This is a genomic window from Streptomyces sp. NPDC025721 (assembly GCF_055558595.1).
This window is the reverse complement of the sequence record NZ_JBVHMF010000030.1, coordinates 1-113,739: the sequence shown is the minus strand read 5'-3', so window position 1 is coordinate 113,739 and position 113,739 is coordinate 1. Positions and strand designations below refer to the sequence as shown.

Here is a 113,739-nt window from a genome sequence, read left to right as displayed (position 1 = left end):
CCGCGGCAGCGGCACCCCGGCAAGGGCCCGCCGCAGCCGCGCGACATCGAGCCCGCCGCGGTTGAGGCCGGCATACAGGGAGCCGTGTCCGCGGCCGACTCACCGGGCGCACACAGCCCGCCGCGTGAGACTCCGCCCCGGCCACGACGACGGCCCATGACATGCGGTCTGACGAGCCGTCGTACGCCGCTCGACAGCATGCGGAGTCGGAGTATCCGCGTGGCCGGGGCGGCACCACTCCCCCTTGTACCTCAGATGAGCAGAGCACCGGCAACACCCCGGGGCGGCAAGCCCCGGGCGGGCAGAGGTCCCCGGTTCACGTCCGGGCAAGGAGTCCCGTCAGCCGCTGCCACACCCTTCACAACCCCTCGACTACTTCCACACCCCGGCACAGGCCGACGCCCCCTGGGGCGCCCTGTTCCGGAAAACGTCCTGCGCGGTCGCCTACGCCCACGGGGAGGCCGACTACAACGGCCACTTCGGCATCCAGGAACTGTGCGACATCTGCCCGAAGAAGCAGTTCGGCCGGTGCGAGGAAGCCTGGGTCCGGCCCGACCTCGACGCCGTCACCCGGCAGGCCCGCGACCTCGGGGCAACCGGCGACGTTGAGATCACCGACCGCGCCATCATCGTGGAGGGCCTGGACGAACCGCCGCGCTACTTCCTCCAGCACGGCAACGGATTCCAGTGCCACGACCGGGGCAAGCCCCACCACCACCGCCAGCACGGCCGGGCGCCCATCGGCTGGCCGGATCAGAACGGATAGCCCGTCATGAACTTCAGCACCTGGCCTCCCTTGTTCGTCGTGGACGTCGAAGGCAACGGCGCCACGCCGCCGGACCTGGTGGAGGTCGCCGCACTACCGGTGCGCGACGGACAGTCCGACACCCGTACCGCCGGGGCCTGGCTGATCCGCCCGCCACGACCTGTCACCCCGTTCGCGGCCAAGGTGCACGGACTGACCAACCAGGTACTCGCAAACGCCCCGACCTGGAACCAGACCTCAGCCGGTGTCCACCAACTCCTCGGCACCGCGTGGATCTGCGCGCACAACGCCCACACCGACTACCGCGTGCTGTCCGCCCACCTGCCCACCTGGCAGCCGGCCGGCGTCCTGGACACACTCCGCCTGGCCAGAGCCACCTACCCGGGCCTGCGCTCCTACACCCTCGACGCGCTGATCGAGCACCTCCAGCCCGACCTCACCGCAGCCCCCGCACAGCGCCATCGCGCCACCTTCGACGCCTATGCCACCGCCCGGCTCCTGACCACCATGGCCGCCCGCTATGCCACCTGGGATCAGCTCGTGGCCGTCGCCGTGCCGCCCACCCTGCCCGGCGCCCCCCAACCAGAACAGGACCCGACCCTATGGTGAACACCCCCGTCCTCATCGGAGTGACCGGCACCCATTCCACCGGCAAGACCGTCCTGCTGCGGCGGATCGAAATGGAACTCCGCGCCCAGGGCGTCACCGTGGGCCGCACCGGCGGCCTCGCCAAACGCGCCGCCGCGCTCGGCCTGCCCAAGATGCAGCACCACACCGCCGCCTCCGCTGAATGGATCATGGCGCAGACCATCGCCGACGAGATCGCCCAAGCGGCGCAGGGTGTCCAGGCCGTCCTCGCCGACCGGGCCGTCATCGACGCCCTCGCCTACTTCACCGCCGCCCTGGAATACCGGGGCGAACCGGGCAACGGGCCGGACGTCAAGCGGCTGACGCTCCTGGCCTCCACTCAGGCCGCGAAGTACGACCTGCTCCTGGCCACGGTCCCCGACCCCGCCCTCCTCCCGGCCGCTGAACACGGCTACGACGCCCGCTACCGCGCCCTGGTCGACCGCCACGTCCACCGCCACCTCGCCGACACCGCGGCCAACCACCTTCGCGTCCCCAGCAGCCCCGACCGCCAGAAGTCCGCCATCCGCGCCGCCGTCTCTCTCGCCCTCACAGCGGCCCCCGCATGACCCCCGCGGCACCCGGCGGCACGATCACCATCGCCGGAAAAACCGTCTCCCGCCTGGGACTTGGCACCATGCGCCTGACCGGCCCCGGCACCTGGGGCCCTCCGCGCGAGCCGCACAAGGCCGTCGGCCTGATCCGCGAAGCCGTCCACACCCACGGCATCACCCACATCGACACCGCCGACGCCTACGGCCCCCACACCGCCGAACAGCTCGTCAACTGGGCCCTGTACCCCGACCACGTGCTCGTCGCCACCAAAGTCGGCATGGTCCGCCCCGCTCCCGACGTCTGGACATCCTTCGGCCACCCCGCCTACCTCCGCGCGAGCGTCGAATCGAGCCTGCGCCGCCTCGCGCTGGACCGGCTCGACCTGTGCTACCTCCACCGCATCGACCCCGCCGTCCCGCTCGCCGACCAGCTCGGCCTCCTCCGTGACCTCCAGGACGAAGGAAAGATCGGGCACACCGGCCTGTCGAAAGTCACCCCCGACACCATCCGCGAATCACGCGAACACATCACCGTCGCCGCGGTGCAGAACGTCCTCAACACCGCCCACCCCCACGACCCCGCCGTGGACCTCTGCCGCGAGCTGGCCATCCCCTACGTCCCCTACCGGCCGCTGGACGCCGGAACCCTGACCACGACATCCGGTCCTGGACCCGCCCTACGCTGGCTGCTCCAGCACGGCGGCCACGTCGCCCCCATCCCCGGCACCAGCTCCGCCACACACCTCGCGCAGCTCATCACCGCCGTCACAGCCCAGGCCGCCTCATGACCGCTCCCGACGGCGCCAGACCACCCGAACCCGCCGCCTCACCGGCATCCGCCCGATACGAGAACTGGCGACCGCCGGTCCGCTGGACAGCCGTCCTGATCTTCGTGGGACACGACCGTCTGATCCTCAACCAGGCCGCCGGAAACGGCCCATTCACCCTACCCGGAGGCCCCGTCGCCGAGAACGGGTCACCAGCGGAGGCCGCCGCCCACGCCATGCTCGGCGCAAGAACCGGCCTGCCGATCCTCCGTGAACTCGTCACCGACACCACTCAGATGCGGCGGCGCCAGATCCACGTGCACCTGCTGGCCACCACTCCCCTGGCCCCGGTCCAAGCGGCCGGCCTACGCCCGACCGACACCCGCGCCAACCTCCACGTCCTCCCGCTCCCCGACGCTCTCGCCCGGCTCCGCCCCCGAGGGCGTCACCGCCTCGAAGCAGCTCTGGCCGCGCTTGCCACCGGACAGACCCTCCGGCTCCAAGCAGGGCACATCCAGGTTTACTAGGAACGCCCGAGACGCCAGCAGGACTTGGGGCGGGCAGCTTAGCTACGGCCTACCGGCAGCCGCTGTCCACGGCTGCCGCCCCGCTCAGGCTCCCCAAGACGACTGGTCCTGGGCAGCCACTCGGTGCCCCGCAATCACCCGGAGGAGATATCGCCCCCCAAAGCAGTGATCCAATCACGACCGTCCGCGACGCATGCCGCCACTTCTGCTCGCCCGGTCCGCCCGCTACCAGAGCAGCCGCGCGTTACAGACCCGCGTCGCCGTCAGTGCTCACGAAGCGGCCATGTCCCGCGAACGCGGTGACCCCCAGTGCGGGCTCCCTCCGGCGTGTCGCCGGCGGCAACCTGGACCGCAAGCGTGGCGGTCTTGACGGCGGCGCATCGGAACTGATGCCAAGGAGGAAGCGGTGAACTCCTGCCCGGCCTTCGAGTCGGCTGTCTTGCGTATGTAATCCGGTGGCGTTCATTCCGCTTGGGGACCGATTTTTCCGCCGCCGGTTTGACGGAAAAAAGCTTGCCCGCTCCGATGCCAGTTGCATAAGTTTACGGCGTCCAGGAACAGCTGAGAGTGGGGGCATTTTGAGGTCGCTGATTCGATTAACCCTGGCGCTCTGCATGGCGCTCTGCATGGCGCTCTGCATGGCAAACGCCGGTCAGGCGGAAGCGGAGGAACCAGCACCGACCGGCTCTTCCGTGAAATATGAAATCGTCCGCGCCGGTGCGGCGCGTAGTCCAGTGAAAATGCGGTCCGTCTCCGGTCCGCGCGGCCTGAGCCCGCGCGACAGGAAGCGCTACCCTGTCGAAAACCCTTCGCAGGCCAAGGCAAGGATCGCGCTTTCCGAGAAGTTCACGCAGATGAGGAAGCAGGTGAAGTCCCCGGCTGCCGCGCTCAATGTCGGCCTGGATTTCTGCCGCACGGACCCGGCCGCGGCCGACCTCGGCGGTCACCCCATCGATCACCAGGATTTCTGCCAGGCGGACCGCCTGAGTCTACTGAAGAAACTGTGCCCCCTCGACCCTGCCGAGGGCCCGTGCAAGATCATCGGTGAGATCGACTTCAGCATGACCACGGTGGGAGCACCGAAGCTCGGCAAGCGGCAGGTGGAGTTCATCACCTATCTGGACAACTTCGTCCCCGTGGTCGGCGACATGTCCGAGGACATACTCCGGGTCGACATGACATGCATTCCGTCCAAGGGTGAATCCTGCGGCCCGATTCCCGGCAACGTCAATGGCGCCGGATCAACGGTAGCGGCGTGGGAGATCAACGGCCAGACGTACTTCGGATTCGATTCCCCGACCACCGGAGTCACCACCGGACCGGATCTGATCAGTTGGTACAACTTCGACACCGTCTTCACGCTAAACGGGGTGGAGACCCTCGTGGAGCAGGGCAACGACTTCCGCTGCGACTCGGCCTCCTACTTCGCCTCCACCAATGGTTGCGTGTTCGACGCCAGCGTCGACACATGGACTCTTATTGCGACCGCCGATGTGAAGCAGACTGCCGCTCACATCGAGTTGGCCCAGACGAACCCCAATGCGACAGTCCCCTCGATACCGAACAAGAAGATCCCCGGTAATCCGTTCGCCAGCATGAGCTCTCCGCTGACCAGAGTGAAGGGCACGGATCCGCTCTATTCGGCGAACCGCGGGCGTGCGCGGACCGAGTGCCGGCGTGCGTGGGGAGGAAACTACTCGCAGAACCTCAAGTTCGACTGCGACGAGTACCCCTTCGCGAGCACGTACCAAGGCGGCGCGAGCGGAGGGGAACAGCAGCCGAAGGACTTCTCGGTGCGGGTCATCAGCTCTGCTGACAACCAGGCGGCGGGCCGCAGACTGGGCACCTTCTACGACGAACATCGCCTCCTCGACAGTGACCCGTTCTGGGTGACGGTGGCCCTGGACTCCACAGGCACGCCACTGCCGGCGCTTCCGGCACCACCGGTGCGCCCGTCGAACGGCGGGGACATGAATGGCGACGGGAAGCCGGACGTGGTCGCGGCCGGGAAGGACGGCCAGCTCTGGTTCTACGCCGGCGTGGGTGACGGGAAACTTGCCGCGAAGAAGAACATCGGGACGGCAGGCTGGTCGAATCTCATGATCAGCCACCGCGGTGACTGGACCGGCGACGGCATCGAGGACCTCTTGGTCCGCGACCCCAACAGCGGCCAAGCGTACGTCTATCCGGGCAGGGGTGACGGAACGATCGGTGCCCGGGTCGCCCTTAAGGGCCTGCCGGCCGTCCCCGATCCCGCCCTGCCGTACCGCGCCTTCGTCAGCGTCGGCGACCTCACGAACAAGGGCTACCCCGACGTTATCGAGACCTACGTCTACAAGGACATCCAGTCGCTCGACCTCAACGTCGGAGACCCCTCCAACAAGCCGGGGGTATCGGGTGTGAAGAACCTCGGTCAGGGTGGGTGGGGAAGCTACACCCTCACTGCTCCCGGTGACGCGGACTATTCCGGCCGCGTCGACCTCCTTGCCCGCAACACCAGCACAGGAGTCCTGTACTTCTATCCGGGAACCACCGCAGGCGCGATCGGGACCCGAACGGTCTACGGCGCCGCCGGATGGACGGCCTCGAACCGGCCGCTCATCGCGTCGGGAAACGATGCCAACGGTGACGGCCTTCCCGACCTGTGGGCCACCACCCCCGATGGCCAACTCCTCTTCTACTCCGGCGGATACGATGCCTCTGGCCGTCCCGTTGACGGGCCGTCAACCGTCGTGGGGACGGCCGGCTGGAACGCCATGGCCTCGATAAGCTGACCGTCCGCGACAAGACCGAAGGCGCGGGGGCCGTCGCTGGCCCGGCCCCCGCGCGTACGCCCCAAGACCGCCGAGGACAACCGCCACTCATGACGAACACACCCCGGGCCAGTGTCGACACACGGCCTCTCGTCCAGTACCGGTCAGTCGTCGTATCGGACGCGGAGTGCCCGCAACCGGGCAGCGACGCACCCTCCGCGAACGGGACTGACCGGGCCCAGGCCGGACGCCACGGCATCATCCTCATGTCCGACGGAAACGACTTCTACCCCCTCGTCCGGCTCCGCCACTGGGACTCTCCGCCACAGCCACCGGAAGGCACCTGGGACGAATCCCCCACCTTCGCCGTCGAATTCCCGACCGGATCCATCTCCGTCAGGCACCTCCTCGGAGGGACCGCCGGTGACAGCATCCCGGTGCCCACCGGACTGTACGAGATCAAGGCATACCGACGCGGAAACCCCAGCAATTCCTACACCGGCGACATGCCCACCCGCCCTCCCTCCGAGGTCACCGAAGAGTGGGTCGTCGACTTCTGGCCCGCTGGTCGGTGACGTAGCCGAAGCCGGGAGGCAGCCTGGAGGACGCGACGGTGACGTCGTGCCAGCGGACGACGATCCTCCTGAAGCCGCCGAGCCGACGGATCCGGATCCGGAGGAAGCGCAGGAGCAAGAACTCAAGCGGGCCGGGCCCGCCAGAGCGGACTGCGATACCGGACAACAGCGTCGGCAGCCGAGTGATCACGACTCAGCAGACCGGAGAGGGGCCTCCTGATCCAACTCAACCTTGCGGTAGGGACCGAGCCTGTTGGAGACGTTGTACCGCTATCGGTCCACCCCGCACACCTTGCCGGCTGGTCGCCTGCGGCACCGACGTTGTTCCGACGGCAAGGACGCGAGCACTGCTCCGACGTGGCGAAGACGCCAATGAATCCCCCGTACCGGAGTGGCTCCAGCTGCCCCTCGGTGCTCCTGGGCATCGCAGTGTCGGTGGTGCCTCGTACTCTGCGCGGGTGAGCATGAATGGTGAGTACTTGCGTGTAACACCGGCCGAGCTGGCCAGGGCAGTCAAGGACCCGGACTGGGCGTTCGAGTACGTCATGGAGATCATGGAGACAGACGGCATCAATGACGTCGCTCCCTCAGACGCACGGCAGCTATCGACTCACAAGGCGTTCGACGCCATCGCATTCCTCCTCGAACGCGCGAGTTTCCCCGTGGACATCGTTCATGGCGGGCAGACGTTCACCAGCGAGGACTGGGGCTATGGGCCGGCCAAGTACCTGGACGCGGACCAGGTCAAGCTCGCCGCCGGAGTCCTGGCCGGATTGTCCTTCCAGGACTTGATCCGGGACGTGGATCCCGAGCAGATGACGGCCGCGCAGATCTACCCGCTCCTGTGGGATGAGGCCGACGCCCTGGAATGGGTGCGTGGGTGGTTCGACCCGCTGGTTCCGTTCTTCGGCGCCGCCGCCCAAGCAGGCGAGGCCATGCTGGTCTGGCTCGACTGAGTCGTGCAGCTCCGCCTCGGCAGAGGATTCCTGGCAGCCACTGGCCGGCCGCTCGGCCCTGCGCCTCACCCGCTTTCGAGTGAATCCAGGTACTCCGTTCGGCAGCCGCGCCAGGGTGTGATCCAGTGATCACGGCCTGTCGGGGGCGCGCTGACGGCGACAGCCGCTGCCTCAAAGCTACCGTCACCCACCCACCCCACCACCAGCGCAACCACCCGATCGTGGTGGGGCCAAATCACCTTGCTACAGGGGCGCGAACCACCTCACCGCACGCCCCCAGACGGGCGCCACTGGAGCCAGATCAACTTCCTCAAACTGGCGCCAAAACACGTGCTTGGAAACAGCCAGCCACTGCGTAGGCGGTTCGTCTGTAATGGACTGTCCGCGCGAAGTATCCCCGCAACACGTGTACGGAGCCCGGCGCCTGGCGACGGATGGGGAGATGCACCTCCCCATCGTTGCTCCGATGCTCGCGACGCCCGGTCGGCTTCCGCTCCCGGGCGGCGACGGCCGATGGGCGGTCGAGACGAAGCAGGATGGGCAGCGTGCCGTCGTCCATGTGCCCGGGGACGGGATGGCGACGGTCAGGTCGAGGAGCGGTACGGAGATCACAGCGGCGTACCCGGAACTGCGCGGCCTGGCCGCCGCGACTGGCGGCACTCCTGCGGTGTTCGACGGCGAGATCGTCGCCCTCGATGCCAAGGGGCGCCAGGATTTCCAGCGGCTCCAGTCCCGCATGGGCCTGGAGCGGTCCCCGGCGCGCGCCGGGCACGCCGCAGCCCTCACACCCGCACACTTGGTGATCTTCGATGTCATGTTCCTCGGCACACGGAACCTCACGTCCCGCCCCTGGGCCGAGCGCCGGGAGGCATTGCTGTCGCTGGGCCTGTCCGGGCCGACGTGGTCGGTGCCGGCCGCCGTCGTCGGGCACGTCGCAGAGGCGCTGGAAGCAACCCGGGCTGCGGGGCTGGAGGGGATTGTCGCGAAGCGGATCGCGGGCACGTATCAACCCGGCCAGCGCTCACGCGACTGGGTCAAGATCAGAAATGTGCGGGTTGCCGATGTGATCGTCGGCGGGTGGGTTCCCGGTGCCGGACGGCTCGCGGACCTGCCCGGGGCGGTCCTTGTGGGCGAGGTCCGCGACGGCGGCCTCCACTACGTCGGGCGCGTCGGCACGGGATGGACTGACCAGGAGCGGCGGGAACTCGCGGGGCTGCTGATGGTCGCCTCATGGCCGACCTGCCCGTTCGCGGCGGTGCCGCCCGTGCCGGGGGCCCGGTGGGTGCTGCCGCAGCTGGTGGCGGAGGTCCGCTACACCGCCCGCACCCCTGCGGGACTCCTGCGGCACCCCTCGTGGCACCGGCTGAGGCCCGACCTTGCTGCGGGTGACCTCGGCTGACCGCGGTTCTCCGTGCGCCTGTCTGCCCTATGCCGGTGCGTCGAGCCGTGTCGCCGCCGGGCAGGCGGTACACGCCCGCGCGTCGCTGGCGTCCACCAAAGGCGCGGGCTTCGGCATGGCCTGCCAGCGCATGGCTCTGGTCGTCGAGTCGGCTCAGGCATTCCCCGTAGTGCACCGTCGTCCGGTGCCAGCCCCGCTCGATCGTCCAGCCCGCGAGCGCGCGCTTCCGCTGCTCGGCGGCGGCAGCCGCGCGTGCGGTCTGGTCCCGCTCCCGCTCCCGGGCGGAGATCGCCTCGCGAGTGCGCTCCAGCCGGTACGCGAGCCACTCCTCGACGGCCTTGAGCTTGTCCAGGCGGCTGAGCGTCGGCCCCTCCCTCTCTTTTTCGATCACCAGTTCTAATATAGTGCGGTGGTGGGAATCTCACCGTCCAGGGGCATCGTCGATGCGCACCCTCACCCCGCCCGACCCCGAGGTGCACCGGGCGAGCCCGGTATGGCTGACGGCCGTCCTCAGGGCTGCGGTGACCGCGGCGCCGGGACTGGGCACCCCTTACCTCCACACCCTCGTCAACGGTGGCGTCGTAGTAGGCGTGTGCTTCGCCGACAGCCTGCCCCCGGCCCGAACACGCCCCCGTCTACGCCGTGATGATCCGCGCCGAACACGTCCGCCGGACCCTGCGCGAGCACGCCGTACGACTAGGACAGCTCGCCCACGACAGCACCCTTCCCGAACCGGTCGCCGCCGTGCTGGAGCAGGCCGACACCCTCGGGCGGTTCCTCGACAACGCCGAACCCCACTGGCCGCGCCAACCCGGCCCGGTTCCACGAGCGGTTCCGGCGGCAGCAACCCGGGCGCCGGGCGCGGAAGACCTCGGCCACCTCAACTGGCTGCACCCCGAGGACTTCCGCCTCCCCCTGCACCAGGGCCTGTACCGGTGCCTGACCGCCATGGCCTGGCACGGCGACCCCGTCGACCCGATCACCGTGCTCTGGCGGGCCCAGCAGCACGCCGCCCTGCACGGAACCGACCCCGCCCACATTCTGGAATTCCTGGGGCAGGCCGCCGGCTCCACCGAACACTGGGCCGAACACCTCTACACCCGCGCCCTGCTCACCACCGCCCACACCGCCGGACACGAGATCACTGCCCTCACCCACGACCCCGCGCACACTCCCCACCACCTCATCCCCGCCGCCCGCCGCGCCCTGGCCCCCCTCACCCGCATACGCACCCGACGCCGCGCACCCCCAACCACTGTCGCGTCGCCAGTGGCCGCCCCGCGGCCTCCGGCGCTGACGATCATCACGCCCCTGCGCGCTACCCGCTGACCAGTGCACGCCGGATACGGGCCAGCACTACGCGCCAGAGAATCTGCTGATCACGCTCGACGCCGCTGGGCACGCATCCGTACCGCCCAGGACAACGACAGCGGACGCCGCGGGCGCTGGGGTTCACGGGACACGGCGAGGCTCCGCGTCCGATGCATTACCTCCTATCCGCCCGCACCCACACCGCAGCGGTCACCGGACCCCTCTCGGCCTTGCCGCCCTGCCAGACGACTACCGGGAGGTCACCGAAACCGGGTACGCGTCGGGACAGTGTGACGATCACTCCCGCCATCTCCCCTGAGCCCGGCCGGGCAGGCGCGGACATCCGGCCGGGCTCAGAGGAGAACCCCCTGAAGCGGCCGAGCCGCGACGCGTCGGCCCTCTGGCCAGGATTTACCTGGTTCCCCAAAAGAGCTACGCCAGAGCACTTCAGGATTCAATCAAAATTGCAACGAAATAAGGTTTCTACAACCACCACTCGCGGGTCGCAATTTTCTGCACAGAACGCTCGAAATGGGCGCTTTTCAAAATAAATGCATTTGCATTCGGAAGAATGGATTCCATATAAGAATCTACTTGCGTGGCACAGGCGTGATCGGTTAGTTTCAATGCGTAACCGGCTCGGGCGTGGAGAAATTGCGACCGCAGGGAATATCCAGCCACGGCACACGCAGTGGTCGGCACTCTCGCTATCAGGGTGAATTCTCTTCCCTGTACACCTTCCATGCTTGGCCGATACGCATCAAAAAGCACCCCGCAGCGGTAGGACGCCACGGGGTGCGAGCACTCACTTCCCTTGGAGAGGGGCACGCGTGAGCACAAGAAGCATCATAGCAAGGGGGGCCGTTCTGGCGGCAGGCGCCGTCGGGGCACTGGGCCTCGTAACGGCACCGGCGTCAGCGTCCGGCGGCTCAGTCTTGGCGATCATCAACGGCGGCGCCGCATCCATGTCGACACACTGCAACGCCGTCGGCTACGGATCGACCACCGGCACGCTTCGCTGCGTCCTGCGGGCAAACGGCGTTCTGGTGCACGACGACAGGGCGACGTTCACGGGCTCCGGCAGCACCGTGACCAACGTCTTCTGTCCCATGCCCGGCAAGTGGTCACTGGATGCGACCGGCCCCGGAGGCGCTGAGGACTTCGAGGAGAGGGTCATCTGATCCAGGCGTGCCAATGCTCCGGGGCGGGGTACCACCCCCGCCCCGGAGTGGCCGTCCAGGTTTTCGACACTGCCACGCTCTCCGTAGAGGCGCCTCCGCGCAGGCCACGACAACCTATACTGACCGGTGCCTTCATCCGGTAATTTCCTCTTTTCTAGGAGATTTCGTGGCACTGCGAGAAGACATACTGGCGAGCTTTCCCGTGTACGACTGCGAAAGCTCGCTCGCTCCCGTCACCTCCCCGATGACCCTCTGCGGAGACGGTGACCGTAAGGTCACGGGAATCGGGCTCACGCGAGGAACTCGGACCCGCACCGAGCCCTGGATTTCCATTTTCTCGTTCTCTCCCCAATTCAAGCGGGGCGTCGAGTTCGCAGACTACGCAAACTGGGCATTGCTGCACCTGGTAGAAGACCTCTCCCTCGATCTTCCTGAGGGACCGGTACGCAAGTGGGTAATCCGCGATGTCTCGTACCTCACATCCATCGACCCCGACGGCCAACCTCACTCCATCACCATCGACGGAATCGCAACCCCCGCGCGGCGCTGGAACGTTCCGGGAGAAGGCTGGGTGGTGGCAGCTCCCCACCCAGGCGGCGGAGTAGCTGTCAGCGCACACTGCGTCGACGAAGTACCCGAATTGATCCGTGCCGAAGAAGCCGTATGGAAGTCAGCCATCCAAGCTGAAGTGCGGGAATTCACGAACGGCGCGATCTAGGTTTACCGGCGACGGCGTCACTCGACGCCGTCGAGGAAGGCTCAGAATCCACCATGCGTCCACGCGACACCAATCCCAAGCCGACCGCACGCGAACGGCTGCGGCTTGAGCGGGAACAGCAGGCAAAGCATGACCGGATACGCCGACAACTAATTGCCGGTGGAGGTGTCGTCACGGCACTGATCATTGCGGCAGGCGTCACCGTGTTCGCCACGACTCGGGACGACGCAGAGGCAACCGCAGAGAAACCGCTGGTCCAACCCGCCAACACCAGCGGGCAGGAAGGCACCACCTTGGTACTGGGCCACGCCAAGGACAGGTTGGACCTATACGAGGACCCACGCTGTCCCGTCTGCGCCGAGTTCGAGCAAAACGTAGGGCCGGAAGTTCTCAAGGGGTACCGGAACGGCCGCTACCGCCTTTCGTTCAACTTCGGCAACTTCCTTGACGCCAGGTTCGGGGGACACGGGTCACACAGGGCACTCGAAGCACTCGGAGCCGCCCTCAATGTCAGCCGGGAAGCATTCTTAGACTATCATGCCGAGCTTTATTCCAAAGAGAATCACCCTTCGGAGGAAAATGACAGGTTCAACAGCACCAGCTATCTCCTCAAGATCGCGGAGAAAGTGCCGGCGCTGAAGGGCAGCGCGAAGTTCGAGACGGCAGTGAAGGAGGGCACCTTCGCCACCTGGGCCAACCGAATGGTCGAAAAGTTCAACACGAGCAAAATCGCCGGCACGCCCACCCTGAAGTACAACGGACGAACCGTCGCCGGATCGAGCGGCACAGCACCTTTGACGCCCCAGGACTTCACCCAGGCGCTGAACGCCGTCAGCGAACCGTAAGCCACGCCACCGAAGACAGGCACACGGTTGGCTCCTACCGGGAAAGGATGTTCGGCGACGGCCAGACGGCCCTCCGCCGAGCCCTCACCTCCCTGGTCCACGCCGCCACATACAGCAATGACGTCGCCCCTGACTTCCGCGAACTGGTCGAGAACGCCGCAACCTTGCAGGCCGCCAGCACCCCCACCGCGAACGAGCGCGGCAGCGGAACCACCACCGCCGAGTTCGTCATGGCGATCCAGGACATCCTGGACTTCGGCAAGAACGCCCGCCCCAACAACCCGCGAGTGGACCTGGCACTGCAGCGCTTAGCGATGATCCTCGCCGACTACAAGGCGTGGGCCAACGCAACCCGCTGACCCGATCTCCTCCTGCTGGCCGGCGACCTGCGGTTGTCGGCCAGCCGCATGCCGTCGGCGCTGACACCTAAGGACTGTCCCGCAACGTTGAGGCGGGTGGTTGAGTGACCGATAGGTCGCCGCATATCCTGCTGTGGTGCAGCTGCCCCGGGACTCGTCGAACGTCGCCCCTGCGCTGACGGCAGCGTTTCCGACCCGTCTTGCCGACGACGTGCGCACCGTCCTGGCGGTCATGCCGGAGGCCAGGCATGCGCCGATGATGCCCTTCGAGGTCGAGGTCGAGGTGCAGGGCGAGACCGTCGCCATCCCGTCGCGCATCTACAACGATGAACCGGGCGTCGGCTCGGATGGGCAACTGTCCGGGACACAGCAGGTGATTCTGCACTGCCTGTACTCCCGGCACCATGATGGCCTGGTCCGCCAGCGGCACCTTGAGCGGATCGTGGCGTCGGACGAGCCGTGGGTAGTCCCGTTCGTGGTGCAGTTGGCCGGCGAGTACGTGCTGGAGATCATCGAGGCGATCGGCCGGGGCCTTCCCGACGGGCTCGCGGACCCCGGCTCGGTCCAGCGCCGTGCCTACGGTGAGTTCATCGCTCGGAATGCGGCCTTCTTCGCGCGCACGGAGCGGCGCGTGGTGAGCTACTGGTCGTGCTACTACCGTTGGAAGTACCAAGCGTTTGGGACGTACCCTGGAAGCGTCCTTTTGGAAGCCTTCCGAGCCGCTGTGGTGGAACAGGTGGGAGCGCAGTGGCCGCGACACACTCCGCGCCCGCCGACGGACGCGGGTGAGAACCTGCGGGAGTTCGGCTGTGGTCCTATCCGGCAAGGTTGAGGTTGTGCAGGCGGGCGATGCCGCGCATGGCATGGTGGACGCCGTCGCCTTTGGGCCGGCAGTCGCGGAGGATCTTCCAGGTCTTCATTCGGGCAAAGGCATGCTCCACTCGTGCACGGACCTGCTTGTGTGAGCGGTTGTGCTCCCGCTTCCAGTCGGGCATTTCCTCGTGCTTGGTGCGGCGGTGCGGCATGATCAATCCAGTCCCTGGGTAGCCGCCGTCAGCTATCACGGTCGTCCGTCCGACCGCTGACTTGGCCCCTGATTCCTCCCACGCCTTGCAGCCGTTCCGGTTGCCGGGCAGCGGCCGTCCGACCACGACGACCAGACGGGTGTCGGCATCGATGACTACCTGGTGGTTGGTGGAGTACCGATAGTTCTTCGACTGCTCGGCCACCGCGTGATCGCGGGTGGGCACCAACGTCCCGTCCACGATCAGAACAGTGCCCCTCGCGAACCGGCGTCGGGGCGGCAAGGCCAGCAGGGGCCCGATGTGGTCGATGATCCGGTCGGCCGCCGACTTCGAGGTCCCGAACAGCGGAGCCAGTTGGCGCATGGTCAAGTTGGTGCGCCAGTAGGCGGCGACCAGGAGAATACGGTCCTCAAGCGACAGGCCCCACGGACGACCCGTCCGTGGTTCGGCTGCGCTCTCGCGCTGCACCGCGGTCACCAACCTGCCGAAGGAGCGCGGGCTCAGCCCGGTGAACGGACGTATCCAAGACGGCTCCGACGCCGTGATCACACCAGCCACATCAAGATCATCTCAGCATGACCGGCAGTTACGGGACACCTCTTAGTTGGCCGTGCGCCACAGACTATCCCTGTGGCGCACAGCCAGTATCCCTAGCTATCCGACTATGAAGCAGGAAAGCCAATCGATTTCAGGAGAAGTCTCCTTTCTCATCCGTATGAGATAACGTCGGCGTTGTACTCGGTAGTTGCGACACCAACGCCGCAACTACCCACCAATGCTGCACCAGTCCCTACCGGGCCGTAGAGGCGGGCGTATTCAACGATGCCACTCTCTGATGCGGCGCCGATTCCTGCGACGCAACCCTCTGCATATCCAGCGATCTCGCCCACCTTATCTACGGCATCACTGAAGGAGCTCAGTGAAAGGGCTCAATCTTTATGCCCCCGCCCGCCCATGAACAAATAGAGAGCCAGGAACACCAGGATTGCGGTCCCGGCTCCGAGTGCGCCGGGCCAGCCGCCTACAGCGCTCACTGCCCTCCTCGCCTGCGTCGCATGTAGTCACGCATGCCGGTCCCTTGTGCCCACATTCCGAAGCCCGCCACTGCCGCGACCGCGATGATGACGATGACCAGTACCACACCGTGCATCGCATACTCCTTGCTGTGAGTGGCGCCCGGGGCGATCTCGCCCCGGCGCCGACCATTATTTACAGGAAGCTCTTAGTACTCCAGCGGCAGATCGTGATCTTGTCGCTGGGAGTGACCTGCTGCCGCCTGGCCTGCGTGTACTGGGTTGGCTGATCTCCCAGGATCAGCCGCTCGGCTCGGTGATCGTGACATCGATGGCCGTGGCGTTCAGCCCGGGCGAGTCGACTGCGACGCGCACGTTGAACTCTCCGCGGTCGCCGATCCGGTGGACCAAGCGAGTCAGTTGCTCGATGTCGCCGACGGCTACGCGGCCGTCGGGCAGCAGGAGCGAGCCGTCGAAGACCGTGGTGAATGCCTCGTCGGGCCCTTCGCTCCCCGGCTCCTGCGGCTGCGTGAAGAGACGTACTTTGATGAGTCCCCTCTGGGCGCGGACCCGCACCGCCACGTGCGTCTCGCAGCTGGCTGCAGGGGCGGCCCCCAGGGCTAGCGAGACCGGAACCCACTCGGTCGCCCCCAGGTGCAGCACGGGATGGTTCACGTAGATGTCGATCCCGGCGACCTGCACCATGCTCCTCGTCTTCCACGATGGAAGCGGCTGCCGTTGATCATCGGTGTGTGGAGACAAACGATCATGCGGTGGCCGCCGGTCACAGCGTAGACCCTGCCCGCTGACAGGCATCATTCGACGCCTTGATGGGGCGGATCGCGGGCCGGTTCACGCGGGTCGAACCCCGCCGCCGCATACGGTCGCTCGTGCTCGGCCTGCTCGCGGACCTGCCGCGCAAAGAACTGCTGGACTATCGCCGAGTGGGCCGGGGACCCGACCCCCGACGCCATGCAGCACCTGCTGAACCGCGCGAAATGGGACGCCGACGCGGTCCGCGACGACCTGCGCGACTACGTGGTCGAGCATCTCCACGACGACCAGGCGGTCCTGGTGGTCGATGAGACCGGTGACGTGAAGAAGGGCAGCCACACCGTCGGCGTCCAGCGCCAGTACACCGGCACCGCCGGCCGGATCGAGAACTCCCAAGTCGCCGTCTACCTGATCTACTCGGGAAAGCACGGACATGCCGCGGTGGACCGGGAGCTCTACGTCCCGCGTTAGTGGACCGACCAGCCCGACCGCTGCCATGCCGCCGGGCTCGACCCGGACACCGCGTTCGCGACCAAGCCCGAACTGGCAGCCCGCATGATCGCCCGGTTTTTGGACTCCGGCCACCACGCCCCCTGGGTCGCCGGCGACGAGGTCTATGGCGGCAACCCGAAACTGCGAACCGCCCTGGAGCAACACGGCGGCATCGGATACGTACTGGCGGTGGCCCGCACTCACGAGGTAACCACCAGGGCCGGGAAGCTCCGCGCGGACACCCTGGCCAAGAAGCTCCCCAAGCGAGCCTGGCAGAAGCTGTCCGCCGGAATCGGCGCCAAAGGGCAACGCTTCTACGACTGGGCCCACATCGACCTGCTAGCGGCGCTCCCGGGCGCCGCCACCTGCTGATCCGCCGCAACCGCACCACTGGCGAACTCGCCTACTGCCGCTGCTACTCGCCCAAGCCGGTGCCCCTGGCGAAACTCGTTCGGGTCGCGGGATCACGGTGGCGGGTCGAGGAGACATTCCAGTCCGGAAAGGGGCTGGCCGGACTGGACGAGCACCAGGTCCGCCGCTACGCGTCCTGGTCCCGTTGGGTCACCCTCGCAATGCTCGCCCACGCCTTCCTCGCCGTTGTCCGTGCCGAGGAACACGCACGCGGTCCCGCCCCGGACACACTGATCCCGCTCACCTGCAACGAGATCGCGCACCTGTTCATCGCCCTCGTGGCCCGACACGTCCACGACTCCGCCCACAGGCTCCGCTGGCCCCACTGGCGACGCCGCCACCAGGCACGATCCCAAGCAAGCCACTACCAACGACAAGCCGCAGCCCCAGCATGATGCCGAGGGCGGCGGAGTATGTGGCGCGTTTACTCTGCCGCCTTGGAATGTGATTCTGACCCGTGATCAGAAGATTCGAACCGTCGTGACCTGCGCGAGTCCGCTGTCGAAGCTGGCCGTCGAGTTCGGCGCCAGTTTCGGTGTGCTCTTGGGGCCGTTATGGCTGACCTCTTCGAAGTAGGTCACCTGAGTTGTCCAGTTTCCCGAGGTGACGCCGGTCCGGGAGTGCCAGCCCTCAGCGTCGTAATTCTGCCCCGCCCCGTAGAAGCCGTACAAGGCGTAGGGCACAGGGGCCTGGAGAATCACGTCTCCGACTGCGGGAGGGTTCCGCACGTTGGTGGTGAAGGGCACGACGCCCGTGCGTCCGGCAGTCTTACCGGTCGCTCCGCCGATGGCCCGATCGCGATAGCCTGTGAACGTGATCGTGCCCCGAGCAGTGTCGACACTGTACGTCGCCGCCCTCCCCGCAGGCACCGGCTGTGCCGGATCGCGGCCTATCCAGCGCATTTCACTCGCCGACTGGTTCGAGGGCGTCTCCGCAAGGGAAGCGGGCGCGGCGCCGCCCAGCGCGGCGGCTACGGCCACGGTCAGTATTCCGACCCTCATCTTCATTCTCTTCACGTGTGCGTCCCTTCTGGAACTCTCTTGAGAGTTTCTTGGTCGCGCATTAATGAAATTCACTCACACAAATAGACGCATCGGCAGGCCACATGTTTAACGCGAGCGCATTTCGGACAGTGGAATTAAGGCGCGAGGACGAGACTAAAAAAATCTTCGGCCGACGTGAAGCGGAAGCTGATTCTCCGCGATTAACCCGCTTCGGGGTGATCTTGAGCGCCGCTCTATTTGCACTGGCGGGATGCACGAGCGCCCACCCGCATGCCTCCACGGAGAGCCGGAAACCGGAACGGGCGGCAGGCGCGGAAGCCGAAGCAGGAAGAGAACATTCCGGCCATCCGAAGCTGAGTGTTCCCACGCTCACCCCGAGAAGGAATGGCTCATTCCGCTATCAGCCATCTGATTCCCCATCCTCTGGTGCCGCGGTGCCGCACCGGTATGAAATCGACGTTGTCACAGGAAAAGCCTGGGAGGTCAGCGGCCCGTGGCATGTCCCCGTGGCAGTGGACAGCGTCCCGGCCGACACGACGTCACAACCCCGCCCGAGCTGCCCTCCCCCGTCGCCCCCCACAGCCCCTCCGCCGTGCGCCCAACGGTGAGGGGCGGTTCGGGGATTCTTGCGACACCGGGCGCGCGGCTCCGGTGTGCCGTCTTGTGATGCCGGCCGTGGGGGCGTCGGGTGATGGCGGGCCCGTTCGCGCTGGGACGACCCGCATGAGGTGCCGGACCACCGTCGGTGCTGGCCTTCCGCCCGCGGGCGGAAGACTTAACTCATACGACACATCCGGACATCTGATCAAGGCGGCCGACGCCACCGCCAACGGGTGCACCAGCCGGACCTACACCTTCGACGTGAACAGCAATCGCACCGGACTGACCACGACCGCCGACAATTGCGTCGCCAACACGGACGACGCAACCACCAGCACAGTGGCATATAACTACGACGGCGGTGACCGCCTGCTGAACCAGGGACGTAAGTACGACACGTTCGGCCGCACTCTCTCGGCTGGCTCAGCCGCCTGGACCTACTACACGAACGATCTGGTCAGCACCGAGACGGTAGGCGCCCGGCGCACCGAGTGGACCTTGGACGCCGCCAGCCGACTTGCTGTCAGCACTGCGAAGACTCAGCAGACCGACGGCACCTGGGCCGCGGGTACGTCCACAATCTCCCATTACGGATGCAGCTGCGACAGCCCTTCCTGGACGAAGTCGTCGACCGGAGAGGTCACCCGCGCGAGCGGGGACGCGGCAGGCGGACTGGGCGCAACCGCAACATCCGGCGGAGGTGTCGTACTGCAGTTTTCCAATCTTCATACCGACATCGCAGTCCAACTGCCTCTCAGTGCAACTTCAGCACCCACAGTTCAGCGGTACGACGAATACGGCAACCCGATGAGCGATACCGTCGCCACCGCATACGGCTGGCTAGGCAGCCATCAGCGCAACAGCGACACCCTCAGTGGCGTCACTTTGATGGGCATCCGTCTGTACGACCCGTCCACCGGACGCTTCCTGCAGACCGACCCAGTCTACGGCGGCAACGACAACGCCTACGAATACTGTCGCGGAAATCCTGTGTCTTGCACGGACCTAAGCGGAGCCTATTCCTACTCGTTCACCTACTCCCTGGGCTTCTACTGGAGTTCCGCAAAAACGGTCTTCAATTGGATCTCGGGCCTGGCTTTAGCGGCCGACGCCGCCTCAACCAGCGCGTACGAAGCCGCCGCGCGGGCGTTGTCCTCTGGAAGCATCTGACGCCTCCTTACACGATCAGCCATACCGACGAGAGCGGCCGTCGGCTTGTCGTCGCCAGCCAGCCCCGCCAGTACACGACGGACCTCGCGATGTTCCGGCAACAGTCCCTGGAAAACACCGTGCGCCACCTCCTGATCGATACGCACGGAACATCTCCCGCCGGAAGCCTGACCACAGGCGGGGAGGATTTCGAGAGTGCCGTGGCGGCAGCGCTCACACAGACGCGTCCCGACGTCTGGACCGCGCATGAGGTGACCGCCAGCTGGGGTCGCTACGAGCTGGACGTCCATCACGTGACGCCTGAGATATGGGTGGGCATCGCCCGGCTCGAGGACACCTGGTGCATGCTCCGTAGCCACGGTCTCCCCGTGGAAGAGGCGACCTTGACTCCGGTACGGCTGACCACCAGACAGCGGTAGACCGGCACCGGTTGCGCCGAGCGACAGCAGGCCTGGCCCCGCAGCCCGGCCCAGAGATTTGTTCCGCCGCACCTTCCTCTCACGGGCGCACCGCCGTTTACAGACTGCCCCTGGCCGGGCAGCGGGCACGCGACAGCTCCGGCCGGAGCGTCAGTCGCCGATGTGTACGGTGACGTCCTCCCCAGGTGCGCCGCCCTGTTTGCCAGGGCCCGTCGAGCTCGCGGCTGGCTTCAACGACGTGTAGCCCCCGGTGAGTGCCCGTTGTTGAAGTCGTGTTGTGGGCGGCGGATTCCAGCGGGGCTCTGTCGGCCAAGTACGGGGTCGGCCGTGGCCCGGATCGATGGCGTGGAATCGGTGTGGTTGGCACCTGAAGCGTCCCGGCGGCTCATCCTCTAACGAGTTCGAAGAGCGTTGCCTACCCCGAAGGTTCAGCCGCGATGTCCTGGTGGCAGAGGTGCCGCTTGAAGGACTCCGTGATGGCTTGAAGCGGCGGGATGCCTTGCAGGGCAGTGAAGGGGCTGATATCCATCGTTAGCACTCTCACTATGGGAGTGCTAGCGATGAGTGCCTGTGGCGCAGGGCGCGGGTGGGGGGCGATGGTGTTCGGTGTCCTGCGGGTTCGCGACTACCGGCTGGTGGCGGCCGGTGACCTGCTGTCCAGCCTCGGGGACTGGCTGCTGCTGGTCGCCGCCCCGTACTTTGTGCTCCGCCTGACTGGATCGACGCTGGCCACCGGCGTGGCCCTTGCTGCCGAGACGGTCCCCGCGCTTCTGATCGGCCCGGTCGCCGGGGTCTTCGCCGACCGCTGGGACCGGCGCCGCACCATGATCACCACCGATCTGCTGCGGGCCTGCGCGGTTGTCCTGATGCTTTTGGTCCACCATCCCGGTCAGGTCTGGCTCATCTACGTGGCGCTCGTCGCCGAGGCCGGCTGCAGTCAGTTCTTCTTTCCCGCCCGCAAGGCCCTGATCCCGGCTGTCGTCGGACGCGGCCCGCACCTGGGCGCAGCGAACTCCTTTGCCGCGCTCGTCTCCGGCACGGTCCGCCTGGTCGGCGGCCCGCTCGGTGGCGCCCTCTACGTTCTGGTCGGCTTCGCGCCGGTGGTGGCCATCGACGCTGCCAGCTACCTCGCCTCCGCGGTCCTGATCAGCGCGGTCAGCCACCGTCCCGCGTCCAGGGAATCCCTCCGCGTGGGCGCCCGGCCCCTGCGACGGTTCGCGGGCGAGCTGCGGGCCGGCGCCGGCCACATCGCTCAACTCCCGGACTGTCCGCCCTGTTCACCGTGGCTGCGGTGTTCTTCCTCGGCAACGCGGCACTGACAGCCCTACTCGTGCCCTATATCGGTACCGTCCTCCACGCGGCCGCCGGAACCCTGGGCCTGCTGTTCGCCGCGCTGGGCGTCGACTATCTGGCGGGAGCACCGCTCAGCCGGGCCGTCGCGGCCCGCTTCAGTGCCCGCACGATCACGATCGGCGCCCTGGCCGCCCTCGCCGCGGTGTTCGCCGCCACGTTCAACACCCACGACGTCTCATGGGACCTGGCCCTGTTCACCCTCATCGGACCGCCGGCGGTCTGCTTCCTCGTCACCATCGACACCTTCCTCGCCCGCCGCACCCCCGATCGCCTCCTCGGCCGCGCCAGTTCGGTCTACGGCATGGTGCAGGCCGCAGCCACCCTGGTCGGCATGCTCGCAGGAGCCGCCCTCGGCCAGCAGATCGGCATCGTCACCACCATGAACCTGGCTGCCATCGCCGTCGCCGCCTCGGCGGCCACCGCGTTCTTGATCCCGCACGGCAACGACCAGGGCAGCATCCATGCGGCCATCTCCAACTCGGTCACCTCCCACACCGCCTCCGACGGCGGATGACGGTTTTATCGAGTGCGGGATGAGCGACGGGACCGTGCGCAGTCGCGTCTGCAGGTCACGCGGCGGCTGTGAGCTGGTCGGTGGCGAGCGAGGGTCGTGCGGTGCGGCGGGGTGTTGTGCGGGTGAGGCGTCGGGTCATGAGGGTGATGGATGCCCAGGTGATGAGGGTTTCGCTGACCTGGGGCAGGCGTTCGTGGTCGCGGCAGTGCCGGCGGGCCCGCATGATCCAGGAGAGTGACACAGCCACTCATGCTGCGGCTGACCGATGACCTGGTGCTGCCGGTGACCACCGTGCCCGCCGACGAAGACCCGACCGCAGACTCCTTCGTCCTGGAGCAGACCGGGGACGTCCTGCTGTCCGCGCTGCGGGACTGGCAGCGCGACTCCCCCACCACCGTGTGCATCGGCCTCGCCCGCAACCTCATCCGCTTCGTCACCTACCTGCTGGTCGACCAGGACGACCACGGCGACGTCGCCGCCACCCTGGAGCGGCTGCGAGACGAGCACCCCGGCGCCGACCCGGGCTGCCCGTTCAGATCCGCAGCCGCGGATCGGAACGGGCAGCCGACCGTGCGGGCTTTCGTCGACGCAACGGCAGAGGTCGGAGGCGCAGGTCGTGCTGCTCTGCCATCAGCCCCCCCACCTGGCCAGGGCTTTCCTGCGGTGCCCGCTCGTCACCGCAGCGCTGGGATATGTTTGGTTCCATGTCGATCCGTCATATCGTAGTGGAATGCAGCAGTCCACTGATGCAAGCTAAATTCTGGCGCGCCGCTCTTGGCCTCTCCGAGGTTCAAAAAGAGAATTGCCTGATCGAACTTCCCGGCACAGGAGATGGGTGCGCCCTTTTTTTCACCGAAGTCAGCGGTGATCGACCTACACGGGGCCCGTTTCTTCTCCGGCTCGCTCCGGACACAGGGAAGCTTTCTGACGAAGTCAGACGTCTTACCGGTTTAGGCGCCACCGTCATCGAAAAAGTTCACCAGGGCTGGGGGATCGGCCAGGTCACCATGTCGGATCCGGAGGGGAACGAGTTCTTTGTCGAATCCGGCGACCACGAAGTAAAAGAAGCAGAATCAAGAATGTCAGGGAGTCGGAAGTCCGAAGATCAATTCTGGGAAGGCGTGGAGCGTCAGATTTCCGGTGTTTCCTACTCCGCCAGGATCACCATCCCGTGAGGACCCAGGATTTCTAAGATTATTGACGGGTCATGCCGTAGATTGCGTGAACGGCTGTTGGGGTGCGGCCGGGCGGAACTTGCCCGTATCTCCAAGCCGCACCCCTCTCTCAGCTCCGTGACGGCCGTTGAGAACGTCTCACTCGCAGGGCCTGGTGACCTTGTTTCCGTAGTGAGGTGTTCCGGCGACTTGAGTGCCAACCTGGATCGTCAGGGTGGAAAGTACCTGGTAACTTGCATTACCCCGGCCGCTCGGGCACCCGTAAGGTTTTGTGTTGACCTTCTTGTTCGGGGTGCAGGGGCCCCACCCCGAATCTCCGTGGCCCACGGTTGCTATCGTGCCCGTGGGAAAGACTTTTTCCAGGTCGGTTGTCACACGGCACTCATCCGGGGCGGGACTAGTGCATGTGGTGATCCAACTCGACCCGTAGAGAGGGCCGCCGCTTACAACGAAGAACGGGTCTTCGATGTAAGCGTCGCATCCGATATTAACCTGCGGGCCAACTATCTCAGTTGAGATCTTGATGCCCGGCGTTGAAGTTGCGGAAGCATTTGTGGCGAGTCCTGTGAGCGGGACCGCCAAAAGCAGGGCGACGCTTCCCTTGATGATGGTGCGAGTCGAAATCATTCTTCTCCTTGCCTCCGCCTTCTGAATTAACCCTCTGTGCGGCGGGGCGTGTATGACTCGGAAGAAGTTAGTGACAAGCGACTCGATCACACAAGGTGAAGGCGTCATTTGACTAGATGCCGATTCGGAGCAACTGCCTCCGGTTCATCCGCCAACCTCCCTCTTCGTGGTGGTTGCATCAATTTATCGTTCCCCGTGCTTGGCTTGATGTTTTGCATCTTCCGATGTGTTCTTGTTGGAATTTGGACTATCGAAACCTTGACCACCAGCGTTCGGTGAGCAGGGGTCTCGCGCGAGCCCCCTGCTCACGCCGCGCTCTGTTTATGGCCTCCCGGACGCTTGCCCGGGTCTGGGAGCGGAGGGCGAACAGAGAAGTAGCCCGGCTAAGTTGCTACCCAGGAACGCGGCGATGTGCGTATGAGGTGCAGCGCCGTTGCTGTGCCCCGAGGTGGGAGGGGCGTTACATCGCTTCCGGCACGCCTAGCGGGCCGTACGCGAACCGCGGATCGACCGCGACCGCCGACGGCGCGGCCGGGGCGGCCTTCGCGGTGGCCTTGCGTGTGGCCGGGCGGCGCGACGTCGACGTGCTCCTGGCGGTGCTTGCCGGGCGGCTCGTTCCTGTGAGTGATCTCTCCGTGGAGTGGTGGGACGAACTACATGTCCCGCCACTCCTTCTTACGGTTCGGGCGCGCTGCGGAAGACGATGCCGACCCTCCCTGCGGGATGACCTCGGACACCTCCCACCGGAGGCGGTCCCCACTCTGGTCAGCGCGGACGGTGAAGTCCCCGAAGTTCAGAGAGGCAATTACCTGCCTCAATTCATCTGCTGCCTGCACCAGTTCTGCGCTATTTCCCTCCGCAAGCACAAAGACTTGACCCGAGCTTGCCGCGGCTTCCAGGGAGGTGTTTTTCACCTGAAGCGAAGCGATATCCTCTGCCCGGACCCATGACATGCCGTCGAAACTGCGAACCCATACGCCCTGCATACGGCTCCCACCCTGTACGCCACGTCTCGTAGCCCATGGCCTCGAACAGCTCACGCACCAGGCGCTCGAACACGAAAGGATCCATCTGCAGCAGGTCCGGACGCGAGTCCAAGCCGGTGACCGCCGCGGCGTCGGCGGTCAGACGGTAGCGGGACAGGTCGATCTCGACCACTGGGAGAACCGGCTCCAGGTCGTGAGGATGCTCGGAGACAACTGCGCCGATGCCTCGCAGGCACCGCTGCGGATCCAGGCCGGGCTCGTCCAGGACCAGCGCCTCGACGTCCGCACGGCGCGCCACCACACTGATCACACACGGTCGCACCCCCCCGGCCGGTCACCGGATCAGTCGCCGACACGTACCCGTTGAAGGCAATGGTGTCGACCAGGGCCGCAGGCGTCATCGAGAACACCTCGTCCAGGGCTCGCAAGGCCAAACGCGCCACCAGGCTGCGGTACAACTCGTTGATCTCGGTGTCTTTGCGCGGCTGCGCGACGATCTGCGCACGCCGCGCTACGAACCGGTACTCCGCCACCGCCGGCACTACTCGCAGGCCCGGCAGGTCGACCTTCAGCGCCACCTCTCGGGCCTCGGGCGCATATCCGGCCTCCGCCGCATCCCGGTAGCCAGCCGGCACCGGGGAGCGGCGGAGCATTTCCTCCACTGTCTCTGCCAGTCCCTGCGGCCCCCGCTCCACGAGGGCCTGTTCAACGTTGGGGTACCAGTTCTCCAAAGTCCTGGGGCGCAGCCGTAGGACGTCGGCCAGATCTGCCAACTGCTGTAGGACCTCCCGGGTGCGTTGTTCGGCCTCTTGAGTCAGCATGGCAAGGCGGCCCTGCTGCTCGGTCTTCTGGCGCTCTTTGTCTGCGCGTAGGCGTTCACGGTCCCGTGCCTCGGCATCTCGTTTGCGTTGTGCCTCCCGCTTGGCCAGGTCGGCTTCTAATCGGGCCACTTCCCTGGCCTTCTCCGTCTCCTGGCGCTTGAGCAGTTTCTCGCCCTGAGCCGCCAGCCGCGCCTGCTCGGCGGCCGGGCTTGGGGACCGCTTCACACGCCCCGGCCGCGCCGCCGCACGCTGCTGCGCCTGTTGTTCACGCCGGACCTCAGCCAGCTTGGCCTCCTGCCGCAGCCGCAGTGCTTCCGCCAACGCCTCCGCCACCGATCGACGCCGCGCCACACACACCCCCGGACCATCAGCCGTCGACACCCGCACTGCCCGTGCGGGTGTCTCTACGGCTCTACCCATCGGCACTGTCGAGGAATCTCCGACCTCAGGAACAGACGACTACGAGGCACTGCTGGCCGGACCCGCGCCATCGCCGCGGCCGTCCTCCGACAGGACTTGCTCTCGGCAAGTCCTCGGAGCTCATCGAGCGGCTCATCTGCACAGCTAAGCGGGCCTTCTTCCTGGCGGCACTCTCCTCCCTCTCCGACCGGTCTCCCGCACCGACTACGACCGCAAATGCGCCCAGGGCAAAACCCACACCCAAGCTCTCCTCAGCCTCGACCGACGCCGTATCGACGTCCTGTTCGCCATACTCCGCGATGGCACCTTCTACGAGCCCCAGCCCGCCGCAGGGTCAGCTGAACTCCGGGGGGATCCGCCAGTTGCACCACACAGTCGACCCTAAGGTCGAGCCCAAGCACCGGGTTCCCTCAGTCGCCCCCCGCGGTCATCTGCACGGGCTTGCCCAGCCGACGCCCGATCCATCTCAGGAAGCCGGACAGGACATCCACGCCCTCCAGACCTGCAACTCCCAAAGGTCGAGGCAGATCGACCGACTCGGTGTCGGCCCGGCGCACCACACGTCCGCCGTTGAGGGCAGAAGCCCAACAACCCCGCCCTCGGAGTACTCCCAGGTCCATCGGCTCGACCGGACCAGTTCGAATACCGCCTGCCAGTCCTCGACCGAGGTATCGGCCACGGACACATCCGGCAGAGCACCCATCAGGTCGAGGTCGAAGAAGTTCCTGACGTCGCCCCACAGCAGATTAGACATCCCACCATCTGCCCGCTGGCCTGTACGAACGCAGCCCGATTTCCTTTGACGAAACCCATAGGGGTCTCCGGAACTCGACTTGCATCACACTGACATCGGTGCTCCAACTACAATCCGAGAGTCGGCCTGGAGTGCCTTGTACCTACGCGCCACGCAGCGTCTCGCATCCATCTACGGGATGACGACGGCGTCCGCGAACCACTGCTGCGCGATGTCAATTGCCTTGGGGGGAGGGTCGGACAGGAAGACGACGGCGAGGCTGTTCACGGGGCGCGCGCAGCAGACGTAGAAGAGGTTGCGGGAGCGTTCGGTGCGCTCGGACTTGTCCGTTCCGGCGATCATCTTGCCGATGTCGAACTGCGTCCAGGCTCCGTCCTCGACGAGCACGACGACGTGGGGGAACTCGTCGCCTTTGACCCCGTGCTGGGTGGAGAACGGTGTGCGCTGGTCCCTGAAACGGCACAGAGAGATCATCTCCCGGTAGGCGACCTCGCGCACCTGTCGGGAGAAGTCGACGCGCTTCTGGTCGGCTTCGTCGAGGCCGTCGCGGTCAAGGTCTCGTTCAACGGCGCGAATCTTCGTCGGCTTGCGGAGCAGGCGCTTGTTGGCCACGAAGTCGACGACGTCGCCGATCGTGCCGACGCTGCGCAGTCGGTCGAGTTCGCGCAGCGTTGCTGTCATTGCGGCCTTCTGCGTGTGTCGGGTGATCTGCGTCCCGGCAACCCCGAGGAGGCGGCTCAATTCTCCGTAGTCGTTGCCTTCGTAGGCCGAGGAGATCTCCTCGATATCCCGCGTGTACTGCGCATAAGGCTCGGCAGCGTCCAGCAGGTCGTCGCGTCCGAAGGACCCTCGTTCGGAGTACACGGCGAGGAGGTTCGCGTAGTCCAGGGTCTCGGCGATGCCGCGGTGGGTCAGTTGGAGGTATTTGGTGTCCTGCTCGGTCCAGCCCTTGGCCTCCAGGGTGCTGCGTGCGGCGGCCAGTCGCTCCGACGCGCTGGGGATGGCCTGATTGAGGATCAGGTAGGCCTGTCCGTCGCGCGGTGGGCCGGCGAAGTGCTGCTGCAGCTCCGGCCTCATCCGGTTGAGGACGTTGATCACGGCCTGGGAGCACCGGAAGTTCTCGTGCTTGGTGATGCGGGTCAGCCGAGGGTCCTCGACCCTCCCGACACCGGTGCGGTAGATCTTCTGCATGGAGTCGCCGAACAGGCCGATCACGCATGCCGTGCCACGGATCCCGGCCAGGTGATCCAGGAGGATGTCGATGGTGGCCGGCTGGGTGTCCTGGTACTCGTCCACGAAGATCACCGGGAACCGGTCGGCGATGATCCGTGCCAGTTTCGGATACGTGGAGACCATCCAGTACGCCAGTGCCAGGACGTCGTCGTGTCCGATTTCGCCCCTGCTGAAGCGGCGCCCCCGATCCCCGTAAGTGATCTTCGTCCCGGGGGCCAGGCTCTCGTCGAGGTCCGGGGTGGGTGTGCGCAGGGTCTGGTTGTGGGCAAGCAGTTCGATGCGGAGCTGGTGTTGGAAGCCCTGGATGGTGTGCCAGAGGAACTCGTGGATGGTGCCGACGTAGACCAGCGGGTCGTCGGCGATGCGCTCGCTTATCTGGCGCTTGGCCACGTTGGTGTAGGTGATGCAGGCGATACGTCGGCGGGTCTGCGCGAGCTCGGCTTGGCGTGTGGTCAGCAGATGGCGAAGTCCGTGCACCAGGGCGGTTGTCTTGCCCGATCCGGCGCCGGCTTCGACGAGGAAGCTCTGATGGTTGTCCAGGGCCGCTTCGACCTGGGCGACGGTGTCCAGTTCTAGCTGAGCCACTTCAGGCCCTCTCGGATGTATCGGGGCACGGACCAGCCCGGCAGCAGCATCACGTCGAAGGCGAAGTCCGTCTTCTTCTTGCCGAGCCTCTTGGCGATCTGCAGGGCCTTGTTCTCGATGTCGGCCGCGGTCGGTGTCTTGCCCACCTCGGCAATGAAGGCTGAGGCCAGTTCCAGGGTGTGCAGACGGTCGGCAAGGGGCTGCGCGTTGGCCAGGATGAAGGCGTCCTCGAAGCTGCGGCCGCACGGAGCGCCGTCGCGTTCGGGCACCTGGTAGGCCACACGCACGTTGTCACGGGTCTTGTGGACCGAGTCGAGATCCAGCAGGGTCCTGACTGACTTCTCGCCGGGCAGCCACTGCTTGAGCGTGCTGTTGGCCGTCGCCGCGTTCACGGCGTCGGTGGGACAGGCACGACCGTTGTCGTCCGGGTCGACGGAGTCCAGGTCGGTCACGATCAGCGTGGGCACCCCGAGGAAAGCGAGCAGCTCCCGGAAGCGGGGCGCGTAGGCGTCACCGACTTCGACCACCGACACGTACTTGCTGGTCATCTCCGGTGCGCAGCGCTCAATCATCGCGGGCAGCAGGAGCCGTTCGGCCGCGCCCTCGATCAGGATGACCTTGTCGGCGAAGAACATGTCGCAGCGCTGGAGAACCATGTATTGCTGGAGGAAGCGCAGTGTCTCCTCGCCGCCGGGCTCGGCACGGACTCGGTGGCGGAACGTGGACAGGTCTTTGATGGTGACGTCACTACCAGCCGAGTCGAAGTAGCGGACGCAGGAGAAGCCCCCGCTGGCAACAATGTGCGAGGAGTGGGTGGTGATCACCACCTGCACGTTCCAGCTCAGTTGATCCTTAATGAAGGCGCGAATATTCCTGATGAAGGTCTCCTGCATCTGCGGGTGCAGGTGAGCCTCCGGTTCCTCGATGAACAGCACTTGCAACGCGGGCCGGGGACTCTCGCGCAGGTAGGCCTGATGGAAGCCGATCACCTGCAGGATGGTGAAGATCAGCTTGCTGTAGCCCAGACCATTGTGCCCCTCGGGCAGCGGCACGCCGCCGCCTCCGCCCTGGTACTGGATCCGTGTGCTGCCGCGCAGTAGGCCAGCCCCCTCGATCAGCGATACGACGCGGGGGCGTTGCCCCGGTGCGATCGTGTCGACCCCGAACGTCTGCCGCGAGGAGAAGAGAGGCCCGAAGAGCTCCTCGTAGTTCTCGTCAAGTTCCCTCGATGCGGCGGTCAACGCGGTCTCGATCTTGGCGATGCTCAGGTTCTGGCCTTCGACGTCACTGTTCGCCTTGTAGAACGCCTCGAAGGTCTTGGACAGGTTCCGGGTCTTGTCGGAGGGACTGTCATCGAACTTGTTCTGCGCATAGATGAACTCAACGGACATGACGCTCACGGCGGTGGCGACGTGGGAAGTAGTGGTGGATGCTACTTCGCCGGGGTTTCCGCTATTCATGCATCTACAGCTCTACCAGGCGTCAAACAACTCATTGGTCGCGGACCGATATGTCGACCTTGACAGTCCGGTGGACGGCGACACCAGCGGAAGTTGCATCAGGTGGATCGTACCGACGTTCCCTGAGAACCTGTGCGGCTTCGACATCGGCGACGGAGTGCTGCAGGGCAAGGCAGGGACGAATTACTACGCGAAGATCTATTTTCCGACCCAGCTCCAGGAACACCACGATTCTGCAGGAATATTTTATGTTCCCTATGCATGGGGCACTCCCGTGACGTCACCCACCGCGCCTGCTGTCTTCACCCCGGGAATTCCCGGCGGAATGGACGGTCAGTGCTCTTGCTCGCACCAGACCAATCGTGCGGATCCGGTCAACACCGCCACGGGAACGGTGACGGAGACGGTGACGGATGCGGTGGTGCCTGGGGCGGGAGTGCCGTTTGTGCTGGAGCGTTCGTATCGTTCGGATGCGAATTCGACGACGGGTCTGCTCGGGAAGGGCTGGTCTCTTGCTTTTGAGTCATCGCTGATCCCGGCGAGTGACAAGGCGACCCTGGTTGATTCCGATGGTGCGCGTGTGGTGTTCACGAAGAACGGTGACGGGTCGTACTCGACGCCGAAGCCGGTTCGCTACACGCTGGCGGCGGTCACCGGGGGATTCACCGTTACTGCATTGGACCACAGCACGCGCACGTTCGACCAGGCAGGCCGCCTGACCGCGATCAAGGACAGCGACGGCCGCGGTCTGAGTCTTGCCTACACCTCAGGCGTGCTCAGCGCCGTCACTGACGCTGCTGGGCGGACGGCCTCCCTTGACGTTGACACTGGCAGCGGCCGGTTGACCGCGGCGACGTTCGCTGACGGCCGTTCGGTACACTACGCCTATACCAGTGGCCAGTTGACCGGTGTTACCGGCACAGACGGCGGTGTCACGCACTACACGTACGACACCGCCGGGCAGCTAGCGACGATTGTGGATCCTGCGGGAAACACGATCACGCAGAACACCTACGATCCGACGACCGGGCGGATCACTCAGCAGATCGATGCCGACAACAAGACCACCACTTTTGCCTGGGTTCCGGCCGCTGGTGGGCCTGCCGGTTCCGGTGAATCCGATATGACGGACCCCAACGGGGGCATCTGGACAGACGTTTACCAGGCCGGTGTCCTGCTCTACAGTTATAACCCACTTGGGTACGGTCCAGATCGTACGTACGACCCGCAACTCAATGTCACCAGGAGCACGGACGGAAAATCCGCGGCGACCGACATGACGTACGACAGCCACGGCAACGTTATATCCGCACAGGTCGACACCACGTCCGAGGCGTGGGAGTACGACGCGTCGGACCGGTTGAAGTCGCACACGGACGGTCGTGGCCATAAGACGGTGTACGTGTATGACGGGTCCAGTGCGCGGCTGCTGTCTGAGTCGGGGCCGGCCGGGGTGACGTCGTACACCTACACGGCCAGTGGCCTGGCCGACACAATGACGGAGCCGGGGAACCGGGTGACCCACTATGGGTACGACAGCGTCGGTAATCTGACGTCGACGACGGATCCGGAGGGGAACATCACCTCCGCGACGTATGACAGTGCCGGTCGGGTGACGTCGCAGACGGATCCGCGGGGCAATGTCACGGGAGCGGACAAGGCGAAGTTCACTACGACGTCCGAGTACGACACTGCGGGGCGGCTCAGGAAGCAGACGGATCCGCTGGGGCATGCGACGTCGTACACCTATGACGACAACGGGAACGTCCTCACGGTGACGGACGCGCTGAATCACGTGACCACGTACGGGTACGACAAGTTCAACCGCCAGGTCTCGGTGACGGGTCCGGACAACAAGGTGTCGAGGACCGAGTATGACAAGGCGGGGAATGTGTCCGCCACGATTGACCCGGCGCAGAACAAGACCAGTTACACCTACGACGGAGCGAACCGGCAGGTGTCGATGACATCGCCGCGGGGGAACGTGGCTGGGGCGGACAAGGCGAAGTTCACCACGACCTACCGTTACGACGGCAGCGGCAACCGTACACGCACCGTGGACCCGTCCGGGGCTGAAACCGTGACGGCGTACGACGCTCTAAACCGCGTCATCTCGGTCACCGACGGTCTGAATCACGCCACGAAGACCAGTTACGACGGCAACGGCAACATTGCTACCACGACGGACGCCCGGAACAAGGTCACGAAGTTCACGTATGACGATGCGGACCGGCAACTCACGAGCACCGATCCGCTGAACAAGGTCACCACGGACGCGTACGACACTGCGGGCAATCACAAAAGCCAGACGTCACCTCTGGGCTTCGTCACCTCCTGGACGTACGACCTCGACGGGCGGATGCGGACCCAGGTCGACCCGCGCGGCAATGTGACGGGTGCGGACAAGACACAGTTCACCACGGCGTACGACTACGACCCGGCGGGGAATCAGACGAAAGTCACCGACGCTCTGGGCAAGATCACCCGGACCGACCACGACGCGATGAACAAGGTCACCCAGGTCACCGATCCGTTGAACCAGGTCACCAAGACCGAGTACGACGTGCTTGGCCGGATCGCGAAGGTCACCGGCCCTGACAACGCGGTCACCGGCTATACCTACAACGTCAGCGGGACGCTGGCGACCCGCACCGACGACAACGGGCACACGACGACATACGGGTATGACGATGCGGGGCGGCAGACCGATGTGACGGACCCGCTGAACCACAAGCAGTCCGTCGAGTTCGACCAGGACGGCAACCCGGCGAAGGTCACCAACGCGCGCGGGACCGTGTCCACAACGGCTTTCGACGGCCGGGGACTGCCCAGCGGAACGACGTATAGCGACAGCACACCGGCGGTGGGCTTCACCTACGACGCGACCGGGCAGCGCAAGACCGTCAGCGATGCGACTGGCACCCGGACCTACGGGTACGACGAGAACGGGCAGTTGACCGCAGTCACCCCGTCGGCGGGCAAGGGCGCGTTCGCCTACACCTACGACGATGCGGGCCACCTGTCCTCGCGCGCCCAGGACTACGCGGTCGGAGCGGCGCTGGACTGGTCGGGCACTGCCCAGACTGTGTCCGCGGATCTGAACGGGGACGGCATCACCGATGTGATCCGGACCGACGCCACCAGCACGGTCCGCACCTACCTCGGCCGCGGCGACGGAACCTTCACCGCCGGCAGCACCCTGACCGGTACGGGCACCGGGTTCAGCCAGGTCCTGCCGATCGACTATACCGGCGACGGAAAGACCGACCTGCTGGCGATCGACAAGTCCACAGGCCACCTCTTCCGCTACAACGGCAACGGTGCGGGCGGTTTCGCCGCCGCGTTCGACCTGGGCCAGGGCTGGGGCGTGATGACGCTGACCGCCGGGGACTTCAACGGCGACGGCAAGCAGGACTTCCTCGCGTTCAGCTCGTCGGCGAACACCATGTACTTCTACCCCGGCAACGGCACCGGCGGATTCGGCACCCGCACCACGGTCGGGCCCGGCTGGGCGACATACCGGCTGATCTCGCTGGACTACAACAGCGACGGAAAACTCGACGTCCTGGCCATCAACTCCGCCGACGCCCACCTGTACTTCTACTCAGGGAAAGGCGACGGCACCCTCAACCCCCGCACCGACCTCGGCGGCGGCTGGGGCGCGATGTACCTGGTGCCGGGCGACTTCAACGCGGACGGCAAGACTGACTTCCTCGCCCGCGACACCGCCAACAACAAACTCCGCTTCTACCCCGCCACCGGTACGGGCGGCTTCGGCACCTACATCCTCCAGACCGCCGACTGGACCACCTTCGGACTCCCGGCCACCGGCCAGTTCAACGCCGGCACCACCCTGGACATCGTCGCCACCGACACCACTAACCACCTGCGGCTGTTCAGCGGCGACGGCGCCGGACATCTCACCGGCGCCACCATCGTCACCGCCCCCGCCACCGGCAACAAGATCACGTACACCTACGACGACGACGGCCGCCAGAACTCGCAGCAGTCCGCCACCGGTACAACCGGATTCGGCTACGACCAAGCAGGCAACCTCACCTCGACCGTCATGCCTGGCGCCAACGGCTACACCGAGAAGCGCGGCTACGACCGCGACGGCCGCCTGACCGCCATCGGCTCCACCAAGGGCACCACCACCCTGGCCAACTGGCAGCTCACCCTCGACGACGCAGGCCAGCCCTCCCGCGTCGACGTCAACCGCCTCGGTAAACCGGACAGCCACCAGTACTACACGTACGACCAGGCCGGACGGCTCCTGACCGACTGCACTGCCGCCACCCAGGCCACGGCCTGCCCCAACACCGCCGCGGGCACCACCTACACCTACGACGGCGTCGGCAACCGCACCACCGCCACCACCAACGGCGCACTCACCACCTACGCCTACAACGGCGCCGACCAGCTCACCAGCACCCTGACCGGCACCACCACCCGCGCCTTCACCTACGACAACGACGGCAACCAGACCGGTGCAGGCGCTAACACCTACACCTACGACGCCACCAACCACCTCACCGGCCTGACCACCGGCGGCTCCACCTACACCTACGGCTACGACGCCGACGGCAACCGCACCACCGCCAAGACCAACGGCGCCACCTCCCGCACCACCGTTTGGGACACCAACTACGCCCTGCCCCAGGCATCGTCGGACTACAACGCCACCGGCTACCTCATCGCGTACTACCAGTACAACCCGCTGGAACAGATCCACGCGCAGACCAATAGCGACGACGCCGCGTTCTATTACCACCACGACCAGCTCGGCTCCGTCACCGACCTCACCGACGCAACCGGAGCCCTCCAAACCAGCTACACCTACACCGCCTACGGCGAATACACCCAGACCAACACCGCTACCAGCCCGCCCGCCAATCCCTTCGGCTTCACCGGCCAATACCGTGAACGCACCACCAACGCAGCCGGACTCAACCTCCGCGCCCGCAACTACGACCCCACCCTCGGCCGCTTCACCACCACCGACCCCATCAAACTCCGCGTTGACACGCCGTACAACTCCGCCTACTCGTACGCCGACAACTCACCAACCTCAAAGACAGACCCGACAGGCCAATGGGCCGTAAGCCCCGGTAGCATCATTGGAAAGCTGGCAGAACGAGAGGCACTGCGCCTCGGCCTCGGACAGACCGTCCGTACTGCAATCAGTGGCGTTACATGTGCTCTCGACCCCCTCGGATTCACGACCCACACGATTAGGGGAGACAAATACCTTTGGATTCTGCCCAAGCCGAAGGATTTGACGAAACCGCAATGGGATGAAGTGGTCGACGATTGCGTCGCAGATTCTCGATTCAACATGACGGAGTTCGACTGCCGCGAACTTCCCGTCATGGTCGTCGACGGCAACCTGACGCCGAATATCGCAGTTAATGACCAGACTGCCATACTCCGCGGCTACCCATTCATCTTGCACGCGAATCGTGATCGAAAGATTCGGTCCATGAAGCGCAGAGCCGCAGGCTGCAACGCTACGCACTGGAAGGGGCCCGGGACCTGCGATGAATACCCGTTCGCTTCAAGCCTGGAAGGCGGCTCTGGGTCCCAGATCATGGGAGTTCCGGGCACGGAGAACAGCATCCAAGGAGGTAAAATCAGCACCTTCTACCAGAACACTCCAGTTCGGCACGGTCAACGCTATCTCGTAAAAGTCATCAATGTGAAGTTGCCGCACGGGCTTCACTGATTATGGAGATTAGATGTGAGCAGAGTCCTCAAAAGAATCACGATGACGCCAGAGTACAGGCAGATCATGGTCCGCGATTTCGGCACTTCGGATGCGCCCGAATGGGAGACGGGTGATGAGCCGTTGGTGTGGCTTCCCGGGAGTTTCATGATCGGCACAGTCGACGATACGGATGGGGATGTGACCGTTGAAGTCAGACTCGGTGCTGCCGATACGCCAGGTGCGAGAACAATTTTCGACGGAATTTTCTCGTGCACTTCTGGAATCGTGAGTATTATGACCCCAACGGAGTATGACAACGAAACCCTGCGGCTGCCCAGGGCTGGTGACTGGAAGATGCGTATCGCCGTCAAGGGAGCCGAGCGGCCTGACTATGTAGCGATCATCTTTGATGATAAGGAATGGTCGACTGCATTGACATGACGCTGGCAAATTGTCACTGCGCTTTCGCGCTCCTGGTGCCAGCCTTTGACGAATCTTCACGTCGTCCGACCCAGACGTTTCTCTGCCACATGGAAGTTAGGCGGAGGCGAAAAGAAGAGGCGATGGGCATGAGCACCCTGATCGCCGCGACGACCGTCTCCCCGGCCTGGAGCCAAATAGTAGTCGAGAACTTCGGGAATTCAGAAACCCCAGATTGGGATACTGGTGAGGAGCCGCTCGTTTGGACTCCTGGCTGCTGCCTAATCGAAACTGTTGACGACATGGAATCGAGCGTCCTGGTGGATTTCCGTGTGGGAGTCATCGACGTACATGATGTGCGTGAAATTCATAGTGGGACTTTCTTTTGCGCGTCAGGCAGGGTGAGCGTGTGTACCCCGGCTATGGCCCAGAAGGCAGTTCTTACTCTGCCGAGGGCAGGCGATTGGGCTATCAGAATCGCCGTTCGGGGAAATTCAGACCGATTATGTCGTGGTTTTCTTCAATGAAGATAAGTGGTCGGATTCCATGAACGGTAACGCACTCGCCGAAGGCTCAGGTGAGCCTCTGCGCTGATAGCCGCGTGGATGCGGGCTGTGATCTCCGCTTCGGACTCTCCGTTTTGTACGCCGACTTGGATAGTGTTCGGATAGCACGGGACCGTCAGACAGGGCCACGTATACCCTGCCTGCAGACCAACGCCGCAACTACGGGACACCATCCGCGTCACACCGCCCGACGGTGCCTCTGCCGAAAACCTCATCTGCGCAGGTCACGCGGCATGTTGGTACGCGTGGAGGATGCCGCCGAGTCGGTCGCGTTTCCGTGTGTCGAGGCGCGCGATCTGCTCCGGGTCGGTGATCGGCGGCGGCAACGGGTGCAGGGGGCGGGCGTTGGCGATGCCCTGGTGCGGGCGGTGCTCGTTGTAGAACTGTTCGAACTCCCGTAGGGCATGGAGCAGGTGGCGGTGGTTCCAAATGAGGGTGCGGTCCAGTACCTCGTGGCGGCACGTCTGCACCCATCGCTCCATGATCGAGTTCATCCGTGGCATCCGCACGTCGCTGAGGACGACCTCGATGCTGGCGTCGGTGAGGATGGTGTCGAAGAGGGCGGGGAACTTCCCGTCGCGATCGCGGATCAGGAACTTCGCCCGGCAGCCCGCGTCTTCGAGGTCCATGACCAGGTTCTTCGCCGCCTGGGTCATCCAGGACGCGGTGGGGTGCGCGGTCGCGCCCAGGACCCGGATGCGCCGGCTGGCGTGCTCGATCACCGCGAACACGTACAGCCGGGCTCCGGACAGGGTGGTGGTCTCGAAGAAGTCACCTGCCAGCAGAGCGTCGGCCTGGGAGTGCAGGAAGTCCGCCCAGGTGCTCGATGCCCGTTCGGGCGCCGGTGGGATGCCGGCGTCCTTCAGGATTTCCCAGACGGTGGAGGCGGCTACTTTCACTCCGAGAACGAGCAGTTCGCCGTGCACGCGCCGGTACCCCCAGTTGGGGTTCTCTCGGGCCAGGCGCAGTACGAGGCCCGGATGGAGCGGACAGTGCGCGGCCGACCTCCGCGGTGGTGCCGGGATCGCGCGGCGTGCCGGCGGGCCATCAGATCCCGGTGCCAGCGCAGGTCCGTGTCCGGCCGCACCAGCAACCGCATGCGGCGCAGCGCCTCCTTCGGGAGGTGGTGCAGCAACGCCGCCAGGAAAACCCGGTCCCCCGGATCGAACTGGATTCGCTGCCCGCTCAGTTGCCGTTCCAGCACGGCGATCTGATGGCGTAGCGCCAGGATCTCGATGTCCTTGTCCCGGTCGCTCATCGGCAGCAGGCGCAGCATCGCGAACACGCTCGGCACGCTCAGGTAGACGAGTTTCAACAGCACGACCGATCATCATGCCGAGGCGATCGTCATCCCCGCCAGGGCGCCACGTCAGCGTCCGTATCCGGTAACGCGAAGGTCCCGGCACACCCATTCTGACCAGGGTGGATGAGGTTATCGGCAAGGGCACGGTTCAAGTCCGGCCCCGGGCACCCCCGGCACGCCGTCCCTGCGTCGCCCGACCGGTCCGGCGTCCCCCGCCGCGCCATGCCATGCCACGCCACGGCTCCGCCCTGCCCGCCTTGAGAAAGGGCCATACCCCATGACCTGCTTCCGGGTGTCCCACGCCTCACCCGCACCGCTGACCGAAGCTTTCCTCCCCGCGCCGGGCCGCCTGCCCAGCACGGGCGCCGCCGCGTGCACCCGCGCGCAGCACACGATCGCCGCCGCACCGAGCCGGCCTGCCGCCGCGCGGGGTCAGGAGCAGGACGTGGAGGGCGGCCGTGCTGCCCGCTGACGGAGAACTCACACCCGCCGGCCTGGACGGCCTGCTGTTCGACTCAGCCTGGCACCGAGCCTTCCGGATCGAGGTGCGCCGCGGATACCACTCGGACCGCCGCGACCCCCGATGGGATGCAATCCGGCGAGGCGAACCGGTCACCTACGACCCCGACCGCCCGTGGTACCAGATGGTGCGCCAGGCCGCGAACGACGGGCGATACATCCACCGGGTGCGAGTCGTGGACACTCCCATCACCCCCGGTCAGCACTACCTCCAGGTCACCGGTGCCCACAACGCCACGGCAGGCGAGCGTATCCGCCTGCTGGCACGCCACCGCGCCGACACGATCCCGCTGCGGCACGACACCTGGCTCCTGCAAGGCTCCGACGCCACCGACACCGCGGTGATCCACCTGCGGTTCGGACCCAACGACGTCCTGACAGCAGCAATCCTCACTCGCAACACCCACAGCGTCCGCGCGGCCCGGATCCGCTGGCACGCGGCCTGGTCCGCCGCCCACCACGACCTGAGCGGCACTCTCGCCCCGAACCGATCGCGCGAACCGCAGCGACCGTGACCAGCAGCCGCCCACTGCCCCTCCGACCGATGGGGCCTTTTCAACTCCGCCGTCAGCGACAGGGCTGAGGCCCACGGGCCACTGGCGAAGATCTGCCGGGCAGACAGACGCGGCGGCAGAATGTCCCGGCTGCTCAACCAGACCCTCGGCGAGCTACGCACGGCATAGCCTTTGGCCGGTGACCCGCGTGGCGGCCCTACTGCGCCGGCCGTGCCTGCGTGCCGGATGCGGCCCGGCGGTTCGCCGTCAAGCGGTGGGCTGTTCCATGGCCGCGAAGTGGCCGCTCTTGTCGAGGGTGCTCAACGCCCCGGCGTGACCGGGAGACAGGCTCGGCGCGCTGGGTCGAAGCAGCTGGCTTACCGTGAACTGTGGAGCGGCCAGAGCTCCCTGGGGGGGGGAACGACTCCGGCCGCTCGCACTCCGACAAACGCCTCTGCCTGCGCCGCGACAGCGCTTCCGCTGGTGCAGGGCCGTGGTCCGCGAACCGGCGGTCATCGTGTGGAGGCCCCCGGCGAACCAGGCTCGGGGATCAGGCGGTTGCCGTTCCTTCACGACGGATCAGCGTACGGACGGGCATCTGATCATCGGAATCCCTCGGCCGTGTGTGACCTATGTCACCGGTCCGCCGCATCAGGACGGCCGACCAAAGCAGAAGGGGACTTCGAGCACACAGATAATTGCCCTAGGGCAATCCTCCCCTTGCCAACGAAGGTGCTGCGCCCCGCTGTTCCCGCGATGGTGAGGCAAGCAGCAGGGCCACCTTTCCCGCCACAATGTTGCCCCCTGCTGACCGGCGCTTTCGCTGTGTAGCTGACTGCGGCAGCCGCTGTGGCCCCGGTCAGCCGTGGAGCGGAGCGCGAGGCTCTGGCCGAAAATCGCTTATCAAACTGAGGATCGATAAAAAGCGGTAGCACACGGTCACGAGACCATGACAGGTTGTGGCTTCTCCTGGGAGCCGCTGGGGCTGCCAGGGACTCTTTCCATGGGGGGAAGATGAGCAACAAGCCCACGGCGGGCGCGATTTCGCATGCCCGCCGCCGCTCACGCTGGAGCCTCGCCGCAGCGTCAACGGTTCTCGCCGTGGCCGCTGCAGGAATCCCGCTGAGCGCCGCTACCGCCGAGGCCGCGCCGGCCGATCCCGCTTCAGTCTGGGGTCACCGTCACCAGGTCAGCGTTCCGTCGATTCCGGTGGGCACCAACCGGCCGGTGCCCTCCGACACGCACCTGACGGCTGCGGCGTCGGCGGGCGCCTCCGCTCGCCGGGCGCGCGGCGCCGCCGGGAGCCAGACGGTCAGCCCGCTTGCGGCGCCGCCGTCGGGCCAGGGGCAGGTGCCGTGGCACCAGTACTCCGACACCCGCCTGACGGACTCGCTGGTAGCCCGGGTCGACCTGTCGTCGGGTGACTTCCTGCTGGCGGGCACCGACTTCGACATCGCCGGAGCCGGTGACCGGCTGCAACTGACCCGGACCTACTCCTCGTTCACCGGGGTCGGCGGCACACTCGGCACCCGCTGGTGGGCGAGCTACGACCGGCGCCTGCAGATCTCCGGTACGGACGTCTACGTCATTGATTCCACCGGCGGCAGCGCCCACTTCACCGTCGGCACCGGCAGCGCCTACACCACCCCGGCGGGATACTCCCAGGACCTGGTCAAGAACAGCGACGGCACCTACTCCCTCACCAGCCGCAAGTCCGGCTCCAAGGACACCTACAGCTCCGCCGGCGTGCTGACGAAGGTCACCGACCGCAACGGCGCCACCATCACCGTCACCCAGCACTCGGGCGGCGGCTACAAGCTCACCGAGGACCGCACCGGGCGGTCCGTCGACCTGGCGCCGTACAACACCACGCAGTGGCGGGCGACCGACAACACCGGCCGGTACGCCAAGTACGACACCGACGGATACGGCAACCTCGTCAAAACCACCGACACCGCAGGCGGCGCAACCGTCTTCGGCTACGAGTCGCTGTCCGACGGCTCGTTCCGGATCAACAAGATCACCAGCCCGGACGGCAACATCACCCGGATCTCCTACGACTCCTCGAACCGGGTGCGTTCCGTTCAGCGGATCACCGACACCGCCGCGAACACCGGCCCCACCTGGACCTACGCCTACTCCGCCGCCGTCGGCGCCGCAGGCACCACCACGGCTACCGACCCCAACACCCACGCCACCACCTACACCGTCAACACCGACGGCACGGTCACCAAGGTCACCGATGCTCTGACGCACTCACGGTCGACGACGTACGACTCGAACCACAACGTCAAGACCGCAACCGACGCCATGGGCACTGGCGGGACCGGCGGCAACGTCACCGTCTACGGGTTCGACGCCCGCAACAACCCGTCCTCGGTGGGGCTGCCGACCGGCGCCTCGGCCGCGTTCGGACAGTACTCCACGATCGCGGGTGTGGACGTGCCGCCGGACTTCACCGACGCACAGGGCAACAAGACCAGCTACTCCTACGACACCGCCGGCAACACCAAGACCGTCTCGGTGACCGGCGACGCGGCCGCGTCCCGCTCGTACACCTACAACGACGCGACCCCGTCCTGCGGCGGTTTCAAGGGCCAGCGCTGCACCGCCAAGGACGCGAACGGCAAGACGACGTCGTTCCACTACGACACCAGCGGCAATCTGGACAAGGTCACCCCGCCCGCACCGCTCGGCGCCACCACCTACACCTACGACGCGCTCGGCCGCCCGCACACCGCCACCGACGGCCGCAACATCACCACCACCTACACCTACGACGGCCGCGACCGCACCACCAATGTGGCCACCTCCGGCGGCGCGAACGTGGTGTACGTCTTCGACGGTGACGGCAACCGGACCTCCCGCACCGACGCCACCGGCACTACGACCTACCAGCCGGACGCCCTGAACCGCGAATCGCTGCGCACGCTGCCCGACACCTCCACGACGCTGCTGACCTACGACCCGGCCGGCAACGTCGCCACCTACACCGACCCCACCGGCCAGGTCGTCTACGGCTACGACGCCGCCAACAACCTCCACACCCTCAAAGACCCCTCCGGCTCGACCACCACGTACACCTACAACAACGACGACGTGCTGACCTCCGTCGCCTACCCCGGCGGCACCACCGAGACCATCGTCCCGGACAACTCCAGCCGCCCCAAGTCGATCACCGCCAAGGCCGGTTCGACGACGCTGGTCGATCTCGCCTACACCTACACCTCCGGTCCCTCCGGTACCGACGGTGCCCTGATCCACACCCGCGCCGACAACGTCGCCGGCACCACACAGACCTACGCCTACGACTCCCAGGACCAGGCATACCGCACGGTGGAGACCAACTCAGCCGGCACTCGCACCGCCGGATGGCTGTACTGCCACGACGCGGCCGGCAACCTGACCGACACCGACACCACCGCCACCGCTTCCAGCACCTGCGCCGACGCCACCATTTTCGACTACGCCTACAACGACGCGTCCCAGCTCACCGACCCGCACAGCCTCGACCCCAACGCTTGGACGTATGACAGCGCAGGCGACGAAACCAACGGCGCCTCGCCCGTCGGCGCACGCACCGGCGAAGCCTGGTCGGACTTCAACCAGCTCACCTCCCTCACCGTCGGGGGCACCTCCTACACCGCGGACTACGCCGGCACCGACAACGGCGAACGCACCCGCTTCAACACCACCAGCTTCCACAACGGCCCCGAAGGGCTCGCCGCTTCCACCACCGCCGGCGTGGACACCGGATTCACCCGCGAGCCCGGGGGCACACTCAACTCCATGAGGACCGGGGGAAAGAACTACTACTACCTCACCGATGCAGCCGGATCCGTTCTCGGCCTGGTCGACAACACCGGCGCCCGCGTGGCCGGCTACACCTACACCCCCGCCGGAAAATCCCGAAGCGCCACCGGCACCCTCACCCAGCCCTACCGCTTCCAAGGCGCCTACCTCGACCCCACCGGCCTGTACAAAATGGGCGCCCGCTACTACGACCCCGCCATCACCCGCTTCACCCAGACCGACCCCTCCGGCCAGGAAACCAACCCCTACGCCGCCTTCGGCAACGACCCCATCAACCACACCGACCCCAACGGAACATTCGCTTGGAGGGATGTCGTTGTCGGAGTAAGCGGTGTGCTTGCAACAGCGGCTGCCGCAACCCTGATCGGCATCGGTTGTGCAGGCACAGCAGGTATCGGTTGCGCCGTAGCGGGCGGAGTTACCGCTGGCCTGTGGACAGGAGCGGCAACTGGCGGAACAGCCGCAGCTCTTGGGCTGGAGCCCGAAGGTTACCTTGAAGCCGGTGTGGCAGGAGGTTTGCTCGCGCCCTTCCTGCCTGGCTTCTAGATTGTGATCGGCTGGGTGCCGCCTCCTTGAGAGCGGCGCCCAGCTGGAACGAGAGGAGAACTCCAATCGGTACGAACCGGATAACCAGGCGCGCAGTCTGGTTCATCCTTGCGCTTGCAATCATGCTAGTCATGATTCTCATCTGGCAAACCAATTGGGCCCCTTGGCAACGCATTCTCGCAACGGTCGGCGTGATGGCCGTGGTGATCGGTACTTCGTCAGGAATCTCTGCCCGACGAGACAAGGGGTAATTTATTTCCGCAGTCGGATCACAGCGGCTAGTACGGCAGCTGTAGATCGTGATCTTGTCCTTCGAGTGGCCCTCTATCCTGCCGACCCGCCTGCTGAGTCCTCTGCGCCGTCGACGACCGAACGAACGCACCTCATCCAGTCCTCCCAGGCAGCGGGGTCTGTCGTTCCGCCGTCCGCCACGGTGGCCGGAGGAGGCGAGGAAGAGCGAGTGAACGGAGCGCTGGGTGGACTCGTTGGCGCTCTCACCGGCGGATTTTTCGCCTAAGCTCATGCTATGGAGGGACTAGTGAACGACGAGGATAAAAAGCGGAGAATTATCCGCGTCATTGCATGCGGGATTGCAACCTCAGTTGCGGGAGTCATCGCCACTTCCGTAGGAGCATTCGATTGGCCAGTATGGCAGTCCGCTCTCGTTTTCGGCGCGGCTGGGCTGGTTTCCGGAATCCTTTACGTGAGGATCTCAAAAAACCGACAATCAGCCTGATCTCGAAAGATTCAGTGGCGCGACGGTGAAGTCCCAGCAGGCCACTGCAGGCCCAACACCGCACATTGGGGATAGGAAGACTCGGAGCCAGTGCGTCGCGGAGCCTGCATGACGAAGCTTGTAATGTCATCAAGCTTGATGGTGTTGGTCCTGGTGGCGGCGGGCATCGCGATGGTGACCACATCGCCCAACGCAACCGACCATCCAGTCATTTGGTGGGTTTCCCTTGTAGTCGCCATCGTGACCGTCGCCCTCGTCCTCACTGTCCGGCGACTGGCCCGCACACGGTCAACTGAATTGGAGCGCTGACGACTCGCTGTAGTGAGATCGTGTGATAGAAGAATTATGGGGCGCCAGATTTTGTCTGGCGCCCCATAAGCCTGCAACGGAAAAGGTGGCCCGCCGAAAAAAGAATCATGGGAAAAGCCTGCAGGGAAGGGGGTTCCCGGAGGCAGGCGGGATAAGCGGCCTTGTGCCGCCCCACGTAGGTAAACCGTGTTCCGTTGCGGAATGCGAGCAGCAGGCCAGGTTGCGGTCGCCTGAATCGCATGCTGTCGGATATGCCCCGGTCCGGTTTATGCTTCGGACAGGGCCCCGCCCTGCGCCGGCCGCGACCGGCGACTGGGCTGTCGGCCAGCAGACGTCTACTCCGGGCCGCACTGAATATCCGGCCGCTGTGAGCGGCTGGAGTTGCGTCGGCGTCCTCGCCGTGGCAGCAGGAGGATTCCTGATCGGCTACGGAATCGCCATGTATACCTGACCGGCTAGAGAGGAAACCCAGTGACAGGTAAGTCCGCCATGATCGTGATCGTCGCAGCCGTCATTCTCATAGCGGCCGGCGCAGCGGTGGCTGCCGCAGCCAACGGCGGCGTCGAGCGGGGGATGGGCATAGGAATCCTCGCTTTGGGAGCGGTACTTGGCATCCTGGGGCTAGCCATGCGGAAACGTCGGCCCACGTCGGCTTCCTGACCGCTGACAACGCGACAAGTCCGCCAGCCGCGTAGCGGCTGGCGGACTTGTCGCGTTGCCCTTACGCCTTGGGGCGATCGGGCAGTTGACTGCCGACCGGTGTCCTCGCTCAAGAGGGCGGTATCGGCCACTTTCTGACGGACTCAAGGCGGTGTGGACACTTTCCGGGGTGAGGGGCCGTGTCAGCGCTCATGCTCGGGAGCGGTGAGGCCGGGCAGCGCCCGAAGTCTCGTGTGTGGGTCGGCTGGCGGAGGGACTGACCGTGACTTTGACGATCAACATGACGCTCCTGCTGACGGTCATCGTGGTGCTCCGGTTGCGCCGCCGCACTGAGGCCAGGAGCCGTACCGATGAACAGATGTCTGCGGTCATTGTGCTGGCCCTGGGCGTGCTGATCGCCCCGACGAAGTTCGGCCACGGGATCCTTCACGCCCTGAATCAGCTTGCTCAGAGCGTCTCGCAGATCCACATCTGACACCTTGTGGTGCGATGCCGTACGCAGGGCCGGTAACCGCACGGCCGGTTTCGGCGAAGCGCGTCACCAGGCTGCACCTGTACGCGGACGCACAAGAAACACGGCATGAACGTGCAGGTCCTCACCGATCCGTCCGGCCGACTGCTGTGGGCCTCACCGGCCCTGCCCGGCGCCGTCCACGACATCCGAGCAGCCCGCGAACACGGCATCATCGACGCCCTCGCCCAGGCCGACATCCCCTGCTGGGCCGACAAGGGCTACCGCGGCGCCGGCGGAACCGTCCGCATCCCGTACCGGGGACGATGGGAGACCCTCTCCGCCGGTCAGCAGGCGGTGAACCGGTCCCACGCGAAAATCCGCGCCCTCGTCGAGCACACCATGGCGACCCTCAAGAACTGGCGACTCCTGCGCAAACTCCGGTGCTCCACCACCCGGATAACCGCCTTCGTCCAAGCCGTCCTCAGCCTGCATCTGGCCAGCTCAAACCCATGATGGAAAAGGCTCACTGACGCGAGGCCTCGGTTCGCGGGTCAGGCGACACCTATTCGAAGTGAAATGTGAAGCAGGTGCCGATTCGGAGTTAATCTGCTCGCTCCTCCGGATCGGCACCCTGGGTCCGTTGCTGGGTAGCGCAGCCGACGTGTGATGTTCAGCGGAGTGGGATCTCAGCGATGGTTGTCCACTCGTACATCTGGTGGTCGCGGTTGATGCGTATCAAAGCCGCGTTGGTGACGCTGGTTGTCGCGGGGGCGACGTTCGAGCTTGTGATGGCTTCGGTGAACGGCGTTGACGGGCCGACTTTGTTGCTGTAGCCGACGGAGACATGCGGAGTGAATCCGCTGGCGCTTTCGGGGACTTCCGGAAGGACGTCGCCGATCGCAGCGCGGATGGCGTCCCGCAGCTCCCTTACGGGGTCTGCTGGTTGGACGAGCACGAGGATCGCCTCCGGGTCGACGACCGGTGTGCCGAGGGTAATGGCGAAGCGAGGTATCGCTCCAAGACGCGGCTTGGCGGCCTCGGCGATGGCATCGACAGTGTCCTCCGAGACTTCGCCGACGAAACCAATTCCTTGCATTGTCAGGTGGAGCCACTGGTCAGGTATGAGGTCCAGTCCACCGATGGGCGCGAGGGCCGCACGGTACTCGGCGGCGAAGCGCTGGACGTCCGCCTGATCGCCGAAGGTCAAGTGCCAGGTGTAGAAGGATCGGCCTTTGCGCCACCCGGGGCGCCACCACCAGTGGTTGATCATGGATTCGGGTGTTGTGGTCATGACGGGTGATCCAATCAGGCCGAGTCACCTCCTGGCCAGAAGGCCAGGAGTCGAGGAGCGCTGTCCTGGCACCAGTCGGTAAGGTGTGCGCGGGCCTTGACGCTGGCCGCTCCGCGGGCATTCGGACCACCCGCCATCATCGATCCGAGGTCGCGTATACGGCCGATCACGGTGTCTAGGCGCCGCTCGGGCGGCAATTCGAGGACCGGCTCCAGTTTGTCCATGATCGCCTCAGGCTCCTTTAGGCCGACGTATGCCATGGCTTGGCTGATGCTGGTCTGTGCTTCCGTGCCGTATACGCGCACCTGCTGGGCCCGAAGGTGTCCGAGGGCGCTGTCGGCCTGGGTTAGCGCCTCGCTGTAGGAGCCGATACGGAGAAGGGCTGCGGCGGCGTACTGCTCCTGCCTGCCGATCGAGCAGGACAGCAAGCCGCCAATCTCGTCTTCGCCCTCGATCGATTCACGGGCCGCTTCAGCGCGGCGCAAGGCGGCATGGGTCTCGTCCGTAGCGCCGAGGCGGCTCCAGGCGTCGGCTTCCTGACAGGCGAGCAACGCCTCCACGGTGCCAGGCGGGTTGTACGAGGCCTCCCGGCGGGCATGGTTGATGGCGTCGCGGTACCGACCGTCCCAGAACGCAATCTTCGAGCGAGTCGATGCCGTCCACGCCCTCAGTCCATTGTGCCCGACTGCTTCGCCGCACAACATTGCGGTACGCCCGTGGGTATCGGCGGCGGATAGGTGGCCGAGGTCACTGGACATCCAGGCCATCAGGCCACACACGTATCCGGCACACAGAAAGAGATCTGCGGCCTGCTGGGGCGGCTGGTGCCCCTCCAGAAGCCGGAAGACTGTGTCACGCAGGGCCCGGGTGCGGGTGAAAACGTCGATTGCGTCGCCGACGAGGTAGTCGGCCGCGAGGGTACGGACGTCAGCTTGGATTTGTTCCAGTGCGTACTGTCCAACGTTGGTGCTCTCGGCCCACGCTGCCCAAGCTGCGCTCTCCTCTGCGGCGCGCCGCGCAGCGACAGCACCGGTCGGAAGATCGGGCGCGGTCCGTGCCGGAGGCTCGGGCGTAGGCGTTGCGGAGGGCTGAGGACCGGACGGACTGCGCGCGGCTGCCGCCGAAGGCATCGCCCTCCGGTCCTCAAAGTCCAGCAGTTCCAACACGTCGCACTCGTAGGCCGCAGCCATCAGGCGCAGGACCGCGTCCGAGGGCTTGCGCCCAGCTGTGAGCGGCCACTTCTCCCACTTTCCGAGGAGGGAGGCGTCCGCAGCGACGGCGTCAGGTCGTCCGGTGCCAACGGTGTTAATACGGTCTGCGACTTCTTGGAGGCTCCAGCCGTGGGCGTGTCGCCATGCCTCGCGGGGCCGGAACGTGAATCGTGTCCGCAGTTCGGTTGCGATGTCTGAGCGGGTACATCCGGCAGCAAGCATTTCCCTGCGGAGCGCGTCGCGTTCCCTCTTGTTGCCCGGCGTCCTGTGGTGGGCCATGGCGAAGTCCCAGTGTGAATACGCAGTGATAGTGCCTTCACGGTAGTCCCATGCCACCCGTCCTGAGGGCGAGTTGACCGGAAAGCCACGCGCCCAGGTGTCCACAATCCCAGCCACGAGCGTGGATGTGCGCAGGTCAGCGGCTGCGTACGTCGCCCAGATTTCTTGGGTTTGCCTGCCCGTGACGGTAAACAGCCGAAGCGGAATCGTGGTGCATCCAAACATTTCCCGCCGTCCGCTCGTCGCAAGACCGGCCTCATCAATTTCCGCGCTTCCAAATCCCGTGCCTGACGAGGACTCATGACCCCCGACCTGTCTCCCGCCCATCGGGCGCCGCGCCAACGCCAGCGGTTGTTACGGACGCCGTTGACGGTGCGGGCCCTTCTCGTGATCGTCGCGACGGTTTCCATTGCCTCGTTCCTCGTGTTGGCAGTGCTGGTCGCGGTCCCTGACTGGCGGCAGCAGACGAGCCTGCGCCGTGACTCGACGACCGGCCGGCTCGGCGGCGAGGCGAGTCTGCCTGTCTTTGTGGGGCTTCAGGCGGAGCGGACGCTGACACGATCAGCACGGTGTCCTTCGTGAACCGGTTGCGGGGTTGGAGGGCGAGCATCGGCCCGAGGTGATCAATGATGCGGTCTGCTGCCGACTTGGAAACCCCGAACAGCGGGGCCAGTTGACGCATGGTGAGGTTCGTCCGCCAGTAGGTCGCGATCAGCAAGGCCCGGTCCTCCAGCGGCAAGCTCCACGGCCGGCCCCTGCGGGCGGCGTCCGCATCCCCGCGGCGCAGAAACCTCACCAGCTTGCCGAACTGCCGTGTGCTCAGCCCGGTGAACGGGACTATCCAGGAAGGCTCCGACGCCGTGATCACACCAGACACTGCGTGATCATTCCACTGCTTCAGGCGTCCCCTGCTCGAACGCGAGGCGGCAGCGCTCAACCCGCTCACCCACATGCTCCATGAACCAGCGCATGATCTCGTAGGGGATGACCCGCTCGTGGTCACCTCGGATGTGGACGGCCGGCTCCAGGTTCGGGTCCTCGTCGGGTATCACCGCCACCATGAAGGCAGGTCCAGGCAGGTGAGACGCGGCATGGGGAATATCGGCCCACGTGGCTGGCGCCGGGACGGCCTCGCTCAGCTCCACGCACCAGGCGTCCTCCTGCAAGGCGTAGTGAAACTGGACGGCATAGTGGCGGCCCGCATGAACGCGCAACTCTGGCATGTCCGCAGGCTGCCACACCTGCCACGGCGGAGTCTCGCGAGTATCGCCCGGCCGCCGCCCTACCGACCGTTACGGGACAGCCCTTAGCAGCGCGCTTGTGTCTCCGGAAAGACCGTCCTTTATTGCCCCAACGGTGTCGCCAACATTTGCAATGTCCCCGAGGCTGAATGTCCCGTTGGGGTCGGTGTGGTTGACGGGGTCGGCGCCGAAGGCGGCGTAGGGGTTGGTTTCCTGGCCTGAGGGGTCGGTTTGGGTGAAGCGTTCGGTGACGGCGTCGTAGTAGCGGGCGCCCATTTTGTACAGGCCGGTGGGGTCGAGGTAGGCGCCGTGGTAGTGGTAGGGCTGGGGGACGGTCTCGCTCACGCCGCCGGTGCGGGGCATGCCGGTGGGGTTGTAGGTGTAGGTGTTCACGCGGTGCGCGGCATTGTCGACCAGGTCCGAGGACGGAGCCGTCGGCGTCGGTGAGGTAGTAGTAGCTCTTTCCCCCGGTCCTCATGGAGTTGAGTGTGCCCCCGGGCTCGCGGGTGAATCCGGTGTCGGCGCCGGTGGCGGTGGAGGCGGCGAGTCCTTCGGGGCCGTTGTGGAAGGCCGTGGCGCCGAGTTGGGTGCGTTCGGCGTTGTCGGTGCCGGCGTAGGCGGCGGTGTAGGCGGTGCCGGCGGCGGTGAGGGAGGTGAGCTGGTTGAAGTCCGACCAGGTCTCGCCTGTGCGGATGCCGGTGGTGGAGGCGCCGTTGGTTTCGTCGCCGGCCGGGTTGTAGGTCCAGCCGGTGGCGGAGCCGTTCTTGGAGGTCAGCTCGGAGGCGTCGTTGTAGGTGTAGGTGGTGGTGCCGGGGCAGGCGTCGTCGGAGCCGGCCGTGGCTGACACGGTGTTCCCGGCGGCGTCGTAGCAGTACAGCCAGATCACGGTGGCCGACTCCTTTGCCTTGGCGAGGCGGTTGTGGGAGTCGTAGCTGTAGGTGATGGTCTTGCCGGCCTGGTTGTCGGTGCGGGTGTGCCGCAGGTCGCCGTCCGTGCCCGACTTCCCGTAGGTGTAGGTGTAGGAGAGGCCGACCAGTGTCGTGGAGCCGGCGGCGGTCTTGATGTTCGAGGGGCGGCCGGAGTTGTCCGGGGTGATGGTCTGCGTGGTGCCGCCGGGGTAGGCGACCGAGGTCAGGACGTCGTCGTTGTTGTACTGGTATGTGGTGGTCGACCCGGAGGGGTCCTTGAGCGTCTTGAGGTTGTTGGCATTGTCGTACCCGTAGACCACCGGTCCGGTGGGGTCGGTGTAGGTGGCGACGTTCCCGGCCGGGTCGTACGTCAGCAGCGTTGTCGAGCCGTCGGCCAGGGTGCGCAGCGACTCGCGGTTCAGGGCGTCCGGCAGGGCCCCTCACGAGTCTGGGCCGACCAGGGCCCCGCCACCTCACCCACCCGCCAGTTCGACGTCACCTACTGCCGCACCGCAGGCGGCACACCCGGCACCACCTGCTCCACCGCCACCACCGACGACCGCAGCCTTCTCCAGTGGTCTAAGGACAACCTCTCGGGGAAAACGACGACCTACGGATACGACCCGGGCAACCGGCTGCCGTCAGTGGCGACTTCGGGGGGTGGGACGACGTACAGCTACGGCTACGACGCACGCGGCAACCGCACCACCGCCACCGGGACAACCGCCCTCGCCCACAACGCCGCCAACCAGATCACCACCAGCGGCTACACCTACGACGCCGCCGGGAACCTCACCAAGACCCCGTCCCTGTCCTCGGTCGCCTACAACGGTGCCGGACAGATGACGGCGGCCACCACCTCCACCGGGACCGGCACCTACACCTGCCGCCCCGACGGCAACGGCCAGCCCGTCATCGAACAGGTCACACTCGACGCCGGCACCGCCTACATCGACCACGACCCCACCACCGGCCAGCCCCTGGTCCTGCGCACCACCACCGGCACCGAGGCGTACTACATCACCGACGGCTTCGGCAGCCCCGTGGAATTCATCAACCAGTCCACGGTCACCTCCACCGTCTACCAGTACGACCCCTACGGCGCCTACCAGACCACCACCGCCACCGGATCAGCCGCAGCCCAGAACCCCTACCGCTACGTCGGCGGCACCTACGACCGCACCACCGGCTGGATCAAATACGGCCAGCGCTGGTACAACCCCACCACCGGCCACTTCACCACCCAGGACGCGCTGTCGTTCCTCGCCGACCCCGCCCAGGGAAACCGCTACGCCTACGCAGGCGACGACCCCATCAACAACGTCGATCCGACCGGCGAGGTGCCCTGGTCGAAATACGCGACGTCCTGCTTCAAGGGTGGAGCTCAAGGAGCGCTCGTCGCAGGACTCACAGGAACCGCCACCACGGGAATCGGCCTCGCCACTGAGGCCGCGACCGGCTGCGCCATCGATACAGGGCTGGACATCGTGGGCGACTACGGGCCCAGCGGTTCCGGCGACGCCTCCGAAGCCGTGAGCTTCCTCAACGACGCAAAGGACGCCTTCAAACTAGGGGCAAGCCTGTTCTGACCTGGTACGCCTGGGGGCCGGGTACCCTTGCCCGGCCCCTGAACCGAAAGGAACCCGGTGAATATCTGCGTCTGGCTCGTCATCGTGGTGGTTGTCGCCGCCCTCATAGCATTCCAACTTTTCATGCGAACCGGAGGTATGCAAAAATACAGGAAACGGAGGGGCAAAAAGTGGTGACCGATAGCACGGCAACCAGCTCCGGGCAGGGGACCGAACCCCAGGCGTATTATTTGGCTTTCAGCGGGGCCGTTCTGGGAATAACCGTGCTCGTAGTTGCCCTAGTGGCTTTCTTCTATTTTCTTATCGTTCTACTCACTCGAAAGCGCTAGGAGAACCAAGCCGTATCGGGAGGGGCCGGAGCCACCGTCAAATGCGCGAAAAACGCGCTGCGCAGCTCGTAGTCAGTCAGCCATCAGGAGGAGCAGTGAGAACCTACAGGACCAGAGTCGTTGCGTGGTTCGCATCTGTGGCTGTGGCCATAGTGGCTATGTTCCTGTTCGTCCCCTGGGCCCAGGACGAGCTCAGCAAGCCGCTCCGCGTCACTATCGCAATCGTCCTCCTTGTTGCAATCCTGGCATCGCTGATCTGGGTCAGCCGAGGACAACGCAACAAGAAATGACCGGGAGCATTGATCTATGAGGGAAGCGGGAAATTTCATTTCCCGCTTCCCTCATATTAAAGAAAATAGCAGATCGAACCCTTCTGTTTTCATCAGAGGTGGCGAGAAGGCCAATATGCCGACCTCGCCCGGCGGCCGACTCTTCAGCCGCCGCCCTGGGACTCGCCGCTGTCAGTGAGCCTTTTCCATCATGGGTTTGAGCTGGTCAGATGCAGGGTGAGGACGGCTTGGATGAGGCTGGTGATCCGGGTGGTGGAGCACCGGAGTTTGCGCAGGAGTCGCCAGTTCTTGAGGGTTGCCATGGCCTGCTCGACGAGGGCGCGGATTTTCGCGTGGGACCGGTTCACCACCTGCTGACCGGCAGAGAGGGTCTCCCATCGTCCCCGGTACGGGATGCGGACTGTTCCGCCGGCGCCGCGGTAGCCCTTGTCGGCCCAGCAGGGGATGCCGGCCTGGGCGAGGGCGTCGATGATGCCGTGTTCGCGGGCTGCTCGGATGTCGTGGACGGCGCCGGGCAGGGCCGGTGAGGCCCACAGCAGTCGGCCGGACGGATCGGTGAGGACCTGCACGTTCATGCCGTGTTTGTTGTGCTTCCCGGAGTGGAAGGGCCGGTCTGCGGCGATGCGGTCGATGGGCAGGAGCGTGCCGTCCAGGAGGACGAACGCCTTCGTCGACGCGGCGCGCACGGCATCGGCCAGGGTGGGTGCGAGGGCGGCCAGGAGGTCCACGGCCTCGGTGACGTAGCGGTATGCCGTCGTGGTCCCGATTTCGAACCCGGCCGCGAGCTGGGCATACGGATGGCCGTTGCGGAGATGGACGAGAGTGAGCAGGGCCTGGCGGCCGTCACTCAGGCGCCGCCAGCGGGTGCCGAGCTCCCGGCGGCGCTGACGGAGCTTGGCGGACAGGAAGCGCAGGGCAGAACTGGACACGTCGACGCCCGACGGGTAGACAAGCACACGAAGCCTCTGGTGGAGACGGATTTCTTGGTCGAAAACCCATCTACCAGGGGCTTCGCCACGTTGTCACCCCAACTGCACGCGCCCACCGGCAGGTTGGAAAAGGCTCGCTGAGGGTCTTCTCCTACTCCCCGGGTGCGGGATCTACGGTCAGCAAAGAGCCCGCTCCCCCGGTACCGGGTTGGGCCAGGGCCCGCAACTGCCGCGGGCGCAAACAGGAAGACCCCCTTGCTACAGTCGCCCAGGGGTCGTGGTCGACCAACAATACGCAAGGTCCTCTTTGCGCGCTGGCGTCAGGCCCCGAGATTCACCTTGGAGGGGCCTTCGAGATTCAGACGCGAGACCAACGCATTACGAGTACGCCAGCGATCATGACAGGTCATGTCCGGCAGTATCACTGAGTCTCGTTCTGCCTGATCAGCAGGCATGCGTGAGGCTCAGTCATGTTGGCTCATGCTGGGGCGCCCCAAGGCGTCCGCGCTCCCCTTGCGCTCCCCTGCGCTCTCCCACGTGACTGTCAGAGGGGTGATCCTGGCCATGACCAACTGTCTTGTCCGGAGAGGCTGATGTTCTGGGGGCGCAACCCAGAGAATCAGGGTCCAGAGTCCGACCCGACGGATCCGCCCGGTTCCGACCCAACACGTAGCCGCGAATTCCGGACCGGCCTAACGAGGCCGGGTACTCTCCACGGTCTCTGCCGGGGCCATTTGGTGCGTCCGGATTTACGGTCTACTGTCTCGCCAAGTCACCAGGGCGGAGCACCGCTTCACCTTCGTTGACCTGTGCTAATCCGTGCTGTCGTGTCCAATTGGGCCGCCGGACAGGCGCGTTCGCCTCGTTTTTCGCATCTGCCAGGGGGCTCCTTGTGTATCACGTGAGATTACGAGCGTGGCTGGCTGCCGCGCATGACCTGATACCGGCGTCCGGGAGCTACCAACTCCTTTAATCCGGGCCCGCCTCAAGGGCGGATTCACACCAACGCGGCGCCGGCGGCTTTGCACGAGAAGCCGGCACCGCGCCTCCTACGAACACCGAGGAGACGCTGCGATGCAGCACGCCCTGATTCCCCCACACCCCGCCCCAACTCCGCTTTCCGATGACGCCGTTGGCCTCGGCGGGCGGTGGCGGCGATGAAGAAGACCGCTGGCGCCGCCTTCGGTCTGGCAGCTGCCGGTCCGCTGCTGCTGGCCGTTCCCCTGCTCGGTATCACGGCCGGGAGCGCGGCGGCCTCATGTTCCGCCGGCAGTGCACAGGCTGTGGATACCGCAGCGGTGGCCGCGAAGGTGAAGGCGATCCTGGACGGCAGCAGCACCGGCGCCGTCACGGTCCCCGGGCTGGACGCCCCGGCCGAGCAGGTGCCCAACGCCAAGACCGTCGTGGCCACCGGCCTGACCATGGGCGTACCCGCCCGCGGGCAGGTCGTGGCGCTGGCGACGGCTCTGCAGGAGAGCGGTCTGCGCAACCTCACCTACGGCGACCGCGACAGCCTGGGGCTGTTCCAGCAGCGTCCGTCGCAGGGCTGGGGCACCGCGAACGAGATCCTCGACCCGGTCCACGCCTCCACCGCGTTCTACCAGGCGCTGGAGAAGGTCTCCGGGTGGCTGTCGCTGTCGGTGGCACAGGCCGCCCAGGCGGTGCAGCAGTCGGGCTTCCCCGATGCGTACACGACGTGGGAACCGCTGGCGACCGCGCTGCAGAAAGCCCTCGACCCGCTGCTGTCACCGGCCGGCGACCAAACACCGGACCCGGCACCTTCGGCTTCCGTTCCCGTCGGCACCGGCCGGTCGGGCATCGGCGGCAGTTGCGCGCCCGGCGGGGACGGCACGGACTTCGGCGTGATCCCGCCCGGTGCGGTGCCGGCCGGTTACACAATCCCGGCCGACGCGCCGGTCGCGGTACGGACCGCGATCCGCTGGGCGCTCGGGCAGCTCGGCACCGACTACCAGTGGGGCGGGAGCTGTACGAACTCCCACGGCCCGGATCCGATGGGCCGCTGCGACTGCTCGTCGCTGATGCAGCAGTCCTACAAGGCTGCCGGGATCACGCTGTCGCGGACGACGTACACCCAGGTGAAAGAGGGCAAGGCCGTTCCGGTCGATGCTCTTGCGCCCGGTGATCTCGTCTTCACCGAGGGCACGGCCACGGTCCCGGAGCACGTCGGGATGTTCATCGGCTCCGGGCTGATCATCAACGCCCCGCACACCGGCGACGTGGTCCGCATCGCGACCCTCGCCGACTGGAAGCCGCAGATTCTCGCGGCCCGCCGCGTCGTCTGACCCGGCGCATCTCCCCCTCCCCCTTTTTCCCCGCGCGCCACGGCCGCGCCCCGGCGGGCTTTGACGCGCCTTAAATCAAACTGGAGTTCCCCATGTTTCTTGCCGACACGGTGATACGGCTCGCCTACGACCCCGGGATCAAGCCGAACGGGGGCGGGCTGCCGGGCCTGGCCGTACTCAAGCAGGTGATGGGCTCGGTCAACCTTTTCGGGATCATCACGGTGGTCGGATCGATGGCCGTCAGTGCCGGAGTGTGGGCCTGGGGCCACCACTCCGGCGGCCACCAGGCCGAGGCCAACGGAAAGAAGGGCGTGCTCGTATCAGCGGGCGCGGCCCTCCTGCTGGGCGCCGCCAACGGCATCGTGACCTTCTTCTCCGCACTCGGAACGCAGGTCCACTGATGCCTGCCACGTCCTCGGATACCGCGGGCACGTCCTGGATCCGCCGGCGGGTTCTGCTGGGAACGGTCGTCCTGATCGTACTTGTCGCCCTCGCCGGGCTGGCCGCCTACCTCACCCGCGACGGCCGCGCCTCCGCCAAGCCTTCGGGGCGGTCGACGAGTTCGGCCTTCCCTGCACCCGGTTCCTCGCCGCCGGCCACGACACCGCCCCCGCACGGGACCACGGCGGCGCTGCCGCTGCCACCGGTAACACACGATCCGGTTTCGTTCGGCAAGAAGGCCGCCGCAGCCCTGTGGTCCTACGACACCCGCGCCTATGCCCAGCCGGAGCTGCTGGCCGCGTTGCACCGGTGGATGACCTCGGAGAGCACGTACGCCGACCCGGCCTCGGTCGATGTTCTGGTGCCCTCCCCCGTGCTGTGGGAGCGGATGGCCGACAATGCCCAGTTCGCGACCGCGACGGTCAACGAGGCGCACTTTCCGGCCTCGTTCACCCAGGCCCTGCAGGCGGATCCGGGCGCGATCACCACCGCGTACGTCTACGCCGTGACCGTCACCGGCCGGCAGTCCATTGCCTGGACCGGCTCACCCCGGGGCGGCGCGGAGTCCCGCGCGATCACTCTGGCCGTCCAGTGCAGGCCCGGCCAGCCCTGCTCGCTCGCCGGTGTCCTGCCCAACGTCGCCCCCTGACTTCTCACTCATGAAAGGAGGTTTCCGTTATGGGAGCCTGTGATCTTCCCCTGATGGACAGGGTGTGCGACACCATCGGCGGCGTCGTCTCCTCCACCGGCACGGCTGTCACCGACGGCATCGGCGCCTGGCTGGCCAAGTCCGCCGGCGATCTCGCCGCGAGCGCCGCCGACCTCGCCGCCCGCGCGGTCAACGAGACCACCGCCATCGATCTGAACGCACCCTGGTTCCGTGACAACTACGAGCTGCTCCTGCCCATCGGCCTGACCCTGACCGTCGGCACGTTCTGCCTGCAGCTGATGTCCGCGGCCTGGCGGCGCGACGAACGCGCCCTGGCCCAGGCCGCGATCGGCACGATGATCGGCGTCCTGTTCTCTTTCTGCGCCGTCGCCTTCACCGCCGTCGCCATCACGGTCGTCGACGCCCTGTCCGACGGGTTGTTCCAGGCGGCGAACACCTCCGTCGACGACGCGATCCGCCGCGTGGTCAAGGTCAACGAGCTGGGAGTGATGTTCGGCCTGGGCTGGGGTGTTCCGGCGATCGTCGCGGTCGGCATGGCGATCGGGGCGTTCATGTACTGGGGGGTCATGGTCGCCCGGAAGGTCGGCGTGCTGATCCTGGTCGCGCTCGCGGTGTTCGCGGGATCCGGCGGCGGCTGGGAAGTCGCCAGGAAGTGGCGGCGCGGCTGGATCGAGGCCACTGCCACCCTCGTGGTGTCCAAGCTGCTGATGACGGTGGTCTTCCTGATCGGCGTCTCGGCGATGGGCAAGTCCCAGGCGGCCGACGGACTCGGCGCACTGTCGGACGCGATGGCTGGCCTGGTCGTCATGGTCCTGGTGCTGCTCTGCCCCTACGCCACCTACCGCTTCGTTCACTGGGCGTCCGACGGCGGCGGCCACGACGACCTGCACCGCACCGGAATCGCCGGCATGGCGGTCGCCGCAGGCGCCGCCAAGACCGCCGGCAGCCTCGCCATGCAGGCCGGCACCGGCGCCCCGGCACCGCAGGGGCCCAGCCAGGTCCCCGGCGCAGGTGCCGACGGAGTCGCCTCCGGCATCAACCCCGCCGGATCCCACCTCAGCAAGGAAGGCATCGACGGCACACCACCGCCGCGCACCACCTTCCGCTACGGCGAGGACGACAACGCCACCGGCGACAAAGGCCGCGCCCTCATCCAGCGCCCCGGCATCCCCCCGCTGATCACCCGGCCCGACGCCGGAGGCACAGGCGGCTCCGAGGCGGAAACCCCCGGCACAGCAGTTCCGGCTGCCAGCCGATCCGGCACAGGAGCGATGGGACCGTCCGCCGAGTCCTGACCGGCCATCCGTCGGGGGCGGACAGCAATTCCTGGTGCGCTGTCCGCCCCCTTCCTCCCGCACCCCGCTCCTGAGGCCGGCCACACTCCCGCCGCTTCTACCTTCTGGAACCGCTATGACTGACAACCGCGCCACCGAAGGCGCCCCGACCACCGTGAAGTTCCCCCATCGCAGCCGCCGGGGCATTCTTCTGGGCCTGACCGCGCCGCAACTGATCGTCGTCACCCTCACCGGGCTGCTGCTCCTGGCCGTCGTCCTCACCCGGGGCGTAGTCGGCGCACTGGAACTCATCCCGCTGTGGGTCGCGATCCTGCTGCTGGTCTTCGTCCGCTCCCGGGGCCGAAGCCTGGCCGACTGGACACCGGTCGTCGCCCGCTACGCCGTGCGCCGCGCCCGCGGCCAGCTCGTCTGGCTCGCCCGCCCGTCGCGCCGGCCGCTCCGCGAAGGTCTCCTGCATCTGCCGGGCACCGCCGCCTCGCTACGGGTGGTCACCGCACCCGACCGCCGGTACGGCGCCGTTCACCACCCCGGCACCGGCGCCCTGACTGCCGTCGTCAAGGTAAGCAGCCGCGCATACGCACTGCTCGACCCGGGAACCCAGAACGCGAACGTCTCCGGCTGGGGAAGGGCGCTGGCGGCGCTGGCGCGCACCGGGCAGGTCGCCCGGATCCAGGTGGTCGAGCGCACCGTCCCCGACTCCGGTGATGCGCTGCGCCGGTACTGGGAGGAGCACGGCAACCCTGATGCCCCGCTCGCAGGGCAGGTCTACAGCGAACTGATCGCGTCTGCGGGCCCGGCGGCGGCCCCGCACGAGGCGTATGTCGCGGTGTCGCTCGACGCCAAGGCAGCGCGGCGGCTGATCAACCAGGCCGGCGGCGGCCTGACCGGGGCCTTCTCGGTGCTGGCGCAGCTCACCTCCACCTTCGACCAAGCTGCGCGTACCGTCGGCCTCAACCCGTCGGGCTGGCTCAGCGCCGCCGAGATCGCCGCCGTGGTGAGGACCGCCTACGACCCCAAATCCCTGGCCGCGCTGGACCGCTGGTCGGACTCCGGGCACCCGTCAGCCGACCCGGCTGCCGCAGGTCCCGTCGTGGTGGTGGAGTCCGCCGACCACATCGCCACCGACACGGCCTTCCACACCACGTACTGGGTGGAGAACTGGCCCCGCATCGAGACGTCGGCAGGCTTCTTGCACCAGCTCCTGTTCCCCGCCGGGGTCCGCCGCACCCTGTCGCTGTCGTACGAGCCGAAGGGCCTGGACGCCGCGCTGCGCGATGTCCAGCGGAAAAAGGCCAGCGTGATCGCGGACGCCGCCGAGCGGGCCCGGCGCGGCCAGGTCGACTCCGAGGCCGATTCGATCGAGTACGCCGACATCAAGACGCGCGAGCGGCAACTGATCGCCGGGCACGCCGACGTGGCCCTGACCGGCCTGCTGACCGTCAGCGCAGACACCGAGGACGAGCTGCGCTCCGCGTGCGCGGTCGTGGAGACCGCAGCCGTCGGCGCGCAGCTCGACCTGCGGGCTTTGCGCTGGCAGCAGGCCGAGGCGTTCACCGCCGCCGCCCTGCCCCTCGCGCTGTCCGCCTGATGCCGGCCCCGTCCCTTCCCTTTGAGAGAGCACCCCCATGTCCCGCACCCCCGCCCCGACCGCGCAGGACTTCGTGCCCTTCGCCACCGCCGCCCTCGACTTCCACCGCGCCCTCAACATCCCCGCCGGCCCGCTCATCACGCCCCGGTCAGAACTGGACACCCTGCACGAGCACCTGGTCGCCGTGTACGAACTGCTCGACGCGCACACCCTGCGCACCGGCTCGCTCGTACCGGTCGAGGCCGACTGCCTGAGTGCCGCGCGCACCCGGATCTGGCAGGCCGCCGACCACCTCCACGCCGCCTACCACGCAGCCCCCCGGCCGGACTCCGGCGAGGTTCCCGACCGTGAGGCGTGCCGGGCCGGGCTGCCCGAGGGGGCTCCCGAGCTGACGATCTGCCGGCGCCATCAGATCACCGCCCGCCTGGTACGCCGCCGCAGCACCCCGGCCGACCTGCACGGGCCGTTCACCGGTCTCGTCCGCCACTGACCCGACCACCAGACCTGGAGAAACGTTCATGCCCCGCACCCGCGCCAGCGCCTCCCCTCTGTTCGTCCCCCGCAAGTCCTCCCGCGCCCAGCAGCGCGCTGCCCGCGCCGGGTTCGCCGAAGCCCGCCACAAGGCCCGCCGCGCCGGGGCCCCGCCGCGACAGCAGGGCGAGGAGGGCCTCGACCCGGAGCTGCGGCCGACCTACCCGCCCTCGGGGCGCCCCGGTCGGGCCTCCGCCCGCGGCGGGAAGCTGCGCCTGCCCGCCCACCGCATGACCACCGCGACCGTCGCCGGCGCCTACCCCTTCCTCGCCGAAGGCCGACTCGGGGCGGAGGGCATCTTCATCGGCCGGGATGTCCATGCAGAAGCCGGGTTCTGCTATGACCCGTTCTCGCTGTACAGCTCCGGCCGGATCGAGGGCTTCACCAACCCCAACGCCGTACTGGCCGGGATCATCGGCATGGGCAAGTCCGCCCTCGCCAAGTCGATCGCCACCCGGGCCGTCGCCCACGGCTACAAGGTCTACGTCCCGTGCGATCCCAAGGGTGAATGGAGCCCGGTCGCCGAGGCACTGGGCGGCTACACCATCGCCCTCGGCCCCGGTCTGCCCGGCCGGCTCAACCCGCTGGACGCCCCCGCCAAACCGGAGGCGGTCAGCGACGCGGACTGGGCGACCGAGACCCGCAAGCGCCGACTGCTGCTGCTGGCGGGTCTCGCGCGCACCGTCCTCAAACGCGACCTGCGGCCAATGGAGCACACCGCGCTCGACATCGCGCTCGATCAGGTCGTCGCCCACGCGGACGCCGTGCGCACCGTGCCGCTGCTCGGGCAGATCGCCTACGTTCTCGGCTCAACCGCCCACCTCGACGCCGCCCTTCCCGACCAGCCCGGACGCCTGGCATCGGCGGCACAGGATCTCGCACATGCCCTGCGCCGCCTGGTCCACGGCGACCTATCGGGGATGTTCGACGCACCGAGCACCGTGGTCTTCGACCCCAGGACGCCGATGCTGTCCATCGACCTGTCCCGGCTCGGCGGCGCCGGCGACGACACGGCTCTGGTGCTGGCGATGACCTGCGCCTCGGCATGGATGGAGGCCGCGCTGGCGGACCCGGACGGCGGCAGGCGCTGGGTCATCTACGACGAAGCGTGGCGGGTGATGCGGCATGTCGGCCTGCTGGAGCGGATGCAGTCCCAGTGGAAACTCTCCCGGGGGCTGGGGATCGCCAACATGATGATCATCCACCGCCTCAGCGACCTGCTGTCCGCAGGTGATGCCGGCTCGCGCGGCCGGGTGCTGGCCGAGGGCCTGCTCGCCGACTGCTCCACCCGCATCATCTACCGCCAGGAACCCGACCAGCTCGCCGCCGCAGCCTCCCTCCTCGGACTGACCGGCGTCGAAACCCAGGCCGTCTCCGCCCTGACCAAGGGCCGGGGCCTGTGGAAAGTCGCAGGCCGGAGCTTCATTACCCAGCACCTGCTCCACCCTGCCGAGCGGGAATTGTTCGACACCGACGCCCGGATGCGCTGATAAGCCCGTGGGTTCGTCAAGATCATTATCAGAGATCCTCGTCCGTGCTGAAGAAGACCGACTCGAACAGGTCGGCCGCGTCAACGAGGGGGGCCGTGGGCACCCGGAGTTCACCACGGGTCACCGCGTCGTTGCCATCCTCGGTGAGCTCCCACGAGACCTCCACCGAACTGGCATGAGGATCCTTCGCGATGACGACGTAGTCGTCTTGGTCGCTCGTCCAAACTACGTTCGGACGGAATGACTCCAGAGTGAGCACAACTTCGGCGCCCTCGCCGTGCGTGCTCCAGGTCACGAGATAGCCCCGGTGGAGGGGGCGGATAGTCGAGTGGTCGAAGCCCGCCAGGAACGGCTTGTGCGGCCCCAACACTGGTTCGACCGCCTTCTCGAAGTCTGCGTCGTCCGGGTCGAGGTAATCCAGCACCTCGCAGTTATGAAACGTCAGAACCAGATGGGGCTTGGACACGAAACGACCGCGACTGACGACCTGGATGCCGGCACCCGGCATCGCGACTCCTAGGAGGTGCTCCCGACCCTTAGCGATGTGCTCGGCCTTCTTGCTCTGCCATGCGCCGAGCGCCTGCTCCCGGTCCTCCGCCGACAGCGGCTTCGTGCTGCCGAAGAAGCTCGACCGCAATACGAACGGCGTCGAGACGAGAGCGTCTTCAGATGGTGGCGGCTGCTTGCTGAACTGCTCTTCTTCGTAGCGGCGCAGGCTCTCCAGTGTCTCCTCCACGCGGTCGACCCTGCAGATGGGGCCGAGCAGTTGCACCTCAAGGTCGATCGGCGGCCTCCCGCCCCTGCGGACTCGCTCGACGAGGGCGAGGACCTCTCCGGAGCGTGCGGGCCGCGTGTTGCTCGTGCCTCGAACGTAGATCGCGCCGTCCTCAAGGCTGTCGCGACGGTCGTCACTCTGATAGCTCTTGTGACATGGGAAGATCGTCTGGCCATCCTCTGGCGGCTGGGCGATGACGAACAGGACCTCATGGTCGGAGTCGATGCCGATCCTGCCGAACTCGAAGGCCGGGAACTGGGGCCCGAGATAGGGACGGAGCCGGTCCTCGAGCTCGTGCGCTTCGGTTCCGCGCAGTACTCCGGCAGCACTGTTCTTCTGTGCACCGATGACCAGGACCGCGTAGCCGTGAAAGTGTCGGGCCGCCTCCCCCGGACGCCGGTTCGCTGCGCCCAGAAGGAACTTTGCGATCTTGGCGGCGGTCGCCTTGCTGTTCATGTCGAGTGGGCTCTTGACCTCGAGGTAGGTCGTCTCGGCCTCGTCGCCGACAGCGACTACGTGCCCAAGAACGCCCCGTAGGGCGCGCTCACCGAGCGGGATGACGCTGGTGTCGAGAGCAGATGACCCGGCGTCCGAGTCATCTGACGGCAAGAGATCCGGCATGAAACGATTCTCCCATTCATGACCACCGGGCGGGATCGAACATCCGCCTCCGAGAAACCTGGACGCCGGTCAGGGCGCAACATAATGCGGTTCCGTGCGCCGCCGCGACCGCGCTCTCGCTACCGCCCAGAAGGGCCACGAACGTCATACCCGGCTAGCGGGGCGAAAGCGGCTCCAGAACCCCCGCCTGCGGTCGGCCTCCGCCATCTCCTCCTCTGAGACAGCAGGTGCAGCGCCTGGGCGCGAGCAGTCCAGCACTGCAGTGCGCACAGCTGACCAGTTCTGGGCCCGCCACCAGCCGAAGAGATCGGTCGTACTGAGAACCGGAAAGGTAAGAGTGCTGACGAACTCGGCGCGCTGGTAGACCTTCCGGCTCCGCCGGGCAGGATCCATCTTGTGCTGGTGATTCACGATCAGCGCGGCACATGAGACCGGCTGCGCGGGACGAAGCTCCGGCCACGTCGCGAGGTGACGAGTGAGGGCAGAGACCAGGCTCTCCGGCGCAGCACCACCCGCGGACTTCACCTCGATCAGACACGTGTCCCCGTCAAAGATCGCCAGCAGATCGGCCGATTTGGTGGCGCCCAGATCCTCGTCGAGGTCAGTGACCCTAAAGCCAGCTGCCCGAAGAACGGCGGCGACCGCCTCGGCCAACTCTCCGCCGGTCCCGTACAACAGTCCCGACCGCACCGGATCGGCGACCCGCCGGACCCGTTCCAGGTCAGCCTGAAGGCGAACCAGATCTTCGGCGTAGCTGCGCTCCAATTCCTCCAATGCGACCCGCGCGTCCGTTTCCGCAGCCGTTTCCAGATCGGGGTCAACCCCATGGCGAGCCCGAACCCGGCGAAGCGCGCCAGGAACATGATCGGGAAGGGCGCGCCGGACGACCCAGTCGATGATCGTGGACCAGTCCACGTCGTCCGGAATCACATACCAAACCTGCCGGCCATCCGCTGGCGCCCAACGGACAACCACAGGCTCGCCAAGGCGGTCAGTCAGGATCGGCACGAGTTCGCCGGCCGGATCGCTTACCGGCCCAAACCCTTCCTGAAGAAGCGGTTGGCGGAGGGTCATGGCCCACCACGGAGCCCGTGACGGCCTATTGAGCAGTCGCAGGCCCAAGTCACGGCAAGCCGCGTCCAGTCCAGAGGCCAAGGAGATGTCCGAGCCCGCGGGCAAGCGCCTGCCACCGAGCGAGTAGCTGTTATCCACCAGATCCACACTGGCGTCGTACCGGCTCAGCACCGAACGAGCGGTGTCATCAATCGCGTTGCCGAGGGTAGCAATGATCACGGCGGGCTCGTCACGCGACGCTGCCCCTGCGAGGAACCTCTCGAACTCGTCCGCGCCCTTATTCCAGAACCGGCTCGGGTTGATGGCCACCGGACAATCGCTGGTATCCATACCGAGCCAACGCGGCTCAGCCCCTACCTCGGCCCACTTGATCCCCGCATACCGGGCCGACGCCGTATGCCGCTTGAAGGCGTACTCGGCAGCCTCCGGAACCGGCTCGGGCGTCTCGGCAGGATCATCGACGGCGATATGAACACGGACCAGCCCGCTCGGCCCTGCGGATTGTGCAGACATGTCAGCACCGTAGCGCTCACCTACGACAGTCCGACCCGCACGTCCCGTCGGCGTCCCCGCTGAAACCTCCACATCTTAAGCCCCACCGCGCCCGGCTCGGCCGGCGAGGGTGTAGCCGTCTGCCGCGCTGGGTGACTCGGACGCAAGGTCCCATCCACGCCCGGCGCACAGAGTACTGCGACTACTCCCGGGACTGTCCCTCCGACGCATCTCCCGCCTGCCGGCCGCCACGCCCGCTGACGCCCGTACCACCAGATCCCGGACGGGCCAAAACGGCCAGGCGGCGAATCCTCGACTCAGCTTCACGCCCTCGCGGACGTCCCGCGCGGCGCGCCGTACCACCGGACGCGACCGGTAGAAAGGAGGCGCCGAGATGCAGCCCGATCAGATCGCGGTCACTATCACTCGGCAGGGCACCCGGATCACTGCACGCACCAGTGGCCCGCCCGCCCAGGACAACGCCACCAACACCTCCGTCCAAGAGCGGGGGTATGCCCACCTGACCGGCCCGCTGCGGCAGCGCGGACTGGTGTGCACCGTCGAGTACGGCCTCAGCGCATACATCGTCCACGCCGAACTCCCCGATGGCAGCGCCCTGATCATCTCCCCGCCCCAGGAACCGCCCGCCGACCATCCACCGGGCCACCCGCCGAGCTGGCTGGTCACCCGGAGCAGCCCGTACGACTCCACGGTGCACGAAGTCCTCTACAACTCCGAGCCCGGCGGGCCGCACGCCGGCAACGGTGGCAGCACCGCCCCGCTCCTGGCCGCCATCGACGCCCGCCTGGACCAGCTCGGCCTGGCATCACCGGTGCCGTCTGTCGCGCTCGAACCGTTCAACGCGGCAGACGCGCTTCTCCACCGCGCCGGCTTCGTCTGCGAAGTGACCCACCACGGGCGCTTCCACCACCTGCCTTTCGGGATGACCGACCCGGCCGAACAGCGCCACACGGTGACCCGGGCCGTCGGCATGCTGGGCGCCGAAGGCTTCGCCTACGCCGTCGAGGCCGACCTGCTCGACACCAGCCTCCCGGTACTGCCCGACAACGGGCCGAGCCTCGGCGACCGCCTCGCTCACCTCGCCCAGTCTCTGTCCCGGGCCGATCACAGCAGCCAGGCTGTCGCGGTGCTCAGCGAGCTGACCGCGCCCGGCGACGGAGTCCTGGACCGGCTCACCGAAGTCCTCGACGCCACGGCCGACTGGTGGGAAGGACTCGGCAAGGCCGCCGATCCCCTGTACGCCGACCGGCTGCGCCGCATCAACCAGCAGATAGTCGTCTCCTTCCTGGATATCCAGAATCTGCGCAACACCCTGGCCGACCGCCACACCGCTCACCCGCGGCGGACACAGCCTGACCCGGTGCCCGAACAAGAGCCTCGCGTCGCCGCCGCGCTGGCGTCCTCGCCGACCGCCCAGCGAAGCCATCCAGCACCAATCCCCAACGTTCCTGCCTCCACGGCCGCACCGCTCCCGGCCCGACCCGAGCGCACTCGCTGAACCACCTCACCCGATTCTCGCCAACCACCGGCCCTGGCCAGGAGGAACACCCCCTCATGATCCGCACCCGCAGACCGGTCACCCTCACTGGCCCCGCTGTCGCTACCCACCCCGAACGGATCCGCCGTGCCTCCTTCCGAAAACCCGCTCCCCGATATCACGGTCGGCTGCCACCCCGACTTCGGCATCGTCGCCACCCATCCCAAGGACCTCGCCGCCGGCGCCTGGATGCTCCGCGGCTTCGACTTCCACCCTGTCCCCGGCCACCCCGATCTGTACGTGCTCGCCGATCAGCAGCGCGACGGCGCAGGGCGAGCCACCCGGGCCGTCGACCTCCTGCGCCGCGCCAACTACCGGGTCCAGGTCGACGCCGAATTCGACACCTTCCTCGCAGCCCCGGAGCCGGTGCCCGCTGCCACCGTGTCCCAGCGCACCGGGCCCGAGGTCGCGTTCGCCGACCATCCCGGTCTCGGCATCGTCGCCGCCACCTCTGACCGCGCAGCCGCCGGGGAAGATCTCCTCGAAGAGCACGGCTGGCAGCGCCACCCCGGCCTGGACATCTACGTGCTGCCGCCGACTACCGGTCGCGATCAGGCTCTCGGCCAGGTCGTCCAGGCAACCGCGGCCATGCAACGCGCCGGCCTCCGGGTGGCCGTGCAGCCCGCCCTCGCACGGGATATCACCGCGCGGCATCGGCCCGCGGCGGCCAGGCCGGTGTCCCGGGAACGCAGCCCGGACGCCGCCGCGCGCCGGTCGGCCTCCCTCAGCGCTGCGGCGTTGGCCGCCAGTCCCGCCCGCGCCGGACTGCCCGGCACACCCCCGGTCCCGGCGCCCGCCGCTTCAGCCCCGGCCACCCGGCCGGTGGACCCGCGTGTGCCGTTCTCCCGCACCCGCTGACACCCCGACTCCGTTAAGGAACAGCCCTCATGGCCGTGAAGACGATTTACCAGATCACGCACTCCTGCGGACACATCGCCGAGCGGAACCTCGGCGACCGGCGCGCCGACGAGCGCGCAGGATTCGCCCGCTGGCTGACCGAGCGTCCGTGCACCGACTGCTGGAAAGACGCCCACCAAAGCGACGCCGTAAGCACGCACGAACGGCTGGAGAACCGGCACGCCGAAGGAGCAGGCGGAGTTCGAAGCCTGGTCCGCTAAGTACCGGGTGCCTCCCTTGGAGGGCACCGGGCGCGCGGTCGCCTGGGGTGTCCGCTGCCGACACCAATTCCTCGCCGCCGCCTACGCCGCTCTGGTCGTCGAGGGCGACACCGCCGAGACCGAGTGGGAAGCGATAGAGGACAAAGCCCGAACCGTCACCCGGGCCGGGTGGTGGACCTCGCAGCGAGATTCCGAGCCCGGCGATCTGGCCGCACTGCTCGACGCGGCCACCGATGTTGACCGCCCTGTGGAGAACACACGTTTCTGACCCCTAACCGCCGTCCTCCGGCTGCGGGGCACCGCCATCCGTAGTCCGGCGACACAAGGATTCCAGCGTTCGCCTTGCTTCCACAGGTTCTGCGCGAGTGCTTCCCTGACGCCCGTGGAGTCATGCAACTCCACTGTGGTCAGCCGCATCGGCACTGATCTGATCAGGTGCGCCGTTTGCCCCGTCAAACAGGCGGCGGCAATTTCATAGAGTGCCCTGCGGGACCGTCACACTCACTCAGATTTCACGCTCCGCGCTCCTGCCATTCATTCTCATCGAAGATAATTCGAACGAAATTTGGCTCAGGCTCTCCACGGACGGCGATTCTGATCGGCCAGTTGCCGCGACGAGGCATACGTAGCGTCTCGATGTCTTCCATGCCAGGCGCAGTTATCGAGAGCACCCCAGATTCCAGGACGAGAACTCCTTCATAGACAATACGTGCACCGCTGGGCACATCACCCCCGGCGTACACCTCTACGGTTACATCCCCATCCGAGTCGGATCGCGTAAATACGTATACGTGTCCGGGGGAGGCAACTACGTCGCGCGCATCCAATCCACCCTCGGGATCATCGTCTGTGCCGAAATCCCGAACGGAGAGCTGAGCCCATAGCGGCGACACCGTGAGAGAGGTAAGGAGCGTGCTCATTTCCACCCATCAAGTTCAGGGAGCGACCCATACGTGGGCGGCTACTCTTCTAACGTTTATCACAGCCACGAGGAAGGGGTCAAGGCGTTTCATTTTATTCCCTCGGAGGAATTTGCTCATATCCCGCCCCTGCTGCCGGTTTTCTGCGATTGACACACTCATCACCTGCGCACCGAGTCCACCCTCCCAGGTCGATGCGAACGGGTACTCATCGCAACTCAGCGGCCCTTTCCAGACAGCCTTACATCCGGCGAATTCTCGATTCGCCTCCGCTTCCGCGGCGTCTCGCAAAGTATGCAAAAAGAATGGCTTATGAGCCTCGATTGCCGACGCATCGTTGATTGCGATCTTCGGTGTTCTCTTTCCGTCGACCACGAATACCGGAAGGAACCTGCAGTACTTTTCGTCGAATCCGTAGGAAAATTCACAGTTAAGCACCGCGTCATCCCACTGAGGCTTGGTGAGACCGGCGGGCGTCGGCAGCAACTTCCAGGCAAGTTTGCTTAGGTCAATCTTTTTATCGACCATCCCAGCGCAGACAGCACCGAGAAGTCCGCCAACTACCGCGACTCTACCGATACCTACGCCTACAGAACCGACCCCGGCTCCGGGGGGAACGAATTTTCCACTAGGGTCAGTTTTATAAGTAGGCGAGTTGTCAGCGTACGAGTAGGTCGAATTGTACGGCGAGTGGATGCGGAGTTGGATGGGGTCGGTGGTGGTGAAGCGGCCGAGGGTGGGGTCGTAGTTGCGGGCGCGGAGGTAGAGGCCGGCGGCGCTGGTGGTGCGTTCGCGGTATTGGCCGGTGAAGTTGAAGGGGTTGGCGGGCGGGCTGGTGGCGGTGTCGGTCTGGGTGTACTGCCCGAACGCGGTGTAGGTGTAGCTGCTTTGGAGGGCGCCGGCTGCGTCGGTAAGGTCGGTCACGGAGCCGAGCTGGTCGTGATGGTAGTAGAAGCTGGCGCCGTTGCTGTTGGTCTGGGCGTGGATCTGTTCCAGCGGGTTGTACTGGTAGTTCGCGATGAGGTAGCCGGTGGCGTTGTAGTCCGACGATGCCTGCGGCAGGGTGTAGTTGGTGTCCCAGACGGTGGTGCGCTGGATCGCGCCGTTGGTGGACGCGGTGGTGCGGTTGCCGTCGGCGTCGTAGGTGTAGGCGTAGGTGGAGCTGCCGTTCGTCAGGCCGGCAAGGCGATTGTTGGCGTCGTAGGTGTAGGTGGCGTTGCCCGCGCCGGTCTGATTGCCGTCGTTGTCGTAGGTGAAGCCGCGGGTGGTGGTGCCGGCCAGGGTGGAGGTGAGCTGGTCGGCGTCGTTGTAGGTGTAGGTGGTGAGGGCGCCGTTGGTGGTGGCGGTGGTGCGGTTGCCGACGCCGTCGTAGGTGTAGGTCGTGCCCGCGGCCGCGTCGGGGCAGCTGGCGGCCTGGGTGGCCGAAGTGCAGTCGGTCAGGAGCCGGCCGGCCGGGTCGTAGGTGTAGTACTGGTAGCTGGTCGGCTTGCCCAGCCGGTCGGCGTCGATACGCGTGGGCTGCCCTGCACTGTCGAGGGTGAGCTGCCAGTTCGCCAGGGTGGTGGCGCCCTTGGTCGAGCCGATCGCCGTCATCCGCCCGTCGCGGTCGTAACTGCGCTTCTCGGTGTAGCCGTTGGCGCCCGGCATGACGGTCGAGGTGAGGTTGCCCGTCTGGTCGTAGCCGAAGTTCGTGGTCCCCCCGCCGGACTTCTGCGACGTCTGGCGACCGTCGTCGTCGTAGGTGTAGTCCGTCCTGCTGCCGGTTGCGGGGGCGGTGACGATGGTGGCGCCGGTCAGGTGTCCGGCGTTGTCGCCGCTGAACAGCCGCAGGTGGTTGCTGGTGTCGGTGGCGACGATGTCCAGGGTGGTGCCGGCGTTGAACTGACCGGGTGCCGGTGTGCCGAACGTGGTCCAGTCGGCGGTCTGGAGTATGTAGGTGCCGAAGCCGCCCGTGCCGGTGGCGGGGTAGAAGCGGAGTTTATTGTTGGTGGTGTCACGGGCGAGGAAGTCGGTCTTGCCGTCCTTGTTGAAGTCGCCCGGCACCAGGTACATCGGGTTCCAGCCGCCGCCGAGGTCGGTGCGGGTGTTCAGGGTGCCGTCGCCCTTGCCGGGATAGAAGTACAGGTGCCCGTCACCGGAATTGATCGCCAGGACATCCTGCTTGCCGTCGCTGTTGTAGTCCAGCGAGATCAGCCGGTACGTGGCCCAGCCAGGACCCACCGTGGTGCGGGCGCCGAACCCGCCCGTGCCGTTGCCGGGGTAGAAGTACATGGCATTCGCCGACGAACTGACCGCCAGGAAGTCCTGCTTGCCGTCACCGTTGAAGTCCCCGGCAGTCAGCGTCATCACGCCCCAGCCCTGACCGAGGTCGAACGCGGCGAAACCGCCGGACCCGTCGCCGTTGTACCGGAACAGGTGACCGGTGGACTTGTCGATCGCCAGCAGATCGACCTTCCCGTCCCCGGTGTAGTCGATCGGCAGCACCTGGCTGAACCCGGTACCGGTGCCGGTCAACGTGCTGCCGGTGGAGAACGTGCCGTCCTGGCGGCCGAGGTAGGTGCGGATCGTGTCGTGCGCGTCGGTGCGGATCACATCGGTGAGTCCGTCACCGTTCAGATCGGCCGTCACCGTCTGGGTCGCACCGGACCAGTCCAGTGCCGCACCGGCCGTGTAATCCTGGGCCCTGGAGGACAGCTGCCCGGCGTCGTCGTAGGTGTAGGCGAACGTGCCCTTGCCCGCCGACGGGGCGACCGACGTCAGCTGTCCGTTCTCGTTGTAGCCGTAGGTACGGGTGCCCAAGCTGTCGGTGACGGTCTTTCGCTGCCCTGTCGCGTCGTAAGTGAAGGCCACCGCCGGGGTGCTGTCGCTGTACGTGGTGCCGGTCGCGAGGCCCCGGCCGTCGAACGCCGTGGTGGACACAATGCCGCGCGCGTCGGTGACCTTGGCCGGATTGCCGTCCTGGTCGAACTCGACGGACTGCTTGTGCCCCAGCGGGTCGGTCACCCCGTTCTGCCGACCCGCGTCGTCGTATCCGTACGTCGTGGTGTGCCCGTTGTCGTCCGTGCGCGTGGCCAGCGTGCCGCTGACGTTGTACGTGTAGCCGGTGACCGCACCGTCCGGACCGGTAACCTTCTTGATCTGCCCCAGCTCGTCGTACTCGGTCTTGGTGACCTGGCTCAACGGATCAGTGACCTCAACAACGCGGTTCGCCGCGTCGTAGTCGGTCGTCGTGACCTTGCCGAGCGCGTCGGTCACCCTCGTCTGGTTGCCGGCCGCGTCGTAGTCGTACGTCGTGGTGAACTTCGCCTTGTCCGCACCCGCCACATTCCCGCGAGGGTCGACCTGTGTGCGCATCCTGCCGTCGAAGTCGTACGTCCAGGACGTGACGAAGCCCAGAGGTGTGGTCTGGCTGATGTGGTTGCCGACCGCGTCATACGCGTCCGTGGTCACCCTGTTCAGCGGGTCGGTGACGGTGAGCTGACGGTCCGCATCGTCGTACGTGTACGTCGTGACCTTGGCACGGGCATCCGTCGTCGAAGCGATGTTGCCATTGCCGTCATAACTGGTCTTCGTGGTGTGGTTCAGGCCGTCGGTGACCGAGACGACGCGGTTGAGCGCGTCATAAGCCGTCGTCGTCCCGGCGCCGGACGGGTCCACAGTCTGAGTGCGGTTGCCGTTGCCGTCGTACCCGTATGTCGTCGTGAACTTCGCCTTGTCCGCCCCCGCGACATTGCCGCGCGGCGTCGTCATCGACACCTGCCGGTTGGCACTGTCGTAGGTGTAACTGGTCCTGTTCCCCAGTGCATCGATCGTCGCTGACGCGTTCCCCGCAGCGTCGTACTCGGTCCTTGTCACCTTGTTGTCCGGACCCGTCACCGACGTCCGCCGGTTGAACTTGTCGTATCCGTACGTGGTCACCCGGTTCAGCGCGTCCGTCGTCGTCAGGACGTTGCCATTGTCGTCGTAGGTGTAAGACGTCCCGTGCCCCAGCGGATCGGTCTGCGTCTTCAGCCGACCAGCCGTGTCGTACTCGTACGTGGTGGTGAACTTCGCCTTGTCCGCCCCCGCGACATTGCCCCGCGGATCCGTCTGCGACGTCATCCGGCCCGCACTGTCGTACGTCGAGGACTCGACGTTCCCCTCCGGATCCGTCGTCGATGTCGGATTCCCGGCACTGTCGTACCCGTAGTGGGTGACGCGATTGCCCGGCTCGGTCATCGTCTCGACCTGACCGGCTGCCGTATAGGTATACGTCGTCACACCGGGCGGCCCCGACTCCGACAGCACCCGGTCGCTGGACCCGTCGTAGGTGTACGTCGTCGTGTGACCACGGCCGTCGGTGTGGGAGGTCAACCGGTCGGAGGTGTCGTAGACCCATGACTCCGACACATCGCCGACCTGCGCCGACTTCACGTTGCCGTGGCTGTCATAGGTCATGTCGGTAGCTGCATTGTTGTTGTCGTACAGCTCGGTGATGTTGAGCGACGGATCGTACGTCCGGTCCGGGCCGTGGCCGAGCGGATCGTAGCTGTAGAGCAGCACACCGGCCTGATACACATCCGTCCAGATACCGCCATTGGGATCAGTCATGTCCGACTCCCCCGAACCCGCTGGCTCGCCGACAGTCGGCGTCCACGCGAACGTGGTGGCCTTACCGTCGGCGTCGAGCTGCTGGGAAATCCGGCCGGTCGTCGCGTCGTAAGTGTTCTGCGTGATCGTCCGACCCGCCGGGTCGACAATCGTCGCCAGCCGACCCGCCGCGTCGTACGAGTAGTGAGTAACACCGCCGTCCGTGCCGGTGACACCAGTCAACTGCCCACCGGTGTAGGCGTAATGCACCGAGCGGCCGTCCTCCAGCGTGACGGCGTTCAATCGGCCGCTGCCCGCATCGACGTCAAATGACGCAGCACGGCCCGCAGCATCCGTGACCGTCGTGAGGACGCCGGAAACGTAGGCGAGCGAAAGGCCGTGGCCGTCGCTGTCCTTGACCGACGTCAGCCGGCCCGACTGATCGAACGAGCGGGAACTGTGGTCCAGCGCGGTGACGGTGAATCCCCCGGTGACCGCCTTCAGCGTGTACCGGACCGGCTTCGGCGTCGCGTACGACCCGTCACCGTTCTTCGTGAACACCACACGCGCACCGTCGGAGTCGACCAGCGTCGCCTGGTCACTGGCGAGCGTCAAAGACGACTCGAAGCCCAGAGACCAGCCCTTCCCCAGCAAACCGGTCGTGGACGTCGCGTCCGACCGGTACGAGCGCGCCAGCGAAAATGGCACCCCTGCGCCGGGCACCGCCGCATCTGTAATCGTCTCGGTCACCGTTCCCGTAGCAGTGTTCACCGGATCCGCACGATTGGTCTGGTGCGAACACGAACACTGACCGTCCATCCCGTCTGGGATACCCGGAGTGTAGACAGCGGGTGCAATCGGGGATGTGACTGGGGCGCCCCAAGCATAAGGAACGATGGTGACGTAATACTCATTCGGTGCCGTATAAACGTACCGTTCCTGAAGCTGAGTGGGAAACGAGATTTTTGCGTAATAGTTTGTTCCGGCCTTACCCTGTAGCACGCCGTCGTTTATGTCGAACTCACACAGATTTCCGAGCGTGGTCGCAACCCACTTGAGGCAAATTCCAGTTGTGTCGCCGTCTACAAGATTATCTCTATCGGTGTAACGATCGGCAACTAGCGAATTATCTGAAGCTCGGAATAGTTGGAGATGCATAAAAAACGGCCAGTAAGGTCCAGTGGGATCCACCAGCACTTCCCACGTCGTCCTGCCTGGCGAGGCATGAGTGGCCACTCTGGGATTCACCGGCGGGAATCCAACCGCAGCGGAAATATCACCGTCATCATAGGGTTCGACACCTCCCTTGACCTTTGCAGCATGGGGCGTCCCAGATGTGGGCACGAGAACAGAATGAGCAAGAGAATTAGGGATGGACTGATTTGGGTCAAGTTTTGCGCGTTTCAATGATTTATCATCAATGCTTGCCGCCTTATGCGGCCAGGAAATCGAAACCTCAGAATCTCTCAGCCTACCTTTGGATGCAATATCCAATACGGCTGCTCTTCGGCTGTGCGTTACCTGGGAACGCCGCTCCGCGAGAGTCATTGCGCGCTCGGGCCTCACCGGACGTGCCGGAGACCCCGAAGTCACAGATGTTGCCGTTCGCGAAGACTTGGGACCGTCATCGTTGCCGTGGGCACCGGCTGTTGCTGGAAGACCGACCCCGAAAACAGCCGCAGTCGCCCACACCGCAATGCCTCGCCGCACATGACGCCATGACCCACCCACCGGATCCCCCCACGGAATCTTCACACGACACTCAGAAGCAATGATTGTTGTGGCAGCTCGAAGCAGCGTCAAGTGCATTCCGAAAGCGGAGTAATGAATTAACTGGCCAATAACTACTAAATTGGTGCAATCCACGTGATAGTCAGCCCGCGGAGTGCGTTTCGGCGGTCGCATCGGAGTCGGGGCACTGCCAGGGGCTGAGGGTGGTTCGCCACAGCCTCGAGACCGGACCAACTGCGGTCGTGTCCAAACGGACCTGGGTATTGCCCTGCGTTGGCGATGGTTCGGCGACGCGTGGATGCGGATGCGTCAGCAGGGTGGCTGCGCACGGCGCCGGTGATACGTACCATCATCCGCATTCTCACCGAACCGACGCGTACGTCGCGGTACGGGACCGAACCCGCCAAGGGCTTGCGAGGACCTTGGTCTCCGCCATAGCTGGCAACGAACGTGTAGGGCCTCTACCACCAGTTCCCAGACGGGCCAAATCACGGATTCTGCGGATCCTCATCACCCGGAAGCCCGATCACGGGCTTCACGCCGTCGCTCTCCTTCGAGGTCCATGCCGTGATTGCCCATCTTCAGCGCGCCAGCAACACCGCCGGTCTGTTCGCCTACCTCTACGGGCCGGGCGAGCGGGGCGACCAGAGCAATCCCCGTCTGGCCTGCTCACCCACGCCGACAGCCTGCCCAACCTGGCCCACGCGTTGGACGCGCCCGTCGTGCGCCTCGGCGCCAGCGCGCCGGAGCGGCCGGTATGGATCTGCTCGGTCCGTTCCGATCCCTGCCAACGCGATCTGAGTGATGACCAGTGGGCGGATGTCGCCCGCCGGGTGGCGGAGGTCTCTGTCGCGTCCGGCGGCGATCCGGACGCCTGCCGCTGGATCGCCGTGCGCAATCAGCCCCGGCAGGTGCACGTCGTGGCGACCCTCGCCCGCGAGGACGGCCGCCTGCACAACGCCTACCGCGACGCCTTCCGTGTCCAGACCGAGTGTCGACGCATCGCCGCAGAAATCGGCCACCTGCCGGCCACATCACAGCCCACGCCCCCCGTACTGGAGACGCCGATGCCCATTACCGTCACCATCGCCGCCGAGCCGAGCGGCAGCGTCGTCGCCCGCGGCGGCGACAGCCTCGCCAAGTCCCTCCTGAACCACGCTGGGTTCGCCTACGACTGGCGCGGCCCCAGTCACCGGCTGCCGACCTCTATGGACCGGCACGAACAGGCATCTGTTGCCGTCCACGCGGCCGACATGCTCCGGGCCGCCCGCTGCTACACCGTCGAACTGGATCCGGTTCTTGAGAGCGCGGCAATGGTGACGGCCAGTGCCGCGCGCTTGGTCGGGGACGGTCTTCTCGATCTGACCGACCGGATACGTGCCACCACCACGGCCGACGGGCTTGCCCGTGAAGTCAGCACGGTCGCGGCCCCCGACACAGGTGTCCTCGACCGGCTGACCGAGGCGCTGTGTGCCGCAGAGGAACAGCTCGACGACCTCGACCCACTTGGCACGGCGCATGAACTCGGTGACCGCCTCGGGGTGGCGTGGGAGCACGTCGGCGCCGCGCAGAACGTCCTGCTCGGTATCGACGCCCACATTCGCCGCGTCGGTGAGGGCGACGCCCGGATGCGCACCGCCACGGCAGATCCGGCATCGACACGCCACGCGGCCCTGTCCTCCTCGCCCGCCGCGACCCAGGCGTCAGCCTCCCGGACCACCACCCCCTCCGGACCGGCCGCGGCGCCGCCCGCCGGCCCGGCGCGCGACTCCGCTCCCCGGAACCGGTGACCGGCGATGCGCGTGATGCCCGCCCTCCGCCTCCGTTCCGACGGTCAGGCGCCCCTCTATCTCATGCGGGCCGCCGATGCCCTGGCCAGCGCCACGGCGACCTACGCCATCCCGCTGCTGGTGCTGATCACCACCGGCTCGACCGCCCTGACGGGGCTGGCATTCCTGCTGGAGTGGACACCGCGCCTGGCAGCCTTCACCTTCGCCGGAGCCCTGACCGACCGCTTCGGCGCCGCTCACGTCTTCCGTTCCACGAACTTCTTCCGCGCCATCCTGGTCGCTTTGATCGCCGGCCTGCTGACCACCCTGCCCAGTACGGGGACCGCGACAACGATCGTTGTCCTGGTCTTCGGGTCGGTGTCGGGGCTGCTGGCGGAGGTCTCCTTCGTCGCGGTGGAGACCCTCGGCGCCGAAGCCGGCCGTCATCTGGGAGACCAGGCGCATCGTCTGCAGGCTGCGCAGACCGGGATCGACCAAGGCGCCGTACTCGTCGGCCCATTGATGGGCGGCGCGCTGCTGCTGGCCGGACCGGGCGTACTGCTGGCCTTGGTCGCACTGCTGGCGATGACCGCAGCGGTCGCCGCGCCCATCGCAGCCGAGATCACGGCGGACCACCGTCGTGCGCCGAGCAGTCTGATCACCGGGTGGCGGACCCTGCGCCGTACTCCGGCTCTGGCGTGGCTGGTCGCCGGGCTCGCCGCGTCCAACCTGGCCTCCGGCGTCCTGCAGGCCGCCGCCCCGATCACCGTGGTCCACCGCTTCCACTACTCCACCGCCGCTGTCGGTGCAGTGTGGAGCGCGGCGGCCGTCGCCTCCCTGTTCACCGTGATCGCCACCCGGCGGGCCATGGACCGCTGGTCGGTGTGGCCGGTCGGCGCCGTTGCCGGCGCCGTGTCGACCGTCGCCTGCCTCGGCGTCGGCCTGGCCCCCGGTTTCGCCGCCTACACCGCCGCCGTCGCCGTGCTGATGGCGGCCGAGGGCGCGCTGACCGTGGTGCTGCGCACCCTGCGTGCCCGTGCCCGGCTCATCCCGCCCACGGAGTTCGGGTCGACCCTGGCGGTCACGATCATCGTGGTGCTGCTGCCGCTGCCGATTGCCGGGGCACTGGTCGCGGCCGTGCCCGCCGACGGCCTTCCGCATCTGCTGCTGGCTTGCGCCGCCGGTCAGGGCGTGGTGCTCGCCGCGTGTTTCGGCGGACTGCGCCGCCACCGCTCCGCCTGCGAACCGCCATCGCGCACGGTCCTGGCGGTGCACCGCAGCGACCGGGCCCAGCCGGTGGACACGCCATGACCACCGTCGTCCCGACTCCGCCCCTTTTCCCGCTCTCCCTTGTTCCCGTCCGTCTCCCGCCCGGAGGTTCCCGCATGTCCCGCACCACCAGCCCGCTGCTCATCGTCGTCGGCGGCACCGACCCCGACTACCGGGGGTACTGCCTGGAACAGGCGGCTGCCACCTATCAGGTCGCGCTGATCGACGTCAAGCCGCCGGCGTTCAAGCCGCACCTGGTCGCCGACTTCGAGGTCGCCGCCCCCCACGACCCCGCGGCCGTGCTCGCCGCCGGGCTCGCCCTGGCCGGCCGGCACACCGTCGCCGGAGTCGTGACGTGGGACGAATACTGCCTGGTCCCCACAGCCCGGCTCGCCGCAGGCCTCGGCCTGCTCGGCAACACCGTGGAGTCGGTGACCGCGGCCCGCGACAAGGCCGCCAGCCGCGCACGGTTCGTCGCACACCACGTGCCGTCGGCGGCGTACGCCTGCGTCGACACCCTCGACGAGGCGACCGCCGCAGCGGCCCGCACCGGATACCCGGTCGTCCTCAAACCGGCATCGCATGCCGCGAGCATCGGTGTCATCCGCGTCAACAGCGCCGAAGAGCTGCCCGCCGCCTGGGAGTTCGCCGCCGCCGGAGCGGGTGCGATGGGCCCGGAGGGGTCCGGGGTCCTCGTCGAGGAGTTCCTGCGCGACCCGGAGATCAGCGTGGAGTGCGTGACCGTCGGCGGTACGACCACGGCGGTGGCCGTCACCCGCAAGGACGTCGGTTTCGAGCCGTTTTTCGAGGAGACCGGGCACACCGTGACCGCGGGCGACCCGCTCCTGCCGCACGTCGCGCCGGTCGCCGCGAAGGCGGTGAGCGCCCTGGGCCTCACCGACGGCGTCCAGCACGTCGAAATGCGACTGACCGCGAACGGACCGCGGCTGATCGAGGTCAACGCGCGCACCGGCGGCGACCGGATCGGCACCCTCGTCCGGCTCGCGACCGGCATCGACCTGCCCCGCGCCGCCGCCGACATCGCCTGCGGAAACGTTCCTTCACTGACACCGACCGCCCACCGAACGGCCGCGATCAAAATCCTGTACCCGCCGGCCAGCGGCACGCTCGACACGGCTCATCTGCCGGTCAAGCCCGGCGTCGCCCCCGGCTGGCTGCGCGAGGTGACCTGGCTGCGCGCGGTCGGCGACCGTGTCGCGCTGCCGCCGCACGGCGATCTGTCCACCGCCCGCGTCGGCTTCTTCATCGTCACCGCCGACAGCGCCGGCCACGCCCACACCCGCTGCGACCTCCTCTGCGAGAGCCTGACGCTGACCGTGACGCCGTGACAACCGGCCACGGTGCAGAGGACACGTCATGGAGGAAAACCGTCACCTCGGCCACGTCCTGTTCCCCTCGGTTCAACGCGACCCCCCGTTCACCGACGAGGACGTCCGCCGGGCTGCTGCTGAAGTCTGCGCCCAGGCCCTGCAACGGCTCGACCACCCTTCTGGAACCGGGGAGTTCCTGCAGGACCTGGCCATCGACAGCTCGCACATGGTCGGCAGCCGGGATACGAGGTCTGTTCTGCGGGCCGGCGGCTTCGCCGCCGTCGCCGACACGGTGCAGTGTCTGGTCAGCGACGCGGCCGACCACGCCTACCTCGCCACCTCCGGCCAAGACGCCCCCGGCACCGACGCGGTCCCGGTGTCGCTGGACCACCTCGTGCCGCCAGGCGTGGAGCCGTGGGCGACCGGCGCGGACGTCCGTCACGCCGCCGTCCAGCTCGCTCACGAACTCGTCGAAGAGGAACTACGCGACGGTCCGATCTTCACCGGCGTCCTGGACGAGCCGATCGCATCGACGTACTCCCTCGACGGCCCGGCCCCGGTCTGGGGCTCCCTTCCCCCGCAGCACCTGATCCCCGCCCTGCACCAGATCCACCGCACGGTCCTCCAAGCACAGCACCACATCGGTGCGGCTGTGGACGCAGCCGTCCGCGCCGACGCCACCGGAATCCAACAGACCGGTGCCCGGCCCGTGCCACATCACCGCAATCCAACGTTCCCGCTGACCCGGACAAAGGAGCATGCCGCCATGGGCCAACCGTCCCGTCCCAACCGCGCCGACCTGTACGGCACCGACGTCGAAATCTGGTACGAGCACGGCGTGTTCGCCGACACACGCACGGGCGCACCCGATGCCGCCCACCAGATCCTGTGGGAGCACGGCTTCATCCTCGACCCGGACTGGCTCGGGCCCCACTGCCGGATCCTGGCCCGTGACGATGGCTGGGCCGCCGACAAGACCTGCGCCACCCAGGCAGCCGAGGCCCTCACCCGGGCTGGTTTCATCACCAGCCTCGACCCGATGCTGCTCGTCCGCGGTGCGATGGTCGCCGACCACGACCGCTACCAGCGCCGCCGGCAGGCCGCGACCCGCCCCTCCCCCGCCGCTGGCGCCGTACGCACGCCCTCACCGCCCGCACCCGCCGCACCGGCACCCGCTCCGACAGCATCCGCGAACACCCGCACCCGCTAGGAGACCACCCGTGACCAGCAGGAGAAACCGCCTCCCCGCCGTACGGCCACCCTCTTCTCCCGTCAGGACACCCTCATGTCATCCCCACGCACACGCCCGCCCTCGACCACCACCGGCACCGACGCACTCCTCTATCTCCTCTTCGGCGCACTCGGAGCAGCTCTGGCCTTCAGCTCGCTGGCCTGGCTCACCGGAAACCTCACGAACGCCTGCGTCGGGGACGGTCGTTGGGAGCGGTTCCGGGCCGCCGACGCCCTGCTCCACCCCGGCCTGTTGTGGCCGCACCTGGGCGCCACCGCCGTCCTGATCGGCGCCCGTATCGTCCCCGGACTCCTCACCGCCGCGCTGGCCGCGACCGCGGTCACCGTGTGGCTGCGCCTACGCGCCGGCGCATCAACGGGCCTGGCCCGCAAGGGCGATGTCGCGCCGCTCCTGGCCAAGGAGGTCACCGCCAAGGCCCGTGACCTGCGGCCGAGCCTGAACGGCCGGGAGAGTAAAAGAGGTCGCACCCGCTGACCGCGGCATCCTCCTCGGTACCCTCTCCCCCGGCCGGGCCGAGGTCCGCGCCTCGTGGGAGGACGTGATCTGCGCGATCATGGCCCCGCGCTCCGGGAAGACGTCCGGGCTGGCCATCCCCGCGATCCTCGCCGCCCCCGGCCCGGTCCTGCTCACCAGCAACAAAGCCGCCAACGACGCGTACACCGCCACCGTGGACGCCCGTACCGCCGTGGGCACCGTGTGGACGCTGGATCCGCAGCAGATCGCCCACCACCCCCGTCAGATGTGGTGGGACATCCTCGCCGACGCCCGCGACCTGGCCGGCGCCAAACGGCTTGCCGGGCACTTCGTCGCCGCATCCGTCGACGAGTCGAACGGCTCGGACTTCTGGTCCACCGCCGCCGCCAACACACTCGGCGCGCTGTTCCTGGCCGCCGCCTCGACCCACCGCCCGATCACCGACGTCCTGGCATGGCTGGCGGCACCGGCCGACCGCAACCCGGTCGACCTGCTCACCGACGCCGGCCACCACGCGGTCGCCGCCCAGCCCCAGGGCACCGTCTCCGGCGCCGTCGAAACAAGGGACGGCATCTTCGAGACGGCGCGGCAGTACGCGAGCTGCCTCCTCGACCCCGACGTCGCCGCCTGGGTCACGCCCGCCAAACATCTGCCGGAGTTCCAACCGGCCGCGTTCGCCACCTCCCGCGACACGCTGTACCTGCTCAGCAAGGACGGCGGCGGAAGCGCGAGCGCGATCATCGCCGCAGCCGCCGACGCCGTCATGCGCTCCGCCGTGATCGTCGCCGAACGCTCCGGCGGGCGCCTCGACCCCCCGGCCCTGTGCGTGCTGGACGAGGCCGCGAACGTGTGCCGGATCAGCGATCTCCCCGACCTGTATTCGCACTTGGGCAGCCGGGGCGTCATCCCTATGACGATCCTGCAGTCCTACCGGCAGGGGCAGAAGTGCTGGGGCGAGCAGGGCATGGACGCCCTCTGGTCGGCCGCCACCGTCAAGATCATCGGCAGCGGTATCGATGACGCGGACTTCGCCGACCGGCTCTCCCGGATGGTCGGCGACCACGACGTGCAGACCACCTCGGTCTCCACCAGCGAGTCCGGCAAGTCCACCTCCGTCAGCATGCGGACCGAACGGATCCTGCCCCCGGACGCGATCCGCGCCCTGCCCAAGGGCAAAGCACTCATTCTCGCCACCGGCCTGCGGGTCGCGATGCTCACCCTGCGCCCCTGGTACACCGAGCCCGCCGCCAAGACCATCGGCCCCGCTTCGGCCGCCGCCACCGCGGCGATCACCGAACGCGCGCTCGCCAAGGCCACGTTGGGCCGTGACGACTTCGAGGCTGCGTCATGAGCGCCCCGGCGCTGCGCGTGCTGAGCCTGGGTGCCGGCGTGCAGTCGACCAGCCTGCTGCTCCTGGCCGCCGAAGGCCGCCTGCCCCGACTGGATGCGGCGATCTTCGCCGACACCGGCTGGGAGCCCCGCGCGATCTACGAGCACCTGGACCGGATCGAGCGCGAAGTCGCCCGCCCTGCCGGTATTCCGATCCTGCGGGTCTCCTCCGGCAACATTCGCACCGACGCCCTGGACCCGGACAAGCGCTTCGCTTCGATGCCTTTGCACATTCTCAACGCCGACGGCGGCATAGGCATGTCACGACGCCAGTGCACGGGGCAGTACAAGATCCGGCCGATCAAGATCCAGGTCCGCGAACTGCTCGGCCACCCCTACCCCCGGCGCATCCCCAAGGGGACCTTCGTCGAGCAGTGGATCGGCATCTCCACGGACGAGTTCCACCGCGCCAAGGACGCCGACGTCGCGTACATGAAGAACGTCTTCCCGCTGATCGACCTCGGCCTGTCCCGCGCCGACTGCCAGCGTCTGCTGCGCGAACGCGGCTTCGGATCGACGCCCAAAAGTGCGTGTCTGGGTTGTCCCTACCACGGTAATCAGCAGTGGAGGAGCCTGCGCGACACCAGCCCGGCGGAATGGGCGGACGTCGTGGACTTCGACGCCGCGATCCGCGCGGGCAACGCCAGGGCCAACGCCGACGGGAAGCCGCTGCTCGGCACCGCATACCTCCATCGCAGCCGGGTGCCCTTGTCCGAGGCGCCCATCGACCATGTCACCGCGCAGAAACGCGCTTCGCTCCAGGGTGACTTGTTCGAGGCCGCCGCCGAGGCGGATCTGGAACTGGGTGAGCCGGACGGCTGCTCACCCTGGTCGTGCCGCTCCGGCGCTTCTGTCCAGGACGACTTCGACATCACCGCATGACCACGCCTTCCCCCCTTCCTGCCTGCTGGAGCACTCATGTCCTCCTCCGCTTCTTCCTCCCTCACCAGGCCGTTCGGTGATCTGCCGGTTGCGCGGCGCGGCGGCCAATGGCTGCTGACCGCCGCCAGCGGCACCGTTCCGGCTGACCGCGCCCTCGCCGTCGAGCTGGACCGCTTCGCCGTGGCGATGGCCGCTGCCGACCGGGCCGTCGCCGCCCTGTCCCCGCTGCCCTTGCGTTCCGGGAGGCGGTGATGAGGCCGCTGCTGCAGGCCGAGCAGGCCGTACTCGGCGCGGTCCTGCTCGACCCCGGCCAGCTCGACCACCTCGACTGGCTGGAGCCCGAGCACTTCTACCGGCCCGCCCACCAGGCACTGTTCGCGGCGCTGCGCCACCTGCGGTCAAAGGGGAAACCGGTCCTGACCGCCGACGGCACCGTGCCGCTTGAATGGGTGAGCGACACCGTCACCGAAGCCGGGAAGCACACGCGCGGCGTGACCCCGGTGTACGCGCACACCCTGGTCTCGGCCTGTCCCCGCCCCGAACACGCCCCGGTCTACGGGCGGATGGTCCTGGAAGGCGCCATCCACCGCACGGTCACCGAACAGGCGGTGCGCCTCCACCAGACCGCCCGCGCCGACGCGGTCCGCGGCGAAGTCGAGAACACCCTCCACCACGCGGACGTACTGGCGGCCGTGCTGGATGACCTCGCCCGGCGCTGGGGCACCGAACCGCGCCCCGTCACTCCCGCGCCTCCGATTCTTTCCCCCGACCCGCTGCCGACCGGGGCCCAGGCGGTCTCGGACAACGAGCAGTTGCTCCTGGCGACTCTCACCGAGCGGCCGTCCGGCATGGACGAGGTCATCGGCTGGCTGCGGCCCCAGGACTTCGGCAACCCCGCGCACGGCCAGCTCTACCGCTGCCTCGGCGCGCTGCACCACCGCGGCGAACCCATCGACCAGGTCACCCTTCTGTGGGAGGCCCAGCGGCGCGGCCTGCTTGCCGGCGGCACCGTGACCGGCGAGCAGATCACCGCGATCTGCCAGGGTGTCGGGCCCGGCAGCGCCCAGTGGCTCGGCGAGGAGGTAGCACGCTCGGCGCTGCTGCGGACCGCCGCCGTGACCGCGCGCACCATCCGCGACCTGGCCACCACCGACGCCCTGGCCCCCGGCCAGCTCATCAACCAAGCCCTTGCCGCCCTCGGCGTCCTTCACGAAGTCCGGCAGCGCTGGACCACCGGCACCCGCCCGCCGGCACTGCCTGCGGTCCACGACGAACCCGCCGCCGGCCCGCCTCCGGCCCAGGTCCGCGCCGCCCGCGCCCGCAGCACCCCGCCCGCACCAGCACCCGGGGCACCCGCTACAACCCCTGCCGTGCCGCCGGTACGGCCACCTTCCCGGAGCCACACATGAATCAGCCGCACCACCCGGGCACCGAACTCGACGCGCTCATCACTGAGTTCGATGCCGTGCTGCACCTCATCAGCGCCCAGGACCCCGCCTCGCCCCACCTGTCCGGGCCCGTCGCCGCCGTCGTCAATGAACCCGCCGCTTCGGTACCAGCGCCGATCCACTTGGCACCGACTACCGTGAAGGGGCGCTGACATGCCGCCCCCGTCGACCGCCGGGCCCGCGATCGGCAGCCTTTGCTCGGGTTACGGCGGCTTGGAACTGGGAGTTCAGGCCGCTCTCGGCGGCACGGTGGCCTGGCATGCCGAGATCAATCCCGATGCCTCCCGAATCCTCGCCCGCCACTGGCCACTCGTGCCCAACTACGGCGACATCACCACCACCAGCTGGGGCGATGTGCCCCGGGTGTGCGTGCTGACCGCGGGCTTCCCCTGTCAAAGACGTCTCGGTCGTCGGCCGCCGCGCCGGACTCAACCCTGCAACCCGCTCGGGGCTGTGGCTGCACGTGGCCCGTGCGGTCCAAGCCCTCCGCCCCTGCCTGGTGGTGATCGAGAATGTCCGAGGACTCCTCACCTCGCCGGCCGGTTCCCCTGGCGACGTGGAATTCTGCCCGTGGTGTCTGGGAGACGACCCAGCCCAGCCTGCTCTGCGGGCACTTGGTGCCGTACTCGGCTCCCTGGCCGACCTCCGGTACGACGCACGCTGGCTCATGCTTCGCGCCTCCGACATCGGGGCCCCGCACCGGCGCGAGCGGACCTTCCTCGCCGCTTGGCCCACCGGACACTCTACTCAAAACGCCGACGGCCAACATCGGGTCGAACGGCGGGAGCCAGCACCCGGCGAAGAGGAAGAGCAGCGGACACGGCCCAATCTGGCCGACGAGGTGGAGTGGCTACTGCCGACCCCGAAAGCGTCGGACGGGATCAAGGGCTCACCGAACCAGCGACACGGCAACGGCGACTTCACCCTCCCGTCGGCGGCGGCCTCGCGACTCCCTACGTGGGCGAGCGACACCGGCACCCCTGGACGGCGTTCGGGGGTGGGCCGGCGACCACCGCTGTCGGCGGTGGTCCTGCCGCTGTGGACGGACACGACTCCGGATACGGAGGAAGCAGCGGGCGGTGGGGGCCCTACGGCGCCGCCATCACCCGATGGGAGACCCTCACCCGTCCCGCACCGCCGCCCACCGACGCGGCCGGGCGCCTGCGCCCGGCCTTCGTGGAGTGGATGCAGGGTCTGCCCGAGGGCTGGGTGACCGCCACACCCGGACTCGGTCGGCCGGCCCAGCTCACCGCGCTCGGCAACGGCGTCATTCCCCAACAGGCAGCCCAAGCAGTGCAGTTGCTCAGTCCGCCCTTCCCGTGCTGCCCACACTGCACGCAGTTCTCGGGCGCTCCCTCTGTATCGATTCGCTGATCGGATGTGGTTGGCAGCGAAGTGAAGTTCGGACGAAAATCCTCATGTTGGCCCTCTATGGAATCGGCGGCGCTCCGATTTCACAGTCGGTCGGCCCGGGTTCGCGGATCTGCTCGGTGTTCTCGGCGTCGAACTCTCGCGTGGCGCAGCCGGCCTTCGTCACCCATCGGGTGAGCGTCGGCGTGCGCTGCTCGACCCGCTCCACGCCGTCCATGCAGCTCGGGGATTCCCCGAAGGGTGTTCACTAGTTGTACACGGTGACCACCAGATCTTGACCTCGACGGTCTCCTCACCGCAGACATGGTGTCCGGCCCCTCTCGTTCGGCGATCTGTCGTTGCCCTGGTCGTGCTGCGCGCTCTCGGCATGAGCGCGCTATTAGGGCCGCTCTCTCGCTTTATCCAATAATCCCGATTGCATAGAGGAGCCCCGCGGCGCAGATGGCCGCACCGATTAGCCTAAAAGAGATTTCATTTGAGCGGGAAAAGAATTTTTCCTTGGCGCCAGATTTACGTACTGAAAATTTCGAAGCAAAAATCGCGAAGAGCGCGCCAAATATCATCAGGAATATTCCGACCAATATTTTCATGATTCACCCCTGCAAGAAAGGGGTGGCCTCCGGCTGGCCGGAGGCCACCCCAACCGTTTACCTGCGCCGCTTCATGAACCGAATTGCAAGGAAGATCCCTACGAGTACGGCGACGGCGAGGAACAGATACGGAAACCACGACGGACCATCTGGTCTGCTCTTTTGAGCGATAATCATAAGCGAGTCCATCGGATCCCTTTCTGCCTGATTCTTAGAATGTGTACTTGAGTGTTCCGGAACATTTCCCGGAATCGCCACCAGTTCCCACGCTTTCCGATTCGTCCGTGGATTTAGAGAGCTCCAGGGGGCCGAACCCGCAGCCGTACTCGCCAGTTAGTCCTCGTGAAGCCGAACCGGATGCGAGGCTTGCGTCAGCGCTGGCCCCGGGGGTACCACCTCCGACGGCCACGTAGGGGTGCACACTCCCGTCGCTGTTGATGCTGAGGCCACCTCCCAGGCAAAGCACATCGCAGATTTCACCCCCAATGTCGAATGACAGATTTCCCGTCGGGTCGACGTTGTTGATGGGGTCGTCGGCGGCGTAGGCGTAGCGGTTGCCGTTGGCCGGGTCGGCGAGGAAGGAGTACGTGTCCTGGGTGGTGAAGCGGCCGGTGGTGGGGTTGTACCAGCGTTGGCCGTATTTGATCCAGCCGGTGGTGCGGTCGTAGGTCCCGCCGACGAAGCGGTAGGGGTTCTGGGCTGCGGCTGAGCCGGTGGCGGTGGTGGTCTGGTAGGCGCCGTAGGGGTCGTACTGGTAGACGGTGGAGGTGACCGTGGACTGGTTGATGAATTCCACGGGGGATCCGAAGCCGTCGATGATGTAGTACGCCTCGGTGCCGGTGGTGGTGCGCAGGACCAGGGGCTGGCCGGTGGTGGGGTCGTGGTCGATGTAGGCGGTGCCCGCGTCGAGTGTGACCTGTTCGATGACGGGCTGGCCGTTGCCGTCGGGGCGGCCGTAGACGTAGTCGACGTTCTCGCCGTCGTCGGTGGTCTGGTGGGTCAGCTCGGTCTGCCCGGTGCCGGCGTAGGTGTAGGTGCCGGTTCCGGTGGAGGTGGTCGCCGCCGTCATCTGGCCGGCACCGTTGTAGGTGACCGAGGACAGGGACGGGGTCTTGGTGAGGTTCCCGGCGGCGTCGTAGGTGTAGCCGCTGGTGGTGATCTGGTTGGCGGCGTTGTGGGTGAGGGTGGTTGTCCCGGTGGCGGTGATGCGGTTGCCGCGTGCGTCGTAGCCGTAGCTGTACGTGGTCCCACCTCCCGAAGTCGCCACTGACGTCAGCCGGTTGCCCGGGTCGTATCCGTAGGTCGTCGTTTTCCCCGTCAGGTTGTCCTTAGACCACTGCAGGAGGCTGCGGTCGTCGGTGGTGGCGGCGGAGCAGGTGGTGCCGGGGGTGCCGCCTGCGGCGCGGCAGTAGGTGACGTCGAACTGGCGGGTGGGCGAGGTGGCGGGGCCCTGGTCGGCCCAGACTCGTGAGGGGCGGCCGGAGGCGTCGAAGTCCTGGTGGACGTGGGCCTTGTAGATGGTGTGGTTGGTGTCGGTGCCGAACCAGGTGTCGGTGCGGCGGCCGTGGTCGTCGTAGGCGAAGCGGATCTTGGTGGAGGCCGGCGCCGCGGTGATGAGCTGGGTCAGCAGGTTCGCGTCGTCGTAGCTGTAGGTGGCGGTGCCGCGGGCGTCGGTGAGGGTGACGAGGTTGCCGGACTTGTCGTATCCGTAGGTGAGGGTGCCGCCGCCGGAGGTCGCGGTGCGGGTGGCCAGGTGCCCGAGGTCGTCATAGGTGTAGGTGGTGGTGCCGGTGCCGTCGGTGCGGGTCCAGACCCGGCCGAAGCCGTCGTAGGTGTACCCGACGGCGTGAGTGCTGTCGGAGTAGGTGACCGAGGTGATGCGGTCCGCGTCGTCATAGCCGTAGGTGGTGGTGATGTTCCGGCCGTCCTTGGCCGTGGCCAGGCGTCCGTACTTGTCGTAGCTGAAGGTCTGCCCGCCCAGGGAGCCGCCGGTCACCGGGGTGACGGAGGTGGCCTGGTGGGTGGCGGAGTCGTAGCCGTAGGTGGCGCTGGTGCTGTTGCCCGGGTCGGTGGACGTGGCGACGGTGCCGTCGCTGTTGTAAGTGACCTTGGCGTTGGCGGCGTTGGCGTCGGTGCTCTCGTCGCGCTGCCCGGCGCCGGTGTAGTGGTAGGTGCTGGCGTTGGACTGGGCGTCGGTCGAGGAGGACGGCAGGTACTTGCTGGCGGGGGCGGTGTTGCCGTAGAGCGCGGACTGCGACGAACCCGTGGGGGAAGTCGTCTTGGTCAGCGACTCGCCGCCGTTGGCGTTGTACTCGTTCGACGAGGTCGAGGCTCCGCTGCCGGACCCGACGGTGCTGGTGGAGGTGTCGAAGTTCGCGGTGTACGTCTTGGAACGGACGTTGCCGTCGGCGTCGGTGGCCTTGGTGACGTGCGCGGTGTTGTCCGAGGTGAGGTCGTAGGTGGTGTGCGGAACCGTGGAAACCGACTGCGTCTGGTCGGTGTTCGGCGCGGCCAGCAGGGTCTGCGTGGCCGTCGGGTAGGACAGCCGGGTGACGGAGTCGCCGGGGGAGCCGGTGGCGGTGTTGTGCTGGGTGACGGAGGTGACCCCGCGGGCGCCGTAGGTGAAGTTGGTGATGCCGCCGCCGGGGTTGGTGATCGACGTCAGTTGGTGGGCGGTGTAGCCGAAGGACGTGGTGCGGTTAAGGGTGTCCTTGACCGAGGCCAGGTCGCCGCTGCTGTTGACGGTGTAGGTGACGGTGCGGACCGAGCCGTCGGAGGCGGTCTGCTTCAGCGTCGTCACATGGCCCGACGCATTGGCATAGACGCCGGTGCGCTGGCTGGTGGTGCCGCGGGTCGCGATGATCGAGGCCGGCAGGCTGCCGCTGTAGCCGAGTGTGGTGGTGTTGCCGTTGCGGTCGGTGATCTTGGTGAGTTTGCCGGCGGAGTCGAAGGTCTGCTTGGTCTGGCTGGAGTGGTCGGTCAGCGTGTAGGTGCCGTCGCTGTTCTTGACCAGGTCCGCCTTGAAGCCGCCCGGCGCGGTGAAGCTGCTGCCGGTGGACACGAACAGGCCCGTTACACCGGCCTGGCCGCGGTAGGTCACCGATCCTTCCTCATGCACCGTCAGCGAGATGTCGTACGGCGTCAGGAGCCACCCGTACCCCGCGGCGGCCGAGGTCGAGGTGAACCCGGATCCCACCGACTCGCTGTTGTACGACGCGCCGAGACCGACATCGCCGTTGATCCCGGGCAGCGTCAGATCGCTGGTGGACACCAGTACATTCCCTGAGCCCACGTCGACCTGCGCCGAGACATGGTCGCCGGCGGAGAACGACAGCCGCGTCGCACCCGGCCGTGCACCCGCGCCCAGCATCGGCGAGACATGCGTGTCCTGAAGCGTCGTCAACGCCGAGCAGGTGCCGCTTTGGCAGGCCTGCACCTGCCAGTCGAACTCCGTACCGATCGGCATCGACACCGGCAGCGTCAGCCGGGCCACCGAGCCCGACGCCACCGTGACCGTACCGCCGTTGACCAGGTCCCACGCCCCGCCGGCGGCATACGTCCCCGCGAAGAACTTCGCCGTGACCTGCCCGCCCGACGGGCTCGACATCTTCGCCGTCAGCACCGGCTTGACACTGTCGACCAGCGCCACCGCCTGCGTCGGAACATCCGGCGCGGCAGCCACCGCCGGCGCACCCGCCGCGATGACCACCCCCGTGGTCGCGACGCCGAGCACCGAGCCCCAGCGTCCGAGTATGCGTTTCCGCACTTGCAGTCCACCCCCATCACAGTCCGTGCCGCACCAGTCGGCGGGCACGCCTGAAACATCCTGGGGGGCCCGGCAGTGGAACGTTGTCCTCCGGCAAACGAATGCGATGCGTGACAGTGATGGCATTCGGTCACCTCAAGATCTTTCGCGCGATGCACCGCGGTTTCGACGGAGCAATGGTGCTCCAATCCAACATGTCGCAGCGCTAATTGGCGTGTCGACCGGGGATTCGACCGCGTCATCGCCCGGGGTGACGTTCTTCACGGCATAAGCCCACTCAATCAGGGAATCGCACGCAATTGCGATTCTCTTGAGGTTCTGTGCACAGGGGTGGGCTGCGTCCATCGTCCGGCCGCAGCAGCCACGCGCGGTGTACAGCACGTCCACCAGCCGGTGGGAACCGTACGGCGCCGCCATCACCCGCCCCGCACCGCCACCTAGCAATGCGGCCGGGCGGCTGCGTGCGGCGTTCGTTGAGCGCATGCAGGGCCTACCAATGAGCGGGGTGACCGCCACGTCCGGACTCGGCCGTCCCGCCCAGCTCACCGTGTTCGGCAACGGCGTCATCCCTCAACAGACCGACTGAGCAATGCAGTTGCTCAGTCCACCCTTCCGGTGCTGCCCCGCTGATCACCGCTCTAGCCGCATTACCGCCTTTTCCCGGACCGGCCAAATCGCTGATCCTCCGCATCCTGTTCCCCATGTTCACTTCCTCACCGAGGAGCACCGCCGTGGCTTCCAGAAGAACCCCGCCTCCGCGCACACCGCCTCCGACCTGCTCACCCATCCCCCTGGAAGCGTCATGTCCGATCCCACCACGGCCGCCCCCGAACCAGAGCCCGAGCCGTTCCGCGTCGCCGACGAGAACCTCGGCGACCTGGCCAGCACGCTGGCCGCGACCATGGCCGAGGTCCGCCAGCACGGCGTCATCCTCGATCGCCTCGGTTCCGAACCCGAACCCCCCACCCCTGACGCACCGGCCGACAACACCGAGGCCGCCGAGGCCACGCCGGACAGCGGTCCGGCCAGGGTGTTCATCCTCGCGCTGGGCGGCGAAGCGTACGCCACCGAACTGGCCGCGCTCGCCGGCTGGGTGCACCACCTGCTGTTGCCGGTCTACGGCCGGGAGATCAGCACCACCCGCCCGTGGTGCGCCAAGTGGTACGAGCACTCCGAGGCCGTCGCCCGCCTCCACGCCCTGTGGCTTGCCTGGCAGCAGCTCACCGACGCCGAGGCGGGCCTGTCCGGTCCTTCGACATGGCACCGCGACCACCTCGACCACGCCCTGCTCCATCTGCGAGCCCCTGACGGTCCGTTCGCGGCATGCACCACCAGCCCGGCCCGCCCGAGCCACCGTGTGCTGGCCACTCCGGCACCTGTGATAGCGGGCGGTGACCGGTGACCGCCGAACTCGACTTCGCGCTGGACGACCTCGACCCTGCCGACCTCGGCTCCGAGCAAGCAGAACGCCTGCTGTGGGGCGGTGACCTGCGCGTCCTGGCCGAACACCACACCGCTCCGCACCGGTCCCACAGCTACGTGGTCGCCCACGACACCTCCGCGACCTGGGGCGTGCCCGGTGCGCCGCAGATCGCCGCGATCAAGGTCGCACGCGACTTCAGCGTGGGCACCTTCACTCTGGAACGCGAATATCACGCCAGCGTGCCGTTCGCTCAAGCCTGGCTGATCGCCCGCGGCTGCCCGCCCGAGCAGATCGCCATGATCGACGGCGACTTCGTCGCGCCGGCCGACGAACAGACCCTCCGGGTGCAGCAGATGATCCGCGAGGGCGGGCAGCGCTACGACGTCATCGACACCTGGACCTGGGACTCCGCCCCGTGTGAGAACTGGACCCTGGTGCGGGACAGTGGCGCGGCCGTGGACCCGGTCCGGGTCTTCCTCGAAGTGGTCGACGAGAAGGCGCTCACCTACACCGCCCGCGAGGGCGCCTTCCCCGACGAGGACACGGCCCGGGACTGGCTGAACGACCGCAGCACCCCGCTGCCACCGGCGCCCGAAGGCCACCTCGACGCCGATGCCCTGCGTACGCGCGTCGCGCTCGCCCGCTCCACCGGCGCCCCGCGCCCTGCGGCGTGCGGCGTGCGGCCTCGACACCCTTCCCGTGCCGTCCACCAGGGCGGTGCATCAGCCGGGTCCGGGGAGGTCGCGGTGAGCGCCCCCTGCTTCCGTATCGCCGGCTACTCCCCTGCCGACCCGTCCATCGGGCAGGTCCTCGCCGGTCTGTCGGCGGCCGAGCTGAGCACCGTGGTCGACCACCAGACCGACACCGCCAGCTACCCGCTGATGTACGACACCACGGCGACCTGGGACGACCCCAAACCGCAGTTCCACACCGTCGCGTTCCACCGCTTCCCGGGCTACGGGACGTTCACCCTGGAAGCCGCGTCCCATACCGGGATCGCCTTCGCCCAGCGGTGGCTCGCCGACCGCGGCGCCCCGCTCAAAGCGGTCAGCGTCTCGGGTAACGACCGCGCTCGGGCCGCCGAAACCGCCACCTCGCTCGTCGAGGACAAGATCCGCGCCGAATCGGGGCGGTACGACCTGCTCCAGGTCTTCCACGAGAACCTCGACGACACCTGCTACGCCTGGACCCTGGTCCGCGACCGCGCCGCCGCCCAGGTGCCAATCCGGGTGTTTCTGCAGCAGGGCGACCTCGAAGAGCGCACGTCCACGCTCCGCGAAGGAGCCTTCCCCGACACGGCGTCTGCCCTCGCGCGGCTGGCCGACCGAACCGAACCGCTCCTGCCCGCGCCAGAGCGGTCAGCGGCACAGTGCGTATCGGCAGCCCGCGCCCGCAGCGCGCCCGGAACACCCGGCAGCCGCACGCCACAGCCGGTCTCGGCGCTCGGCGGACAGCCGGTGAACCGGAGGCGGCCGCTGTGAGCTTGCCCCGGCGCGCCTTCGCCGCCCACCCCGACGCCCTCGCCGACCTGCGCAACCTGCCCGAACCCATCCGTGACCAGGCGCTGCTGCACCTGCAGGACCTCGTCAATGGCGAACGGGTCGCCAAGCGACTGGAGGGCCGGCTCGAAGGCTTCCACAAGGTCATCCTCGGCGTGGGATCCGACTGGGCTTCTCATCGGCTGGTCGTCCAGTTCCGGCCCGCACCGGCCACCTCGAAGCACGACCGCGAGGTGTACCTGGTCGCCGCCGGCCCCCGCGCGGACTACGCGGTCTACCGCACCGCCCAGCACCGCACCGGCCGCACCCAGACCCCGCCCCCGGACCCGGCGACCGCAGTCCGCATCCGCGCCGCCAACTCCCGCTCCCCACACGCCACCGGCCTCGCCCTCGACTCGACGACCGCCTCGGTCGCCTACACCACCAATACGCCCCATCCACACCCACCCGGAAGGCCGCCCGATGACCACCGACCGCACCCCGCTGTCCCGCACCGAGCTGGCCGATCTGCTCACCGGCGCGGCCCACAGCATCTCCGGTGTCCTGACCGCCGAGTACCCCACCCCCGCCGCCCGCTCCTACCTCCACCCCGTCCTCGGCGCACTAGCCGCCGGACCCCGGGTCGTCGGTGAGCTGACCGACAGGCTGGAGAACTTCCTCGACGAGCCGCTGCCCGCCACCCCAGCCGGATTGTTCGCGCTCGCCTCCTACGCCGCAGCCCTGGGCTGGTTGACCGAATCCCTCGGCGAGCTGACCGACGCGGTCGACCGGATCTGCACCCAGGTCGGCATCCCCGCTGCACCGCCCGATCCCGCCCTCTCCCCGCTGCTGGCCGAGCAGGACGGCGCGGCCGAGGTGGGTTTCGGGTTCAGCGTGCTGGAGCTGGCGGCCATCCGCGCCGCCGCCGAGACCGCCGGGCTGACGTCCAGCGAGTACGTGCAGGTGCTGTCCCAGTCGCTGCTGGCCGCAGCCCAGATCACCGACGCCTGCATGGAGATCGCCAGCGGACTGGCCGAGGACGCGGCGTACGTGCTCGGCGAAGCAGGCGGCAACCTGCGGATCGGCGAAGGCCCGGACAGCCTGCCGACGCTGGTACGCACCCTGCTGACCCGGATGGGGCCGGCCCGGTGAACCCCCACGACCCCGCCGTACGGCCCGGCGCGCACCTGGTCGCAGCCGAACTCGGTGTCGAAGCCCCCTGGGACCTCAGCGACCGCCACCCGTTGGACATCGTGGGCAGGCTGGTCGCCACCGCCGCGCACGAGGCCGACGACCTGCACACCGACCTCACCCGCGCCGCGAAGACAGCGATCGAGACCCTCGAACCCATCAGCCGGGGCAAGGCACCGCAGATGCGCGGTTCGTACGGACTGCTGAGCGCCACCGGCCCGCAGCTCGAACTCCTCGCAGCCCACCGGGATACGGCCTACCAGCAGCTGGTCCGGGCCGTGGCCGGCTATCGGCGGCTGCTTCCCGACGTCGCCCAACCGGCATCCGAGGGGCCCGGCCCTGTTCCGGGACGAACGGCAAAGGAAGCACCGGCCCGGGACGACGGCTGGGCCGTTGCCGGTGGCCGGCAGGTTCAGGCCCTGCGGGCGGTCGAGCACGGCGGCCTGCGGTTGAAGCAGAGCGCGCTGTCCGAGCAGGACCGATACCTCTCCGACAGCACCGGCGTCCTGGTCCCCATCTGGGCGCAGACCGTCGAGCGGATGGTCTCCGAGGGCCTGCTGAACATCGACACGGCCACGAAGCCCACGCAGGGACAGCTCTTGTCGCTGACCGAGCTGGGCCAAGAAGCCCTGCAGGCTGCCGACGATGTCGCCGCCACACCCGCCACCGGTTCCGGGACCGCCGCACGTGACGTCCCCGACCCCACAGCGACGGCTGACAGTTCGAGCCCTGCTGTCGATCCGCTGCCGTCGCGCGAGGAGCTGCTGGCGCTGGAGGAGATCAAGCGCGGCCGGGTGCTGCTGAAAGAGCGCGCCTTCCGGACCGGCCTGGGCGTCTACACCGGCTCGGGTGCGCGGATCTCCCCCGCGACTGTGGAGGCGATGCAGGAGCGGGGCTGGATCGAGCGCGACGCGAGCACCTCGTTGAACTTCGGCCAGCAGCTCTCCGTCACCGACTCGGGGCAGGCGGCCTTCCGCGCCGGCTGCGTCCAGGACCCGCGCACCACCGCTGCCCTCAGCCGCAGCACGCGGAACACCCTTCCTTCGACTCCGGCGGAACCGCCTGCCGCCGGTGCCCCCGGTCAGGCCAAGCCGACCCCCTCCCGCTGACCTTCCAGATAAGGAAACGCCCATGTCCACCACTGCCTTTCACACCCGCCGCCTGGTCGAGCACCGGTACGGCCGCTCCCTGGATCGCCTACGCGACGAGGTCGCCCATTACCGCTGCGCCGACCCCGTTCTGCCGATCGTGCTGCGCCGCCTGAGCGCTTTGGAGCAGACCGGTGAGCAGGGCCGCGCAACGCGCCGCGCCCTGCGCACCACCGTGCAGGACGCCGTCGCCGACGAACGTCCCCGGGACGACCGTCTGCGCCTCTACGTTGCCGAACTCATGCGCGTGGAGCAGCAGGAGCAGTCCCAGGCCGAAGCGCTGTGGGATCTGTTGGACGTCCGGCTGCTGCTCGACCAGCCCGGTGCCAGCCGCCTCCCGCTGTCCCGGCGGACCGGTCGCGCTGTCGAAGACGAGGACGTGATGGAGGCCGCCCGCCAGGCCGCCGCCTGCCTGCCCCGCCTCACCCGCGACGCGCTGCGCGGGGCCCTGCGCAACCGCGGCATCCACATCAGCAACCGCCGCCTCGACGCCGTTCTCCAGCAGCTCCGCACCGAACGTACCCGCTGACCACCCGCTCACCTTCGCGCCTTCCGCCCCTTTGGAGTACGCCATGTCCACCGTCGCCCAGCCCACCGTCACGCAGACCGGTGCCGTCGACGCCCAGCGCGTCGAGGACGCGCTGTCCCTGATCGCACCGAAGTGGACCACCTGGGCCGTGCAGACCCTGGCGCAGCAGCACCAGCCGATGCGGGTACGCGACATCGGATCCCATCTCCCCTTCATCAGCCAGCCCGTCCTCAGCAAGCGGCTTGCCCAGATGCACGCCGACGGCCTCCTGACCCGCGGCGCGGATCTCCAAGCCCCGTACCAGCTCAGTGGATTCGGCACGTCGCTGGCCCCGGTCCATCAGGCACTGGCCGACTGGTCCCACGACCATTTCGCTTTCTCGCCGGACGGTGTGGCCGGTGCCGAGCGCGTCGAGGACGCGCTGCGCCGGCTGAACCTGCGCCACACCACCGCCGTGATCCAGGCCCTGGACGTCGGGCCCATGCGCTTCGTTCGCATCGGCGAGGCGGTCGGCCTGGATGACCCCTACACCCGGCAGCGGCTGATCCGACTTCACGCCGACGGCCTGGTCACCCGCACCGGCCACCGGCACGGAGACCCCTACACCCTCACCGCCGCCGGCCGGGCCCTGGGACCGGTCTACGCCGCCGTCGAGCACTGGAGCAACCCCACCGCCGCCGTGCGGCCCGCAACTCCCGTGGCCACAGCCACCCGCACCCACCGGGCGGCCCCGCCCGGCCCGTACGGCATACGCACCTCAGCGGCTCTGCGGCGCAGCCCGGCCGCGCCAAGCGGCCTGTTCAGCCACGCCCCGGCCCCGCAGCCGCGAGTGCCGGCCACCATCACCGCCCAGTCCACCCCCGCCCGCGGAAGGTACCCCCCCCCGTGCCCAGAGCCAGACCTGTTCTGCCGCCGAGCCCTGGCCCGCGCGCCGCTCCCGGCTGCGCGCGGGCCCCACCCCCGGAGCACACCCCCTCATGAGCACTCTGCAGCCCGACGAGCAGCACCCCGACCAGCCGCCGGACCAGGTCAGCCCCGTCTACCTGGCCGGGCGCGGCAACCCCGCCGCCATCGGCAACGTCCTGTACTCGCACCGCGGCTGGGGCTGGACCACTACCGACAACGGACAACACTTCGTCTGCCCCCACCACGACGTCCACATCGCCTACCTGCCCCACAGCCGCGACGGCGGCTGGCGCGTCACCCGCTACCACGAGCCCCTCGGCATGCTGGCCTGGTCCGCGACCTTCAGCCGCAACACTCCCTCCGAGATCACCAACGCCTTCACCAAAGCCCTGGTCGAGTGCCTGGACAGCCATCACCCCTACCCATGGGATCGCGGTCCTCAAGGTCAAGGCGCTTCGGCCGACGGCATCCTTGCCGAGCGCGACTGGCGCAGTGACGACACGACCATGGAGCACTGTCAGCACTCCCCGGACAGCCACGCCTACTTCAGCCGACGCGCCTTCGACATCGACGACTACGCCGAACTGGCCGGCGACAGCCGGGCGATGTGGACGATGTACGCCTGCGTCAAAGAAGTCAACGGCGAACGCTGGCACGCCGGCTTCGCCCAGGACACGCCGCTCTACCTCGTCACGCAGACGGTTCGGGCATTCAGCAGTACCGAGCCCGTCGAGCGGCCCCGCTCCGCCATCCCCGAGCGGAACCTGCCCTACGTCACCACCGAGCCTGTTCCCGCGCCGGATTCCGACCGGCTCTGGCCACGCTCACCCCCGTCGGCCGAGCTGCCCCGATACCCCGGTCGCCGACGCCGCTCGACGTGCGCCGCACCGCCTTCACCCGCAGACAGCGGCCGACCTCCGCGTCCAGGCCGCCCGCAGCCGCACCGCAATCCCGGCCAGCCCTACGGCCAACTCCCAGCCCGCCTCGCGGGTCAGCCCGCCGGCCAGCCTGCCGACCCCGGCTCACCGCCGCTGAAAGGGGAGGAAGCCATGGCCTACGACCCCAACGACGAGCGGTGGCGCGAGCACCACGTCACGCCCCGCTACCTGGCCGGAGCCACCAGCACCGGCGACCCGGCGTTGCGGCCTCTGCTCGACCAGGGCTGGCACCTGACCCACGACGAACTGGGCAACGTCTACGTCGCTGCTCCGGACCACACCGTCCGGCTCGGGTACCTGCCCGAGGGCGACGACGACGCACTGTGGAAGATCACGGCGTACTCCGACCCCTTCGCCATGCCGCGCTGGCTGGTCACCTTCCGGGACACCGCCCCTACCGAGATCGCCGCGGGCTTCATCACCGCGCTCGCCGCCGGCTACGCCGAAGGCCCGGACTTCTACCTTTACTACGGCAACAGCAACCTCGCCGCGCTCGACGTCGGCACTCCGCTGGCGGCGGCGGGGTGGAGCCACAGGTACGGCACCGCCGTCATGGCCGAGGTCCACCTGCGCCGAAGCCGCCTCGACCACGCCGCCGAGATGACCGGGCACCAGGAGCGCTGGCTCACGCTGGCCGGACCGCCGGGCAACCGCTTGTACGCCACCGCCTCCTCCTTCACCCCCGAGGGCCTGGTCGCCGCGATGAACACCGCCCTGACCGACCCGGCCCCCGTCATCCGCTACGTCGACGACCTGCGACGTCTCCCGCCGCAGGCCACCGCAACCGCGGTCAAACCCCTCGTGCCGACACCGTTGGATGTCCGCCCGCCCAGGCTGCCCGCGACCGCTCACCCTCGCGCTGCCCACCGGGACCTCCCGACCCGTCATACCGGCCTCCCGCCCGCCCTCCGCCCCGCAACGCCCGCAAGCGTCAGGGCCGGGCCGCTGACCCAAGTTCGCCGCGAAGAAGGGGAGTTCACCCGTGTCCAATGCCACCGTCTTCGACCAGGCCACCGCGATGATCGAGAAAGCCTGGGACGGCCCCATCGACGCGCTGGAGGCCCTCGCCCTTCAACGCCCGGTCCAGGACCCGCTGCTGCGCTCGGCGATGCATATCCGCTCCAGCCTCGTCGTCTCGTCCAACGCGGCTGTCGTGCATCAGGACCGCCTACACGCCATGACCCGCACCGGGCAGGTGCCGGCCTTCTACGACCTGGAACGGATCACCAGGTCGGCGGTGGAGCTGCGGGTCGCCCAGGCCGAGAGCCGAGCCCACCTGCAGGCCATCGGCTCCATCATCGACGCCCGCGAAGCCGCCCGGCCCCCGGACCGTGCCCCGGCGATCCGCCTGGCCCAAGCCGCTGTCGCCCGCTCCGTGCAGGCACCGCGCACCCCGGGCCCACCACCCGCCCCGCCCTCGATTTCGGCCCCGGTCGGCCCGGTGGTGGCCGCCGACAGGCCCCGCCGGTAACTCGTGAACACAGCCCAGAGACGCCGACGAAATCACCTATCCGTCCGAAGATGCCACAACCAGCCGGAGGACTTTCCCATGCCCACCGAACGACCCGCCTCATGGACCCCCGCCCACCCTGCGCTGCTTCAGCTCCTCGATGCCACCATCGATGCCGTCGGCACCACCCCGCACCCCATCGTGGACGCCACCGCGCTGCGCCGGGTCCGCCGTGACCTCGTCCGGATGGACGACGGGCACCAGCCCTACCCCGACAGCCAGCTCGGATGGAGCCCGCACGCCGCCTTCCGGCTCATCCGCCAGGTCATCACCGCAGCCCCGCTCGGGCACCCCGCTGCCGGCACCGTGCTGCGGCTCGCTGCGGACATCGCCGACCAGAACGCGGCGGCCCGCGCCGCCGCATCCACGAAGGAGGGCTGAGACTCAGTCGGTCGTGTCGTCGTGGTGGGTGTCCCCGAACCGGGCGCCGATCGCGCGGGCCAGCTCCTCCAGCGTCATTTCCACGCTGCGCCCGTCCGCAGCTCGGCGCTCCACCACGGTGTCCGCTTCGGGGCCCGTCTGGGCCGCAAGGTCCACGGCCCACTGGCCGTCGGCGACCATCACGATGTCGCCGACCGTCCACGACCCCCCGGCGGCGCGGATCTTGCGCTCCAGTCCGGCCCCGCCCCAGTGCCTGCCGCCCTGCTCCGTCACGCGATCCCCCTGTGCCCTCGTACGGCCGTGCGCCGCAACCTCGTTACGACAACCGGCCGCCCCGGTCCATTCCCAGGTGGCCGGTTCTTCTGCGTCCCGGTCCAGTTCGCCCACGGCAGACAGGCTCCCGCCGGAAACGACTACGACCACCGTCGCACCGCATGTCAACGTACGGATGTCGGGAAAAACCGCAGGTCAACGAAGGACCGTCCCATTTTGAACACCACTGGCAATAGCCTTCCCGCCCTCTTCCGCCCCGTCGTCCCGCAACGCCCCTCCCTGGCCGGGGACGCCAGCGCGGAGCCGGTGCTCAGCCTGCTCAGCGAGCACGGCTGGGCGCTTGTGGACACCCCGGAGGCCAACGTCCACTGCACAAGCCCGGACGGCCGGGTCTACGTCGGTTGGCTGCCGGAGGACCCGACCCAGCAGCCTGGCAGCGCGGCATCGTCTGGACCGTCCGGGTCACCCCGGCCGAAGCCGACGCGGAGCCCTGGGTGCAGGAGTTCGCCCCGGACGTCCCCAGCCGGGCCGTCGCCGGATTCCTCGAAGCCCTGACCGGCCACGTCGGCCGCTGACTCAGCCGATAGCCGAGCGTCTGTTCTTGCTGGCCGCCTGAACCCGTTCACCACCGGTCGGCCTCGTACCAAGCCGACCGCACGTTCCCAACCGAGAGGATCCTTCGTGGCCTTCCGCGCCCCGCTGACCAACCACCACAACGACGGCACCCTGTGCCCGCCCGAGCACAAGCACACCAGCTCCGGCAAACCGCTCCACCCCGACTGCCCCGGCCGCGCCTACACCCAGGCCATCTGCTCCTGCGGACAGTGGCAGATGCAGGAGCCCGGCAAGGGCTACGTCAACGAATCCCGCCGCCGCCACCTCACCACCCATCGCACGCCGGAGCCGAGTCCGTCGAACGGCCCGAAGGTCCAGCGCGACCAGCTCCACCTCGGCCCGAACTGATGCCCCCCCGCATCCCACGTCTCGGAGGTTTCCGTGCCCCAAGACCTGACCGTCGGCCACCTGCTCAGCCAACTCCAGAACCTCGACCCCAACCTGCAGATCCGCCTCGCCATCAACCCCGACTGGCCCTTCACCCACTTCCTCGCCACCAGCCTCGTCATCAACGACGGTGTCGTGTTCATCGCCGAGGACGGCCAGGAAGGCCACCTCCCGCCCGGAATCCGCGACGCCCTCGCCTGGGCCTGAACCCGCCCGCCCAACCCTCCAGGAGACACCTATCCCCACCCCATCTCGCGGCTCCACCACGCTGCCGCTGCACACGCTCGCCCTCCAGCCGATGCCGACCGACACCAGCGGCGCGCTCGTCCGCCGCATCTCCGGCCTCCCCCACGGACCCCTCGACGTCGCCTGGCTCTCCACCAGTGCCGCCAGACTCCCCCTCGGCCGCATCCGCCTGCTCTGGGAACCCGCCCCCCACACAGGCTGGACCATCCACGCCCACCTCGGCCTCGCCACCACCGAGGTGCTCCTCGCCCGCTGGCCCACCGCCCCCGACCACTGGCCCGACCTGATCCGCCCCACCCTCTACGAGGTCACCGGCCTGTGCCACGCCCTCACCTACGCCACCACCGCCCTGAACCTGTCCAACCAGTTTGCCGACGCCTGACTTTCCAACCGCGACCGCAGGAGGCCGCCCCGTGCCCACCGGCAGGGGCGGCCTTGCCGTGTGCCCGATCAAGTCGGCCAGTGCGTTCGCTCACCGCCGAAGGCGAATTCCGACTCATTTCATCTGTCGGTCTTCCCCCTCTTCCCACTCAGCGAGCTATATACGAGCCAGCAGACGATGCTAATCGCCGTCGCGATAATCGGAGGTACCCACTCAGGTAATCCAATACACTTGATCATCCTCGTCGAGAGTTCCGAATCTCCCGCACGGTGCCCAGTACGACGAACACCAACGTCGCACCAAACGTGATGCGCACCCACATGTCATCCGTCGTGACAAGGGTAACCGTCGCAACGACAACAACAAGACCACTCAATACCATACTGAATACACTCAGATTGCGCATGTTACTTACAGAGCCCCATTTCCAACGTCCGACACCCACACGGCAGCTGGCTGCTTCTTTCCCGATCTCCGGCGGCCGACCCCCGACTAAAGCCAAGCCTACGGCAAAGGCTTCTACAGTCAGAGAAATCAGGCCCGATAACACATTGAGGGCAACTCGATTAGTGGCCGTCGAACTGAATCGACGGACAGAATCACTTGCCCAGATCGCGTCACGGGATATCATCCCTTTCCTTTGTGCGCCCCCTCTCCAATCGTCCCCGTATGCGATCTCGGAAATTCAGCCCGGCAGTTGCCGCCGCCAAAATCAGAACCGCGATACAGATAGACCGAACTGCGGCGTTTCCGGTGATCGCATGGCTGGCAAACCAGACCACGGCGACGCAAGCGAACAGACCGACAAGAACCTTGCGAAAGCGATCCATGAGAGAGGACTTCCAAACACTAAAGAGAGCCGAGTACCGAAGGTTCTCTTCTTCGCAGCTTCATTCTCCAGCCAACCGCGTCCCCACACGCTCTGGATCCGTATATCCCTGCACCAAGCCAAGCGCCTTCGCCAGCCCACCAGCCGTAATCGTCGGCTGCTACACCAGCCGGTACGCCGGCCCAGACACCTTCCTGGGTCGTGACCAAGTTGACGAGAAAGGCTCAACCTCGGATGTCGGCGGAACACTCAGGTCGGCCTGACCACCATCCATGTGGGTAACCAGTTAGACGCACACAAACTTGCCCTCTTATGAGGGTCGATGGTGCGATCCTATACGAATCGCCCGAATCCAGCATCGCAGGTAACTAAACGTTGCAGCAATACCCAACAAAACTTGCAGTGCGATCACGATTGCAGAAGGATCACTTACATGCGCCACTTCAAGACCAAAGAGGGTCCAGTAGGAAATCCAGATGAGCGTCCCAATAACAAGGACGCGTTTTGACGTTTCGGCGCCAGGGTTTACCAACTGCTCCCAAACGGGACGGTCTTCCACTAAAATATCCTCTCCGCGTTGGATACATCGAACTGTGCGCCCAGGGCGTCCCGGACGCACAGCACCATTGCTTTACCGACTACTTGAAAAATCCTTGACGACTACGAGACCAATAAGGAACCGATCGCGATTTGCGTATTGGGCGAAAGACCCCAGTCGACTTTTTCTCGAATATGCCCGAATAGTCGACGGCCGTCGCGAGGGCCCCAAATTCGTACCCGAAGATACCGCCTACACCCTTCAGTCCGTACCTGACTGCTTTCCTTTTCCCAAATTTGCTCATCAGAGCCTTCTTCAGGAACCCCTGGTACAGGAGAGCCGCATATGGACCAGCGGTCCCACTCGACCAGTTGTGGTAGGAATCGTTTGCCCGTCCACGCCCCGCCGACCTGGCTGAATTAATCCAGGATCGATAACTAAAGAACCGGACCGTTCCCAGCGCAGCCTCGCGCAAGGAAAGGTTTCCGTCGAGGTCGTAGCAGTTGATAGGGTCGCCGTTGCAGTACTCGTAGGCGTTGGCGCTGCCGCCGGGGATGGGGTCGATTTGGAGGAAGCGGCCGGTGGTGGGGTCGTAGAGGCGGACGCCCATGAGGGTGGCGGCGGTGAGGGTCTCGCTGGAGCGTTGTTTGCCGCCGAGCCAGGCGTAGCGGGTGGTGGTGGGGGTTTCGGGGTTGCCGAATTCGTCGTAGGTGAGGGCGGTGGGGGCTTGGGTGGTGTCCAGGGGGAGTTGGGCGGTGATGTCTCCGTGGAGGTTGGTCAGTTGCAGGAAGGTGCTGTCGGAGTCGCTGGCCGCTGTGGTAGCGGCGAGGTCACCGCCGATGCTCTGGACGTTGCGGGTGAGGGCGCCGTTGGTGTCCTCGGTGGTCCAGTCCGGGCTGTCGGTGCCGTTGCCGTAGTGGTTGGTTTTGGCGCCGGTCTGGGTCCAAGTGCCGCCAGCGTTGGTTTCGGTGGTCCATGAGGCGAGGCGTTGGGCGGGGTCGAGTGTCCAGGTCTGGCGGCTGGTGCCGTCCGCGGACGTTTGGTTGCGGACGAGGTTGTTGCTGTAGTAACCGATGCTGGCACCGGATGCCTGGGTGATGGTGCTGCCGAAGGCGCCGTAGGCGGTGCCGGGGGTGGTGAGACGGTCGGCGCTGTCGTAGGTGTAGTTGACGGTGACGGGGGTTCCGTCGACCGTGGTGGTGAGGCTGGTGCGGTTGGTGTTCTTGTCGAATGCGTAGGCGCGCAGCGTGGTGGTGGCGTCCTGGGTGTCCTCGACGTTGGTCAGCCGGCCTGCGGCGTCGTAGGCGTACGCCTGGTTCGCGGTGTCGGTGGTGTGGGTGGCCTGCTGGTCGTGGACGGTTTCGGTGGCCGAGTCGGCCGTGACGATCAGGCCGTCGCTGTCACGCGTATAGGTGTGGGAAACGGTCGCGCCGGTCTCGTCACGGGTGTCGGTGAGCGTATAGCCGCCCGGCAGCGACTGGGTGACGGGGCTGCCGTCCGCGTCGTAGGTGGCGGTGAAGGTGCCGGCGACGGAGTCGGTGCGGGAAGTCTCCAGGCCGCGCGGGTCCTTGGACGTGTCGTAGGTGTATGTGGTGGTCGACGGGGCCGAGTCGGTCACCTTGACGGGCCGGTCAAGCGCGTCGTACCACGTGGTGGCCGTGTTGCCCGCACCGTCGCTGTAGGAGATCAGCCGTCCCAGCGCATCGTAGCCCTGGGTGATGGTCTTGCCGTCGGCGCTCGCGGTGGCCTGTTTGCCGGTGGCCGGGTCGTACGTGGCGGTGGTGGCGGGGACCGCGGTCCCTACGCCGCCGGTCACCGAGGTACCGATGGTACGTCCAGCCGCGTCATAGCTCGTGGTCGTCGTGCGGGTGTAGGCGCCCGCGGTGTCGGCGACAGTGACGGGACTGCCCCACCGGTCGTACGTCGTTGTGCTGGTGGGCAGTTGGGACGGGTTGGTGCCGCCGCCGGTGATCGCGGCGGCCGGGCCGGTCGAGCAGAGCAGGTCGGCCCATTCAGGTCGTCCGTTGCAGGCGCCGGTGCCGGTGGCGGACCAGTAGGTCGTGACGGTGGCCCCCGCGTCGGTGCCCGTGGACTTGGGCAGGGTGGTCTTGATGACGCGGCCCTGAGCGTCGTAGGCGGTGGTCCTGACCAGGTTCAGTCCGGCCGGGTCGGTGACCGTAGTGGTGGGCAGGCCCTTGGTCCAGTCGTATCCGGTGGTGCTGGTCCGGGTGTCACCGTCACTGGTGTAGGCGTCGCCCGCGTGGACGTCGGCGCCGATGGTGACGTTGGTCGGCTGGTTGGTCACGGTGGCGGTGCCGTTGGTCGGGCGGCCCTGGTCGTACGCGGTGACGGTGTGCGCACGTGCCGGGACGAAGGACCCTGCGGGCAGGCTGGTGCCGCCCGCGGTCGCGGGCAGGGCCTTGGCAAGGGTGACCATGTGCAGGGGGCCGGACTTCTCCAGCTCCCGCTGGCCGGCGTTGGCCGGGTCGGTGTCCTTGTTCGTACCGGCGTCGGCCGCCACGCTTGTGGTGTTGAACACCGATACGGTCGACAGCAGTTGGGCCCGCTCGGCGGACGGCAGAGCGTCGATGCCGAGTTGTTGCTGCTCGGCCAGGCTGTCGCCGTCGGTGGCGAGGGCCAGTTCACGGTTGGCTGCGGTCAGCTCACGGACGGTGTGACCGTACCGGTCGTACTCGGTGGTGGTGATGTGTGCGCCGGGGTTGGCGGTGTTGACCTGACGGCCCGAGGCGTCGGTGTAGGCGATGATCGCGCGCTGGTAGGCGTTGGCGGTCAGCGCGGCGCCGTCGTGCGACGCGGGTACGGCGTCCGAGGGGAACAGCGCCGTCGCGTCCGAGGGCGCGTCGCTCTGCCCCCAGGCGGTCACGTCGCCGCCGGACATCGGGTAGGGCGCCTTACCGCCGCTCAGCGGCACGTCGTAGACCAGGTTCGTGCTCGCGGTGCCGTTGGTCTGGGTGGCGCTTCCGGGGGTGAGCGTCGGCCGGGAGGCCGACAGCAGCATCCCGTCGCCCGCCGTCGCGGTGTTCCCGGCGCTGCCGTAGGCGAACGTCCACTGCAGTTCACCGGGCGGGGTCAGCGTGGTGATCCGGCCCGCGCTGTCGTAGTCGTAAGCCGTCTTCAGCGACGGGCTGATACGCGGATCCCACTGCTGGCGCAGGCGGCCGGTGGTGTCGTAGGCGTACTGCGCGACCGTGACCGCGGTCGCCGCGGACGCGCCGGGGTCGGTGCCCCACAGTCTGATCTGGGAGACCCGGTCGGTGAAGTCACCGAACGCCGAGGCGGTCGCGGTCGTGGCCGTGGCGTACACGTATTCCAGTACGCGGCAGCCCTTGGTTCCGGGAGTCGTGGTGCAGGTGGACTGCGTCACCGCGGACGTCGGCGCGATCACGTACTTCGGGCGGGCCAGGAACGTGTTGCCGACCGGGATCTTCTCCGAGACGACCTGGGTGGTGGAGTTGGTGGTCGGCAGGAACGTCGAGGTCACCTGCCACGTCGTGGCCGAGGGGTCGACCTTCGCGAACGTGGTGGTCGTGCCTTCGCTGTCTTTCAGGGTGAAGGTGCCGGTGAGCAGGGAGCCGGTCAGCGTCAGGTCCTCCGCGCCCGGTTCGGGCTTCCACCCGCCGCCGGAGGCCGCGGTGAACCCGGTCGGATCACCGTCCGCATCGACCAGCGCCACCGACATGTCCGACGCCTTACGGAGGTAGGACCAGTCCGAGCCGGTGATCTCGGCGGTGGTGCCCGCCGTCCACTGCGGACCGAAGATCGCCGCCTGCCCCTCCTGCGCCGACCCGTTCGTGGGACGGCGGGAGGAGGCGCTACGGGTGACGGTGAGATCGAACCCGGAGGCGTCCGTGGCCGACAGCGAGGCGTCACCAGTCAGGGCGTTCACCGAGGCCGGACCCGCGCTCAGCAAGGGGGCGGTGCCCGCGTTGCGGTCCACGGTGATCGTGGTGGCCGGGGAGGCTCCGGGGGTGGTGCCGTCAGTGAAGTTCGCGCGTACGTCCACCGGCCCGTCGCCGAGCGTGTCGGTGATATTCCACGTCAAGGGGGCGGGGGTGGCCAGCCCGTTGGAAACGGTCAGCGCGACCGGCCAGGCCGCCAGCGTCGTCCCGTCCGCTTTGGTGACATGCGAGGCGGGAACGTCGTGCCAGGTATCGGTCTCACCGACACGGTACTGGTAGGTGACACCGGTGTAGTTGGGCTTGCCCTGGGCGGTCAGGGCAACCCTGCGCGCGGGACGGTCACCGGGCGCCGGGGCGGTCAACGCCGCGCCGTCACCGCCGTAGAAGACGTACGAGGTCCCAGTGGCGATATTCCCGGCCTTGTCGTGGGTCTTGGCACTGATCACGTGCCGACCCGCCCCGAAGGTCAGAGTCTTGGTGAACGCCGCCCCGCTCGTCGCGGTGTACGTCCACGTGCCGCTGTCCAGCGTCCACGCCACCTGCGCCACGTCACTGGTGGGCGGTGCGAAAGTGAACGCACCGCTGAAGTTCCCCTTGGAGTCCGGGGTTCCCGACCACACGTTCGAGGGGAAGTCGCTGGACGAGACCGTAGTGTTGGCCGGTGCCTTGGTGTCGATGATCAGGGACTTGGCCGCCGTCCACGCGGAATAGTCGCGGCCGTCGTACGCCCTGACCTTCCAGGTGTACGAGCCGTCCGCCAGAGCCGTGGACACCTTCCACGTACCAGCAGTGCCGGAGTTGACGAACGCCGAACTCCCCGAAGCCTTGACGGTGGTACCCGACAGCACCTGGTAGTCAAGACGCACGGTGTCACTGTTGGCGTCGGTGGCCTTCGCCGACAGCGTCGGAGTCGCACTGGCCGCGTAACCGTCGGTCGCCGTCGGCGAGGCCGCCAGCGAAGTCGGCGTGTTGGGCGGGGTGTTGTACGTGATCGACAGTGACGCGGCGCTGGAGAACCGCTTGAACTGGACCTCGTTGGTCTCACTGCTGGCGACCAGCACGAAGCAGATGGTCTGCCAGTGGTTCGCGGCGGCGTTGGTGACCTGGTTCATGAAACTGAACGTCCCCGACGGGCTGGACGTACACGCCGGACCGAAGTTCACCGAACTCTGCTGGGCGACCTTCCCCGGCGCGTTGGCCCACGTGGTGGAGGCGTCGAAGACATTCGTGGACCACGCCTGGACACCGTAGGACGTGGTGCCGCACGACGCGGAATAGCTCTCCGTCATCTTCATGTCGGCGCTCAGCACCGTGCCACCCCAGATCGCCGAGGGAATGCTGACGCGGTAGTAGGTCCGCTCGATTCCCTTCGGCGAGGAAAACCCCTGATACCCGACACCGTTGCCGTTCGATGGGCTGGAGTCGTAGTTCGACGTGTTCGGGTACGCCTGCTGCACCTCGTTCCAGTGCAGGCGGCTGCCACTGGCCGGGTGCGGCACATAGGCGGGGTCGATGTAGACCGGGAAGACGGTGCTCTTCGCCGTCAACAGCCCACGGTCGGGCGTCAGATGGAGCTTGCGGTCCTTCAACGTGGTCTTCACCGCCGCATGGTGGGCGTGCGAACCCGGCCCCTGGGCGGTGGAACGGGTGCCCGCGCGGGGCTTCGCCTTGTCCGCCTCCGCGGGCGCGAGCCCGGCGGTGCTGTTCCCGCCGCCCGCCGCAGCGGGCTCGGTACTGGTCGCGGAGTCCCACATCACCGGCGCCGGAGAGTTCACCAGCAGACGGCCGGTGTCGTCGGTCACCGTCAGATTCCCGCCCGCGTCCGTCGCCGCGATGACGCCGTTGCTGGTCGACACGCTCTGCACCAGATCCGACAGCCCCGGGCCGGAGGCCGCCTCGGCGGACTTGACCACCAGCGTCTCCTCCACCCCGCCCTTCAGCGAAGCGGTCAACTCAAGGTCCACGTCCTTCAGCACGTTCGCGTACGTCGCCTTCGCACCGGACAGCACCGGCATCGGCAACGCCGTCGGCCACGTCAGCGACAGGTTCTTGCCGTCGACCGTCAACGAAGCCAACGGCCCCGAACCACCGCCGGACAGCACCAGATCCGTCTCGGCCGCCACCGGCACGACACTGCCATCGGCCCGCAACTGGAGCGTGGGGTCCAGATTCACCCACAAGCCGCCGCGCTGGGTCCACTTCGGCTCCGCGAACGCGGTGTACGTCACCGTTCCGTCGGCGTTCACGAACGTCTGCGAAGCATCCGTACGCTCGCTCAACGCCTCGATCCGCCGGCCCTGCAACCGTGCCATCAGCCGCGCCGACAGCACATCCCGCGCCTCCGCCGCCCCGTACGACGGCGCCGACGCGACGGTCCCTTCCCGCTCCGACCGAGGAGCGGCGAACGCCATACCTGAGTCCGCCACCGTCGCCGTCTCAACGGCCAGCGTCAACACCGCCAGCACCGACACGCGCCGCAACCAACGCGGCACCGGTCTCCCCGGACCGCCCGACCCCGAACGCCGAGCGTCCCCCCACCCTGACCTCACGAACCCTCCCCAGAGACCGCACAGTTGCCCGATCAAGCAACCGGCAGATCTTCACACAGTCACCACATGCCAGGGAAGAAGAAACAGTGAAAATGCCAAGACAGAGTCAAGAGAAGGTCCGAATTAACCCCCGAGACACCCATAGGTAGACCAAATGAGCGCGGGACATAGCGCCCTAAGGCCACAAAACTGTTGGTAAGTAGCGTAGTTCGTCGCCCAAACCTGTCCGGCTCGTGAGAAACAGCACCCAGCCATGGGGTCGGACCCGGCCACGGAGAGCGCCACACATCATCAACACGATCCAGACCAGGCCGACCCCATGGCTGACCAGTCCGAAGCGAACCGTCACATGCCGCACAGCCTCGCAAGCACGACTGAACCGTTCCGGGTCCAGTGGAGGCTCGATTCTTTGAGAAGACCGAGTCTTGGCAGGTCCTTCCCTCTATTCCGCTGAGTTGCGGCGTCGTGCGGTGCGCATTGTCGCCGAGGTCCGCGCCGACTACGACACCGAGTGGGCCACGGTGAAGGCCATCGCGAGCAGGCTCGGCATCGGCACAGCCGAGACGGTGCACCAGTGGGTCCGCCGAGAGCAGACCCGCAGCCGGGATCCCTGGTTGAGTCAGAGTCATGTGTCCAAGCGATGTGCCCGGCGTGAGTCGCCCGCGTAGAGGCAAAGGAGCCGTTGAACTGTGTCCATGGGGTCCGTTCCCGCGAAACCGCCGACCTCGGTCCGCGACAGCTTGAAGGCGAACGGGTCTTGCTGCGGGCTTCGCGTAGCCGCCGTCCGGCTCAACATCCTGCGTCTGGCCAGCTCCGGCCCGATCTCCCAGTACGCCGATCACGACTGAACGAGGTCCAGCGGCCCCTAGGCTCGGGGCATGACCGACTCTCCGATGCCCTCCCCGCCGTTCCCTTCACCAGACAGCCCCCTGCTCCGGGTGATCGTCGGCAACGCCATCGCCTCCGTGGAGAGCGGCGAAGCCAACTGGAAGGACGCGGCCCTCCACGCCGCTGTGCACGGCTGGTACGAAGGTCACATCGAAGGCGAGGACACCTGCCTCGGTTGCGACTTCCGGGGCCAGCTTCCCAAGAACAGCGACCGCGGCTGACCACACGACGCGGAGCGCCACCGGAAGACCGGTGGCGCTCCGCGTCGTGTGCCGACCCGCTCTGCTACTCCAGGTAGATGCCGGCGAAGCTTCCGTCGAAGCCCATGGCGGCCACGCCTTCCTTCACGCTGGCATAGGTGGTGGTGTCCGGGAGGCGGGTCAGGGCCAGGAAGTCAGCGCGGGTGATCTCGGGTTCGTGCCACCGGTTGTTGCAGCAGCACTGGATCCAGACGTTGCGGCCCAGGTTCATCAGGAGCCAGTCCCGGCGGCCCCGGCAAGCCGTGCACACCACGGGGATTCCGCGCAGGGCCAGTTCCTGGGGATGGCGGATGTAGAGGATGGCGTGGGGGCCGCCGGGAGGTTCGGACTCGTGCTGCAGTTGGAGCAGCGGGTCGCTGCTGGCAGGTGGGGAGGGCGGAGCGGTGGGGGCTTGCGTGGGGTCGTCGGTCGTTCTGAGCACGAGCGTCATCTCCGTCTCTGAGCCTGTCTGTTCATCCGTAACAGCAGGTAGAGCCCGTTGTCCAGGGGTTTCGAACGGTCCGACAGCCCGGTGCGGGCCTGCCGGATCGGGATGTCATCGGCGAGGGTGGCGGTTGCCGGGGTCCGGGGTGTTCGGGCGGAAAGTAGGGACAGGCGCACGGTAGACGTCGGGCCGGTGGGCCGGTGGCGTGGTGCGGGCGGTTCCGGTCTTCGGGACGGCGGACGTGGTTCCGGGGTGTGCGGGGAGGTCGGCGAGGCGGCGCAGTCGCCAGACCAGGACGTCGTCTATGTTCTCGGCGGAGTCGAGTTCGCGTATACCGATGGCCTGCTGTAGCAGGGCTTGGGGGTCGTGGCCTGCTTCTTCTGCCTGGGCGAGGGTGGCGGCCAGGGCGTCGTGCTGGGATTCGCCCTCGGTGCGGGTGAGGTGGGGCGGCAGGGCTGTGCGGATGGTGGTTTCGTGGCGGCGGCGTTCCGCCACGGGCAGGGCCCGGCCTTGGTCGTGCAGAGCTTTGAGGGGCGCGGTAGCGGCGTGTCGGTAGGCGGTGCGCAGGTGCTCGGCGGCTTCCCAGGAGGCTGCTGCCTGCTGGGCGTGTCCGCGGGCGGAGTGCCAGCGAGCGGCGGCGATGGCGGCCAGGACCAGGGTGGACAGCAGCATCGCGGTGGCACCGCCGTCCTCGCCCCGGCCCAGTGCGCCGCCCGCCCGGATGATGCCGCGGGCGGCCGAGCGCAGGGCACGGGTGTCGGCTTGTTCGGCGCGGATGTGGCTGCGGGTGGCTCGTTCGAAGGAGCGGGCGGCGGCGGCCAGCTCGGCGCGGGTGGCGGCCGGGGAGGTCTGGGCGACGGCGTCGAGAACTTCGCCGATCCCGACGAGCTGAGCGGCGGCCTCGTCGTCGTCGTCGCTGTCCAGAAGGTGGAGGGCGCGCTCGGCGGCCACGGATGCGGCTCGGCGTCCCCGGGCGGGTGCCGACCAGTTGGTCCGGTCGCCACCGTCAGTTCGCGGTGACACGTCTCGGTCGGGGTTGCCGCCGGTGAGGCGGAGTCGGATGCGAGGCAGGGAGAGGTCGGCGGCCAGGGTGGAGCCCGCGAACCAGATGGGTTCGCCCTTGGCGTTGCGGTCGCCGGGCAGGGCGACCGCGTAACCCAGCACGTCACCGGATGAGCACAGGGTGGGCTTGATCCGTAGCCCCTTGTCCTTCAGCCGAGCGAAGAACTCGGCTTCGTCGGCGGCTCCGGCCAGGGCCTGGCGGACCGCTTCGCGGAGCGTCTCGCGCGGAGTTTCGTCCCGGCCGGTGCGTTCGGCCTTGAAGCGTTCTTGGCTGGTGGGGTTCTTGGCAGCGGTGCCGTCGCCGGGGTTGAGCTGGCGCAGGCCGTAGTCCTTTTCTATCTGCCGGGCTTCGGCCTGGGCCTTGCGCTGGTCGAACTTCAGGTCGGCGCGGCGGCCGTCCTGGCGTACGAGGGTGGCGGCGATGTGAATGTGGTTCTCGGCGTGGCGTACCGCGACCCACCGGCACGCGGCGGTGTCGCCTTCGGGGGCGATACCGACGGCCCGCACGATGCGGCGGGCGATGGCCGCCCAGTCGTTGTCGTCGAGGTGCCGGTCGCCGGGGTCGGCGCGGACCGAGCAGTGCCAGAACGTCTTCTCCGGCGCACGATCCCCGAGGGCTTTGACGGGCTGGTCGAGCTGGCCGGCGAGCTGGGCGACGGTGTGGTTCGGGTTGCGGCCGGGGTCGGGGGCGTAGTCGTTCCATGACGCGACCAGGTGCTGGTCGGTGTGCTCGTCGCGTTTTCCGGCGCCGAACAGATAGCGGACCAGCCCGTACGTGCTGCGGGTGCCGTACCGGATCTTGGGGATCACCGGCGCACCAGCCAGGCCACAGCGTCATCCACACCGGCCAGCGCGGTGTCGATACGGTGCAGGAGCTGCCGCAGGTCGGTGGCGGGCTGGCCGCCGGCGTTGAGGAAGTGCGCGACCTGGTTCAGGTTGTTGCCGACGGCGGCGAGCTGCCGGTTGGACTCCATCAGCTCCTGCACCCCGCGCCGGTAGTCCGCAACCGCGGCGGTGGGGTTGACGCTGGATGCGGCAGCGAGGGTGGCGGCGGCTGCGTAACCGCCGGGAGCAAGGTCGGCAGCGAGGGCGGCTTGCTGGACAGCGGCCCATTCGGCTTCGCTGAAACGCAGGCTGGTGCAGGTGCGCCGCTGGGCGCTGTGGCGCGGACGGCGTCGGCGCGATGCAGCGCGGACGGCAGGGTTCGATGGCGAGGGCGGCGGCGATTGTTGCTCCCCCGACGGCACCCCTGGGCCGTCTTCCCGTTCGGGGGGGGGGGCCCCACCCGGCTTCCGCCCGAAAGGAAGAACCCCCCCCCCCTGGGGGGGGGGGGGGGGGGGCGGGGCGTGCCCCCCCAACTCCTCCTTCCATAACACG

Annotated in this window: 86 protein-coding genes and 10 pseudogenes; 69 read left to right on the top strand and 27 right to left on the bottom strand. The window is 67.3% G+C overall.

Annotated elements, in window-relative coordinates; genetic code table 11:
- Positions 1–358: 358 nt before the first annotated feature.
- Positions 359–727, bottom strand: a complete 369-nt coding sequence (locus tag ACZ4EF_RS31410; RefSeq protein WP_467507513.1) for a hypothetical protein — start codon at positions 725–727, stop codon at positions 359–361.
- Positions 728–772: 45 nt separating this feature from the next.
- Here ACZ4EF_RS31410 and ACZ4EF_RS31405 point away from each other — a divergent pair, with 45 nt between their 5' ends.
- The 14 genes from ACZ4EF_RS31405 to ACZ4EF_RS31340 all read left to right on the top strand — a co-directional run bounded on the left by ACZ4EF_RS31405 (position 773) and on the right by ACZ4EF_RS31340 (position 14,170).
- On the top strand, positions 773–1,375 hold the full coding sequence (locus ACZ4EF_RS31405; protein WP_467507511.1) for a 3'-5' exonuclease: 603 nt from the start codon (positions 773–775) through the stop codon (positions 1,373–1,375).
- Positions 1,369–1,962, top strand: coding sequence for an AAA family ATPase (locus tag ACZ4EF_RS31400; RefSeq protein ID WP_467507509.1), 594 nt, complete (start codon positions 1,369–1,371; stop codon positions 1,960–1,962). Before ACZ4EF_RS31405 ends, ACZ4EF_RS31400 begins: the two co-directional genes overlap by 7 nt.
- Positions 1,959–2,735, top strand: coding sequence for an aldo/keto reductase (locus ACZ4EF_RS31395; protein ID WP_467507507.1), 777 nt, complete (start codon positions 1,959–1,961; stop codon positions 2,733–2,735). The genes ACZ4EF_RS31400 and ACZ4EF_RS31395 overlap by 4 nt, the downstream gene beginning before the upstream one ends.
- Positions 2,732–3,241 carry an NUDIX hydrolase gene (locus ACZ4EF_RS31390; RefSeq protein WP_467507505.1) on the top strand — a complete coding sequence of 170 codons (510 nt, stop codon included), beginning with the start codon at positions 2,732–2,734 and terminating at the stop codon, positions 3,239–3,241. The genes ACZ4EF_RS31395 and ACZ4EF_RS31390 overlap by 4 nt, the downstream gene beginning before the upstream one ends.
- A gap of 614 nt (positions 3,242–3,855) precedes the next feature.
- Complete coding sequence (locus ACZ4EF_RS31385) at positions 3,856–6,015, top strand: FG-GAP-like repeat-containing protein (RefSeq protein ID WP_467507504.1); 2,160 nt, start codon at positions 3,856–3,858, stop codon at positions 6,013–6,015.
- A 245-nt stretch (positions 6,016–6,260) separates the two neighbouring features.
- Positions 6,261–6,569: a hypothetical protein gene (locus tag ACZ4EF_RS31380; protein ID WP_467507502.1), complete on the top strand. Its 309-nt coding sequence runs from the start codon at positions 6,261–6,263 to the stop codon at positions 6,567–6,569.
- Positions 6,570–7,033: 464 nt separating this feature from the next.
- Positions 7,034–7,525, top strand: coding sequence for a YfbM family protein (locus tag ACZ4EF_RS31375; RefSeq protein WP_391049782.1), 492 nt, complete (start codon positions 7,034–7,036; stop codon positions 7,523–7,525).
- Between the two features lie 442 nt (positions 7,526–7,967).
- Positions 7,968–8,924: an ATP-dependent DNA ligase gene (locus ACZ4EF_RS31370; RefSeq protein WP_467507501.1), complete on the top strand. Its 957-nt coding sequence runs from the start codon at positions 7,968–7,970 to the stop codon at positions 8,922–8,924.
- A gap of 645 nt (positions 8,925–9,569) precedes the next feature.
- Positions 9,570–10,253, top strand: coding sequence for a DnaB-like helicase N-terminal domain-containing protein (locus ACZ4EF_RS31365; protein WP_467507499.1), 684 nt, complete (start codon positions 9,570–9,572; stop codon positions 10,251–10,253).
- Positions 10,254–11,170: 917 nt separating this feature from the next.
- Positions 11,171–11,416, top strand: coding sequence for a hypothetical protein (locus ACZ4EF_RS31360; RefSeq protein WP_467507497.1), 246 nt, complete (start codon positions 11,171–11,173; stop codon positions 11,414–11,416).
- Between the two features lie 166 nt (positions 11,417–11,582).
- The gene (locus ACZ4EF_RS31355) at positions 11,583–12,134 is read left to right on the top strand and encodes a hypothetical protein (RefSeq protein ID WP_467507496.1); all 552 of its coding nucleotides are present in this window, start codon (positions 11,583–11,585) and stop codon (positions 12,132–12,134) included.
- A gap of 53 nt (positions 12,135–12,187) precedes the next feature.
- Entirely contained in the window at positions 12,188–12,979 is a 792-nt protein-coding gene (locus ACZ4EF_RS31350; RefSeq protein ID WP_467507495.1) for a thioredoxin domain-containing protein, read from the top strand.
- Positions 12,980–13,026: 47 nt separating this feature from the next.
- Complete coding sequence (locus ACZ4EF_RS31345) at positions 13,027–13,338, top strand: hypothetical protein (protein WP_467507493.1); 312 nt, start codon at positions 13,027–13,029, stop codon at positions 13,336–13,338.
- A 136-nt stretch (positions 13,339–13,474) separates the two neighbouring features.
- Positions 13,475–14,170 carry a hypothetical protein gene (locus ACZ4EF_RS31340; protein ID WP_467507491.1) on the top strand — a complete coding sequence of 232 codons (696 nt, stop codon included), beginning with the start codon at positions 13,475–13,477 and terminating at the stop codon, positions 14,168–14,170.
- Here ACZ4EF_RS31340 and ACZ4EF_RS31335 read toward each other — a convergent pair.
- Positions 14,154–14,921, bottom strand: a complete 768-nt coding sequence (locus tag ACZ4EF_RS31335) for a transposase (RefSeq protein ID WP_467507489.1) — start codon at positions 14,919–14,921, stop codon at positions 14,154–14,156. The two genes, ACZ4EF_RS31340 and ACZ4EF_RS31335, sit on opposite strands and share 17 nt — an antisense overlap.
- A 755-nt stretch (positions 14,922–15,676) precedes the next feature.
- Positions 15,677–16,081, bottom strand: coding sequence for a hypothetical protein (locus tag ACZ4EF_RS31330; RefSeq protein WP_401855815.1), 405 nt, complete (start codon positions 16,079–16,081; stop codon positions 15,677–15,679).
- Between the two features lie 125 nt (positions 16,082–16,206).
- On the opposite strand from ACZ4EF_RS31330, the pseudogene ACZ4EF_RS31325 reads away from it, so the two are divergent.
- A pseudogene (locus tag ACZ4EF_RS31325) lies at positions 16,207–17,448 on the top strand (IS701 family transposase).
- A gap of 66 nt (positions 17,449–17,514) precedes the next feature.
- On the opposite strand, the gene ACZ4EF_RS31320 reads toward ACZ4EF_RS31325, so the two are convergent.
- Positions 17,515–18,069 carry a hypothetical protein gene (locus ACZ4EF_RS31320; RefSeq protein ID WP_467507487.1) on the bottom strand — a complete coding sequence of 185 codons (555 nt, stop codon included), beginning with the start codon at positions 18,067–18,069 and terminating at the stop codon, positions 17,515–17,517.
- A gap of 849 nt (positions 18,070–18,918) precedes the next feature.
- Here ACZ4EF_RS31320 and ACZ4EF_RS31315 point away from each other — a divergent pair.
- The 4 genes from ACZ4EF_RS31315 (at position 18,919) to ACZ4EF_RS31300 (ending at position 22,113) form a co-directional block, all read left to right on the top strand.
- A complete protein-coding gene (locus ACZ4EF_RS31315; protein ID WP_467507485.1) occupies positions 18,919–19,827 on the top strand; it encodes an RHS repeat-associated core domain-containing protein in 909 nt (302 codons plus the stop codon).
- 89 nt (positions 19,828–19,916) lie between these two features.
- Positions 19,917–20,246: a hypothetical protein gene (locus ACZ4EF_RS31310; RefSeq protein WP_467507483.1), complete on the top strand. Its 330-nt coding sequence runs from the start codon at positions 19,917–19,919 to the stop codon at positions 20,244–20,246.
- A 596-nt stretch (positions 20,247–20,842) separates the two neighbouring features.
- Positions 20,843–21,565, top strand: coding sequence for an MFS transporter (locus tag ACZ4EF_RS31305; protein ID WP_467507481.1), 723 nt, complete (start codon positions 20,843–20,845; stop codon positions 21,563–21,565).
- Positions 21,529–22,113, top strand: coding sequence for an MFS transporter (locus tag ACZ4EF_RS31300; protein WP_467507479.1), 585 nt, complete (start codon positions 21,529–21,531; stop codon positions 22,111–22,113). Before ACZ4EF_RS31305 ends, ACZ4EF_RS31300 begins: the two co-directional genes overlap by 37 nt.
- Positions 22,114–22,168: 55 nt before the next feature.
- Here the strand turns inward: ACZ4EF_RS31300 and ACZ4EF_RS31295 are convergent, their stop codons facing one another.
- Positions 22,169–22,354: a hypothetical protein gene (locus tag ACZ4EF_RS31295; protein ID WP_467507477.1), complete on the bottom strand. Its 186-nt coding sequence runs from the start codon at positions 22,352–22,354 to the stop codon at positions 22,169–22,171.
- Here ACZ4EF_RS31295 and ACZ4EF_RS31290 point away from each other — a divergent pair.
- Together ACZ4EF_RS31290 and ACZ4EF_RS31285 are read left to right on the top strand one after the other, a co-directional pair.
- The gene (locus ACZ4EF_RS31290) at positions 22,348–22,839 is read left to right on the top strand and encodes a hypothetical protein (RefSeq protein WP_467507475.1); all 492 of its coding nucleotides are present in this window, start codon (positions 22,348–22,350) and stop codon (positions 22,837–22,839) included. The genes ACZ4EF_RS31295 and ACZ4EF_RS31290 overlap by 7 nt on opposite strands.
- Positions 22,818–23,288: a VOC family protein gene (locus tag ACZ4EF_RS31285; RefSeq protein ID WP_467507473.1), complete on the top strand. Its 471-nt coding sequence runs from the start codon at positions 22,818–22,820 to the stop codon at positions 23,286–23,288. The genes ACZ4EF_RS31290 and ACZ4EF_RS31285 overlap by 22 nt, the downstream gene beginning before the upstream one ends.
- Positions 23,289–24,761: 1,473 nt before the next feature.
- Here the strand turns inward: ACZ4EF_RS31285 and ACZ4EF_RS31280 are convergent.
- Entirely contained in the window at positions 24,762–25,211 is a 450-nt protein-coding gene (locus ACZ4EF_RS31280; RefSeq protein ID WP_467507471.1) for a restriction endonuclease, read from the bottom strand.
- A gap of 1,118 nt (positions 25,212–26,329) precedes the next feature.
- Here ACZ4EF_RS31280 and ACZ4EF_RS31275 point away from each other — a divergent pair.
- Positions 26,330–26,527: pseudogene (locus ACZ4EF_RS31275) on the top strand (hypothetical protein); the annotation flags it as partial.
- 81 nt (positions 26,528–26,608) lie between these two features.
- On the opposite strand, the gene ACZ4EF_RS31270 reads toward ACZ4EF_RS31275, so the two are convergent.
- The 3 genes from ACZ4EF_RS31270 to ACZ4EF_RS31260 all read right to left on the bottom strand — a co-directional run bounded on the left by ACZ4EF_RS31270 (position 26,609) and on the right by ACZ4EF_RS31260 (position 30,105).
- Positions 26,609–26,896 (bottom strand): hypothetical protein, encoded by a 288-nt coding sequence (locus tag ACZ4EF_RS31270; protein ID WP_467507469.1) that lies wholly within the window; start codon positions 26,894–26,896, stop codon positions 26,609–26,611.
- Between the two features lie 171 nt (positions 26,897–27,067).
- A complete protein-coding gene (locus ACZ4EF_RS31265; protein ID WP_467507467.1) occupies positions 27,068–28,714 on the bottom strand; it encodes a UvrD-helicase domain-containing protein in 1,647 nt (548 codons plus the stop codon).
- Complete coding sequence (locus ACZ4EF_RS31260; RefSeq protein WP_467507465.1) at positions 28,702–30,105, bottom strand: ATP-dependent nuclease; 1,404 nt, start codon at positions 30,103–30,105, stop codon at positions 28,702–28,704. The genes ACZ4EF_RS31265 and ACZ4EF_RS31260 overlap by 13 nt, the downstream gene beginning before the upstream one ends.
- Between ACZ4EF_RS31260 and ACZ4EF_RS31255 the strand changes: the two genes are divergently transcribed.
- Both ACZ4EF_RS31255 and ACZ4EF_RS31250 read left to right on the top strand, forming a co-directional pair.
- Positions 30,104–35,899, top strand: coding sequence for an FG-GAP-like repeat-containing protein (locus tag ACZ4EF_RS31255; RefSeq protein WP_467507463.1), 5,796 nt, complete (start codon positions 30,104–30,106; stop codon positions 35,897–35,899). The genes ACZ4EF_RS31260 and ACZ4EF_RS31255 overlap by 2 nt on opposite strands.
- Positions 35,900–35,914: 15 nt before the next feature.
- Entirely contained in the window at positions 35,915–36,322 is a 408-nt protein-coding gene (locus tag ACZ4EF_RS31250) for a hypothetical protein (RefSeq protein ID WP_467507461.1), read from the top strand.
- Positions 36,323–37,091: 769 nt separating this feature from the next.
- Here the strand turns inward: ACZ4EF_RS31250 and ACZ4EF_RS31245 are convergent.
- Positions 37,092–38,188 (bottom strand): annotated as a pseudogene (locus ACZ4EF_RS31245) (integrase core domain-containing protein).
- Positions 38,189–38,628: 440 nt separating this feature from the next.
- Between ACZ4EF_RS31245 and ACZ4EF_RS31240 the strand changes: the two are divergent.
- The 5 genes and pseudogenes from ACZ4EF_RS31240 to ACZ4EF_RS31220 all read left to right on the top strand — a co-directional run.
- A complete protein-coding gene (locus ACZ4EF_RS31240) occupies positions 38,629–39,204 on the top strand; it encodes a DUF6879 family protein (protein WP_467507460.1) in 576 nt (191 codons plus the stop codon).
- A gap of 1,206 nt (positions 39,205–40,410) precedes the next feature.
- Positions 40,411–43,542 (top strand): RHS repeat-associated core domain-containing protein, encoded by a 3,132-nt coding sequence (locus tag ACZ4EF_RS31235; protein ID WP_467507458.1) that lies wholly within the window; start codon positions 40,411–40,413, stop codon positions 43,540–43,542.
- Between the two features lie 844 nt (positions 43,543–44,386).
- Positions 44,387–44,587 carry a hypothetical protein gene (locus ACZ4EF_RS31230; protein ID WP_467349871.1) on the top strand — a complete coding sequence of 67 codons (201 nt, stop codon included), beginning with the start codon at positions 44,387–44,389 and terminating at the stop codon, positions 44,585–44,587.
- A gap of 940 nt (positions 44,588–45,527) precedes the next feature.
- Positions 45,528–45,722: a hypothetical protein gene (locus ACZ4EF_RS31225; RefSeq protein ID WP_467507517.1), complete on the top strand. Its 195-nt coding sequence runs from the start codon at positions 45,528–45,530 to the stop codon at positions 45,720–45,722.
- 90 nt (positions 45,723–45,812) lie between these two features.
- Positions 45,813–46,214 (top strand): annotated as a pseudogene (locus ACZ4EF_RS31220) (transposase family protein); the annotation flags it as partial.
- 157 nt (positions 46,215–46,371) lie between these two features.
- On the opposite strand, the gene ACZ4EF_RS31215 reads toward ACZ4EF_RS31220, so the two are convergent.
- Both ACZ4EF_RS31215 and ACZ4EF_RS31210 read right to left on the bottom strand, forming a co-directional pair.
- Positions 46,372–46,992: a 2'-5' RNA ligase family protein gene (locus ACZ4EF_RS31215; RefSeq protein WP_467507456.1), complete on the bottom strand. Its 621-nt coding sequence runs from the start codon at positions 46,990–46,992 to the stop codon at positions 46,372–46,374.
- A gap of 14 nt (positions 46,993–47,006) precedes the next feature.
- Positions 47,007–48,158 (bottom strand): XRE family transcriptional regulator, encoded by a 1,152-nt coding sequence (locus tag ACZ4EF_RS31210; protein WP_467507454.1) that lies wholly within the window; start codon positions 48,156–48,158, stop codon positions 47,007–47,009.
- 624 nt (positions 48,159–48,782) lie between these two features.
- Here ACZ4EF_RS31210 and ACZ4EF_RS31205 point away from each other — a divergent pair.
- Positions 48,783–49,064: a hypothetical protein gene (locus ACZ4EF_RS31205; RefSeq protein ID WP_467507519.1), complete on the top strand. Its 282-nt coding sequence runs from the start codon at positions 48,783–48,785 to the stop codon at positions 49,062–49,064.
- On the opposite strand, the pseudogene ACZ4EF_RS31200 reads toward ACZ4EF_RS31205, so the two are convergent.
- From ACZ4EF_RS31200 to ACZ4EF_RS31190, 3 genes and pseudogenes are all read right to left on the bottom strand, one after another.
- A pseudogene (locus tag ACZ4EF_RS31200) lies at positions 49,021–49,359 on the bottom strand (helix-turn-helix domain-containing protein); the annotation flags it as partial. The gene ACZ4EF_RS31205 and the pseudogene ACZ4EF_RS31200 overlap by 44 nt on opposite strands.
- Positions 49,360–49,366: 7 nt before the next feature.
- Positions 49,367–49,705, bottom strand: coding sequence for a hypothetical protein (locus ACZ4EF_RS31195; protein ID WP_467507452.1), 339 nt, complete (start codon positions 49,703–49,705; stop codon positions 49,367–49,369).
- 69 nt (positions 49,706–49,774) lie between these two features.
- Positions 49,775–50,116 (bottom strand): RHS repeat-associated core domain-containing protein, encoded by a 342-nt coding sequence (locus ACZ4EF_RS31190; RefSeq protein WP_467507450.1) that lies wholly within the window; start codon positions 50,114–50,116, stop codon positions 49,775–49,777.
- A 526-nt stretch (positions 50,117–50,642) separates the two neighbouring features.
- Here ACZ4EF_RS31190 and ACZ4EF_RS31185 point away from each other — a divergent pair.
- A complete protein-coding gene (locus tag ACZ4EF_RS31185) occupies positions 50,643–52,220 on the top strand; it encodes an RHS repeat-associated core domain-containing protein (protein WP_467507448.1) in 1,578 nt (525 codons plus the stop codon).
- 807 nt (positions 52,221–53,027) lie between these two features.
- Here the strand turns inward: ACZ4EF_RS31185 and ACZ4EF_RS31180 are convergent.
- Entirely contained in the window at positions 53,028–53,795 is a 768-nt protein-coding gene (locus tag ACZ4EF_RS31180) for an IS5 family transposase (RefSeq protein WP_467507447.1), read from the bottom strand.
- Between the two features lie 1,130 nt (positions 53,796–54,925).
- On the opposite strand from ACZ4EF_RS31180, the gene ACZ4EF_RS31175 reads away from it, so the two are divergent.
- The 7 genes from ACZ4EF_RS31175 to ACZ4EF_RS31145 all read left to right on the top strand — a co-directional run bounded on the left by ACZ4EF_RS31175 (position 54,926) and on the right by ACZ4EF_RS31145 (position 62,086).
- Positions 54,926–56,071 (top strand): C40 family peptidase, encoded by a 1,146-nt coding sequence (locus tag ACZ4EF_RS31175; protein ID WP_467507445.1) that lies wholly within the window; start codon positions 54,926–54,928, stop codon positions 56,069–56,071.
- A 92-nt stretch (positions 56,072–56,163) separates the two neighbouring features.
- Complete coding sequence (locus ACZ4EF_RS31170; protein ID WP_467507443.1) at positions 56,164–56,472, top strand: DUF6112 family protein; 309 nt, start codon at positions 56,164–56,166, stop codon at positions 56,470–56,472.
- Positions 56,472–57,161, top strand: a complete 690-nt coding sequence (locus ACZ4EF_RS31165; protein ID WP_467507441.1) for a hypothetical protein — start codon at positions 56,472–56,474, stop codon at positions 57,159–57,161. Before ACZ4EF_RS31170 ends, ACZ4EF_RS31165 begins: the two co-directional genes overlap by 1 nt.
- 29 nt (positions 57,162–57,190) lie before the next feature.
- Positions 57,191–58,477, top strand: a complete 1,287-nt coding sequence (locus ACZ4EF_RS31160) for an SCO6881 family protein (protein ID WP_467507439.1) — start codon at positions 57,191–57,193, stop codon at positions 58,475–58,477.
- A gap of 115 nt (positions 58,478–58,592) precedes the next feature.
- Positions 58,593–60,065 (top strand): SCO6880 family protein, encoded by a 1,473-nt coding sequence (locus ACZ4EF_RS31155; protein ID WP_467507437.1) that lies wholly within the window; start codon positions 58,593–58,595, stop codon positions 60,063–60,065.
- Between the two features lie 37 nt (positions 60,066–60,102).
- Positions 60,103–60,555 (top strand): DUF6238 family protein, encoded by a 453-nt coding sequence (locus tag ACZ4EF_RS31150; protein WP_467507435.1) that lies wholly within the window; start codon positions 60,103–60,105, stop codon positions 60,553–60,555.
- Between the two features lie 28 nt (positions 60,556–60,583).
- Entirely contained in the window at positions 60,584–62,086 is a 1,503-nt protein-coding gene (locus ACZ4EF_RS31145) for an ATP-binding protein (RefSeq protein ID WP_467507433.1), read from the top strand.
- 28 nt (positions 62,087–62,114) lie between these two features.
- On the opposite strand, the gene ACZ4EF_RS31140 is transcribed toward ACZ4EF_RS31145, so the two are convergent.
- Together ACZ4EF_RS31140 and ACZ4EF_RS31135 are read right to left on the bottom strand one after the other, a co-directional pair.
- Entirely contained in the window at positions 62,115–63,482 is a 1,368-nt protein-coding gene (locus tag ACZ4EF_RS31140; protein ID WP_467507431.1) for a hypothetical protein, read from the bottom strand.
- A gap of 144 nt (positions 63,483–63,626) precedes the next feature.
- Positions 63,627–65,069, bottom strand: a complete 1,443-nt coding sequence (locus ACZ4EF_RS31135; RefSeq protein ID WP_467507429.1) for a hypothetical protein — start codon at positions 65,067–65,069, stop codon at positions 63,627–63,629.
- Between the two features lie 373 nt (positions 65,070–65,442).
- Between ACZ4EF_RS31135 and ACZ4EF_RS31130 the strand changes: the two genes are divergently transcribed.
- The 4 genes from ACZ4EF_RS31130 to ACZ4EF_RS31115 all read left to right on the top strand — a co-directional run bounded on the left by ACZ4EF_RS31130 (position 65,443) and on the right by ACZ4EF_RS31115 (position 67,992).
- Positions 65,443–66,567, top strand: a complete 1,125-nt coding sequence (locus ACZ4EF_RS31130) for a hypothetical protein (RefSeq protein ID WP_467507427.1) — start codon at positions 65,443–65,445, stop codon at positions 66,565–66,567.
- Between the two features lie 126 nt (positions 66,568–66,693).
- A complete protein-coding gene (locus ACZ4EF_RS31125; RefSeq protein ID WP_467507425.1) occupies positions 66,694–67,464 on the top strand; it encodes a hypothetical protein in 771 nt (256 codons plus the stop codon).
- A gap of 29 nt (positions 67,465–67,493) precedes the next feature.
- The gene (locus ACZ4EF_RS31120; RefSeq protein ID WP_467507423.1) at positions 67,494–67,724 is read left to right on the top strand and encodes a hypothetical protein; all 231 of its coding nucleotides are present in this window, start codon (positions 67,494–67,496) and stop codon (positions 67,722–67,724) included.
- Positions 67,725–67,740: 16 nt separating this feature from the next.
- Positions 67,741–67,992 (top strand): hypothetical protein, encoded by a 252-nt coding sequence (locus ACZ4EF_RS31115; protein WP_467507421.1) that lies wholly within the window; start codon positions 67,741–67,743, stop codon positions 67,990–67,992.
- A 667-nt stretch (positions 67,993–68,659) separates the two neighbouring features.
- Here the strand turns inward: ACZ4EF_RS31115 and ACZ4EF_RS31110 are convergent.
- Positions 68,660–74,032: an FG-GAP-like repeat-containing protein gene (locus ACZ4EF_RS31110; protein ID WP_467507419.1), complete on the bottom strand. Its 5,373-nt coding sequence runs from the start codon at positions 74,030–74,032 to the stop codon at positions 68,660–68,662.
- Between the two features lie 1,619 nt (positions 74,033–75,651).
- Here ACZ4EF_RS31110 and ACZ4EF_RS31105 point away from each other — a divergent pair.
- The 11 genes and pseudogenes from ACZ4EF_RS31105 to ACZ4EF_RS31055 all read left to right on the top strand — a co-directional run bounded on the left by ACZ4EF_RS31105 (position 75,652) and on the right by ACZ4EF_RS31055 (position 85,971).
- The gene (locus ACZ4EF_RS31105; RefSeq protein WP_467507417.1) at positions 75,652–76,734 is read left to right on the top strand and encodes a hypothetical protein; all 1,083 of its coding nucleotides are present in this window, start codon (positions 75,652–75,654) and stop codon (positions 76,732–76,734) included.
- Between the two features lie 15 nt (positions 76,735–76,749).
- Positions 76,750–78,024, top strand: coding sequence for an MFS transporter (locus tag ACZ4EF_RS31100; protein WP_467507416.1), 1,275 nt, complete (start codon positions 76,750–76,752; stop codon positions 78,022–78,024).
- A 74-nt stretch (positions 78,025–78,098) separates the two neighbouring features.
- On the top strand, positions 78,099–79,331 hold the full coding sequence (locus ACZ4EF_RS31095) for an ATP-grasp domain-containing protein (RefSeq protein ID WP_467507414.1): 1,233 nt from the start codon (positions 78,099–78,101) through the stop codon (positions 79,329–79,331).
- Between the two features lie 28 nt (positions 79,332–79,359).
- On the top strand, positions 79,360–80,523 hold the full coding sequence (locus tag ACZ4EF_RS31090; RefSeq protein WP_467507413.1) for a hypothetical protein: 1,164 nt from the start codon (positions 79,360–79,362) through the stop codon (positions 80,521–80,523).
- Between the two features lie 75 nt (positions 80,524–80,598).
- Positions 80,599–82,390: pseudogene (locus tag ACZ4EF_RS31085) on the top strand (type IV secretory system conjugative DNA transfer family protein).
- Positions 82,387–83,310, top strand: a complete 924-nt coding sequence (locus tag ACZ4EF_RS31080) for an adenine nucleotide alpha hydrolase family protein (protein ID WP_467507411.1) — start codon at positions 82,387–82,389, stop codon at positions 83,308–83,310. Before ACZ4EF_RS31085 ends, ACZ4EF_RS31080 begins: the two are co-directional and overlap by 4 nt.
- A gap of 36 nt (positions 83,311–83,346) precedes the next feature.
- Positions 83,347–83,562, top strand: coding sequence for a hypothetical protein (locus ACZ4EF_RS31075; protein WP_467507409.1), 216 nt, complete (start codon positions 83,347–83,349; stop codon positions 83,560–83,562).
- Complete coding sequence (locus ACZ4EF_RS31070; protein ID WP_467507407.1) at positions 83,562–84,719, top strand: DnaB-like helicase N-terminal domain-containing protein; 1,158 nt, start codon at positions 83,562–83,564, stop codon at positions 84,717–84,719. The genes ACZ4EF_RS31075 and ACZ4EF_RS31070 overlap by 1 nt, the downstream gene beginning before the upstream one ends.
- Positions 84,716–84,910, top strand: a complete 195-nt coding sequence (locus ACZ4EF_RS31065) for a hypothetical protein (RefSeq protein ID WP_467507405.1) — start codon at positions 84,716–84,718, stop codon at positions 84,908–84,910. The genes ACZ4EF_RS31070 and ACZ4EF_RS31065 overlap by 4 nt, the downstream gene beginning before the upstream one ends.
- Position 84,911: 1 nt before the next feature.
- Positions 84,912–85,094 (top strand): annotated as a pseudogene (locus ACZ4EF_RS31060) (DNA cytosine methyltransferase); the annotation flags it as partial.
- Positions 85,095–85,209: 115 nt separating this feature from the next.
- Positions 85,210–85,971, top strand: coding sequence for a DNA cytosine methyltransferase (locus tag ACZ4EF_RS31055; RefSeq protein WP_467507515.1), 762 nt, complete (start codon positions 85,210–85,212; stop codon positions 85,969–85,971).
- A gap of 267 nt (positions 85,972–86,238) precedes the next feature.
- Here the strand turns inward: ACZ4EF_RS31055 and ACZ4EF_RS31050 are convergent.
- Positions 86,239–86,373 (bottom strand): annotated as a pseudogene (locus ACZ4EF_RS31050) (SRPBCC family protein); the annotation flags it as partial.
- A 197-nt stretch (positions 86,374–86,570) separates the two neighbouring features.
- Between ACZ4EF_RS31050 and ACZ4EF_RS31045 the strand changes: the two are divergent.
- A complete protein-coding gene (locus ACZ4EF_RS31045) occupies positions 86,571–86,885 on the top strand; it encodes a hypothetical protein (RefSeq protein ID WP_467507403.1) in 315 nt (104 codons plus the stop codon).
- A 45-nt stretch (positions 86,886–86,930) separates the two neighbouring features.
- Here ACZ4EF_RS31045 and ACZ4EF_RS31040 read toward each other — a convergent pair whose 3' ends face one another.
- Entirely contained in the window at positions 86,931–90,485 is a 3,555-nt protein-coding gene (locus tag ACZ4EF_RS31040; protein WP_467507401.1) for an RHS repeat-associated core domain-containing protein, read from the bottom strand.
- An 802-nt stretch (positions 90,486–91,287) separates the two neighbouring features.
- On the opposite strand from ACZ4EF_RS31040, the gene ACZ4EF_RS31035 reads away from it, so the two are divergent.
- From ACZ4EF_RS31035 to ACZ4EF_RS31005, 7 genes and pseudogenes are all read left to right on the top strand, one after another.
- Positions 91,288–91,887, top strand: coding sequence for a DUF4913 domain-containing protein (locus ACZ4EF_RS31035; RefSeq protein WP_467351106.1), 600 nt, complete (start codon positions 91,288–91,290; stop codon positions 91,885–91,887).
- Positions 91,884–93,389: a hypothetical protein gene (locus ACZ4EF_RS31030; protein WP_467507399.1), complete on the top strand. Its 1,506-nt coding sequence runs from the start codon at positions 91,884–91,886 to the stop codon at positions 93,387–93,389. Before ACZ4EF_RS31035 ends, ACZ4EF_RS31030 begins: the two co-directional genes overlap by 4 nt.
- A 480-nt stretch (positions 93,390–93,869) precedes the next feature.
- Positions 93,870–94,538 carry a hypothetical protein gene (locus tag ACZ4EF_RS31025; protein ID WP_467507397.1) on the top strand — a complete coding sequence of 223 codons (669 nt, stop codon included), beginning with the start codon at positions 93,870–93,872 and terminating at the stop codon, positions 94,536–94,538.
- Positions 94,535–95,686, top strand: a complete 1,152-nt coding sequence (locus tag ACZ4EF_RS31020; RefSeq protein WP_467507395.1) for a hypothetical protein — start codon at positions 94,535–94,537, stop codon at positions 95,684–95,686. Before ACZ4EF_RS31025 ends, ACZ4EF_RS31020 begins: the two co-directional genes overlap by 4 nt.
- A 22-nt stretch (positions 95,687–95,708) precedes the next feature.
- Entirely contained in the window at positions 95,709–96,254 is a 546-nt protein-coding gene (locus tag ACZ4EF_RS31015; protein ID WP_467507393.1) for a hypothetical protein, read from the top strand.
- Positions 96,255–96,297: 43 nt separating this feature from the next.
- Positions 96,298–96,861: pseudogene (locus ACZ4EF_RS31010) on the top strand (winged helix-turn-helix transcriptional regulator); the annotation flags it as partial.
- A gap of 370 nt (positions 96,862–97,231) precedes the next feature.
- Positions 97,232–98,524, top strand: a pseudogene (locus ACZ4EF_RS31005) (SPDY domain-containing protein); the annotation flags it as partial.
- Between the two features lie 41 nt (positions 98,525–98,565).
- Here ACZ4EF_RS31005 and ACZ4EF_RS31000 read toward each other — a convergent pair.
- Entirely contained in the window at positions 98,566–98,835 is a 270-nt protein-coding gene (locus ACZ4EF_RS31000; protein WP_467507391.1) for a hypothetical protein, read from the bottom strand.
- A gap of 245 nt (positions 98,836–99,080) precedes the next feature.
- On the opposite strand from ACZ4EF_RS31000, the gene ACZ4EF_RS30995 reads away from it, so the two are divergent.
- Together ACZ4EF_RS30995 and ACZ4EF_RS30990 are read left to right on the top strand one after the other, a co-directional pair.
- Complete coding sequence (locus ACZ4EF_RS30995; RefSeq protein WP_467507389.1) at positions 99,081–99,569, top strand: hypothetical protein; 489 nt, start codon at positions 99,081–99,083, stop codon at positions 99,567–99,569.
- A gap of 78 nt (positions 99,570–99,647) precedes the next feature.
- On the top strand, positions 99,648–99,989 hold the full coding sequence (locus ACZ4EF_RS30990; protein ID WP_467507387.1) for a hypothetical protein: 342 nt from the start codon (positions 99,648–99,650) through the stop codon (positions 99,987–99,989).
- Positions 99,990–99,992: 3 nt separating this feature from the next.
- Here ACZ4EF_RS30990 and ACZ4EF_RS30985 read toward each other — a convergent pair whose 3' ends face one another.
- Positions 99,993–100,262, bottom strand: a complete 270-nt coding sequence (locus ACZ4EF_RS30985; protein ID WP_467507385.1) for a hypothetical protein — start codon at positions 100,260–100,262, stop codon at positions 99,993–99,995.
- Between the two features lie 401 nt (positions 100,263–100,663).
- Between ACZ4EF_RS30985 and ACZ4EF_RS30980 the strand changes: the two genes are divergently transcribed.
- From ACZ4EF_RS30980 to ACZ4EF_RS30965, 4 genes are all read left to right on the top strand, one after another.
- Positions 100,664–100,837 carry a DUF317 domain-containing protein gene (locus ACZ4EF_RS30980; protein WP_467507383.1) on the top strand — a complete coding sequence of 58 codons (174 nt, stop codon included), beginning with the start codon at positions 100,664–100,666 and terminating at the stop codon, positions 100,835–100,837.
- 106 nt (positions 100,838–100,943) lie between these two features.
- Positions 100,944–101,225: a hypothetical protein gene (locus tag ACZ4EF_RS30975; protein WP_467507381.1), complete on the top strand. Its 282-nt coding sequence runs from the start codon at positions 100,944–100,946 to the stop codon at positions 101,223–101,225.
- Between the two features lie 33 nt (positions 101,226–101,258).
- Positions 101,259–101,471 (top strand): hypothetical protein, encoded by a 213-nt coding sequence (locus ACZ4EF_RS30970; protein ID WP_467507379.1) that lies wholly within the window; start codon positions 101,259–101,261, stop codon positions 101,469–101,471.
- Positions 101,472–101,562: 91 nt separating this feature from the next.
- Positions 101,563–101,892 (top strand): esterase, encoded by a 330-nt coding sequence (locus ACZ4EF_RS30965; RefSeq protein ID WP_467507377.1) that lies wholly within the window; start codon positions 101,563–101,565, stop codon positions 101,890–101,892.
- Positions 101,893–103,359: 1,467 nt separating this feature from the next.
- On the opposite strand, the gene ACZ4EF_RS30960 is transcribed toward ACZ4EF_RS30965, so the two are convergent.
- Complete coding sequence (locus ACZ4EF_RS30960) at positions 103,360–109,671, bottom strand: RHS repeat-associated core domain-containing protein (RefSeq protein ID WP_467507375.1); 6,312 nt, start codon at positions 109,669–109,671, stop codon at positions 103,360–103,362.
- 527 nt (positions 109,672–110,198) lie between these two features.
- On the opposite strand from ACZ4EF_RS30960, the gene ACZ4EF_RS30955 reads away from it, so the two are divergent.
- The gene (locus ACZ4EF_RS30955; protein ID WP_467507373.1) at positions 110,199–110,396 is read left to right on the top strand and encodes a terminase gpP N-terminus-related DNA-binding protein; all 198 of its coding nucleotides are present in this window, start codon (positions 110,199–110,201) and stop codon (positions 110,394–110,396) included.
- A gap of 210 nt (positions 110,397–110,606) precedes the next feature.
- On the top strand, positions 110,607–110,837 hold the full coding sequence (locus tag ACZ4EF_RS30950) for a hypothetical protein (protein WP_467507371.1): 231 nt from the start codon (positions 110,607–110,609) through the stop codon (positions 110,835–110,837).
- Positions 110,838–110,901: 64 nt separating this feature from the next.
- Here ACZ4EF_RS30950 and ACZ4EF_RS30945 read toward each other — a convergent pair whose 3' ends face one another.
- The 3 genes from ACZ4EF_RS30945 to ACZ4EF_RS30935 form a co-directional block, all read right to left on the bottom strand.
- Entirely contained in the window at positions 110,902–111,306 is a 405-nt protein-coding gene (locus ACZ4EF_RS30945) for a hypothetical protein (protein ID WP_467507369.1), read from the bottom strand.
- A gap of 105 nt (positions 111,307–111,411) precedes the next feature.
- Positions 111,412–113,172, bottom strand: a complete 1,761-nt coding sequence (locus ACZ4EF_RS30940) for a relaxase/mobilization nuclease domain-containing protein (protein WP_467507367.1) — start codon at positions 113,170–113,172, stop codon at positions 111,412–111,414.
- Positions 113,169–113,609, bottom strand: a complete 441-nt coding sequence (locus tag ACZ4EF_RS30935) for a MobC family plasmid mobilization relaxosome protein (protein ID WP_467507365.1) — start codon at positions 113,607–113,609, stop codon at positions 113,169–113,171. Before ACZ4EF_RS30935 ends, ACZ4EF_RS30940 begins: the two co-directional genes overlap by 4 nt.
- Positions 113,610–113,739: the final 130 nt, after the last annotated feature.

Coding starts and splice junctions, on each gene's coding strand:
- ACZ4EF_RS31405 (WP_467507511.1), top strand. CDS start 773: ATGAACTTCAGCACCTGGCCTCCCTTGTTCGTCGTGGACGTCGAAGGC.
- ACZ4EF_RS31400 (WP_467507509.1), top strand. CDS start 1,369: ATGGTGAACACCCCCGTCCTCATCGGAGTGACCGGCACCCATTCCACC.
- ACZ4EF_RS31395 (WP_467507507.1), top strand. CDS start 1,959: ATGACCCCCGCGGCACCCGGCGGCACGATCACCATCGCCGGAAAAACC.
- ACZ4EF_RS31390 (WP_467507505.1), top strand. CDS start 2,732: ATGACCGCTCCCGACGGCGCCAGACCACCCGAACCCGCCGCCTCACCG.
- ACZ4EF_RS31385 (WP_467507504.1), top strand. CDS start 3,856: ATGGCGCTCTGCATGGCGCTCTGCATGGCAAACGCCGGTCAGGCGGAA.
- ACZ4EF_RS31380 (WP_467507502.1), top strand. CDS start 6,261: ATGTCCGACGGAAACGACTTCTACCCCCTCGTCCGGCTCCGCCACTGG.
- ACZ4EF_RS31375 (WP_391049782.1), top strand. CDS start 7,034: ATGAATGGTGAGTACTTGCGTGTAACACCGGCCGAGCTGGCCAGGGCA.
- ACZ4EF_RS31370 (WP_467507501.1), top strand. CDS start 7,968: ATGCACCTCCCCATCGTTGCTCCGATGCTCGCGACGCCCGGTCGGCTT.
- ACZ4EF_RS31365 (WP_467507499.1), top strand. CDS start 9,570: ATGATCCGCGCCGAACACGTCCGCCGGACCCTGCGCGAGCACGCCGTA.
- ACZ4EF_RS31350 (WP_467507495.1), top strand. CDS start 12,188: ATGCGTCCACGCGACACCAATCCCAAGCCGACCGCACGCGAACGGCTG.
- ACZ4EF_RS31345 (WP_467507493.1), top strand. CDS start 13,027: ATGTTCGGCGACGGCCAGACGGCCCTCCGCCGAGCCCTCACCTCCCTG.
- ACZ4EF_RS31330 (WP_401855815.1), bottom strand. CDS start 16,081: ATGGTGCAGGTCGCCGGGATCGACATCTACGTGAACCATCCCGTGCTG.
- ACZ4EF_RS31310 (WP_467507483.1), top strand. CDS start 19,917: ATGTTCCGGCAACAGTCCCTGGAAAACACCGTGCGCCACCTCCTGATC.
- ACZ4EF_RS31305 (WP_467507481.1), top strand. CDS start 20,843: ATGGTGTTCGGTGTCCTGCGGGTTCGCGACTACCGGCTGGTGGCGGCC.
- ACZ4EF_RS31285 (WP_467507473.1), top strand. CDS start 22,818: ATGTCGATCCGTCATATCGTAGTGGAATGCAGCAGTCCACTGATGCAA.
- ACZ4EF_RS31270 (WP_467507469.1), bottom strand. CDS start 26,896: ATGTCTAATCTGCTGTGGGGCGACGTCAGGAACTTCTTCGACCTCGAC.
- ACZ4EF_RS31255 (WP_467507463.1), top strand. CDS start 30,104: ATGACGCTCACGGCGGTGGCGACGTGGGAAGTAGTGGTGGATGCTACT.
- ACZ4EF_RS31260 (WP_467507465.1), bottom strand. CDS start 30,105: ATGTCCGTTGAGTTCATCTATGCGCAGAACAAGTTCGATGACAGTCCC.
- ACZ4EF_RS31230 (WP_467349871.1), top strand. CDS start 44,387: ATGACGAAGCTTGTAATGTCATCAAGCTTGATGGTGTTGGTCCTGGTG.
- ACZ4EF_RS31225 (WP_467507517.1), top strand. CDS start 45,528: ATGACGCTCCTGCTGACGGTCATCGTGGTGCTCCGGTTGCGCCGCCGC.
- ACZ4EF_RS31215 (WP_467507456.1), bottom strand. CDS start 46,992: ATGACCACAACACCCGAATCCATGATCAACCACTGGTGGTGGCGCCCC.
- ACZ4EF_RS31205 (WP_467507519.1), top strand. CDS start 48,783: ATGACCCCCGACCTGTCTCCCGCCCATCGGGCGCCGCGCCAACGCCAG.
- ACZ4EF_RS31195 (WP_467507452.1), bottom strand. CDS start 49,705: ATGCCAGAGTTGCGCGTTCATGCGGGCCGCCACTATGCCGTCCAGTTT.
- ACZ4EF_RS31175 (WP_467507445.1), top strand. CDS start 54,926: ATGAAGAAGACCGCTGGCGCCGCCTTCGGTCTGGCAGCTGCCGGTCCG.
- ACZ4EF_RS31170 (WP_467507443.1), top strand. CDS start 56,164: ATGTTTCTTGCCGACACGGTGATACGGCTCGCCTACGACCCCGGGATC.
- ACZ4EF_RS31165 (WP_467507441.1), top strand. CDS start 56,472: ATGCCTGCCACGTCCTCGGATACCGCGGGCACGTCCTGGATCCGCCGG.
- ACZ4EF_RS31160 (WP_467507439.1), top strand. CDS start 57,191: ATGGGAGCCTGTGATCTTCCCCTGATGGACAGGGTGTGCGACACCATC.
- ACZ4EF_RS31155 (WP_467507437.1), top strand. CDS start 58,593: ATGACTGACAACCGCGCCACCGAAGGCGCCCCGACCACCGTGAAGTTC.
- ACZ4EF_RS31150 (WP_467507435.1), top strand. CDS start 60,103: ATGTCCCGCACCCCCGCCCCGACCGCGCAGGACTTCGTGCCCTTCGCC.
- ACZ4EF_RS31145 (WP_467507433.1), top strand. CDS start 60,584: ATGCCCCGCACCCGCGCCAGCGCCTCCCCTCTGTTCGTCCCCCGCAAG.
- ACZ4EF_RS31140 (WP_467507431.1), bottom strand. CDS start 63,482: ATGCCGGATCTCTTGCCGTCAGATGACTCGGACGCCGGGTCATCTGCT.
- ACZ4EF_RS31135 (WP_467507429.1), bottom strand. CDS start 65,069: ATGTCTGCACAATCCGCAGGGCCGAGCGGGCTGGTCCGTGTTCATATC.
- ACZ4EF_RS31130 (WP_467507427.1), top strand. CDS start 65,443: ATGCAGCCCGATCAGATCGCGGTCACTATCACTCGGCAGGGCACCCGG.
- ACZ4EF_RS31120 (WP_467507423.1), top strand. CDS start 67,494: ATGGCCGTGAAGACGATTTACCAGATCACGCACTCCTGCGGACACATC.
- ACZ4EF_RS31110 (WP_467507419.1), bottom strand. CDS start 74,032: ATGGACGGTCAGTGTTCGTGTTCGCACCAGACCAATCGTGCGGATCCG.
- ACZ4EF_RS31100 (WP_467507416.1), top strand. CDS start 76,750: ATGCCCGCCCTCCGCCTCCGTTCCGACGGTCAGGCGCCCCTCTATCTC.
- ACZ4EF_RS31095 (WP_467507414.1), top strand. CDS start 78,099: ATGTCCCGCACCACCAGCCCGCTGCTCATCGTCGTCGGCGGCACCGAC.
- ACZ4EF_RS31090 (WP_467507413.1), top strand. CDS start 79,360: ATGGAGGAAAACCGTCACCTCGGCCACGTCCTGTTCCCCTCGGTTCAA.
- ACZ4EF_RS31080 (WP_467507411.1), top strand. CDS start 82,387: ATGAGCGCCCCGGCGCTGCGCGTGCTGAGCCTGGGTGCCGGCGTGCAG.
- ACZ4EF_RS31075 (WP_467507409.1), top strand. CDS start 83,347: ATGTCCTCCTCCGCTTCTTCCTCCCTCACCAGGCCGTTCGGTGATCTG.
- ACZ4EF_RS31070 (WP_467507407.1), top strand. CDS start 83,562: ATGAGGCCGCTGCTGCAGGCCGAGCAGGCCGTACTCGGCGCGGTCCTG.
- ACZ4EF_RS31065 (WP_467507405.1), top strand. CDS start 84,716: ATGAATCAGCCGCACCACCCGGGCACCGAACTCGACGCGCTCATCACT.
- ACZ4EF_RS31045 (WP_467507403.1), top strand. CDS start 86,571: ATGGCCGCACCGATTAGCCTAAAAGAGATTTCATTTGAGCGGGAAAAG.
- ACZ4EF_RS31035 (WP_467351106.1), top strand. CDS start 91,288: ATGTCCGATCCCACCACGGCCGCCCCCGAACCAGAGCCCGAGCCGTTC.
- ACZ4EF_RS31025 (WP_467507397.1), top strand. CDS start 93,870: ATGACCACCGACCGCACCCCGCTGTCCCGCACCGAGCTGGCCGATCTG.
- ACZ4EF_RS31015 (WP_467507393.1), top strand. CDS start 95,709: ATGTCCACCACTGCCTTTCACACCCGCCGCCTGGTCGAGCACCGGTAC.
- ACZ4EF_RS31000 (WP_467507391.1), bottom strand. CDS start 98,835: ATGACGGGGGCCGGGTCGGTCAGGGCGGTGTTCATCGCGGCGACCAGG.
- ACZ4EF_RS30990 (WP_467507387.1), top strand. CDS start 99,648: ATGCCCACCGAACGACCCGCCTCATGGACCCCCGCCCACCCTGCGCTG.
- ACZ4EF_RS30965 (WP_467507377.1), top strand. CDS start 101,563: ATGCCGACCGACACCAGCGGCGCGCTCGTCCGCCGCATCTCCGGCCTC.
- ACZ4EF_RS30950 (WP_467507371.1), top strand. CDS start 110,607: ATGACCGACTCTCCGATGCCCTCCCCGCCGTTCCCTTCACCAGACAGC.
- ACZ4EF_RS30945 (WP_467507369.1), bottom strand. CDS start 111,306: ATGACGCTCGTGCTCAGAACGACCGACGACCCCACGCAAGCCCCCACC.